Origin of the sequence: Vibrio sp. 10N.261.51.C6 (genome assembly GCF_041471785.1) — a bacterium.
Taxonomy (GTDB): Bacteria; Pseudomonadota; Gammaproteobacteria; order Enterobacterales; family Vibrionaceae; genus Vibrio; species Vibrio crassostreae_C.
Window position 1 is genome coordinate 148,605 of the sequence record NZ_JBFRPB010000019.1, and the last position, 115,343, is coordinate 263,947.

The 115,343-nt window shown below is 44.3% G+C and carries 99 protein-coding genes and 1 pseudogene (2 of these 100 cut by a window edge); 39 read left to right on the forward strand and 61 right to left on the reverse strand.

Features of this window, described 5'->3' with window-relative positions; genetic code table 11:
* Positions 1-709: the 5' portion of a low specificity L-threonine aldolase gene (locus tag AB4375_RS04995; protein WP_017069428.1), read on the reverse strand. It extends 368 nt beyond the left edge of the window; 709 of the gene's 1,077 nt are visible here — the first part of the coding sequence; its start codon is at positions 707-709; the stop codon falls past the left edge of the window.
* Between the two features lie 303 nt (positions 710-1,012).
* Here AB4375_RS04995 and AB4375_RS05000 point away from each other — a divergent pair, with 303 nt between their 5' ends.
* The 3 genes from AB4375_RS05000 (at position 1,013) to AB4375_RS05010 (ending at position 5,322) form a co-directional block, all read left to right on the forward strand.
* Complete coding sequence (locus AB4375_RS05000; RefSeq protein ID WP_372051129.1) at positions 1,013-1,630, forward strand: NAD(P)H-dependent oxidoreductase; 618 nt, start codon at positions 1,013-1,015, stop codon at positions 1,628-1,630.
* The gene (locus AB4375_RS05005) at positions 1,630-3,555 is read left to right on the forward strand and encodes a monovalent cation:proton antiporter-2 (CPA2) family protein (RefSeq protein ID WP_372051130.1); all 1,926 of its coding nucleotides are present in this window, start codon (positions 1,630-1,632) and stop codon (positions 3,553-3,555) included. The genes AB4375_RS05000 and AB4375_RS05005 overlap by 1 nt, the downstream gene beginning before the upstream one ends.
* A 540-nt stretch (positions 3,556-4,095) precedes the next feature.
* The gene (locus tag AB4375_RS05010; RefSeq protein ID WP_372051131.1) at positions 4,096-5,322 is read left to right on the forward strand and encodes a DUF819 domain-containing protein; all 1,227 of its coding nucleotides are present in this window, start codon (positions 4,096-4,098) and stop codon (positions 5,320-5,322) included.
* 128 nt (positions 5,323-5,450) lie between these two features.
* On the opposite strand, the gene tdh is transcribed toward AB4375_RS05010, so the two are convergent.
* Positions 5,451-6,482, reverse strand: a complete 1,032-nt coding sequence (gene tdh, locus AB4375_RS05015; RefSeq protein ID WP_017059546.1) for an L-threonine 3-dehydrogenase — start codon at positions 6,480-6,482, stop codon at positions 5,451-5,453.
* 110 nt (positions 6,483-6,592) lie between these two features.
* On the reverse strand, positions 6,593-7,786 hold the full coding sequence (locus AB4375_RS05020) for a glycine C-acetyltransferase (RefSeq protein WP_372051132.1): 1,194 nt from the start codon (positions 7,784-7,786) through the stop codon (positions 6,593-6,595).
* Positions 7,787-8,241: 455 nt separating this feature from the next.
* Here AB4375_RS05020 and AB4375_RS05025 point away from each other — a divergent pair, with 455 nt between their 5' ends.
* Complete coding sequence (locus AB4375_RS05025) at positions 8,242-9,174, forward strand: LysR family transcriptional regulator (RefSeq protein WP_065584581.1); 933 nt, start codon at positions 8,242-8,244, stop codon at positions 9,172-9,174.
* Positions 9,174-9,557: a VOC family protein gene (locus AB4375_RS05030; protein WP_017069423.1), complete on the forward strand. Its 384-nt coding sequence runs from the start codon at positions 9,174-9,176 to the stop codon at positions 9,555-9,557. Before AB4375_RS05025 ends, AB4375_RS05030 begins: the two co-directional genes overlap by 1 nt.
* A gap of 111 nt (positions 9,558-9,668) precedes the next feature.
* Here the strand turns inward: AB4375_RS05030 and AB4375_RS05035 are convergent, their stop codons facing one another.
* From AB4375_RS05035 to AB4375_RS05050, 4 genes are all read right to left on the reverse strand, one after another.
* Positions 9,669-11,204, reverse strand: a complete 1,536-nt coding sequence (locus tag AB4375_RS05035) for a PepSY-associated TM helix domain-containing protein (RefSeq protein WP_372051133.1) — start codon at positions 11,202-11,204, stop codon at positions 9,669-9,671.
* Positions 11,205-11,315: 111 nt separating this feature from the next.
* Positions 11,316-11,666 (reverse strand): hypothetical protein, encoded by a 351-nt coding sequence (locus AB4375_RS05040; RefSeq protein WP_017064798.1) that lies wholly within the window; start codon positions 11,664-11,666, stop codon positions 11,316-11,318.
* 302 nt (positions 11,667-11,968) lie between these two features.
* Positions 11,969-12,364 (reverse strand): cytochrome b562, encoded by a 396-nt coding sequence (locus AB4375_RS05045; RefSeq protein ID WP_017059534.1) that lies wholly within the window; start codon positions 12,362-12,364, stop codon positions 11,969-11,971.
* Between the two features lie 144 nt (positions 12,365-12,508).
* On the reverse strand, positions 12,509-13,255 hold the full coding sequence (locus AB4375_RS05050) for a phosphatase (RefSeq protein ID WP_017059533.1): 747 nt from the start codon (positions 13,253-13,255) through the stop codon (positions 12,509-12,511).
* A gap of 321 nt (positions 13,256-13,576) precedes the next feature.
* On the opposite strand from AB4375_RS05050, the gene AB4375_RS05055 reads away from it, so the two are divergent.
* A complete protein-coding gene (locus AB4375_RS05055; protein ID WP_372051134.1) occupies positions 13,577-16,600 on the forward strand; it encodes an HD domain-containing phosphohydrolase in 3,024 nt (1,007 codons plus the stop codon).
* A 42-nt stretch (positions 16,601-16,642) separates the two neighbouring features.
* Here AB4375_RS05055 and AB4375_RS05060 read toward each other — a convergent pair whose 3' ends face one another.
* Positions 16,643-17,662, reverse strand: a complete 1,020-nt coding sequence (locus AB4375_RS05060; protein ID WP_372051135.1) for a DMT family transporter — start codon at positions 17,660-17,662, stop codon at positions 16,643-16,645.
* 91 nt (positions 17,663-17,753) lie between these two features.
* Between AB4375_RS05060 and AB4375_RS05065 the strand changes: the two genes are divergently transcribed.
* Together AB4375_RS05065 and AB4375_RS05070 are read left to right on the forward strand one after the other, a co-directional pair.
* Positions 17,754-18,701, forward strand: a complete 948-nt coding sequence (locus AB4375_RS05065) for a LysR substrate-binding domain-containing protein (protein ID WP_017069420.1) — start codon at positions 17,754-17,756, stop codon at positions 18,699-18,701.
* Positions 18,702-18,737: 36 nt separating this feature from the next.
* Positions 18,738-19,058, forward strand: a complete 321-nt coding sequence (locus AB4375_RS05070; RefSeq protein WP_004730185.1) for a heavy metal-binding domain-containing protein — start codon at positions 18,738-18,740, stop codon at positions 19,056-19,058.
* A gap of 148 nt (positions 19,059-19,206) precedes the next feature.
* Here the strand turns inward: AB4375_RS05070 and AB4375_RS05075 are convergent, their stop codons facing one another.
* Both AB4375_RS05075 and AB4375_RS05080 read right to left on the reverse strand, forming a co-directional pair.
* On the reverse strand, positions 19,207-20,463 hold the full coding sequence (locus tag AB4375_RS05075; RefSeq protein WP_372051136.1) for a peptidoglycan DD-metalloendopeptidase family protein: 1,257 nt from the start codon (positions 20,461-20,463) through the stop codon (positions 19,207-19,209).
* Between the two features lie 161 nt (positions 20,464-20,624).
* Complete coding sequence (locus AB4375_RS05080; RefSeq protein ID WP_017069419.1) at positions 20,625-21,464, reverse strand: tetratricopeptide repeat protein; 840 nt, start codon at positions 21,462-21,464, stop codon at positions 20,625-20,627.
* A 276-nt stretch (positions 21,465-21,740) separates the two neighbouring features.
* Here AB4375_RS05080 and AB4375_RS05085 point away from each other — a divergent pair, with 276 nt between their 5' ends.
* Entirely contained in the window at positions 21,741-22,256 is a 516-nt protein-coding gene (locus tag AB4375_RS05085) for a cytochrome b (RefSeq protein WP_372051137.1), read from the forward strand.
* Positions 22,257-22,336: 80 nt separating this feature from the next.
* Here the strand turns inward: AB4375_RS05085 and AB4375_RS05090 are convergent, their stop codons facing one another.
* The 5 genes from AB4375_RS05090 to AB4375_RS05110 form a co-directional block, all read right to left on the reverse strand.
* Complete coding sequence (locus AB4375_RS05090; RefSeq protein WP_017064806.1) at positions 22,337-22,771, reverse strand: hypothetical protein; 435 nt, start codon at positions 22,769-22,771, stop codon at positions 22,337-22,339.
* Between the two features lie 116 nt (positions 22,772-22,887).
* Positions 22,888-23,154, reverse strand: a complete 267-nt coding sequence (locus AB4375_RS05095) for a hypothetical protein (protein WP_017059525.1) — start codon at positions 23,152-23,154, stop codon at positions 22,888-22,890.
* A 235-nt stretch (positions 23,155-23,389) separates the two neighbouring features.
* On the reverse strand, positions 23,390-25,174 hold the full coding sequence (locus AB4375_RS05100; RefSeq protein WP_017064807.1) for an ABC transporter ATP-binding protein: 1,785 nt from the start codon (positions 25,172-25,174) through the stop codon (positions 23,390-23,392).
* Complete coding sequence (locus AB4375_RS05105; RefSeq protein WP_017068613.1) at positions 25,168-26,931, reverse strand: ABC transporter ATP-binding protein; 1,764 nt, start codon at positions 26,929-26,931, stop codon at positions 25,168-25,170. The genes AB4375_RS05100 and AB4375_RS05105 overlap by 7 nt, the downstream gene beginning before the upstream one ends.
* 228 nt (positions 26,932-27,159) lie before the next feature.
* Positions 27,160-27,678 (reverse strand): NUDIX hydrolase, encoded by a 519-nt coding sequence (locus AB4375_RS05110; RefSeq protein ID WP_017068614.1) that lies wholly within the window; start codon positions 27,676-27,678, stop codon positions 27,160-27,162.
* 302 nt (positions 27,679-27,980) lie between these two features.
* Here AB4375_RS05110 and AB4375_RS05115 point away from each other — a divergent pair, with 302 nt between their 5' ends.
* Entirely contained in the window at positions 27,981-28,241 is a 261-nt protein-coding gene (locus tag AB4375_RS05115) for a DUF333 domain-containing protein (protein WP_017059521.1), read from the forward strand.
* Positions 28,242-28,407: 166 nt separating this feature from the next.
* On the opposite strand, the gene AB4375_RS05120 is transcribed toward AB4375_RS05115, so the two are convergent.
* Positions 28,408-29,286, reverse strand: coding sequence for a YdcF family protein (locus tag AB4375_RS05120; RefSeq protein WP_372051138.1), 879 nt, complete (start codon positions 29,284-29,286; stop codon positions 28,408-28,410).
* 356 nt (positions 29,287-29,642) lie between these two features.
* Between AB4375_RS05120 and AB4375_RS05125 the strand changes: the two genes are divergently transcribed.
* From AB4375_RS05125 to AB4375_RS05135, 3 genes are all read left to right on the forward strand, one after another.
* A complete protein-coding gene (locus AB4375_RS05125) occupies positions 29,643-31,013 on the forward strand; it encodes an L-serine ammonia-lyase (protein WP_017068616.1) in 1,371 nt (456 codons plus the stop codon).
* A gap of 415 nt (positions 31,014-31,428) precedes the next feature.
* Positions 31,429-32,907, forward strand: a complete 1,479-nt coding sequence (locus AB4375_RS05130) for a peptide MFS transporter (RefSeq protein ID WP_080582209.1) — start codon at positions 31,429-31,431, stop codon at positions 32,905-32,907.
* 200 nt (positions 32,908-33,107) lie between these two features.
* Positions 33,108-33,890 (forward strand): siderophore-interacting protein, encoded by a 783-nt coding sequence (locus tag AB4375_RS05135; RefSeq protein ID WP_017068618.1) that lies wholly within the window; start codon positions 33,108-33,110, stop codon positions 33,888-33,890.
* 133 nt (positions 33,891-34,023) lie between these two features.
* Here AB4375_RS05135 and AB4375_RS05140 read toward each other — a convergent pair whose 3' ends face one another.
* The 6 genes from AB4375_RS05140 to AB4375_RS05165 all read right to left on the reverse strand — a co-directional run bounded on the left by AB4375_RS05140 (position 34,024) and on the right by AB4375_RS05165 (position 41,472).
* Complete coding sequence (locus AB4375_RS05140) at positions 34,024-34,926, reverse strand: multidrug transporter (RefSeq protein WP_372051139.1); 903 nt, start codon at positions 34,924-34,926, stop codon at positions 34,024-34,026.
* 137 nt (positions 34,927-35,063) lie between these two features.
* On the reverse strand, positions 35,064-35,768 hold the full coding sequence (gene phnR, locus AB4375_RS05145) for a phosphonate utilization transcriptional regulator PhnR (protein ID WP_372051166.1): 705 nt from the start codon (positions 35,766-35,768) through the stop codon (positions 35,064-35,066).
* Between the two features lie 67 nt (positions 35,769-35,835).
* Positions 35,836-37,545: a putative 2-aminoethylphosphonate ABC transporter permease subunit gene (locus tag AB4375_RS05150; protein ID WP_372051167.1), complete on the reverse strand. Its 1,710-nt coding sequence runs from the start codon at positions 37,543-37,545 to the stop codon at positions 35,836-35,838.
* A 21-nt stretch (positions 37,546-37,566) separates the two neighbouring features.
* Positions 37,567-38,676, reverse strand: coding sequence for a putative 2-aminoethylphosphonate ABC transporter ATP-binding protein (locus AB4375_RS05155; protein ID WP_017067332.1), 1,110 nt, complete (start codon positions 38,674-38,676; stop codon positions 37,567-37,569).
* 227 nt (positions 38,677-38,903) lie between these two features.
* Entirely contained in the window at positions 38,904-40,325 is a 1,422-nt protein-coding gene (locus AB4375_RS05160; RefSeq protein WP_372051140.1) for an FAD-dependent oxidoreductase, read from the reverse strand.
* Between the two features lie 136 nt (positions 40,326-40,461).
* On the reverse strand, positions 40,462-41,472 hold the full coding sequence (locus AB4375_RS05165; RefSeq protein ID WP_128644407.1) for a putative 2-aminoethylphosphonate ABC transporter substrate-binding protein: 1,011 nt from the start codon (positions 41,470-41,472) through the stop codon (positions 40,462-40,464).
* Positions 41,473-41,839: 367 nt separating this feature from the next.
* On the opposite strand from AB4375_RS05165, the gene phnW reads away from it, so the two are divergent.
* The 4 genes from phnW to AB4375_RS05185 all read left to right on the forward strand — a co-directional run bounded on the left by phnW (position 41,840) and on the right by AB4375_RS05185 (position 46,786).
* The gene (phnW, locus tag AB4375_RS05170; protein WP_372051141.1) at positions 41,840-42,943 is read left to right on the forward strand and encodes a 2-aminoethylphosphonate--pyruvate transaminase; all 1,104 of its coding nucleotides are present in this window, start codon (positions 41,840-41,842) and stop codon (positions 42,941-42,943) included.
* On the forward strand, positions 42,943-44,364 hold the full coding sequence (locus tag AB4375_RS05175) for an aspartate aminotransferase family protein (protein WP_372051142.1): 1,422 nt from the start codon (positions 42,943-42,945) through the stop codon (positions 44,362-44,364). The genes phnW and AB4375_RS05175 overlap by 1 nt, the downstream gene beginning before the upstream one ends.
* Positions 44,365-44,456: 92 nt before the next feature.
* Complete coding sequence (gene phnX, locus AB4375_RS05180) at positions 44,457-45,275, forward strand: phosphonoacetaldehyde hydrolase (RefSeq protein WP_065682331.1); 819 nt, start codon at positions 44,457-44,459, stop codon at positions 45,273-45,275.
* 440 nt (positions 45,276-45,715) lie between these two features.
* The gene (locus AB4375_RS05185) at positions 45,716-46,786 is read left to right on the forward strand and encodes an OmpA family protein (protein WP_017068627.1); all 1,071 of its coding nucleotides are present in this window, start codon (positions 45,716-45,718) and stop codon (positions 46,784-46,786) included.
* A 131-nt stretch (positions 46,787-46,917) separates the two neighbouring features.
* On the opposite strand, the gene AB4375_RS05190 is transcribed toward AB4375_RS05185, so the two are convergent.
* Positions 46,918-47,316, reverse strand: a complete 399-nt coding sequence (locus AB4375_RS05190) for an OsmC family protein (RefSeq protein WP_017068628.1) — start codon at positions 47,314-47,316, stop codon at positions 46,918-46,920.
* A 200-nt stretch (positions 47,317-47,516) separates the two neighbouring features.
* Between AB4375_RS05190 and msrB the strand changes: the two genes are divergently transcribed.
* On the forward strand, positions 47,517-48,659 hold the full coding sequence (msrB, locus tag AB4375_RS05195) for a peptide-methionine (R)-S-oxide reductase MsrB (protein ID WP_017061740.1): 1,143 nt from the start codon (positions 47,517-47,519) through the stop codon (positions 48,657-48,659).
* A 98-nt stretch (positions 48,660-48,757) separates the two neighbouring features.
* Here msrB and AB4375_RS05200 read toward each other — a convergent pair whose 3' ends face one another.
* Positions 48,758-50,125, reverse strand: a complete 1,368-nt coding sequence (locus tag AB4375_RS05200) for a TrkH family potassium uptake protein (protein WP_017068630.1) — start codon at positions 50,123-50,125, stop codon at positions 48,758-48,760.
* Positions 50,126-50,144: 19 nt separating this feature from the next.
* On the reverse strand, positions 50,145-50,801 hold the full coding sequence (locus tag AB4375_RS05205) for a TrkA family potassium uptake protein (RefSeq protein ID WP_019820412.1): 657 nt from the start codon (positions 50,799-50,801) through the stop codon (positions 50,145-50,147).
* Positions 50,802-50,987: 186 nt separating this feature from the next.
* Between AB4375_RS05205 and AB4375_RS05210 the strand changes: the two genes are divergently transcribed.
* The 3 genes from AB4375_RS05210 to AB4375_RS05220 all read left to right on the forward strand — a co-directional run bounded on the left by AB4375_RS05210 (position 50,988) and on the right by AB4375_RS05220 (position 55,219).
* Complete coding sequence (locus AB4375_RS05210; RefSeq protein ID WP_017061743.1) at positions 50,988-52,157, forward strand: mechanosensitive ion channel family protein; 1,170 nt, start codon at positions 50,988-50,990, stop codon at positions 52,155-52,157.
* 86 nt (positions 52,158-52,243) lie between these two features.
* Positions 52,244-53,779, forward strand: a complete 1,536-nt coding sequence (locus tag AB4375_RS05215) for a mannose-1-phosphate guanylyltransferase/mannose-6-phosphate isomerase (RefSeq protein ID WP_372051168.1) — start codon at positions 52,244-52,246, stop codon at positions 53,777-53,779.
* A gap of 15 nt (positions 53,780-53,794) precedes the next feature.
* Positions 53,795-55,219 (forward strand): phosphomannomutase CpsG, encoded by a 1,425-nt coding sequence (locus AB4375_RS05220; protein WP_102332022.1) that lies wholly within the window; start codon positions 53,795-53,797, stop codon positions 55,217-55,219.
* 110 nt (positions 55,220-55,329) lie between these two features.
* Here AB4375_RS05220 and aroG read toward each other — a convergent pair whose 3' ends face one another.
* The 8 genes from aroG to AB4375_RS05260 all read right to left on the reverse strand — a co-directional run bounded on the left by aroG (position 55,330) and on the right by AB4375_RS05260 (position 61,853).
* Entirely contained in the window at positions 55,330-56,382 is a 1,053-nt protein-coding gene (aroG, locus tag AB4375_RS05225; RefSeq protein ID WP_017061746.1) for a 3-deoxy-7-phosphoheptulonate synthase AroG, read from the reverse strand.
* Between the two features lie 313 nt (positions 56,383-56,695).
* Positions 56,696-56,911, reverse strand: coding sequence for a DUF3820 family protein (locus AB4375_RS05230; RefSeq protein WP_004730103.1), 216 nt, complete (start codon positions 56,909-56,911; stop codon positions 56,696-56,698).
* Positions 56,912-56,924: 13 nt separating this feature from the next.
* Positions 56,925-57,596, reverse strand: coding sequence for a DUF3313 domain-containing protein (locus AB4375_RS05235; protein WP_102332021.1), 672 nt, complete (start codon positions 57,594-57,596; stop codon positions 56,925-56,927).
* A gap of 100 nt (positions 57,597-57,696) precedes the next feature.
* Positions 57,697-58,050 carry a hypothetical protein gene (locus AB4375_RS05240; RefSeq protein ID WP_017068634.1) on the reverse strand — a complete coding sequence of 118 codons (354 nt, stop codon included), beginning with the start codon at positions 58,048-58,050 and terminating at the stop codon, positions 57,697-57,699.
* A gap of 132 nt (positions 58,051-58,182) precedes the next feature.
* Positions 58,183-59,157 carry a heme o synthase gene (cyoE, locus tag AB4375_RS05245; RefSeq protein ID WP_372051143.1) on the reverse strand — a complete coding sequence of 325 codons (975 nt, stop codon included), beginning with the start codon at positions 59,155-59,157 and terminating at the stop codon, positions 58,183-58,185.
* The gene (locus tag AB4375_RS05250) at positions 59,147-60,202 is read right to left on the reverse strand and encodes a heme A synthase (protein WP_372051144.1); all 1,056 of its coding nucleotides are present in this window, start codon (positions 60,200-60,202) and stop codon (positions 59,147-59,149) included. The genes cyoE and AB4375_RS05250 overlap by 11 nt, the downstream gene beginning before the upstream one ends.
* 102 nt (positions 60,203-60,304) lie before the next feature.
* A complete protein-coding gene (locus tag AB4375_RS05255; protein ID WP_372051145.1) occupies positions 60,305-60,913 on the reverse strand; it encodes a hypothetical protein in 609 nt (202 codons plus the stop codon).
* A complete protein-coding gene (locus tag AB4375_RS05260; protein WP_372051146.1) occupies positions 60,906-61,853 on the reverse strand; it encodes an SURF1 family protein in 948 nt (315 codons plus the stop codon). Before AB4375_RS05260 ends, AB4375_RS05255 begins: the two co-directional genes overlap by 8 nt.
* Here AB4375_RS05260 and AB4375_RS05265 point away from each other — a divergent pair.
* Positions 61,741-61,971: a DUF2909 family protein gene (locus AB4375_RS05265; RefSeq protein WP_017064837.1), complete on the forward strand. Its 231-nt coding sequence runs from the start codon at positions 61,741-61,743 to the stop codon at positions 61,969-61,971. The genes AB4375_RS05260 and AB4375_RS05265 overlap by 113 nt on opposite strands.
* A 19-nt stretch (positions 61,972-61,990) precedes the next feature.
* On the opposite strand, the gene AB4375_RS05270 is transcribed toward AB4375_RS05265, so the two are convergent.
* Genes AB4375_RS05270 through coxB form a run of 4 tightly spaced genes read right to left on the reverse strand, consistent with a single transcriptional unit; the run spans position 61,991 to position 66,415 of the window.
* Entirely contained in the window at positions 61,991-62,875 is an 885-nt protein-coding gene (locus tag AB4375_RS05270) for a cytochrome c oxidase subunit 3 (protein WP_009845661.1), read from the reverse strand.
* Positions 62,876-62,913: 38 nt separating this feature from the next.
* The gene (locus tag AB4375_RS05275) at positions 62,914-63,543 is read right to left on the reverse strand and encodes a cytochrome c oxidase assembly protein (RefSeq protein WP_048612911.1); all 630 of its coding nucleotides are present in this window, start codon (positions 63,541-63,543) and stop codon (positions 62,914-62,916) included.
* An 11-nt stretch (positions 63,544-63,554) separates the two neighbouring features.
* A complete protein-coding gene (gene ctaD / locus AB4375_RS05280; protein WP_048612910.1) occupies positions 63,555-65,216 on the reverse strand; it encodes a cytochrome c oxidase subunit I in 1,662 nt (553 codons plus the stop codon).
* Positions 65,213-66,415 (reverse strand): cytochrome c oxidase subunit II, encoded by a 1,203-nt coding sequence (coxB, locus tag AB4375_RS05285; RefSeq protein ID WP_372051147.1) that lies wholly within the window; start codon positions 66,413-66,415, stop codon positions 65,213-65,215. The genes ctaD and coxB overlap by 4 nt, the downstream gene beginning before the upstream one ends.
* 454 nt (positions 66,416-66,869) lie before the next feature.
* Between coxB and AB4375_RS05290 the strand changes: the two genes are divergently transcribed.
* Positions 66,870-68,576: a phospho-sugar mutase gene (locus AB4375_RS05290; RefSeq protein ID WP_372051148.1), complete on the forward strand. Its 1,707-nt coding sequence runs from the start codon at positions 66,870-66,872 to the stop codon at positions 68,574-68,576.
* Positions 68,577-68,705: 129 nt separating this feature from the next.
* Here the strand turns inward: AB4375_RS05290 and AB4375_RS05295 are convergent, their stop codons facing one another.
* The 4 genes from AB4375_RS05295 to yegD all read right to left on the reverse strand — a co-directional run bounded on the left by AB4375_RS05295 (position 68,706) and on the right by yegD (position 73,315).
* Positions 68,706-69,338 carry a LysE family translocator gene (locus AB4375_RS05295; protein WP_017068640.1) on the reverse strand — a complete coding sequence of 211 codons (633 nt, stop codon included), beginning with the start codon at positions 69,336-69,338 and terminating at the stop codon, positions 68,706-68,708.
* A gap of 150 nt (positions 69,339-69,488) precedes the next feature.
* Positions 69,489-70,121 (reverse strand): fumarylacetoacetate hydrolase family protein, encoded by a 633-nt coding sequence (locus tag AB4375_RS05300; protein ID WP_102320581.1) that lies wholly within the window; start codon positions 70,119-70,121, stop codon positions 69,489-69,491.
* 290 nt (positions 70,122-70,411) lie between these two features.
* Entirely contained in the window at positions 70,412-71,470 is a 1,059-nt protein-coding gene (locus AB4375_RS05305) for a porin (RefSeq protein ID WP_372051149.1), read from the reverse strand.
* A 492-nt stretch (positions 71,471-71,962) separates the two neighbouring features.
* On the reverse strand, positions 71,963-73,315 hold the full coding sequence (gene yegD, locus AB4375_RS05310; protein ID WP_017064846.1) for a molecular chaperone: 1,353 nt from the start codon (positions 73,313-73,315) through the stop codon (positions 71,963-71,965).
* 160 nt (positions 73,316-73,475) lie between these two features.
* Between yegD and AB4375_RS05315 the strand changes: the two genes are divergently transcribed.
* A complete protein-coding gene (locus tag AB4375_RS05315; RefSeq protein ID WP_080582242.1) occupies positions 73,476-73,784 on the forward strand; it encodes a DUF1289 domain-containing protein in 309 nt (102 codons plus the stop codon).
* A 134-nt stretch (positions 73,785-73,918) separates the two neighbouring features.
* On the opposite strand, the gene AB4375_RS05320 is transcribed toward AB4375_RS05315, so the two are convergent.
* A complete protein-coding gene (locus AB4375_RS05320) occupies positions 73,919-74,269 on the reverse strand; it encodes a HopJ type III effector protein (protein ID WP_017061764.1) in 351 nt (116 codons plus the stop codon).
* A gap of 194 nt (positions 74,270-74,463) precedes the next feature.
* Here AB4375_RS05320 and AB4375_RS05325 point away from each other — a divergent pair, with 194 nt between their 5' ends.
* Positions 74,464-75,123: a PilZ domain-containing protein gene (locus AB4375_RS05325; RefSeq protein WP_017066093.1), complete on the forward strand. Its 660-nt coding sequence runs from the start codon at positions 74,464-74,466 to the stop codon at positions 75,121-75,123.
* Positions 75,124-75,182: 59 nt separating this feature from the next.
* On the opposite strand, the gene luxQ is transcribed toward AB4375_RS05325, so the two are convergent.
* From luxQ to AB4375_RS05350, 5 genes are all read right to left on the reverse strand, one after another.
* Positions 75,183-77,756: a quorum-sensing autoinducer 2 sensor kinase/phosphatase LuxQ gene (luxQ, locus tag AB4375_RS05330; RefSeq protein ID WP_372051150.1), complete on the reverse strand. Its 2,574-nt coding sequence runs from the start codon at positions 77,754-77,756 to the stop codon at positions 75,183-75,185.
* Positions 77,756-78,850 carry an autoinducer 2-binding periplasmic protein LuxP gene (locus AB4375_RS05335; RefSeq protein ID WP_372051151.1) on the reverse strand — a complete coding sequence of 365 codons (1,095 nt, stop codon included), beginning with the start codon at positions 78,848-78,850 and terminating at the stop codon, positions 77,756-77,758. The genes luxQ and AB4375_RS05335 overlap by 1 nt, the downstream gene beginning before the upstream one ends.
* A 308-nt stretch (positions 78,851-79,158) precedes the next feature.
* A complete protein-coding gene (locus AB4375_RS05340) occupies positions 79,159-79,473 on the reverse strand; it encodes a GIY-YIG nuclease family protein (protein WP_017061768.1) in 315 nt (104 codons plus the stop codon).
* Positions 79,474-80,130 (reverse strand): YceH family protein, encoded by a 657-nt coding sequence (locus tag AB4375_RS05345; RefSeq protein ID WP_017061769.1) that lies wholly within the window; start codon positions 80,128-80,130, stop codon positions 79,474-79,476.
* A 56-nt stretch (positions 80,131-80,186) separates the two neighbouring features.
* Complete coding sequence (locus AB4375_RS05350; RefSeq protein WP_017068647.1) at positions 80,187-80,387, reverse strand: hypothetical protein; 201 nt, start codon at positions 80,385-80,387, stop codon at positions 80,187-80,189.
* Between the two features lie 195 nt (positions 80,388-80,582).
* Here AB4375_RS05350 and AB4375_RS05355 point away from each other — a divergent pair, with 195 nt between their 5' ends.
* The 3 genes from AB4375_RS05355 to AB4375_RS05365 all read left to right on the forward strand — a co-directional run bounded on the left by AB4375_RS05355 (position 80,583) and on the right by AB4375_RS05365 (position 82,124).
* A complete protein-coding gene (locus tag AB4375_RS05355) occupies positions 80,583-80,897 on the forward strand; it encodes a DUF496 family protein (protein ID WP_004742367.1) in 315 nt (104 codons plus the stop codon).
* A 197-nt stretch (positions 80,898-81,094) separates the two neighbouring features.
* Positions 81,095-81,721, forward strand: a complete 627-nt coding sequence (locus tag AB4375_RS05360; protein ID WP_017066096.1) for a D-Ala-D-Ala carboxypeptidase family metallohydrolase — start codon at positions 81,095-81,097, stop codon at positions 81,719-81,721.
* A gap of 166 nt (positions 81,722-81,887) precedes the next feature.
* Complete coding sequence (locus AB4375_RS05365) at positions 81,888-82,124, forward strand: hypothetical protein (protein ID WP_017061772.1); 237 nt, start codon at positions 81,888-81,890, stop codon at positions 82,122-82,124.
* Between the two features lie 31 nt (positions 82,125-82,155).
* Here AB4375_RS05365 and AB4375_RS05370 read toward each other — a convergent pair whose 3' ends face one another.
* A complete protein-coding gene (locus tag AB4375_RS05370; RefSeq protein WP_372051169.1) occupies positions 82,156-84,720 on the reverse strand; it encodes an ATP-binding protein in 2,565 nt (854 codons plus the stop codon).
* Between the two features lie 966 nt (positions 84,721-85,686).
* Between AB4375_RS05370 and AB4375_RS05375 the strand changes: the two genes are divergently transcribed.
* Positions 85,687-87,123 (forward strand): glyceraldehyde-3-phosphate dehydrogenase, encoded by a 1,437-nt coding sequence (locus AB4375_RS05375; RefSeq protein ID WP_017068649.1) that lies wholly within the window; start codon positions 85,687-85,689, stop codon positions 87,121-87,123.
* Between the two features lie 239 nt (positions 87,124-87,362).
* On the opposite strand, the gene AB4375_RS05380 is transcribed toward AB4375_RS05375, so the two are convergent.
* Positions 87,363-88,418, reverse strand: a complete 1,056-nt coding sequence (locus tag AB4375_RS05380) for a 2Fe-2S iron-sulfur cluster-binding protein (protein WP_372051152.1) — start codon at positions 88,416-88,418, stop codon at positions 87,363-87,365.
* Between the two features lie 101 nt (positions 88,419-88,519).
* Entirely contained in the window at positions 88,520-90,181 is a 1,662-nt protein-coding gene (gene hcp / locus AB4375_RS05385; protein ID WP_017068651.1) for a hydroxylamine reductase, read from the reverse strand.
* A gap of 273 nt (positions 90,182-90,454) precedes the next feature.
* On the opposite strand from hcp, the gene AB4375_RS05390 reads away from it, so the two are divergent.
* Entirely contained in the window at positions 90,455-90,685 is a 231-nt protein-coding gene (locus AB4375_RS05390) for a hypothetical protein (protein WP_017061777.1), read from the forward strand.
* 53 nt (positions 90,686-90,738) lie between these two features.
* Positions 90,739-91,902 (forward strand): carboxylesterase, encoded by a 1,164-nt coding sequence (locus AB4375_RS05395; RefSeq protein WP_017061778.1) that lies wholly within the window; start codon positions 90,739-90,741, stop codon positions 91,900-91,902.
* Positions 91,903-92,295: 393 nt separating this feature from the next.
* On the opposite strand, the gene AB4375_RS05400 is transcribed toward AB4375_RS05395, so the two are convergent.
* The 3 genes from AB4375_RS05400 to AB4375_RS05410 form a co-directional block, all read right to left on the reverse strand.
* Complete coding sequence (locus AB4375_RS05400) at positions 92,296-92,910, reverse strand: LysE family translocator (protein WP_017061779.1); 615 nt, start codon at positions 92,908-92,910, stop codon at positions 92,296-92,298.
* Positions 92,911-93,037: 127 nt separating this feature from the next.
* A complete protein-coding gene (locus AB4375_RS05405) occupies positions 93,038-93,958 on the reverse strand; it encodes a LysR family transcriptional regulator (RefSeq protein WP_372051153.1) in 921 nt (306 codons plus the stop codon).
* Positions 93,952-94,413: an Lrp/AsnC family transcriptional regulator gene (locus tag AB4375_RS05410; RefSeq protein ID WP_017061781.1), complete on the reverse strand. Its 462-nt coding sequence runs from the start codon at positions 94,411-94,413 to the stop codon at positions 93,952-93,954. Before AB4375_RS05410 ends, AB4375_RS05405 begins: the two co-directional genes overlap by 7 nt.
* 254 nt (positions 94,414-94,667) lie before the next feature.
* Here AB4375_RS05410 and yjeH point away from each other — a divergent pair, with 254 nt between their 5' ends.
* Positions 94,668-95,939, forward strand: coding sequence for an L-methionine/branched-chain amino acid transporter (gene yjeH / locus AB4375_RS05415; RefSeq protein ID WP_017064857.1), 1,272 nt, complete (start codon positions 94,668-94,670; stop codon positions 95,937-95,939).
* Positions 95,940-95,985: 46 nt separating this feature from the next.
* Here the strand turns inward: yjeH and AB4375_RS05420 are convergent, their stop codons facing one another.
* Positions 95,986-97,443 (reverse strand): PLP-dependent aminotransferase family protein, encoded by a 1,458-nt coding sequence (locus AB4375_RS05420; protein WP_372051154.1) that lies wholly within the window; start codon positions 97,441-97,443, stop codon positions 95,986-95,988.
* Between the two features lie 37 nt (positions 97,444-97,480).
* Between AB4375_RS05420 and AB4375_RS05425 the strand changes: the two are divergent.
* The 5 genes and pseudogenes from AB4375_RS05425 to AB4375_RS05445 form a co-directional block, all read left to right on the forward strand.
* Positions 97,481-97,909 (forward strand): annotated as a pseudogene (locus AB4375_RS05425) (HlyD family secretion protein); the annotation flags it as partial.
* A gap of 680 nt (positions 97,910-98,589) precedes the next feature.
* On the forward strand, positions 98,590-99,828 hold the full coding sequence (codB, locus tag AB4375_RS05430) for a cytosine permease (protein ID WP_032545811.1): 1,239 nt from the start codon (positions 98,590-98,592) through the stop codon (positions 99,826-99,828).
* Between the two features lie 9 nt (positions 99,829-99,837).
* On the forward strand, positions 99,838-101,115 hold the full coding sequence (locus AB4375_RS05435) for a cytosine deaminase (protein ID WP_017068656.1): 1,278 nt from the start codon (positions 99,838-99,840) through the stop codon (positions 101,113-101,115).
* Between the two features lie 358 nt (positions 101,116-101,473).
* Complete coding sequence (locus tag AB4375_RS05440; protein WP_004740083.1) at positions 101,474-101,686, forward strand: cold-shock protein; 213 nt, start codon at positions 101,474-101,476, stop codon at positions 101,684-101,686.
* A 457-nt stretch (positions 101,687-102,143) separates the two neighbouring features.
* Positions 102,144-103,160 carry a GGDEF domain-containing protein gene (locus tag AB4375_RS05445; RefSeq protein WP_017060611.1) on the forward strand — a complete coding sequence of 339 codons (1,017 nt, stop codon included), beginning with the start codon at positions 102,144-102,146 and terminating at the stop codon, positions 103,158-103,160.
* Positions 103,161-103,287: 127 nt separating this feature from the next.
* Here AB4375_RS05445 and AB4375_RS05450 read toward each other — a convergent pair whose 3' ends face one another.
* Positions 103,288-103,884, reverse strand: a complete 597-nt coding sequence (locus AB4375_RS05450; RefSeq protein WP_372051155.1) for a hypothetical protein — start codon at positions 103,882-103,884, stop codon at positions 103,288-103,290.
* A 169-nt stretch (positions 103,885-104,053) separates the two neighbouring features.
* Between AB4375_RS05450 and AB4375_RS05455 the strand changes: the two genes are divergently transcribed.
* On the forward strand, positions 104,054-105,574 hold the full coding sequence (locus AB4375_RS05455; RefSeq protein WP_372051156.1) for a DUF3612 domain-containing protein: 1,521 nt from the start codon (positions 104,054-104,056) through the stop codon (positions 105,572-105,574).
* Positions 105,575-106,128: 554 nt separating this feature from the next.
* Here the strand turns inward: AB4375_RS05455 and AB4375_RS05460 are convergent.
* Complete coding sequence (locus AB4375_RS05460) at positions 106,129-107,778, reverse strand: DEAD/DEAH box helicase (RefSeq protein ID WP_372051157.1); 1,650 nt, start codon at positions 107,776-107,778, stop codon at positions 106,129-106,131.
* A 163-nt stretch (positions 107,779-107,941) separates the two neighbouring features.
* On the reverse strand, positions 107,942-109,297 hold the full coding sequence (locus tag AB4375_RS05465) for a diguanylate cyclase (protein WP_372051158.1): 1,356 nt from the start codon (positions 109,295-109,297) through the stop codon (positions 107,942-107,944).
* A 283-nt stretch (positions 109,298-109,580) separates the two neighbouring features.
* Here AB4375_RS05465 and AB4375_RS05470 point away from each other — a divergent pair, with 283 nt between their 5' ends.
* Positions 109,581-110,723: a DUF3541 domain-containing protein gene (locus AB4375_RS05470; protein WP_017060606.1), complete on the forward strand. Its 1,143-nt coding sequence runs from the start codon at positions 109,581-109,583 to the stop codon at positions 110,721-110,723.
* Between the two features lie 144 nt (positions 110,724-110,867).
* On the opposite strand, the gene AB4375_RS05475 is transcribed toward AB4375_RS05470, so the two are convergent.
* From AB4375_RS05475 to AB4375_RS05490, 4 genes are all read right to left on the reverse strand, one after another.
* Positions 110,868-111,485 carry a class I SAM-dependent methyltransferase gene (locus AB4375_RS05475; RefSeq protein WP_372051159.1) on the reverse strand — a complete coding sequence of 206 codons (618 nt, stop codon included), beginning with the start codon at positions 111,483-111,485 and terminating at the stop codon, positions 110,868-110,870.
* Positions 111,485-112,738 carry a sensor histidine kinase gene (locus AB4375_RS05480; RefSeq protein ID WP_372051160.1) on the reverse strand — a complete coding sequence of 418 codons (1,254 nt, stop codon included), beginning with the start codon at positions 112,736-112,738 and terminating at the stop codon, positions 111,485-111,487. The genes AB4375_RS05475 and AB4375_RS05480 overlap by 1 nt, the downstream gene beginning before the upstream one ends.
* Positions 112,735-113,445 carry a response regulator transcription factor gene (locus AB4375_RS05485; protein ID WP_372051161.1) on the reverse strand — a complete coding sequence of 237 codons (711 nt, stop codon included), beginning with the start codon at positions 113,443-113,445 and terminating at the stop codon, positions 112,735-112,737. The genes AB4375_RS05480 and AB4375_RS05485 overlap by 4 nt, the downstream gene beginning before the upstream one ends.
* A 135-nt stretch (positions 113,446-113,580) precedes the next feature.
* A protein-coding gene (locus AB4375_RS05490; protein WP_372051162.1) for an efflux RND transporter permease subunit crosses the window boundary here: on the reverse strand, positions 113,581-115,343 show its 3' portion. The gene runs 1,426 nt beyond the window's last position; 1,763 of the gene's 3,189 nt are visible here — the last part of the coding sequence; its start codon lies off the right edge, out of view; the stop codon is at positions 113,581-113,583.

Consider the following 115,343-nt stretch of genomic DNA (forward strand, 5'->3'; position numbering starts at 1 on the left):
CATTGCCACCTTGGCGCTTCATCCACGCAGATGCTTTCGCTACAAAGGCTTTATCGCCCAACAATAACGAACCACCAAGGCCATTGAGACCTTTGTACAGCGAAACATAAGCACTATCGAAGCCCTGAGCAATCTCGCTGTATGACTTTTGGTAATAGGCGCCGCATTCCCACAAACGCGCACCATCCATATGAAGGTGAATTGATTGTTCTTTGCAGTACTGCTTGATCGCTTCAAGCTCATCCCATTCTGGTAATTGGCCGCCGATTTCACGCATGGGTAATTCATATAGAGCGGCTGCAATCTCATCAGGCCACGCCTTTAAGTCATCAACATTCCAAGTGCGAAATACGTTGCCAACGGGAAGTACGTTGAATCGGTTTTGGAGCTGATACCCTTGGCGTTCATGACGCATAATATGACTCGATTCATGCATCGCCACTACTGGGTTTCTTTTCTCTTGGCACGCAATTTCTAATGCTGTTGGTTGATTCATGGTGCCAGTAATCACAAATACAGCCGCTTCATAACCTAGCAGTTCCGCGACTTTGTTTTCGAAGCTCTCGATAAACTCACCATCGCCGTAGCTATCATGGCTCACATTGTGTGTCTCACACCATTCAGCCATCTGAGCGAATGTTTGTGCTGGAGTCGGTTCTAGGTGACCGGAAAGCAACAAATCACATTGTTGACGCACGTCCATGCTCATAGTTTTTCCTTTATTCATTATCGTTCTATGTAGGGTTATTGGATTATTTACGTTACCCACCAACGGTGACATAAAATGCCCATATTCGCATTTACTATTCGTGAATAATTAGTTTTACTCAGTCATCGGCGGCTTGTGCCAGAAATACTCAAATTGACGGATGTTTTATATAATTAAGTACCTAAAAACACACGCATCTAGATAGATAAATATGGGCTAATTCGTTGTTGTTCAACCATTCTTCTATTATTGTATATCTATAATTCCAATAAATATTATTCGTTAATGGACAAAGAGGGCTATATGTCGAAAAATCGAGTCTTGGTGCTATTCGCTCACCCTTCTCAACATCGTTCTGAAGCAAACAAACCCTTATTTGAACAAGCCAAACGCGTTGACGGTGTTACCTGTGTCGATCTCTATGCCGAGTATCCGACATTTAAAATCAACATCGACCGTGAACAGAAACGCCTGTTAGACCATGACATCATCATTTTTCAGTTCCCTTTGTATTGGTACTCAACACCGGCAATTCTTAAAGAGTGGCAAGACCTTGTTCTTGAATACGGCTTCGCCTACGGCGCCGAAGGCAATGAACTACAGGGTAAGAAATTGTTATGTAGCATTACTGCAGGAGGTAAAAAAGATGCCTACCAAAGTGATGGTTACAACCATTTCACGATTCGAGAACTGCTTCACCCAATCGAACAAACCGCTTCTCTGTGCGGGATGAACTATCTCTCGCCCTTTGCGTTATTTGGCTCGCGTACCGCTTTGGAAGAAAACCGCATTCAACAACATGTCGATAGCTATAAAGTGCTGTTAGAGGCGTTAGTTGCTGGCAAGATCAATATCAAGAAAGCCAGCAAAGCAGAAAAACTCAACCACTACGTAGAAGAACTAATGGCAGAGGTTAAATAATGACGGGATATTTTCTACAAGCATTTATCTACTTAGTCGCAGCAGTTATTGCCGTGCCTATTGCCAAAAGACTTGGCCTTGGTTCTGTATTGGGTTACCTCATTGCTGGTGTTGTGATTGGCCCAATCATTGGTCTGGTAGGTGAAGAGACCAAAACGATCCAACACTTTGCCGAGTTCGGTGTGGTTATGATGCTGTTCTTAGTCGGCCTTGAGCTTGAACCTAAGATGCTTTGGGCAATGAGGAACCGATTGATGGGGCTGGGTGGCCTGCAAGTTGGTGGTACTACCGCGATTGTAATGGGTATTGCTCTGTTCTTTGGACAGCCTTGGACGATCGCACTGACTATCGGTTTGATCTTCGCACTGTCATCTACCGCGATTGTACTCCAAACCTTTAACGAAAAAGGGCTATCCAAAACAGAAGGCGGAAAGAACGCTTTCTCAGTCCTACTGTTCCAAGATATTGCCGTCATTCCTATGTTGGCATTTATCCCTCTATTAGCCTTGCCAGAATTAATTGAAGCTGCACAAAGCGCGGTTGCTTCGGCTTCTGATCACCATGAAGAGTTAAGCCTCGTCGCTGTCCTACCCGGTTGGGCTTATGGCCTTGTGATCACAGCATCTATTGCGATTGTTGTGGTCGGCGGACACTTCTTGAGTCGTCCATTGTTCCGCTTCGTGGCAAGCTCAGGCCTGCGTGAAATCTTTACTGCAACCGCACTGATGTTGGTGATTGGCATTGCTGCACTGATGAGCCTAGTCGGCCTATCTCCGGCTTTGGGTACCTTCCTTGCGGGTGTGGTTTTAGCGAACAGTGAATTCCGCCACGAACTTGAGTCCAATATCGACCCGTTTAAAGGGCTGCTACTTGGCTTGTTCTTCATCACCGTAGGTGCAGGCATTAACTTTGATGTTCTATTCAACGACTTTGGTTTGATCATTGGCCTCACCCTTGGCGTTATGCTTCTTAAAGCCTTGGTGCTATTTACGTTGGCATTGATATTCAAAATCAAAAACAGTGACCGTTGGCTGTTTACACTGAGCTTGGCGCAAGCCGGTGAGTTTGGTTTTGTACTACTAAGCTTCTCAGCTCAAAACCACGTATTACCTGCTGACATCGTCCAAACATTGTCGCTGGTTGTGGCACTTTCAATGTTCCTAACACCAGGGCTGTTCATTCTATTTGATAAAGTGATTCTTCCTCGTTACGAACAAAAATCTAACGACCGCGAAGAAGATACCATAGAAGAGAAAGGCACCGTAATCATTGCGGGCATTGGCCGATTCGGTCAGATTGTTAACCGCTTATTGGTATCGAATGATGTCAATACTGTGGTTTTGGATCATCAAGCTAATCAAGTCGACTTGCTACGTTCAATCAACATCAAATCTTACTTTGGTGATGCGACTCGTCATGATTTATTACATACCGCTGGTATCGAAGAAGCCGCAATGTTGGTTGTGGCTATCGACAACCAAGACTCAAGTGTTGAATTGGTCAAATACGTTAAACACAACTACCCTAAAGTGAAAATCTTAGCGCGTGCATTCGACCGTGGTCATAGTTATCGCCTAAGAGAAGCAGGTGCAGACTTCGTGGAATCAGAGACCTACCATTCTGCTCTTGAAATGGGTGCAGAAGCCTTGCGTTCTTTGGGTCATCACCCATTCTTCGTTGAACAACAGAAATCGACGTATCAACGTGTTGAAAGCCGTAAGTCTGAAAAGCTATACCAAGCTTGGTCTGAAGCGGAAGAGAACCCGCGCTACGACAACAACTACCGACAAATCTTCATTCACCTTGAAGAAGCAATGAAAGAAGATATGAAAAAAGACCGTTCAGACAAGCACTCTCGTTCTGAACGTGGTTGGACACCTCCACCGAAAGGTTATGCAGATGGCTTTGAGGAAGAAGAGTCTTAAGCAGAATCTAGACTACAGCTCTAGATAACCATGCTATTCAAGCATCAAAAGCGGCTATTTAAGCCGCTTTTTCTTTCATTTAACCCCGACAAAACCTCAAATGAGCATAAGTATCAGGTGCTGACACTCGTAATCCGAGAGATTTGTGTGATCTAGCTAAGATTTTTAATTTCTGACCACATAGCAAAAGTGGATTCAATTTTTACATTATTTAAACATTCCACCCCTGCATAAACCACACCATAAACATGGCTATATATGCACTCATTCCTACCATTCAAGCACCCACCCAATTCTTAGCGACCACTCTCTAAGGCTTGAATTACATTGCATATATCGAAATACGCCGCAAAAGCCCTAACAGATTTATTCACCAATCAAATAATTAACGCACGACATTCACAAATTCAAACCATCAAAATTAACACAAACATTTCAAAGTATGTCTAGCGTTACAATTTGTAACGAATGGCGGTTGTCGGTATAGTCCTGCAATTCAAAAAGTGAGACCTCTGCGCTCACCTTAAAGGAGATATAATAATGATTACTAATGATGCTGTAATAATGGGCATGTTAGCTGTTATTCTTGGCGGTGTATTTATCACGGAAAGTAGCCAAAATAGCGCACTGAAAAAATTCTACTCGTTCGTTCCGGGTCTATTGCTCTGTTACTTTGTTCCTTCTCTATTGAACAGCCTAGGCATCATCGACGCATCAAACTCAAAGCTGTACTTTGTTGCAAGTCGTTACCTATTACCAAGCGCACTCGTTCTTCTGATCATCTCAGCTGATCTACGCAAAATCTTCGGCCTTGGCTCAAAAGCCGTCATCATGTTCCTAACGGGTACGGTTGGCATCATCATTGGTGGCCCTTTAGCGATTCTGATTATTGACCAAATCAACCCTGACCTTGTATCTGGTGACGTATGGCGTGGCCTAACAACCGTTGCAGGTTCTTGGATTGGCGGCGGTGCAAACCAAGCAGCAATGAAAGAAGTGTTCGAGGTTGATGACCAACTCTTCTCTGCAATGATTACGGTTGATGTTATCTGTGCGAACATTTGGATGGCCGTGTTACTTATCATGGCAGGTCGTCAGAAGAAGATTGATGCATGGTTAAAAGCGGATACTTCATCTATTGAAGAGCTAAAAGAGACAGTTTCTAAATACCAAGAAGAGAACGCTCGCCCAACAACCACAACCGATCTCATGAAGATCACGGCAATTGCCTTTGGTTTAACAGGGTTGGCTCACTTATTCAGTGACATGATTGCACCATGGATCTCAACCAACGCGCCACAGCTTGCGAAATACAGCCTAACATCTGGCTTCTTCTGGCTGATCGTAATGGTAACAACGTTCGCGCTGATCGCTTCATGCTTTAAATCAACGCGCAGCCTTGAGCACAGCGGCGCGTCTAAAGTAGGTTCAGCGTTCATCTACATCCTAGTTGCAACTATCGGTATGCAAATGGATGTGACAGCTATCTTTGACAACCCTGGTTACTTCTTCATTGGTATTACATGGTTAACTATCCATGCCCTTCTGATGATTGTAATGGCGAAGCTAATTCGTGCACCATTGTTCTTCATGGCTGTAGGTAGCCAAGCTAACGTAGGTGGCGCAGCATCGGCACCTATCGTCGCGGCTGCATTCCACCCAGCATTGGCACCAGTAGGTATCCTAATGGCGGTATTGGGTTACGCTCTCGGTACATACGGCGCTTACATATGTGGCCTCATCATGCAGGCTGCTGCATTGGGTTAACAACTCATTGCTGTAAAAAATGGGCAACTGAACCTTGATCATATCGCCCATTTTCTTGAGTTCCGAGATGTAAAAAAGGCGACAGTAAAAACTGTCGCCTTTCTAATATCTTGTTACTCAGCTAAAGCTTATTCCCAATCAAGAATTACTTTACCTGACATACCAGAGCGCATCATGTCGAAGCCTTTCTGGAAGTCGTCCACTTTGTAGTGGTGAGTAATGATTGGTGTTAGATCTAGGCCTGATTGGATTAGTGAAGCCATCTTGTACCAAGTTTCGAACATCTCACGACCGTAGATACCTTTGATAACCAAGCCTTTAAAGATGACTTGGTTCCAGTCTACTGCCATGTCTGATGGTGGAATACCTAGTAGAGAGATCTTACCGCCGTGGTTCATGTTAGTCAGCATGCTGTTGAACGCAGATGGGTTACCAGACATTTCTAGGCCTACATCGAAGCCTTCAGTCATGCCAAGATCAGACATTACGTCTTCAAGCTTCTCTTCCATCACGTTTACTGCGCGAGTCACACCCATTTTCTTAGCAAGATCTAGGCGGTACTCGTTTACATCAGTGATTACAACGTGACGAGCACCAACGTGCTTAGCAACAGCTGCAGCCATGATACCGATTGGGCCAGCACCAGTAATTAGCACGTCTTCGCCAACTAGGTCGAAAGAAAGTGCTGTGTGTACTGCGTTACCAAACGGGTCAAAGATTGAAGCTAGATCGTCAGAGATTTCTGCAGGGATCTTAAATGCGTTGAACGCAGGGATCACAAGGAACTCAGAGAACGCACCAGTGCGGTTAACACCAACACCTGTTGTGTTACGACAAAGGTGAGTACGGCCGCCACGACAGTTACGACAGTGACCACATGTGATGTGACCTTCGCCAGATACACGGTCGCCGATTTCAAAACCACGAACTTCTTGGCCAATGCCAACAACTTCACCCACGTATTCGTGACCTACTACCATAGGTACTGGGATTGTGTTTTGTGACCACTCATCCCAGTTGTAGATATGTACGTCAGTACCACAAATTGCGGTTTTCTTAATACGAATAAGAAGATCATTATGACCCATTTCAGGTTTTTCAACCTCGGTCATCCAAATGCCTTCTTCAGGCTTTAGCTTAGAAAGTGCTTTAATTTTCATAATGTTACCTAGTTCATCTCGCCTAACTGTAAGGCGAGAATCAAAAATCTATATGTTCTACTGGGTGTTGTTCTATCTAATTAAAGGATGCTCGTGGCACCCCTTCAAAATTAGATGATACCCATGTCTTTACCAACTTGGATGAACGCATCGATTGCGCGGTCTAGTTGCTCACGAGAGTGTGCAGCAGACATTTGCGTACGGATACGAGCTTGACCTTTTGGTACTACAGGGAAAGAGAAACCTACAACGTAGATGCCTTTCTCTAGTGCGCGCTCAGCGAACTCAGCCGCTACTTTTGCATCACCAAGCATGATTGGGATGATTGCGTGGTCTGCACCGCCCATAGTGAAGCCAGCTTCTTCCATGCGAGTACGGAAGTGAGCAGAGTTTTCCCATAGTTGAGTACGTAGGTCGCCAGATTCCGCAAGAAGATCTAGAACGCGGATAGACGCAGATACGATTGCAGGAGCAACAGAGTTAGAGAATAGGTATGGACGAGAACGCTGACGTAGCCAGTCGATCACTTCTTTCTTACCAGAAGTGTAACCGCCTGAAGCGCCACCCATTGCTTTACCAAGAGTACCAGTGATGATATCGATACGGTCTACAACGTTGTGGAACTCGTGAGTACCCGCTCCGTTTTCGCCCATGAAGCCCACTGCGTGAGAGTCATCAACCATTACTAGTGCATCGTACTTGTCTGCAAGGTCACAGATAGCAGGAAGGTTAGCCACTACGCCGTCCATTGAGAACACACCGTCAGTTACGATTAGTGTGTGACGAGCGCCAGCTTCTTTAGCAGCGATAAGTTGCTGCTCTAGCTCTTCCATGTTGTTGTTCGAGTAACGGAAACGCATTGCTTTACACAGACGAACGCCATCGATGATAGATGCGTGGTTTAGTGCGTCAGAGATGATTGCGTCTTCTTTACCTAGAATTGTTTCGAACAAACCAGCGTTTGCATCAAAACAAGATGTGTAAAGGATAGTGTCTTCTTTACCTAGGAACGTAGAAAGCTTTTGCTCTAGTTCTTTGTGAGAATCTTGAGTACCACAAATGAAACGTACTGAAGCCATACCAAAACCGTGCTGATCCATACCATCTTTAGCTGCTTCGATAAGAGCTGGGTGGTTAGCAAGACCTAAGTAGTTGTTTGCACAGAAGTTTAGTACTTCTTCACCAGTCGAGATAGAAACCGCTGCTTTTTGTGCAGAAGTAATAATGCGCTCAGACTTGTAAAGACCTTCTTCTTTAACTTCTTCGATTTGAGTTTGAACCTGTTGGTAAAATGCAGAAGACATTGTCTCATTCCTTCCTAGTTATAATTTAGCAGCATCGCGCGCCGCTTTATGTAGGGATGTAAACGATCTCAACACGATCATTTACACTGTAAAACTTATGCCTATATTCTAGTTGAACATCCCCGTTCCGATTATCCCTTTAGTTGGAAAAACATTAATGAATCACAGGCACTAATAATAGTTCATCCCAGTGACATAGGGCACATTAACGCCCTTCACCTGCTTTTTTAAACGCCAAATTAGCTATAATTTCCGTCTAATTTCGCTTTCATATCAAATCTCAATTTTTCATCTCAGAATGCGCAGCAGCAACGCCGCTATACAGATGAGCTTCAAACACAACAACCTATCAGAGCAATCACGTCAATCAATTAATGAAATTGATTCACAAATCAAAGTAAATCGCTCACAATGACCATTAAGTTCATCGTTGAAACTAGCTTAACTGGATACTTATGATTAACCCAAAACTCATCGCCCTGCTTCCGGATCTCGCCTCGTTCATTTTGGTGGTTAACGAAGGTAGTTTTACGGCTGCAGCAAAACAGTTAGGCGTGACACCATCAGCCTTGAGTAAGCTCATCACCCGCTTGGAAAAAGCGCTATCGGTGAAACTGTTTGAGCGTACCACTCGTACCCTTATCATTACGCAAGCGGGTCAATTGGTTTATGATCAGAGTGTGGTGATGATCAACGCAGCGCAACAAGCCGTTGAACTGTCTACCTCCGACCATACCGAACCTGCAGGCTCGATAACGGTAGCGGCGCCTGAAGCCTTCTTGAATTCGGTATTGCAGCCTTTCGTTGTTCCATTCTTAAATCAGTATCCAGAAATCCAACTTAAATTGAGAGCGGCTGACGGCGACATCGATATTTTACGTCAAGGCATCGACATTGCTTTCCGCCTGACTGATAAGCCCGACGAAAGCTTAGTATTGAAAGAGTTAGGAAAAACAAACCTCGTGTTGTGTGCAAGCCCTGACTATTTAGATGCCAAGGGGATTCCTCACCACCCTACCGAGCTGTCTGAACACGACTGTTTGTATCTTGCAGAGACAGACAAAGATCACATTTGGGATTTTCTTAAAGATGATGAATTTCACACGGTACCCGTCAGTGGGCGTTACGCAGTTAACCATTCGCAAATGCGACTAAAAGGTGTGAAAGAAGGTCTAGGTGTAGGTATTTTCCATGACTTCGTGATTCAAGATGCGTTGGCTGAAGGCTCCGTGGTACAAGTGTTGGAAGATTGGACCATCAAGAGTAACTACCATGGTGCTATCGCGATGCAATTTGCTCAAACCAAGTATATGCCCGCACGACTGCGTGTATTCATTGATTACGCCATGAAGCACTTAGGTGACAAGTTGGCAGGAGAAATAAACTGATGCTGAAAGGAATACACCACGCGGCCATAATCTGTTCAAACTACGACGCGTCGAAACACTTTTACACTGAGATTTTGAAACTTGAGATAATTGCCGAAAACTATCGTGAGGCTCGCCAGTCGTACAAACTTGATTTAGCGCTACCTAATGGTGCTCAAATAGAACTATTCAGCTTCCCTAACGCGCCAGAAAGGCCTAGCTTTCCTGAAGCTCAAGGGCTAAGACACTTAGCTTTTTGTGTTGATGACGTTCAACAAATCAAAAGCTATTTGGAAGAACAAAGAATCGAAGTCGAACAGATCCGAATTGATGAATTTACAGGTAAAGCATTTACTTTTTTTGCCGATCCTGACGGGCTTCCGTTAGAGCTTTATGAAATCTAGAGCTTTATCAAATATAGAGCTGTACAAGTCTAACGTCTTCTTAATAAACAGAGCATGTCATCTGAATAATGAAACTGACCTCCTCAAAAAGGAGGTCAGTTTGTATATCAATTAACTCAATGCCGTCTTGAATTTCTCAACGCGTGAAAATAGTAACCAATCCAGCAGCATTGCTGTCACGATCGTCGCTCCCGCCAGTGGAAACAGTACTGAAATAACTATCACGATCACTAAACCTGTCTTCCAAAGCCCTGCATCGCCAAACTTCGGTGGCGTGCCAAGCTTTCTTTGACCTGAAGGTCTACGTATCCACCACATCACACCGCCAGTCACGGACACAACAATGAACGCCAAACAAAACAAAGCATTTAGAAGCTTGTTAATGATGCTGATGTCACCTTGATGCAATGAAATACCTACCGCTAACGTTTTGGCAATGAAGTTATAATCTTGCCATGTCACCTCACCCAGAATACGACCTGAGTATTGGTCGAGGTGCGTAGTACGGTCCTGCGTTGGATCAATGATGTCACCGCCCATAGTGTTGGCTGTGACCGTGTAAACACCTGTTTCTGAACGCGGGAAATTCACCTTGTATTGAGTGAAACCAAGTGAGTGCGCTTTTTGGATAACATCATCAATCCCGAAACTGCTTGCTGACATCACATGTTGAGAGTGGTCTTCGCCCATCTTAGAGTGATCATGAGGTTCAGATGCCTCTTCCACGTGATGTACATGTTCTGCAGGCTTATCTTGAGACAACGGCAGCGGTGTTTGTTCTAGATTCCATGGAAGTTCTTCCTCTGAGCCATGGTTAAGCGATGTGTGCGTCTTATCAGACAGCGGAATATCGTCCCACATTTGAGCAGGGAAAGTGATCCATGCTTGAACAAGCTTACCGCCCCAAAAACCTGTCCATGCCAATCCAGACAGAATAAACAACAACAGAACGAGCGATAACACACCTCCAATGTTCGCATGCAGATCACGCATTAAAATACGCGTTCCTAAACCAAATCGAAGCTTAAGAAAACCAGCGCGGCTCGCGTTATCTCTAGGTAACCATAAGTAAATACCACTGATGAGCAACAGAATAGACAAGCTTATTGCGACTTCAATTAGATAATCACCCCAATCACCAATCAACAAAGTGCCGTGAATGTCATTCGCGAGTTGGTACAGGCTGTCGCTACGCGGAATCTCTCCGACCACTTCGCCCGTATATTGATTTACCGTGGCGAAGACCGATGTGCCGTCTACAAGTGCTACCGAAAAGCGGTTAGCCAGATCAGGAGCTTTGCTCGGAACAAACTGGGTAACCGAACCTTGTGGGTATTGAAGTTGTACTGCAGCTAACTGTTGTGACACTTTAATCGGCTCGCCCGATGCAACAATCTCTAGGGCTTCGTGGTGGAAAGTCAATTCGATTTCATCATCAAACAGCATCACCAAACCTGTAATGCTCAGCATTAACATAAACGGGATAACAAATAGCCCAGCATAGAAGTGCCAGCGCCATGTGAGGAAATAGAGGGTTTTATTGCGGTCTTTGCTTTTTATATTGGTTTCCGAACCGGTTGTTGCACTGCTTTTAGACTGCGAAGTTGCTTGTGCTTTCGCAGGGGTTTGAGATTCATTTCTCAACATTATAATTTCCTTTGACACACGCAAACATACCTTCTGAAAAATCAGAAAGTAATCTGAGCATGTTTAACTTTACTTAATACTTTATTTTTTAATTATTTTAATGGGTTAGGTTTAAGCAATAACAAAGGGAGGGCCGCGCGGGGCTTGCCTCGTGTAGCGTTCGCTTAGAGCCAAAAAAGCGTAGCTGTCGGAGACAATAGAACTCAGTCGAGTTGTCAGTAGTGTAGTGGGAAGTTCATCTTGGTGAAACGTGGAAAAATGGCTAAACGGACACGGCTTTCCTTTATGAGTATTAGGTTCGCCTTCTTCGATTTGAACCAATTCAAAGCCATTGACCGTACATAACGACGCCCATACTCCCGCACTATTACCATGAGCATTGATAACAGGCATTAATGTCACTAGCGCCCAGCTTAATGCTGTTGCAAGTAACATGAAGAAGTTGAACGAGGTTCGGCGCATTATTCCAAGTCTTTATAAATTTCCCTTATTATGAGGGACTTGGAATATAGGTAAACGTAAAGATTAACAGCAAGTTAAAAAATTGAAGCTAACGCACACTCTTTTTCGTTAAATACTGGTTACAACACTAAAACTAAGAAAGTAATACTCATCTCTTTGCAGCAGGCTTTCGATAAAAGAGACAATAAAAAACGCCGCCTTACACCTTCCTCGAAAGAGGGTAATGTAAGGCGGCGTTTTAGAAATCGAATCTTGAGGTTTGCTCTTTGTTACCTATCTAGCAAACGTTCATGATTAACGAATTAACCGAAGATCTTGCTCCAGATGCTTGGGTTACGCTTCTCATGGTACTCTTCACGAAGGCCATCAATAGTACGAAGTTCTTGCTGTGCCGACGCTAAGTCACCTTGATCTAGCTTCTGCTCAATGCTATCCAGTGATGCACTGATCTTTTTGAAGCCTTCCATGAAGTTGTCTTCTTTCTCGACTGGGTAAACACCCGTTTTCAGCTCTGCCACTAGCGTATCTAAACGAACGATAGGCTTTTGCATCTCTTCAATGCTTTGAGCTTCTGCCGCTTGTTTGAACGCAAGCTTCATTTCTTGCATGTTTTTCTTAAGGTCTACATTAGCAAATGCGTTGCCAGACAATACTGAAGCAGCGATTAAGCCAGATAAAAGGATTGAGCGAGTTTTCATTGTTTCTCCAAGTGAAGCGGTGTCTTTGAAGTTAGAGCCGTCATTACTGTGGCACTTCGACTTTATTATTTTCGGCTAGTGTATACAAAAATCTTTCAGGCACAAAAATTGATTGTGTCGAAATGCAAACCCGCCGACATTCTCTTAAACAAGATCTGAATATTCTGGGATTTCATTACGACCGCGCAAGGCCAAAAAGGCTAGGAACTGCTTTGGCGAATGGGTAATCACTTTACTCGAATCTACGCCCACTTCATCTAACAATGCTGCGACTAAGTCTAAGCCACCGACATCTAAACAGAAATGCGCATCGCTGCCTGTTGTAATAAATGCACCCTTCGCTTTCGCTATTCTTGCAATCTCATAGCAGCGGTCAACACTGCCAACTCGGCTATTGCCTTTGAGTGTGGTGTTGTTGATCTCAATCGCCACGTTGTTCTCAACCGCACATTGAATAACGGCTTCGAAATCGAAATCAAAATTAGGATTGCCTAAGTGACCAAGCGCATCAATTCGACCGCCCTTAATCACATTCAACAATGCTTCTGTATGGGTAGCGACATCCGATGGGCGAAATACTGGCTCATGAAAACTCGCGATCACCCAATCCAAGTTCTTATCCACACTCGGATGAATGTCGATTTCACCCTGTGTGTTCATGATGTTTGACTCAACACCTCGAATAATTGCGACATCTTCAATAAAACGAGGGAGCACACGCTGATTGCTGAAGAACCAATAGTGTGGCGCGCCCGGCATTGATTCTGAATGATCAGTAGTACAAAACATGGCTAAACCATTTTGCTTTGCCGACTTGGCGTTTTCGATCAATGTGCTGTAAGCATGACCACTTGCGTATGTGTGGGTGTGAGTATCTACTTTGAGTTCCATGAATCAATGCCCTCTTCGCTCGGTCAAAATACGTTTTTCAGAAAGTAACTCTGAATCTCTTTCAGGAAAAGAATACTTCAGAAAATGAATGCCTAATGGCAACAATTCGGCCAGTTTATCAGCTGAAAGTGACAATTAGCACCCAAACATAAAGGTTTATTACTGGTTCATTTACACGACACGGGAATACGTGGCTAACCAGAGCCAGCCAGCGCTTGGTCTTATCTAAGTCGAACCGCACACACTCGGTAATTGCGCCAATTTTTTGCAACCTACCCAAGTTCGTCAATACTTAAACCAGCCTACAAACTGGAGTGTTAGATGAGAAGAAGACGATATCCGCTGAGTATCCACATCACTAGCCTTTTCCTAATTTTGACAACACTTGTCGGTGCGGTATTGATTTCGATTAGTTATCGGCACTCCCAAGAGCTGCTGCTAGGCACAGTGCGCGAGATCAGTAATGAGCACCGCGACAAACTGGAATCAGTATTTAAACAAGCCATTGCCCCTGTTATCACAACCTTAAATGTGATGGCGGTGAGCCCGTTTGTTGCTCATCAAGCTTCCGCTGTCGAAAAAGACTCTTGGCTTGCTTCGGTCGATATCATCTTCAAGCAAAACACCAATTTGGTCGCTCTATTTTATGGTTCTGAAGATGGTGACTTCAGAATCTTTCGTCCATTAAGCACCAATAAACAGAGAGCCGAAAACAGCGCGCCCGCTAAAGCGACCATGATGGTCAGCAGCACCAATCTAGACGGTGAAAACTTTATTACCTATCTTGATGGCGCACATCAAGTGATCAGTACTCGACAAGCAGAGAGTAAGTTCAACCCCACAACTCGTCCTTGGTTTCGTAACGCAAAGCCTGATGGCTCAATACAACTCTCTGAGCCCTATCTATTCTATTTCCTGCAAACCAATGGCATTACACTCTCTAGGCGTTCTGCCGATGGCAAGCATGTGGTTGGTGCCGACTTTACGTTGAGTTCCCTCTCTTCTCAGATCAGTGAATTAGCTTATTCTCCGCAAACCCGACTCGCCTTGTTCGATCAACATTTTAATCTTCTCGGTCAGCATCAACTTGAGCTATCAGTACCCAAGCCTGACTCCCAATCTGATGACACAAGTAAAACTGAGCAAACGAACAACCAAACGACGGGGAATCTCTCTGGCAGTGAGCAAGACCAAAGCTTCTTTAATGTGCCCAAACGTGAACAGATGGAAGCATTGAAAGCGTCCGTTATTGCGCCGCTTATCTCTGATGAAGAGAAGTTTAACCTCAATCTAAAAAACGTTGAGTACAACTTAAACACTTGGGCACTAACGCTAACGCCGGTTCAACTGACTCAAAATGTCACCTTACACTTGGCAGAAGCGACGCCACACAATGAGCTGCTCGCTGATCTTATCTCGATGCGAGACAAGCAAGTTGCGGTCGCGATTGGGATGTTGTTCATCTGCTTCGCTATCGTATGGTTTGTTGCTAATCGACTGTCTCAGCCACTCAATACGCTGGTGCAACTCACCGACAACATCGCTCGATTTGACTTCAGGCGTACTCATTATCCCAAAAGCATGATTCAAGAAGTGGCTAACCTTGCCCACTCGATTGAGCTAATGGAACACACGCTTCATGATCTGATTACCCTACTTCGAGACACCGCCGGGAATCAGGAGTTTTCGATCTTAGCCAAGAACATTGCTCATCAAAGCTATTTAATCACCAAAGCAGAAACCATTGTCCTTTTCACTCAGTCCAAAGAGAAAGACGTGTTTGATACGGCAGCTAACCTTGCCATTCTCCCTTTTAAAGCCGACATCAATGACTTCATCAAACACACGCCTTGGTTGCTGTGTCAGCTTAAGTCTGGTGAGACGATCCATTTGAACCGAAAAGACAATGTTCTCAACTATTACCAAGATTCGATCTTCAATTCAGACCTGTACCTATTTCCACTATTAAACCGAGAGAAACTGTTGGTAGGGATTGTGGCAATTGGCTATGAGAGACCAATTACCAAGATGCAGGCAGACAAGCACGCCTTTTTAAGAGAGTTGCTCAGCTTTGCGGAAATAGCGAAAGACAACATCGACCAAATGCAGCAACAAAAAGACATGCTTAATGCCTTTATTGAGCTGATTGCATCGGCGATTGATACCAAGTCACCTTATACGGGCGGGCATTGCCAACGAGTGCCTGAGCTCACCAAATGGCTAACTCAAGCAACCATAGATGATGACCGCTATTACCCGCAATTCTCATTGGACAGTAAACAGTGGGAAGAGTTGATGCTCGCCGCTTGGCTTCATGACTGCGGCAAGGTGACCACGCCTGAATATGTGGTAGATAAGGCAACAAAACTGGAAACCATTTACGACCGAATCCACGAAGTGCGAATGCGTTTTGAGTTGTTGAAACAGCAAGCGGAAACCGATTACTGGAAAGCGATGGCGAACGGTGCACTACAAGAAGAACAACTCAAAATACTCGAACAAAGCCTGTCTGAACTGGATGAGGAGTTTGCCTTCGTTGCTGAGTGTAATCTTGGCGGCGAATCTATGACGGAAGAGCAGCTAGAACGCTTAGATCAAATAGCCAAACGCCAATGGAAACGTACACTGGATGATCAATTGGGTTTGTCTTGGTCTGAAAAAGAGAGATTTAACACCCAAAAAGAGTCGGTTGAGAAAGAGAGAACTGAGCCAACAAGTCAGGAAAAGGGTTTGCCTGTCATGGAGCCTCTGCTTGCAGACAAACCGGAGCATAAAATACCTTGGGACAATGGCTTTAACCCTGCCTATGTATGGCAAGAAGCGTTTGTACTTAAGCCCGGAGAAGTTAAATACAACCAAGGTGAACTGCACAATTTGAAAGTACGCCGTGGTACGCTAAACGATGAAGAACGTTTCATGATCAACGATCATATTATCCAAACCTTCACCATGCTCAACAAGTTGCCTTACCCGCCTTACCTTCAAAACATTCCGGATATCGCCAGCGGACACCACGAACGTATCGACGGTAAGGGATACCCAAGAGGCTTAAACGAAGACCAGTTACCTCTGCCGTCCAGAGCAATGGCAATTGCTGATGTCTTTGAAGCGCTCACCTCTAGTGATCGCCCTTATAAGAAAGGTAAACTCTTAAGCGAATCACTCAACATCATGACCGACATGGCCACCAGCGGTCATATCGATCCCAGGTTGTATCTGCTGTTTTTGGAAAACAAAATCTACGATAAATACGCTGAGCGATTCCTAGAAATGAACCAACGCTGCGAGATTGACCCGCACGAACACATCGACCGAGTAAAAGAATACATACGCTCATTGTTCTAAGTTTTAAATTAACCATTCAGAGGATAAGCCATAACTCAATGGTTAGCTTTTAGCTGCCGAGTCCAATACCGCAACGTCCACTACAGTCGCTACAGCCACTGTGGTGTGCGGTTTTTGTTTGGCTTTCGCCTTGCTGTGTCTTTTTGCCAGCAATGTATTGGTGATGCTCGCCACGACAATCAGGTTAATGCCAATCATCTGCTGTGTAGAAAACACATCATCAAAGAACAAGCCCTGCCAAAGCGCGCTAAACAGCATGTTAGTAAAAATCAGAGGTGCCAACTGGGAGCCACTGTCTGCAAGCTTATACGCCTTGGAACGGAAGATTTGGGTATTGATGGTAAACATTGCAAGACCAAGTGCTCCGAGAACAATCCAACGTAAGTCATCGAAAGACCACAACGCCGATAAGCTACCTGAGTTTTCAACTACATCAGGAACCGCAGACACTGAAGTAAACACAACCATAGGAATCACAATGATTGCCGCAACTAAAAAGGTCCACGCGTTAAGCTCTGCTGGTGTCAGGCTAGTTTTAGACGCTCGGTACAAACTCACTTGCGAGCCAGAATTAAATACCCCCGCGAGAAGTCCAAGCAGAAGCGCAGGTCTAAAGAACTCAGAACCCAACTCAAACTGCGACCAATCCCCCGCCATCATCACTACGCCAACAAAAGTGACAGCTAAACACACGATCGTCGTTGTATGAATCTTGGTTCTAAATATTAACTTTTCTAACAATGGAATAAACAGAGGACCCGTACTGAATAACACAACCCCTTCAACCAGCGTTAAGGTTTGCAGTGAAGTAAGGAAACACCACTGACACGCCACCATAAAGATCGCTCGCATCACCAAAGGTTTCCACATTTCTCGTGTCGGCTTGCTGATTTTGTAAAAAGTCAGAAAAAGAAATAAAAACAGACTGGGTAACAAAAAACGCACAAAACTGAGCAACGAAGTGGGCATCACTTCAGATAGATACTTGGCCATTAAGCCGCTTAAAGACAAACTGAACGTCGACAACAACATGAAAGTCGTCGCCTTGGTAATATCAGACATAATTATCACCTCCTATGACATCTATTTTAGAGGCGTGACGTAATGAAAAATAGCGAGTAATATTAACTATAACTGTAAGGAAAACTTACCAATGAAAAAACTCGTTCCGCTTAAATCCGTTTACGCTTTCATTGCTGTTGCTGAGACTGGCAGCATGACCGACGCCGCGCGGGTATTGTACGTCAGTCACTCTGCGGTAAGCCAAGCGATAAAGTCGTTAGAACAACTGGTCAACAAGCCTTTGTTTCAACGAGTCGGCCGTCGTGTTGTTCTTAATGCCGCAGGTAAGCGTTATTACCGCAAAGTTGCTCCCGCACTTGAGCAAGTGATAGAGGCGACCGAAGAGCTTGCCAGAACACCTAACGATCACCGTATCACTCTCAACATGGTGAACTCACTCGCGATGCACTGGTGGATCCCTCGAGTCCCCGAATTCCAAGCATTTGCTCCCTCACTTGATATCCGTATTTCGACATTAACCGGCCCTTTCGATATCGAACAAGAAGGTGTCGATATTGCCCTCGTACATGGCAAGCCAAACGAATGGGAACAATATTACAGCGAAAAGCTCGGCGACGATGATTTGGTTTTAGTCTGCAGCCCTGCTCTATTGAAAAACCAGACCGGATTAAACGTCCAACAACTCGTCAAGCAAAACCCGACCATTGGCGTTTTTAACCTCAGGCGACAACACGACTGGCAGGTGTGGTGTGATCATTACCAAATACCAATGCCGACGTTCCACAGTAACTTGACGTTCGATGTCTCTATTCAAGCAGTTCAAGCTGCGATTCGTTCATTAGGTGTGTTGGTAACACATCGCTTGTTTGTGAAAGATGACATCAGCCATGGGATGCTAGTGGAGCTGGGTGAACCCGTCGCGAACCCACACCAAGATTTCTATTTTGTTTGCCCAAAAAACAAATTAAAACAAGAAAGTGTGCTAAAACTGAGAACATGGTTGAGGCATGAATTCACACGCTCAGAGACAGCACTGAACGATGACATTCGAGAACAAGACCAAACTATCAATCAATAAGCAAGTAACAACTCAGCAAGCTTACAAGAGGCCATTATGATTATTACCACCACTCAATCTGTTGAAGGCAAACGCATTGTCGATTACAAAGGGGTTATCGCCGGAGAAGCCATTCTAGGGGTGAATGTTTTCAAAGATATGTTTTCAGGAATTCGTGATTTTGTGGGTGGACGTTCTGGCACCTACGAAAAGGAACTGGAGAAAGCACGCAACTACGCATTCAAAGAGTTGGAGCAAAAAGCGATTGAAGCGGGTGCCAACGCAGTGGTTGGAGTCGATATTGATTACGAAGTCTTGGGAACAGGTAATGGCATGCTGATGGTCTCTGCTAGCGGCACGGCAGTGGTGGTTGCTTAATCAGTGGCAAACCCATCGCTCAATAGCTCTATCCATCGAATAACGGATTCATTCGCTTAATCGTGTGATTCTCTAAAAATGCCCCTTAGCTAAATCGCTAACTAAGGGGGCGTTATTGTATTCGCTGCCAAACTAGGCTTGAATATCTCTAACTCGCACGATCTTCTGGCTCAGAAATCATGGCATCAAAAGAGGCAATTCGAGCCAAAAACTCTTTTCTATCTTTAGGCATAATTGAGCTTGCCATTGGTAAGTTCGCCTTCATTGCATCGACGGCGCGACCACGAACCAATACCTCAAAGTGCAAGTGCGGGCCAGTAATACGGCCAGTAGCACCCGATAGCGCAATTTTCTGACCTCGTTTAATTTGCTGACCTTTCTTAACTAAGAAGCGGCTCAAGTGAAGATAACGCGTCGTATATACGCTGTTGTGTTCAATCACCAAATATTTACCAGCATACGGGTGGTCACGAAGTGCCACCACACGACCATCACCAGTTGAGTAGATAGGTGAACCAACAGGTGTCGCAAAGTCGGTACCATTGTGCGGTGAGATTCGCCCAGTTACTGGGTGTCTTCGTGTCGGATTAAACGAAGAAGTGATTCTTCGGAATTTTCTGTCGACTGGGTATCTATCAAAGGCTTGCTCTAGACTATTTCCCTCTCTGTCATAAAAAAGACCATCTGGTGCTAGAAAAGCTGAGACTTCTCGGTTTCTTAATTGAATTGAGATACCTTGAATTTCTGTTTTGCCCGTTAAGTGATCATCCGTGTACTGCTCTTTGACCAATACATTGAAGCTGTCCCCTGCTCTCAGCTCACGAGCGAAGTTAACTTTGTCTTTTAGTGTGCGGGTGATATTGGCTATCTGGTTAGTAGTTAACCCCGCTTTGTAGGCTGACGTTGAAAAGCTACCGTGAACACTACCCGCATAGAGTTTTTCTTTCCATTCGCCTGGGATCTCGTGGAATTTATAGGTGAAGCTACCATCATCGTTTCGAGTAAAGGCTGCTTGCTCAACCAAACTCTCGTGATAAATCAGCTCCACAAGCTGTTTTGAGTCACTATCCAAAAGCAACTCTAGATGGTCACCAGGTTTTATTGTGTCGAGTTTCAAAGACTCCAGATCCGCTTCCATCACCTTTTGAACGGTTCCATATGGCAGTTGCCATGACGAAAAGATGTTGCTTAGCGTATCGCCAACTTTCACAAAATAATGGACCTTAACCAAAGAGTTGGGAGTCGCTTGCGAGTCGATGACTTCCTTATCATTAGGTTGAGAACCTTGGTAAGGTGTTATTTTGATAGAGATTTCTGGTGCTGGTTTGGAGTGAAAAGAGAGCAAAGCAGCAAGGGAAAATGCGCTGATCGCAGTAACGATCAGACCAATACGGAGGAACTTCATAAAATACTTAGCGGTTATAACGAGGAACTTAGAAAGTGTTATAACATAACAATTAAATCAAAAAAATAAATGAAATGTAAGAAACCATAGCGCGATAGGTGTGAAAGTATGGTGAGCATGCAAAGCCCACCACCTTAGTTAACACGGATCTTTACCTCATATTACTCTTCACGAAGTACTTCGAAGCGTTCTAAGCCTCGCAGCATCTCAAAGTCCGGCTCTTCAGTTAGCAGCTCTCTCATGGACCCACTGGCTTCAATAGCGCGCTCTAAGTCATCGATAGCTTGACCTTCTGCCCCTAATCGAGCATAGGCGCAAGCACGTTGATACAAGGCATGAGCATTTTGGTCATCGACTTCTAATACACGGTTACAAAGACTCATTGCCCAGTGGTATTCCTGTATATCCATAGCAGCGTCAGCTTTGGCAGTAAGTGCTTCTAAATCTCCAGGACGAACCTTCAGTATTTCATCGTAGATTTCAATTTTTTGCTCTGCCGTTTGTGCGTTCTGTGCTCTCAACCATAGGTTATGAATCTCATTGATAATTTCAATTTCGCGGTTGTTGTCGGAAATGATTCTGGTCTTGCGCTTAAGATCCCGTTCAAGAACATTAAACTTCTTCTCATAGTCTTGAGCGATAGAATTAAGTCGCTTATCAGCCATGTCTTGAGTTGTGTGTTTAAGCTCTTTGATGGATTGCCAACCCACCAGCGCGATAAGAGAGGCCACACCAGCAATAATGTAGAAGAAGTAGGTTACGGTTACATTGGCGTAATTCAGAGACTTGTCTGCCACAGTCAGTTCCCGGTCAGTCATCTGAATGGTCAAGCGTCTTTCAAGATCCTGCTGTTCCATTCGAAGCTGCTTCAACTCATCCAAGATATAGCGTTCCATCAGCGGTCTATCCAAATACTCTTGTTCCGAGTACTTAACCTCTTCGCTTGCAAAACTCATCGTGCTGAACACCGAGATAACTGCAATCAATAAGATTCGAAGCATTATACATTCCTTATATGTTTATCTTTAGACTAACTGTATCTCGTAATAGGCATACAAGCTAGGAAGTCGACAAGTTTGCTATGTCCATATTGGAATTAACACTCTAAAACATCATTGATAATTATAAAACACCTGAAGCAACATCATTAATTTCTAAATTATAAAAATACCGCGTAATACTGTTCTATATAATTAATTCGCGATGCGAATATACCGAGAATTGATTTATTGCATCGAGATGAATCTTATATTAATAACGATCAGAACGAGGTTAATTTGAATAATCCACGATACGATTTAGTAAGCCGTGTACTGCACTGGGTAATGGCTTCTGTAATCATCTATGCAACAATCGCAGGGTATGTGATGCACTATGTCACCAATCATCCAGAGCTGTTTTCTTTTCTGTCAGTGCTCAACATGTCATTGGCGACCGTTGCGACACCATTGCTTGTGGTTCGTTATATCTGGAGCCACTTTCGCTCGTCGCCAAGCATGCCAACCTCTGTGCCTGAAGGGCAAAAATGCGTTGCCAAGCTTGCACACTCTTTGATGTATCTTGTGATGTTTATGGTTTTCAGCACCGGCTACTTAATGCTAAAAGAACCGTACTCTTTATTTTGGTTAGTGAGCGTAAATAATCTAATTACCGACTATGCAATCAACGGCTTCTTTTTCTATTTCCATCGTGCCAGTTGTATTGCCCTAGCCTGTTTAATTGTGCTGCATATCAGTGCCGCACTTAAACATCACTTTGTCTCTAGGAACTATGTATTGAAGATGATGCTCTAGATTCAAAGAATTCAAGACAATTTGCACAAACAACAAAAAAGCCATAGCATGTTCGCTATGGCTTTCTTATTTCAATTTGATTACTTGGTTTGAGTATCAATCATCACTTGCCAGTATTCACATTTAGCCAAGAACTCTTTTAAATAAAGCTCTGGGTTAGCAAGTTTCTCACCGCCTTTAACATCAGCACCAGTCACACGCCAAAAGCCACGAGTGACCAAGTTTCGATGATAAATAAAATCGTTGAGTTCATTAGCCTTCAAAGGAAGTTGTTCACCAAACGTATTTTCGTAGCGGCTCAGAGTCGAGGCTTGTTCACTTGGCTTCTCCCTTAAAAAGGTATCCAAATCCAGACCTAATGACTGTTGCTGCTCTTTTGATAGGGCTTTAGCTAATTTAGAGATCACACTGAACAGAGCCAACTCAACTTTTTGAGACGCTAATAACGATGCACCTAAAAGCGCATGTTCGTTGGAAATATGTTGTTCTGTTGATGAAACGGTTGCTGTTGTCACTGTGTTAACCTCAAATAATCATAACGGGTGTTACTGAACTGGATAGAGTCTTTTCACTAAGCTGAATCTTATTCTTGTTATTAAGAAGAATCTTGCAGCTAAGCAGAGCCTTTCGACTAAGCAGAATCTTTTAGCAGAACACGGTCAGCATCAATAATGGTGAAGCCTGATGCATCTTCGTTCTTTTCGACTTGCACTAAACCTTTAAAACCAATCTGCGACAGCTTCTTCGCAAGTTGATCTGGTGCTGTTTCAAAAACAACATTCATAAAAGGTAAAGACTCAGCATCAACAAAACCATGCTCGTTAAACAGTTCCATTGCTTGAGATAAATGGTCTGAGTCGGTTAATTCGATAATTTCTACAACTTCTTCCAACAACATTTTCGATTCCATATTCGCCAGAAAGTGACTGACACAAGCCGGTTCTTTTTGCTTGCATACATCCCGATGCCCTAAGACACCCCTTTAGTAGTAGGGGTATCATAACATATTAATAATCGTAAAATATGTTTTATTTTCCCTAAGCTACTGGGAATACTAGAAAAGAATAGAAATTGGTGAAACATAAGCAACACCAATTCATAGTATCGATAACGGTAAACCTGATTTGAGGTGATCAGGCAACCGTTACTTGAGAATCGCCCGTTTCTACAATCGATTCTTGTAACAAGCCAGCATAAATACCATTGTGTGCCACCAGCTGTTGATGATTACCTTGCTCAACAATTTCACCCTTTTCCAACACCAAAATCGTATCTGAGTGACGAACGGTACTCAAACGGTGTGCAATCGCAATCACAGTTTTTTCCTTGAAAAGGCGCTGCATTGCTTTTTGAATCAGGTCTTCGGTGATTGAATCTACCGAACTGGTCGCCTCGTCAAGCATCATCAATTGACCACCCTGTGCAACCGCTCTAGCGAACGAGATAAGCTGCGTTTGCCCTACAGACAAGTTGGAGCCGTTCTTTTCCAAGTGGAAGTCATAACCTTGTGGCAATTGTTCAATAAACTTATCGGCATAAACATAGCGCGCCGCCTGTTCAACCTCAGTTCTAGATAGATGCGTTTTGCCCAGCGCGATATTGAATTGAATGGTCTCTTCAAATAAGTGCACGTCTTGCATCATCATTGAGAACAAATGAGCAGAGTCTTCACTTGAGATCTGTGACAGCTCTATTCCATTCAACAAAATGCTGCCTTCATAATCTTGGTAGGTTTTAGAGATCAGACGCAGAATCGTCGACTTGCCCGAACCCGTCGAACCCACAAGGGCAATTTGATGCCCTTTCTCCAATACAAACGAGACATTCTTTAGAACGTAGGGAGAGTCGTCTTTGTAACGGAAGCTCACGTTCTTAAACTCTAGGCTCACAAACTGTTCGAGCTGTTTTTCAACCTTGTTAGATGGCAGCAGGTTGCGCCCTTCCTCTTCAGTCGGCTCAACAAACAGTTCTTCTATATGGTCAAACGCTGCAAATGAACTCTGAATAGAAGCGATCTGCGAAGTAAAGTCACGGATCGGCACAAACACTTTCTCTAAAGTATTGATGAACGCAATCAGCACACCCAAGGTGAGCGCTCCTTCTATCACTTGCTCAGAGCCATACCAGATCATAATCGCGATGGTGATTGAAGTGATGCCGGAGATAAACGAGAACAAAATCGCATCGTATTTATTGATCTTCTTCTGCGCTCTTAAAAACTCATCGGTATAGCCTTGGTAGCGTTGCTCGACTTGCTCTTCCGCTCGGTACATCTGAACGGTTTTCATGCCAAATAAGACTTCTTGTAAAAAGCCAATACCGCGAGCCAACGAAGAACGAGTCACCTTATAGAGTGCACGAAGTCGGTTTCGTACATACACCGTCAAATACATCACTGGTGGCATAATGATCAATACAATCATCGTTAACTGCCAATCAATAAAGAACATCATCACTAACAGAGCAATGGTATTGATGCTGTCTTTAACTAGCCCGACAACCGACTGAACAAACGTCTCGCCGATGGTTTCCAAATCACTGGTTAATCGTGAAAGCGTTACGCCAATCGGTGTGTTATCAAAATAGCTGCGTGGCAGTTTGAGCACGCGAGCAAACAACACTGAGCGCATGTCAGTTATCGTGTATTGCCCGGTTTTACGTAGGTTGTACGAATAGGTGGTATCCACCACATAGCTCGCCACCAGCACGGCAACGAGATAGAAGACGTACTCGAGCAGTCCATCCATATCCCCGTGACTCAGGTGAACATCGATCACTTGAATGATCAGCCAAGGGAACAACAAGCTCGTGATGACAGAAAGAGGAAGCATAGCGATGCCCAGAATCGCAGAGCCTTTGTATTTCTTAGCAAACTTAAAAAAGTGCTTGAGGTACTTGAGATCAACACGTTTTAACATGCTGCTGCCTCCGTTTCATTCTGCTGTAGTTGCCATGTATCGTAATAGTAATCACAGGTTTTCAATAACGTGGCGTGGTCGCCCTTCGCGATCACTTTACCTTCGTTCAACACGATGACTTCATCCATATATTCAAGGGCATTAACGCGGTGTGAAACCACAAGAACCGATTGATTTTCCAAACGTTTAAACAAACCTTCCAAGATCTTACGTTCTGTTTCATAGTCGACAGCCGATAGAACGTTATCCATGATGATCAGGTCGGTGGGTTGCAATAAAGCACGCGCAATACTTAAGCGCTGCTTCTGACCACCTGACAACATGATCCCTTTCTCACCGACTAAGGTTTGATCGCCGTGTTCAAAACGTGTCACATCACTAGCCAACTGGCTGAGCTCTAGCACTTCATCAACCTGACTCTTTGCCAAATCGGTATCTAGGCTACCAAAGCGGATATTGTCTTCGACGGTTGCTGAAAACAGGTAAGGGTCTTGAGTCACGGTTTTCACGTAACGGCGTAAGTCACTGCGTGAGAAGCTAGTGACATCTCTTTCACCAAGGAAAACAGAACCTTGTGGTACATCCAAGTGGTGGTTTAAGCAGTTCACTAATGTCGTTTTACCCGCTCCGATCCCGCCTAACACACCCACTTTCTTACCTGCTGGAATATCAAAGCTGATGTCATCGAGAATCACGCGTTCTTCACCTGAATAGCTGAAGCTGAGGTTGCGAACAGAAAACGTTTTTCCCTTCAGTGATTCAACATCTAGTTCAGTCAGCTTATCTTCATCAAGCTCCGGGACTTTGGCATTAAGAATGGTTTGTGCACTTTGAATACCTACCATGCCACGCTGATAAATGGTCGCGATTCTGCCAAGTTGCATCAATGGCATAGCGAGCAAAACCGAGTAAGTCAGAAAGGCGGTAATCTCACCAAGTGTGAGTTCCTGTCTCATTAACATGTAGCCACCAAGCCCAAGAATGATGATTTTCATCAGGTCATTGGCGTAGTCGAGTACCGGCATAAAGAAGACTTGAATGCGTGTAATTTTAAGGCGGCATTCAAGCAATAGCTGGTTCAGTTTTTCAGTTTCAGCTTTCACCCAAGGTGACATCTGCTGGCTCTTAATGAGATCAATCCCAGACAGGTAACTCATTAGCTGAGCAGACAGATTTTGTAGGCGCTTCATGTGCTCTAAATGCAGTATTTTCATACGCTTGAAGCCCACACGGAAAATCACAAAAGCGATTGAGATAGGAATGATCGAATAAAGCGTTAATTCTGGTGAGATACGCCACATGTAAAGAGGCGTCAACGACAACGCAAGCAAGGCATTGAAGAACTGCAAGAAGCCGACACCAAACAGCAGTCGAATGCCACTAAGGTCATTGTTGATAATCGAGATCAGTCGACCCGAAGCAAAGCGTTCGTGAAAGCTGCTCGGTAAGCGATTCAACTTTTGTAGAAGTGTACTTTTAAGTGCGGCCTCTGTAATTCGCCCCGGATTTAGCGCATAGATACGAGACAGAATTCTCACCACCACCATGGCAACCGACATCCCGACCACAATCCAAACATAGGTTTGAAGCTGTTGGTGGCCAGTTGAAGAGGCATCATCAATCAAATCTATCGCCAATTGGATATAACGAGGGATCTCTACTTGTAACCAGTTGACGAGAAAGATGAACACAATCGCCAATAAGTACGAGGTGCGATTCATGCGTAGGTAATGGGCAATAAACTGTCTTTTATTCATAGTATTCTTTGTTTAGGGCAGGCTCACAGCGAGATTTAACGATATAACCGGGCAGTTAAGCTAGATAGGTTCATCGCTGAGGTAAAGATACATCAAAAACACTTAGTTGACAATATCAACCATATTCAATAATTAGTTTCGGGTATTAAGTTTTAGCATTGCTAGAAACAACTTTGCCGCCAAAAGTGGCGGCAAATAAATAGCTTAGCAGGCTAGTATTGATAACGGCTAAAGCATCTCTTTGGCAATCAAATGCAGCAAAAAGGTTTCACGTTCAATACTCATGCCCTTCTTAGGGCTCTCTGCCATGGTCTTTTCGTTATGAGCGATCGCTTCATGGATATTCATCCACACCGGTTTCATCCCGTTTTTCACTTCATAATCTTCGTAAGCCGTTTCACCAAGCTCACGATCGATCTTGCATAAGTAGCAGTAAGAAATCATGTGTATCATGTCTGCATCGTCTTTGTACCAAGGACGAAACTCTTCAAAAATGCCGAACGGCTTGATGCTATGGATATTCTTCGCGCCAGTCTCTTCTTCGAGTTCACGAACCATACCTGCGATCACATCTTCCCCTTCATCCAAACCACCACCAGGAATGGTGTAGTCGTGATAACGCTCTGTATACAGCATCAGAATGTCTTCACCATCTAACACAATGGCACGGGCAGCGTTGCGCTTATAGACCGTTTTATTGTCTAGATGGTCGATATCAGGATGGATGGTTGTTTTTAGGTGTCTCATGATTCTGACTGCTCTACTGAATTTGGCGGCATCATATCATAATCATCAATAGATTCGAGGTTCACAACCGCTAACCAGAACGGATCGGACGGGGATATTCCTACGGTAACTTGAATCCACTTAGCTTGATCTAACACTCAAAAAGTCGTTAAACATGAAGAAATATCAACCTATTTCAATATCTTGACCAAATTAGGACAACCTTTTCTGAAATCTAAAATATACTAATTTCATAGAGCTTCTCATTTGGTTCTGTAGAACTTAACGCATTCGATTATAGAGTTATCACGTAGGAGATAGACATGAAGAAAATTGGTTTGATGGCTGTATGTGCCGTTGTATTAGGCGGTTGTGCAAACGACTATGCAGAATATAGCGAGGGCCAACGTGTTTCAGTCGCTAACCCAGCAGCGGTTTATTGTGTTCAACAAGACGGTGAATTAGACACGGTTACTGAAAACAATCAGCGTACAACTTACTGTGTATTCGATGACGGCGAGCGCATTGAACAGTGGGAGTACTACCGCAATAACCATGAGCAAGATTCAGAAAACCAAAGTTAATCACTGTAAAAAAACACATGAGCCTTCTGGCACAATGTTATGGGCGATGATTACGTTCGAGCGGTTAAAAATATCGCTGAAGAAGGCACTGAGCTTCTAGCTTACTGTCTGATTGCCTTTGCTAGTTTAAAGACCGTTATTGGCATCACGAGAAAGAAATGATCACCTATCGCCACCAGCGATGTGTGTGATCGGATTCTGGATCTAAATAACGATTCAATAAAGTCAGGTTAGTATCTAGTAGAGCTAGGTATTCCCTGACTTTTTTTATGTCGGCATCCACTGAAGTCTGCTGGATACAGCGGCCCAATACGGGGAGTAAACCGGCCACAATGTCAAAGTGAGATGAACACCCAACGAGTTCCTTTACGGCTATCAGTGCTTCCAAAGACAGTCTTTCTGGCTCCCGCCTCACCAACTCCAAATCTCGCTTAAATACGCCCGCACAAACACCTTCAAGATAAACTCGATAGGTCGTCAGTACATCCATTAACAGAAACAATTGCCCTTGAGCACTTTGATGTGGGTATGGCACCGCAACATGAGCCTCCAACCGGCGATCTATTTGCAGCTCTACTCCAAGTGCGGAACACTTCTCGACGAGAACTTTAAGCAAACCTTGCTCGTCCATGAGCGATTGAATCTCGAATATACGTTGTAAGTGGTAGTCATTAGAAGCGAATGTCACCTGCACACTCTGCCCGCGAGTAAACAGCCCGCTTTTAATCATCTCTGAGGCCAAATTCTGTATGTTCTCGACAGTATTGGTCGAATGCTGCTCGAGTAAAATCGCCCCTAAAGAAAACGGATGTTCTCGCTGATTTTCAAGCTTTCTAAAATATTGGTGCATCGCATCGGCTTCAGACAAGGTCTGCCCTTTTGTTATCCCACCACAAAATGCTACCGCTGTTTGCTGATTCGACTCTTCGACCAAAGGCTCCGCCAGATACTCAACCAAAGCATCAACTCGACTGATTCCTTCATCAGTCAATTTATTCTCATTAAGTCGCTTACCCAGCACAATAAGGAGGTGATTAATGCTCATTTTATGTTCAAGTCTCGTTTTGGGGATTAGATGGAGTGAATTATGTATACAATACTTGTTAACAAAAGTATTTTGAAATTCTTATATGTTGCTCGCAATAATGCTCACTATTGATAGCGACATCTTAGGTAATACAAGAATAAACGTGTCGCTTTACAGCAAACATAGCACGCTCTTGTATTTCATCGCTCTATGCTTGTTAGCACTAGTCGATAAAAGAGCCCTTTCAATCAATGAATACGCTCTATCGCATAACTGTTTCACCCACAGAACAGGTTCACTCAAAGAAGTGCAACTAACCAAATACAAATTTTACACAGAGTTCGTCCATCGAACCGTCTTCACAGGAAGTTACTATGCTGTCTATTTTTGATATCTACAAAATTGGGGTTGGACCATCCAGCTCCCACACAAATGGACCAATGATCGCTGGGTTTAACTTTACCCAAAAAATTGATGCTCAGCTTAAGCAAGTGAAGCGTATTCAAATCGACTTATACGGCTCGTTATCATTGACGGGTATTGGTCACCACACAGACAGAGCGACCTTGTTAGGTTTGCTAGGTAACCGCCCCGACACCATTAAAATCACCAGTGCTAACCAAGCAATGCGTAAGGCGATTGAAGATAAATCTCTATTGGTTAGCGGTAACCATGAAATTTATTTCGATGTAGAAAGCGATCTGCTCTTCCACAAAACTAACCTTCCGTTGCATGAAAATGGCATGACTATCTCTGCCTTTGACGAAAGCGGCAGCCTTCTGGATATGGAAACCTACTACTCGATTGGTGGTGGCTTTATCGCAACCGCTGATGAGCTACAAAACGGCAAACAGGAAGCAGAAACACAAGTTGAGTTCCCTTTCTCTTCCGCTGATCAGTTACTTGAACTATCCGAACAACAAGGACTGAGCCTTGGTGGCTTAATTCTGCGTAACGAAGTGTCTTTCCAAGGTATGGATGTGATTGACCAGAAAGCCGACCAAATTTGGAAGGTGATGTCTCTGTGTATGCAGCGTGGCTTTGACACGGAAGGCATCCTTGATGGCGGCCTAGAAGTCACTCGTCGAGCACCTGCTCTGCTTAAAAAGCTTGAAGCGAATGCCTCGATTGAAAACGATCCAATGGAGATCATGGATTGGATTAACCTATTTGCCTTTGCCGTGAGTGAAGAGAATGCAGCGGGCGGTCAGGTCGTGACATCACCTACCAACGGTGCAGCTGGGGTTATTCCTGCGGTATTGATGTACTACCATCGTTTCATCAAGGAGCTAGACACCAAGCAGCTTAAAGACTTCTTGGCAGTCTCTGGCGCAATCGGCATCTTATACAAAACCAACGCTTCGATTTCTGGCGCAGAGGTAGGTTGTCAGGGTGAAGTCGGCGTTTCTTCATCAATGGCCGCAGCAGGCCTAACTGCCCTACGTGGTGGTAGCAACGAACAGATTTGTATTGCAGCTGAGATCGCGATGGAACACTCACTGGGCATGACATGCGATCCGATCGGTGGCCTTGTTCAGGTGCCATGTATCGAACGTAACGCAATGGGTGCAATGAAAGCCATCAATGCATCGCGCATGGCGTTGAAACGTACCAGCAAGTGTCTTATCTCGTTAGACAAGGTTATCGAGACCATGTATCAAACAGGTAAAGACATGAACAAGAAGTACCGTGAAACTTCTCTAGGCGGCCTAGCCGTGATCCACATGGCACCACCTTGTGAATAAAAGACAGGAACACGAGTGGAGAAAGCCTCTATAGAGACAGCATTCTTGTAAACTTAGTTTTCAATATCTCAACAAAGCCAGCCACCAAGCTGGCTTTTTTATTGGCTAAAGCCCAACAGCTAATTGAATGTGATACTCACTCAAAATAACTTACAGAATGACTACCTCTAACTTTCCCTTTATTAGTTCATTACTTAGCCACAAATGATGATGGCTAAATTTCATACCGCCATGCATCCACTTGCAAAATCTAACGTTGCAAATCTCATTCATGAGAAATATGAATGCACTCATAAGAAAAGATATATCGAGTATAGTTCTGTTTGGGACAGATGTTTCAGTTTATGTATTACTACTAATGATAGTATAATCGGGTAATTACACTACATATTAATACAAACGTGAGAATAAAATAATGTGGAATAGATTAAACAAATCAATGATGTTCTGCCAAATGATGTTCGGACTTTCGTTCTATGGCGTCATGGTGATCTTGACTCGTTTCTTCCTTGAAGATCTGAACTACAATGAAGCCGACACCATGATGGTTGTTGGTGCTTTCTCTGCAATCGGACCGCTATTTGCTATTGCAGGTGGCTTTATCGCCGACAAGTTTTTAGGCGCTTACCGATCTTTAACCATTGCCTTCCTAGGGTTCGCAAGTGGTTACGTTCTACTGGTACTTGGTGCAGCAGCAACCAATGTTCCGATGGCATTATGTGGTATTGCGTTAGCAAGTTATGCACGTGGTTTGATGTCCCCTTCTTACCCAAGTCTTTACAAACGCACGTTCAAAACTCAAGAAGATTTTGAGAACTGCTACCCAATCAACTACTCAGTAAACAATATTGGTGCTCTGTTAGGCCAATACCTGTTCCCAATGCTAGTACTTGTTGTTGGTTTCCACGGTGGTTTCCTTCTTTCAGCGGTGCTAGCCGGTGCTGCGCTTCTGATGATGATCTTTGTTCGTAAAGGCCTTGTTGAAGCAAGTGCTGAAATCGACCAAAAACCAGTAAGCACTAAAAACTGGGCAGCGTTCCTTGGTCTTTCTGCAGCAATGATCGGCTTGGTATTCTTCATGTTCTCTAACATGGATATTGGCCAAAACATCGTGTACGCAATCGGTGGTGCAGCGATCATCTACTTTGTCTCTTTGATGATGAAATCGAAGAAATCAGACATGCTAAAAATGGGGACTATCTTAATCATCACATTCCTGACGACATGTTTCTTCGTGTACTACGGTCAGATGATGACTTCGATGACAATGGTAGCGATCAATACAATGCGTGGCGATCTATTTGGTTTCATCCCTGTCGCACCTGAAGCTTCAATGGCAATGAACCCACTATGGTGTATGGTTGCTGGCCCTATCATCGCGGGTATCTTCTCTAACCTAGAAAAGAAAAACATTAACTTCTCAACTGCAACCAAAGTCGGTTTCTCTTTCATCCTTACGGCTATCGCTTTCGGTATCCTTACGATGGCAGTAACGACAGTTGGTGACGATATTCTGATCCGCCCAGAAGTCTTCCTAGCGATTCACTTCTTCCTAGCATTCGGTGAAGTGATTGTAGGTTCAATGGTTGTAGCCTTCATCCTGTCTGTTGCACCTAAGCACATTGAAAACTTCTCAGTAAGCTTGTTCTCTGTTGCTATCGCACTATCAGGCATTGTTGGCGCGGTATTCTCAACGTCTATTGCACTAGAGAAAGGTCAAGAGATCACACAAGAGATCGTGCAAACGGTTTACGGTGATTACTTCCAAATGCTGACTGTTCTTGCCGTCGTGATGGTAGGTATCGCAATGGCAGCATCGTTCATTATTCGTAAGATGCTAGAAGCTGCGAAAGCCGCTGAAGAAACGATTGAACTAGAGCAAGCAAACAGCTAATTCTGTTCGCTGAGTCAAACCAATCCTAAGAGCCCTTTAGTTTTCTAAAGGGCTCTTTTTTGTAGGATCCGTTTCTCAATAGGATCTGTCGTATAAGTTAGGTAGTACATGTGTAAATAAAAGTAAATGATAACTATTAGTATTGAGTGTTTTTTAGTTCAGGATTATGATGTGGAAATCCAAATCTAAGAGAGCCTTATATGAGCAAGCCTAGCCCTATCACATTAACCGTTACTCAAACCTCAACAATTACTCCAAACATGCAGCGCATAACGCTTAGCGGTGAGGGATTAAGTAAATACCCAACAGAATGTGCCGGCGGCTACATCAAGCTTTTATTCTCGCCACTTGGCACGACTGATTTAAGCCAGCTAAACGAAGGTGAGCGCCCAACCATGCGTACCTACACCATTCGTCAGTACAATCCTGTAGAGCAATGGATTGAAGTCGATTTCGTTCGTCACATCACTAAAGATTTGCGGTGTGGCTTTGCTGCAAGGTGGGCAATGAACGCGAAAGTGGGTGACACTATTTCAGTGGCTGGTCCTGGTTTAATTCAGGGGCTTAACCTAGAGTCAGACTGGTTCTTCTTAGTTGCAGACATGACGTCCCTACCTGCGCTTTCTGCAAAAGTAAAAACGCTCCCAGAAACAGCAACTGGTCACGCTATCATTCAGATCAACTCAGCAGCAGATAAGCAGGTACTTGAGACTCCTCAAGGTATCAAAGTAACCTGGTTGATTGAAGATGAAACCTCAGAGTCACTTTCACAAACCGTGCGCAACACAGAATGGTTAGAAGGTCAGGTTTCAATATGGACAGCGTGTGAATTTGAAAGCATGCGTGAGCTAAGACAATACTTCCGCAACGAAAAAGAAGTCGCGAAAGAGAACATCTACATCAGCAGCTACTGGAAACGTGGTGTCACTGAAGATGGCCACAAAGTGTTGAAACAGCAAGATGCTCAAGATTTAGCGGGGTAAGTCTTTTACTACCTACAGCTTCTTACTAGATAAAGAGAAAACGCCCTTAACGAAGTTTGTATCGCTAAGGGCGTTTTTGATTTAGCTTAATATAGATGCCTCTGCACAAATATCCAATCGTTCCGGCGAGCTTTTAAGTCAGTGAGATAACTAAACCAGCAATAATAAAAACGACGCCTACACCGCGAGTGGCGTACCACTTTTCCTTTAAAAAGTAGATCCCCATCACTACGCCGAAGATGATGCTTACTTGCCTAAGAGCGACAACCAAGCTGACGTTCTCAGTCATGGTCATCGCAAACAGCACCAAGCCATAAGTCGAAGCCATCATGATACCGGCCACTGTGGCTTTCTTACGTAGTATCCACGCATTAGTAAACTCGATTCTTTGGTTGGTTACGAATAACCAAACACTCAGCGGAATCACAATCGCCCAAAACTGAATGCCTAGGTAGAAAATCGCGGTGTGCTTGTTAGTTATAACTGGTGTGCTCAAAGGATCGAGTAACAGGAGCGCTTCTTTATCTATAATGGAGTAGCCCGTGGTACCAATGGCGGCGATTAATGCCCACAGCACACCGAGGTTCAGGTAGGCCTTGAACCTCAGCTCAGAGAATTGTTTCAGTGGAACGAACAAACAGCCTAATGTGATCAGTGCAAAACCCATCCACTGATTCGCCGACAATTCATAGCCGATCAACACCGTGCCTAACCCCACCATCAACACCGGAAGTGCTCGTGCCATCGGATAGATCACACCAATATCAGCTTGTTTATAGGCAGCGCCTAACCCAATCAAATAGACGATTTGACAGATCCCACTCAAGAAAACCAACTGCCAGAATGGAAGTGATATATTTGACAGGCCAACACTGTAGGCATACCAAACCAGATAGGGAGTCAATATCGCTGCGGCGGCAAAGCCAGAGGCTAGGAAGAAAGACGAACCCGATCCTTGATTAGATTTACCTAGAACGTTCCAACCCGCGTGAAGCAAAGCCGAAATGATCACGATTACAATCGCAGAGAATTCCATTTCATTCCTAAATTATTGATGAATTAGCACAACGGCTGACAACAGGTGATAAAAAAGGCCTCCGAATAAGAGACCTTTGAGCGTTTCAATTGGGCAATCCTGCATAATTGCAGATATGCCAACGTTATAACGTATGACTAGCGCTCTAGCTGTGCGATCGACTCGATGCTGATCGCGTCATGACGCCAATATTCAATATCGCAATCAATCAAATCACCGTCTTGATTGTAATTAACACGCTCGACAACCATAGCCGGAGAACCAGAAGTCGCACGCAGAGCTTGCGCGGTTTCGCCAAGCAAAGACGTTGTGCTCACTCGGTAGCGAATCTTCTGATACACCACACCAAAGTGTTCTCGGTAGATGTCCGTCAACGACTTAGACAAGTCGTAGTCAAGCAAGTTAGGGAACAACTCTGGTCGAATGTAGTTGGTCACATACACAACGGGCCTGTCTTCAAGATAACGAACTCTGTCTACTCGATAAACGTCCGAAAAAGGTTGCAGATCAAGAAGCCTAGTTGCTTCCTTGGTCGCTAAAATACCTTTCGCCGCCACCAACTCTGTTTTCGGCTGTCGATTCTGCGATAGAGCCATATTGGTGAAGTTCAGCGTTTGTGTTGGATCGTAACGAAGCGGCTCGGGAGAGATAAACCAACCACGTCGGTCTTCTCGATAAATGCGCCCTTCCGCTTCAAGTGAAGACAAGGCTTCGCGTAAGGTAACTCGAGTTGTATCAAACGATTCAGCCAGCTTACGTTCCGCAGGCAGCTTCTGTCGTGGTGTTAACATCCTCGACTCTATCTGCTCTACGATGACATCTTTGATTTTTACGTACTGCACTTCATTTCCTTTCATTCTTGTTCTTGTCGTCAGCCACTCCTTGGCCAACTGCAATATAAGTGGTTCGCTAGCGTTTACGCCAAGCTTGGGTGCGCTTATCGAATAACTTGTTGATTAGCATATGAATCAACTTCGCACTCGCTGCAGATATCATGATCATCACCGCCATCGCTGCTGCTGCACCGGTTTGACCTGCATCGTCCATATTCAGTACTGATACTGACGCTGGAATCGTATTGGTAGAATACAAGAATACTACCGCAGATGTCGTGGTAAGTGCATTAATAAACAGGTATGTCGCAATATCTAAAATCGCCGGCAGACAAACAGGTACCGTCACCTTAAAGAACAGCTTGTATTGCGGTAAGTTTACCGAAGCCGCTGTTGCTTCAATTTCGGAAGGCAGTTGTTTCAATGCCGTTAACGCCGTCATGTGCCCTACCGTGTAGTAGTGAACCACAGTATTAATCACCAAGAACGCCATCGTGCCATACAAGAAGTTAAGTGGGTTACTCAAATCATTGAAGTAGAAGATATAACCCAAACCCAGCACCATACCCGGAACGGCCATCGGAACAACGCTGAGCATTTGCATCGCTTGACGAACAGGATCGAAGGCGCGACCTTTCTCAATGCAGTATGCACCTAAGAAAATCAGAACAGTACCAATAACCGCAGTCCAAGCACCAAGCGTTAAGGAGTTGAAGAATGGCGCCCAACCATAAGTACTCATTTCTGCGAAGTTGTAGTTGTTTAGCGTCAGCGCTTTGTTCCAAGGCCAGAAGGTGACCATCGAACCGTATATCGCCATGCCCAACACAATAACCACAGCAGCAGAGATGATGGTGCAATAAAGGAAACATAAGCCATCACGTAGTGAACTAGGTTCAGGTTGGTACGCGACAGAACGAGTATCAAACAAGCTCTTTTGTTTCTTTTGAACCCAGCGGTCAACGGTAAACGCAAGCAACGCAGGTAATAGCAGCAAGATACTGGTTACTGCACCCATAGAGAAGTTCTGTTGACCAACCACCTGCTTAAAGATGTCAGTCGATAACACGTTGTAGCTACCACCTATCACCTTTGGCACACCAAAGTCACAAACCACCAGCGTAAACACAACGATCAGGGTACTGATCAAGCCGTATTTTGCCGCAGGTAACGTCACCATAAAGAAAGTTTTTAACGATGAAGTATTGAGTGCACGTGCTGCCTCATAAAGGCGAGCGTCAGAGGTTCTTAATGAGGTGGTCAGAATCATCAAGGCGTGTGGAAACGTCCAAAATATCAAGCCCAGTGAGATACCAATCAAACCATAAACCGAGTTGCCCCCCAAGACTTCTTTAGCGATACCTTGGTTACCAAATAAGAAGATAAGACTGATTGCAGGAAGCAGTGACGGAGCAAGAATAGGCGCAGAACCCAGTACTTGAAAAAGCCCCTTAAAAGGCATGCATGAACGAGTTAGCGCATAGGCATAACCAAACGCCAAGACACCCACGACTACGGTCACTAGCAATCCAAGCGTGAAGGTATTGCCTACCGACTGCCACAGGCTTTGAGACGCAAAATACGTAGCGAAATTCTGTAAACCTACAAATTCACCGTCTGCGTTCTGAACACTCTTTTTCAACATTGCCCACAGTGGCATCAGGATAAACAACGTCATGACCACAGACAAAAAGGCCAACAGCCCAAATAGAATTACGTTGTCTTTGCTTAACCGAGCCAGAAAAGGTTGTACTCGTCGTTGAATTAGCAGCTTAGATTGCATCATTTGAGTCGATTCCATGATTGATTACGCCGCCTCGTCTTTCATCACTTGCAGGCTTTTCGATGAGTAAGCTCTAAGGCCTTCTTGATCAAACGCCACGTAACGAATATCACTGCGACGCAGCTTCAATCGGTTGAACTCTTTGACGGGTACATCAACGATGATCTCTTTCGCCGTTGAGTCATGTTGCAATTGACACTCAACACGATAAAACGCCCCTAAGAATTCGCTTGATACGATTCTCACTGGCAAGGATTCACTAAAACGATCAACAAACTGGATTTGCTCTGGACGAACGGCAATATCAAAAACATCACCCAGATTTGGCGTGAGATTATCTAAGCCAGGTAACGGCAGCATTGACTCAGCAATACGCATCTTGCCTTGAGCCGCAACAGAAGCTTGAATAAAGTTCATGCTACCAACAAACTCAGCCACAAAACGACTGACAGGTTTTTGGTAGATCTCTTGAGGAGCACCGACCTGCTCGATAACACCATGATTCATCACGACAATACGGTCTGCCATCGTTAACGCTTCATCTTGGTCGTGCGTCACCATAATAGTGGTGATACCCAATTTGCGTTGCAGTTGGCAGATCTCATCACGTAGGTGTGTTCTTACCTTCGCATCCAACGCAGAAAGCGGTTCATCGAGTAGCAACAAGCCTGGAGACAAGGCTAATGCGCGAGCCAGAGCAACACGCTGCTGCTGTCCACCAGATAGCTGATTTGGAAATTTCTGACCAGACGTTGGTAAACCAATGGTCTCTAACCAAGACTCAACCGTCTCAAGGGCTTCTTTGGTCGACATGCCTTGGTTTTTCAGACCAATCGCAATGTTTTCTTCCACAGTGAGGTTTGGAAACAAAGCGTAAGATTGGAACACGATGCCAAAGTCGCGCTTTTCTGGTGGCAAGAAGGTCGTATCATTACCGTTCTGCTCAATAGAACCTGACGTTGGTAAGTCTAGGCCTGCAATCGCACGTAATAAGGTGGTTTTTCCACAGCCAGATGGGCCAAGGAAGCAGACGAACTCGCCTTTATCTATCGATAGGGAGATGTCTTTTAACGCTGTAAATTGGCCAAATTGCTTTACAACGTTTTCAATATTCAAATAAGTTTGGTTGCTCATACTACAGCACTCTCTATATGGTATATACCAAATTTAAACTGAGAATATTGCAGTTGAGTGACAAATTTATAGAAGCTAAATGACAGTTATATTGCAGATATAATAAGCATTAAAAATTGCTATTTGTTCAACATTGAAAGTTAGTTCAACGTTGAAAGCCCTCAGTGACTTGCCCATAAATCACTGAGAGCCTCAATGTAAACTTCTAATTTAAACGCTAGATTAATCTATGATTCAACCTTGTCGGCTTTGCCCGCCGCACCTGCGAGTTTGGATAACTGTTTATCTAGCCACAATGGCGTGCTACCCGAATCTTCCGCGTTCTCTTTTCTTCGTACCGCATCACGCACTATCATCGCACCTACCCAACGGAATGGCTCTGGCGGGAAGTGTCCTAATGGGCCTTTGGTTAAACCGCTTCGTGTCCAAGCATTGTCGATATCGAGTACCATTGCTGACAAAATTTTTCCGCCCATACGGGTTTGAGCAACGCCATTGCCTGAATAACCAAGCCCATAATAGATGTTGCCTTGGCCTTTTAGATTACCGAAAAATGGCAGACCGGTGACCGAACGATCTGAGCCTCCTGACCAGTTGTAATCGAATTCACTTTGTTCCAATTTAGGGAACAGTTTTTGAAACGATTGATTGAGAATCGGCAGGTAGTTGGTCGTTTGGTTAAACATGCTTTCAACTTGATTGGCAAACGAGAACTTATTACCGCCTTTGCCCAACATGAGTCGTCCGTCCTGGGTATCTCGGTAATAGTGGACAAAGATACGCGAATCCACCACCGCTGCCCCTTTCTCTGGACCAAACTGCTTGAGCTTTTCAGGAATAGGCTTGGTCACCACCATATCTGAAGAAACAACCACTATGCTGCGTTTGAACTCTTTAAAGTGATCGAGCATCCACGCATTGAGTGCTAAGATCACTTTGTCTGCAAACACAGCTCCGCCCTTAGTCTGGATACGAGCTGGGGAGCCGTAATCAAGAGAAGCCATCTCTGTGTTTTCGTGAATTTCGACACCCAATTCGATCGCAACGCGGCGTAAGCCTCTCGCCAATAACGCTGGCTGCACACTACCCGCAGCTTCTGAGTAGTAACCCTCAATGTGGCGTTCAGATCCCGCTTTATCAGCCAAAGAGTTATCACACTTCTTCCAACTATTTATACCTTGCTTGACCAACTCATTCACAACAGGTTCCATTCCCCCCTTTTGCGCTTCATTGGTCGCCGTGTAGTAAGTACCGCTTCGATAAAGATGCGCGTCAATCTTGTGTTCGTTACAGAAGGCTTCGATCTCGTATATAACCTTTTCCGATTCCTTAACCAGCCATTTGGCTTGCTCTTTTCCATAGAGCTTTTTCAAGGTTGGATATTTGGTTGACCAAGTCAGCATGCAACCGCCGTTCGCACTAGAAGCACCGCTACCACATAGGCCTTTTTCAATCACGACAACATGCTTTTCTGGTTGCTGTTGTTTGGTTAAAATCGCCGTCCATAAACCCGTATAGCCACCGCCAACAATGGCGATATCACAGTTGACGTCTTTTTGGAGCGGCTTAGCCGAATCTAGCCCCGCATGGATGTTGCCAAACTCTTGTTCCAACGCTTGCTTGAACCAATATGAGTAGTGCTTTGTCATTTGTTGTACCTTACTTAAAACCTAAAGGCGTAAAACTAAAAAAGGAAGACCGAAGCCTTCCTTTACTGATTTCTAACTTCTAATGAACTAAACAGTTAAATAGCTAAATAGTTAATTAACTGAGTAGCTCGATAGATTAAGATTTTGGCTCTGATTTAGCGTCAAACTTCTCAGACCATGTTTTCAATACGTCTGCACGCTCGCTGCCCATACGTGCAAAGTCCATTTTTGCCATGTTCTTTTCGACGTTAGGGAAGTTTTCAATTGTTGCCGTCACATCTTGGTGACCAACAACTGGGTACATTTCGATGTAAAGCTCGTTTGCTGCTTTAGAGATAGACCAATCAACCACGCGTTGCGCAGCATCAGACGGCTTCACAAGACCTACCGCTTCAGATTCCCAGCCGATACCTTCAGGCGTAATCACAGAAAGTGGTGCACCTTGAGTTTTCAGCTTAGCGCCGCGGCTCGCCATAGAAATACCGATAGCGACTTCACCCATACCCGCTTGAACACATGGCTTAGAACCAGAGTGCGTGTAGTGAGCGATGTTTTGGTCTAGCTTCTGCATGTAGTTCCAACCTTGGTCTTCACCCATGTTTTGTAGCCAAGCAGACACTTGCATATAACCCGTACCAGAAGACGCTGGGTTTGGCATCGCAATGTGGCCTTTGTAGATAGGCTTGGTTAGGTCATCCCAAGATTTAGGTGCTGGTAGGTTAAGTTGTTTCGCTACCGCTTCGTTGAAACAAACCGCATTGAAGAATGCATCGTTGCCATACCAAGCTTGAGTAGATTGCGGATCGTTGAGGTTTGAGCGCAGCGCTTCTACACCTTGAGGAGTGTAAGGCTTAAGAATGCCCTCCTCCTTAAGTAGAGCCATTGAAGAACCCGCAAGGCCCCACACCACTTCTGCACGAGGGTTGTTTTTCTCAGCCAATAATTTTGCCGTCATGATTCCTGTTGAATCACGAACCCATTTGATGTTGATGTCTGGGTTTTCGCTTTCAAAAGCATTTTTGTACTTCGCTAAGATGTCAGTTTCAAAAGCGGTATAAACCGTCACTTCCTGTGCCGCATAAGCGTTACCAGCTAATAGTGTGACTAATGCTGCAAGTGATCCTTTCATAAAACGGTTTTTCATCATTTTCTCCAGTCAGGCCCAACTCTAGAGTGAGAAGTTGCCAAAATTAAAAATTGCCAAAGTTAAAGTTGTTAAAGCTAGAAGCCCTATCGAGAGGCACCTATATTCAAAAATTCATTCCAGTTGTTGGCACACACCCCTCACACTGGTATGTACCAGATTTCGATTATTAAGCTAACTGGCTTTTGTGACGATTAAATGAACGAAAAATGGCAATTTAGAGATCGAAAACTTTCTCAAGACAAGTGACCATTTTTAATATGAAGCTTTTGTGAAAATGATGTTTGGGCTATTTACGACCGTTTAAATTGGTTGTTAAAGTAACTCTAAATATTGGTATAGTCCAAAATTAAAATCACGAGAGTTGAACATGAGAAACGAATACTTACTGCTGACACCGGGCCCTTTATCTACTTCTGAAACCGTTCGCCAAGCGATGTTAAAAGATTGGTGTACTTGGGATGATGAATACAACAAAGACGTTGTTGAAGTGATTCGTAGCAAGCTAGTGACTTTAGCGACTAAGCAAGCGGGATATACAAGCGTATTAATGCAAGGTAGCGGCACCGCTTCGGTAGAAGCAACAATCGGTAGCGTTATCTCTAACAACGGTAAGCTTCTTGTTGTTGATAACGGTGCGTACGGCGCTCGTATTGCTCAAATCGCAGAATACTTAAACATTCCATGCCATGTCGTTTCCCCAGGTGAAACATCACAGCCTGACTTGAACGAAATGGAAACGGCATTGGCCATGGATTCAGACATTACTCACGTTGCGATTGTGCATTGTGAAACCACGACAGGCATGCTGAATCCAATTGAAGACATTACCAAATTGGCAAAACAGCACAACAAAACCGTCATTCTCGATGCAATGTCGAGCTTTGGTGGCATCCCTATGGATATCGCTGACTTAGGTATCGATTACATGATCAGCTCTGCAAACAAGTGCGTCCAAGGTGTACCGGGCTTCGGCTTTGTTATTGCTAAGCAATCGGAACTGGCAAAGTGCAAAGGCCAAGCTCGTTCATTAAGCCTTGATCTGTTTGACCAGTGGCACTGCATGGAAAGCAACCATGGTAAATGGCGCTTCACCTCTCCGACTCATACAGTGCGCGCTTTCTACCAAGCTCTACTTGAATTGGAACAAGAAGGCGGCATCGAAGCTCGTCATAGTCGCTACCAAACCAACCAAACCACATTGGTTGCAGGTATGCGTTCCCTTGGCTTTGAACCACTGCTTAATGATGACCTTCATTCACCTATCATTACTTCTTTCTATTCTCCAACTCATAGCGATTACCAATTCAAGGAATTCTATGACCGTTTGAAAGAGCAAGGGTTTGTGATTTACCCGGGTAAGGTTTCAAACGCAGACTGCTTCCGAATCGGTAACATTGGTGAAGTGTATCCGTCAGACATTGAAGCTCTCATTAGCGCAGTGAAAAACGCTATGTACTGGGACATCAAATAATGACGACGACCAATCCAGAGCCAGTTCTAAAGGCCACACACTTTCGAAGCGAAGGCGATGTGAACACCACGCCAGCACGCGAAAAATGGAACGAGTCGCTAAACGATGATGCGACTCAAGTAATGTTAAAGCGTGATGCTGACGTGTTTCTTCATCAAGCCATGTCAACGCCTTGCCTAGACACACTTGAAGCAGCCGAAGGCATTTACATTCAAGATGCGACTGGCAAAAAGTACATGGACTTTCATGGCAATAATGTCCATCAACTAGGTTATGGTCACCCTCACATCATTCATAAAGTGACTCAGCAAATGGCGTCATTGCCGTTTTCACCACGTCGCTTTACCAATGAAACAGCCGTTCAATGCGCTGAAAAGCTGACACAGATCTGCGGTGGTGAGTTGAACCGCGTGTTGTTTGCTCCTGGTGGCACATCAGTGATCGGCATGGCGCTCAAACTAGCTCGACATGTCACCAACAATTTCAAAGTAGTGTCATTGTGGGATTCATTCCATGGCGCGTCACTCGATGCAATTTCAGTGGGGGGCGAAGCTTGTTTCCGCGAAGACATGGGCCCGTTAATGGCTGGCGTAGAACGCATTCCACCAGCCGTCTCTTATCGTGGCGCTTTCCCGTTTAACGAGAATAGCGCAGTCAATGCAAACGAAACTGCATGCGACGTTCACTATGCCGACTATTTAGAGTATGTGATTGAAAAAGAAGGTGGCATTGGAGCCTTCATTGCCGAAGCAGTGCGTAACACAGACGTTCAGGTTCCAAGCAAAGCTTACTGGAAGCGCATCCGTGAGATCTGCGATAAGCATAACGTCATGTTGATCATCGACGACATTCCAAACGGTATGGGTCGTAGTGGCGAATGGTTCACTCACCAGGCCTTTGATATCGAACCTGACATTCTTTGTATCGGTAAAGGTTTTGGCGGGGGCTTGGTTCCAATTGCAGCCATGGTCACTAAAGACAAATACAACACGGCAGCGCAAGTATCACTTGGTCACTACACCCACGAGAAAAGTCCTATTGGCTGCGCAGCGGCACTGGCTACGATGGAAGTGATTGAGCAAGAAAATCTACTTGAAAAAGTACAAGCGGACAGCGCATTCGTGCGTGAACAACTGCTTCAAATGAAAGAGAAATACCCAGTCATTGGTGACGTTCGCGGCATCGGTCTGCTTTGGGGAGTGGAATTGGTCACTGACCATATCACCAAAAACCGAGCGTTCGATGAAGCAGAAGCAGTACTTTACCAATGTCTGAACGATGGCCTGAGCTTTAAGGTTTCACAAGGTAACGTGATTCAATTGAGCCCACCATTGATCATCAGCCGTAGCGAGCTAGAAGTCGCTCTGTCTGTATTCGAAAAAGCGATAGCCAAAGTCTGCAAAGATTTTGAATACCTTTAATTCTCGAAATCAACATTTAAACCAATAACCTTAAACAACCATTTGTTTCCCAGAACTTTGAACTGGGAGTAACACAAAAATAGGACACTATTATGAACACGACATCACCTATCCAAGCGGTTATCTTTGACTGGGCTGGCACTATCGTTGATTTTGGATCGTTTGCTCCAACCAGCATTTTCGTTGAAGCATTCAGACAAGGTTTCGACTTTGATATCGACTTAGCAGAAGCGCGTGAACCTATGGGGATCGGCAAATGGGACCACATCCAAGCGGTGGGTCGAATTCCTGCTGTTGACGCTCGTTGGAAGGCTCAGTTCGGACGCTCGATGACCAGTGAAGACGTTGACGCGATCTACGCGGCATTCATGCCTCTTCAAAAAGCGAAAGTAGCCGATCACGCAGCACCTATTTTGAATGCGATAGAAGTGGTCAATAACCTAAAAGAGAAGAACGTGAAGATCGGATCTTGTTCAGGTTACCCACGTGAAGTGATGGATGTTTTAATTCCTGCTGCTGCAGATTACGGTTACCGACCAGATAACGTGGTAGCGACCGATGACTTACCTCAAGGTGGTCGCCCTGCTCCATTTATGGCACTGAAAAACGTAATCGACCTAGGTGTAACTAGCGTTGCTGCGTGTGTAAAAGTAGACGACGCAGCACCGGGGATCGATGAAGGTCACAACGCAGGGATGTGGACAGTTGGACTTGTATTATCGGGGAACGAAGCAGGCTTAACGTATCAAGAATATTTAGATGCAGACGAGACAACACTTGCAGCTGCACGTGAAAAAGCAAGCGTTAAGCTAAACAAATCAAATCCGCACTACCTGATCGATACCATTGCAGACCTACCAGGCGTCATTGCAGATATTGAACAGCGTTTACTGGCAGGAGAGCGCCCATAAGCAAAAGCGAGATGTTCACGTGATATAAAGTACGTGAAAAACATCTCTAATCGCTTTAATTCAAACCCCTACCCAATCATGTATTCATTCGAGTTATACATATTGGGTGGGGATTTTTGCTTTATAAGCATGATAAAGCGCAAGTTTTTTACTTATTACCCGTAGGGCCACTGGTAAATAGACGAGGTTAGGCTATAGCTTAGATATAAGCATTCCAACAAATGATAAAATCAACAATTAAAACATCTTAAATATATAATATTTAACAATTTCATTGACTCTAATACGCAATCAGATTAACAATATAAGTAGCAAGAAAGAAATAGGTTCACCTGAACCAACACCTTGATTTACTTATTATAAGCAGTGTCGTAACCCAATAAGTGATCGTTTTACTGGTAAGTTCAGATAACAATAATAGCTAATCCAAGGATAAGATTATGAAAAGACTGTCAAAAATCATGTGTGCTGTTGTTGCCGCTTCAGGCCTAGCAGCAGCGCCTTCTATTGCTGCAACCACTTATGTAGGTGCAAAAGTGGGTATGGGCTGGCTAGACAGCGCATGTGTAGCCGGTGCTAAATGTGATGATGATGCAATTGGTGCAGGCATCTACTCTGGTTACAATTTTAATGACAAATTTGGTATTGAGCTAAGCTCAGACTTCCTTGGCGACTACAAGACAAGCTTTTCAAAAAACGGTACAACAGCTGCGTTCAGCGACCCACTAATCGCAATCTCGCTAACTCCAATGTACCGTCTAGCAGTACAACAAGAGTTTGATGTATTCTTCAAAGCGGGCCCGGCATACATTTCACACGGTGGCGAAGATGACGTTGTTCTTTCTGCTGGCATCGGTCTAGAGAAGCAGCTTTCTTCTGATTGGGCATTGCGTGTTGAATACCAATATTTTGATGACTTCGACGACAACTACGTTCAAGATCTGAACTCGAACCTACTATCAGTTGGTGTTAGCTACAACTTCGGTACTGGCAACACAACAGCATCAGCGGCGGCTGCAACAGCTTCTGCAGTAGCAGTGACTCAAGCGCCATCTGAGCCAATCACAGAGCCTGCAGTTGTTGTTGAAGAGAAAACGACTGTCGTTGTAACTAAAGCGCAAACAGAGAGCTACTCTCAAGAAATGTTCGCGACTAACAGTACTGAACTGTCTACAGATGGCAAAATTGCATTAATGCCATTAGTTGAAGTACTTAAAGCTCACCCTCAATCAACAGTTGATGTTGTTGGTCACACAGACTCAACAGGCGCAGCTGAATACAACATGATGATCTCTAAGAAGCGTGCAGCAGCTGTAGCGGCATACATCGAAGAGCAAGGCATTGAAGCAGACCGAATTACAGCGTCAGGTGAAGGCGAAGAGAATCCAATCGCATCAAACGATACAGCAGAAGGCCGTGCTCAAAACCGTCGTGTTGACGCAACGATCCCTGGTTTCGAATACCAAGAAGAAGTACAAGTTGAAGAAGTTATCGTAGAAACTGCTGAATAACAGCACTCTACCTTAGCCGAAATAATAAGGGCGGAGCACTCAAAGTGCTCCGCCCTTTTCTGTATCTGTCTTTACTAATAAGCCGTAAGCCGAAAAGTACCGGCCCCAAGCTAGGCTGTACAAACCGAAAACTAAACGATTTCCCAGCTGTGAGTCATTTCTACGCCAGCACCTAACATTAGACATACTGAACAGTATTTTTCTAACGAATCAGCACATACTTTAGCCACTAACTCAGGATCTAGGTTGTCACCAGACACTTCAAAGTGAATGTTAATCACAGTAAAGATTTTTGGTGCTGTTTCACGACGTGTCGTTTCAAGTTTTGCGTTACAGCCTGTGATGTTCTGGCCTGCAGATTTCAAACCATCGACGACATCAACAGAGCTACAACCACCAGCGGCCATAAGGACCATTTCCATTGGGCTTGGCGCGGTTGCACCACCACTGCCATCCATTACTACAGAGTGGCCAGATTGAGATTGACCTAGGAATTTAAAGCCTTCGACCCATTTAACTTCTGCTTGCATGTTGTTCCTTAGATGTACGATAACCGCCATCGCTGTCTATTATTGGATATCAATACTGACACCCTACTACTGGCGGCATTTATGAGCAAGATTTTCTCGGCGACATATTTTTTTGTGAATGATGCAATTTTTTCCATCTAAAACCTGTCTCTATTCGTACATTCAAAATCGAATGAGAAGAACGTCAAGATGAGGTATCTATGAATAAATTATCTAAAATATTGGTATCACTCGTGGTTGCGCTACCACTGATTTCGCTGTTTGTAAGCCAGACTGGCACTGCCAATACAATGGATAAAACAGCTAATTCAGGTAATAGTGAAATCGCGACACTGGCTGGTGGTTGTTTTTGGTGTACAGAATCCGACCTAGAAAAGCTGACAGGCGTCACCGACGTTATCTCTGGGTATTCTGGCGGTGAACTAGAAAACCCAACCTACAAACAAGTATCCTCAGGCAAGTCGGGTCACATCGAAGTGATAAACGTGACTTACAACCCTGATGTTGTTAGCTATGAACAGGTTCTTGACCAATTCTTCAGACACATCGATCCAACCGATGACAAAGGCTCTTTTGTAGACCGAGGCCGTCATTATCGCCCGGCTATTTTCTATCATAACCAAGCACAAAAAGATGTTGCTCAGAACTTCATGATGGAGATCGACAAAGCTAATATCTTTGGTGCACCACTAAAAACAGAACTGATAAAATTTGAGAAGTTCTGGCCAGCAGAAGATTACCACCAAGATTATTACAAGAAGAGTAAGGTTCGTTATAACTACTACCGCTATGCTTCTGGCCGCGATCAGTACCTAGATAAGATCTTCGGTGATGATAGAAAGGACAACCCTAAAACACTACGTCAGATCATCGACAGTAAGAATGCGACAGCGAATGCTAAAACATACGTAAAACCGTCTGATGCAGAGATCAAAGCGAAGCTTACAGCACTTCAATACGATGTAACGCAAGAAGACGCTACTGAGCGCCCATTTGACAACAAATACTGGGATAACAAGCAAGAAGGTATTTACGTTGATATCGTAACTGGGGAGCCATTGTTCTCTTCAAAAGACAAATACAAGTCAGGTACAGGCTGGCCGAGCTTTACACAGCCAATCAGCGAGGCTTATGTCGTCACAACTACTGACTACAAACTGCTTTACCCAAGAACAGAGGTTCGAAGTAAGTTTGGCGATTCCCACCTTGGGCATGTATTCAAAGATGGTCCAAAACCAACAGGGTTACGTTACTGCATGAACTCAGCCGCAATGCGCTTTATCCCTGCGGATAAATTAGCAGAAGAAGGCTATGAGGAATACGTTGAGATGTTTGAGGGATAGGCATTCAGCAATTAACGATCAGCCTATGACAACAAACCCAGCATATCGCTGGCTTTGTTTTTATTTACAGAGCTTTATTTATCAGCCCATGGACCTAATTAACCCGTTAACACCGTGTCTTCAGGGTATTTCAACAAGGAAGGTTCTGGGCGAGCTAGCATATAAGCCAAGGTCAGGGGGCCGATACGTCCAATCACCATAACCACAATCATGATGTATTTACCTGGCTCAGTCAGGTTTGCGGTTAAGCCAGCTGTTAAACCAACCGTTGCAAAGGCAGAAATCACCTCAAACATGACTCGATCAAACGCTGCCTTTTCAGTAAGCATTAACAAAAACATCGCGGTGGTTAATAACGCCCCACTTACCACAATAATGGCCAATGACTTTGTTACCGCTTGCCAAGTCACAGTGCGCTTAAACATCACCACGTGCTTTTTCTGACGGAGGAAGGTCCACGTTGCGACAAAGGCTACTGCAAAGGTCGAAACCTTAATACCACCACCTGTTGAGGTAGAACCTGCACCAATCAACATCAGTACAATCATTACCAGCAACGCAGGCTGTGTGTACTGAGACAAATCCACACTATTAAAGCCAGCAGTACGAGCACTTGCCGACTGAAAAAATGCGGCTAGCCACTGTCCTTGAGTCGATAACCCTTCCATGGTTGCTGAGTTATTTCTTTCTAGCAGCCAGAACAATACCGTACCTACCAACAATAGAGTCGGAGTGGCGGTTAGCATAATCTTGGTGTGTAAATGAAGATGTCGAAAACCTTTACGCCAGTTACTCGATAGGTCGCCGACGACTGTGAAGCCTAGCCCACCGAAAATAAACAAGCCAGCTAAGGTGAAGATCACCAGCGGATCATCAACAAAACTCATCATACTGTCTGAAAACAGTGCAAAACCTGCGTTATTGAATGCAGATATCGCATGAAATAGAGCATAAAAACTGCCCGTTGACCATCCCATCTCAGGTACCCAGCGGAAGCAGAGCAATACAAAACCGATAAATTCAGCCACTAATGCAAAGATGATGATCTTCTTAACCAATTTACGAAGGTTAATCTTACGATCTTGGCCAAGCGCTTCTTTCGCGAGTGCTTGTTGTTTAAGGCTTAACCTAACACCGAACATGTAAAGCAGTACCGCAGATAGAGTCATCTGCCCTAACCCGCCGACTTGCATCAAGAACATCAGTAAGATTTTACCCGCCAAGGTGAAATGCTCACCGGTATCGACAACACCTAATCCTGTCACACTGATCGCCGAGGTTGCTGTAAACAGTGCATCCGTAAAACTTAGGCCTGTCACAGAGAATACAGGCATCGTCAACAATATTGCAGAGGGGATAAGTACGCATAAGAAGCTCGTAAGGATAATCTTAGGTTCAGAGCCTTTACGTGGCTTTTTATCACTCTTAAGCGTGTAGAAAGTACCTTTTCGTTTTAACGAATTCATACTGTTACCTTATTGCCAATTACCAATTGCGTAGCTTTCTAGATAAGGTCTCTTTCGGCCCAGCGATGATCACCACATCCCCAATTTCTAAACTCACATCCAATTCTGGTGCTTTAGTGAGGTTCGGCCCTCGCTTGAAGCCAAGTACCTCAACACCATTTTCTTTACACAGCTTAAGATCGCCAAGTTTCTTACCCAACAGTTTAGAACCAATAACAATCTCCGTCATCGCTAAGCCACTGCCAAGGTCGATAAATTCGAGAACGCGTCTGTCCAGCATCTTACGAGCAACACGAATACCCATATCGCGCTCGGGCATGATGATATGGTCAGCACCAATCTTAGAGAGAATCTTGCCGTGAAACTTATCGTTCGCCTTTACCCAAACAGCTTTTGCGCCTGACTCTTTTACCACCAGAGTAGTCAGAATACTGGAATTAACATCAGAGCCAATCGACACCATCACCATGTCGTAATCGTCGAGTCTTAACTCTTTAACTGTCTCCTCGCTTGTACAGTTCGCAACAATCGCTTGTGAAACAAAAGCCGCCGCTTCTTTCACTCGCTCTTCATCAATATCGACGGCCAGTACCTGTGCCCCTGAACTTTGTAGCTCTTTGCAAACAGACAGACCAAATCGCCCTAAACCGATAACTGCATATTGTTTGTCGCTCATTTGAAATCCTGTTTAGAAATTTTAATTACACGGGATAGCCAAACCTACATTAGTTTCTATCTCAAAAAAAGTTAGTTCTGCAAGAATAAGGTTATACTATTGTCATAATCGCTTGATTTATAAAGGTAGAGAACAACTCGAGTTTCTGCTAATTTCCAATTCATAATTTCTGCGGCAGCACACACAATGAATGAATTCATAACCCAAGTACAAACCTACATCAACCAGAGCCATAGTGATTGGGCAAACAGCGTCCTATTCATCACTATTGCGAGTTTTCTCGCTTGGGTAGCTTGGCGAATTATCCATAATCGCTTAGAAATTCTGGTTCAGAAAACCCCATTCCACTGGGACGATCTACTGCTAGAAGCACTAAAAACCCCTGTCAGCACATTACTTTGGTGTTGGCCTGCTACAGTCTCTATCGGGCTAATACTTCAAGACCAGTTTGGCAATGAAATCAATTGGTTAAAAACGCTTAAACACATATTGATTATCTGTACATTCGTTTGGTTTACCTTACGAATGATCACTAACACTGAAGCCTATGTCTTAGAGCAAAAAACCAGAGACGAAACCACTGTACAAGCGATAGCGAAAGTCGCTCGCTTGTTCTTTATGGTGATGGGCGGCCTAACCATTATGCAGGCATTTGGGCTCAGTCTTTCCGGCTTACTCACCTTTGGTGGTGTTGGTGGCTTGATCGTCGGTTTAGCGGCTAAGGACTTACTGTCGAATTTCTTCGGTGGCATGATGATTTACTTCGACCGCCCTTTTAAAGTCGGTGATTGGATTCGCTCTCCCGACCGTCAAATCGAAGGCACTGTCGAACGCATTGGTTGGCGCATGACGATCATCCGCACTTTTGATAAGCGTCCTTTGTACGTGCCAAATTCGGTGTTCAGTAGTATTGTGGTAGAGAATCCATCGAGAATGTTGAATCGTAGAATCAATGAAACCTTTGGTCTTCGTTATCAAGATGCAGACAAATTGGCGCTCATTGTTGATGATGTAAGAACCATGCTCGAGACCCACCCAGATATTGATGCCAAACAGACGTTGATCGTTAACTTTGACAAATTTGGGCCATCAACGCTCAACTTCTTTATCTATACCTTCACAAAAACAGTCAACTGGATCAGGTACCACAAAGTGAAGCAAGACGTTCTGTTACAGGTTCTGGCGATTATTCATAAACACAATGCAGACATCGCGTTCCCAACACAGACACTCAAGATTGACCCTCAAGACTTTTCTAATGTTCAAGATCATAACAGCGTTCAAAGCCTAGGTGATAATCAGAATATTAGCGATCCCAAAGACATGTTGAACTCCCCTACGGAAGGTCATCGATAGTCATATCCTTCTTGGTTATCGATAAGTAATAAGCGTGAAGCGTGGTAATATGCTGGCAGTATTCTAATGCACCTAATTACCACGCTATGATTTTACCTGTCATTCTAGCCGGCGGCTCCGGAAGTCGTCTCTGGCCACTGTCTCGCGAGCTTTACCCTAAGCAATTTCTCAATATTGCCGGCGACCAGTCAATGCTTCAGCACACACTTCAACGCCTGCAAGGCCTTGAAGAGCACTTGATGGATAGTAAATGCGATGCCCCATTCATTATCTGTAATGAAGAGCATCGCTTTATTGCCGCTGAACAAGCTCGATCAGCTAACATTCAACATAGTGGTATTCTGCTAGAGCCAGTCGGTAGAAATACAGCCCCAGCCATTGCGCTTGCCGCCCTAAAGGCTTTAAGTAAACCACCGCTTAATGAACAAAGCGCATCCGACCCTATCTTGTTAGTGCTGGCTGCTGATCATCACATCGCGAAAACCTCTGAATTCCAACAAGCGATTAGTCGTGGTGTTGATTATGCAAAACAAGGCAAGCTGGTGACATTCGGTATAACACCTAGCTCCCCAGAGACTGGCTATGGCTATATCAAGCAGGGAGAGCCTCTTTCCTCCAGTGCTCAAACTGATACTAATGGAACAGAGCAGCCAATCAATCACGCCTTCGCCATAGAATGCTTTGTAGAAAAGCCAGACACAGCAACAGCAGAAGAGTACATCCGCTCAGAACAATACTTATGGAACAGTGGCATGTTCATGTTTAAGGCATCACGCTATGTTGAAGAACTCGCCGAACACCACCCTGAGATAGTAGCGGCTTGTAAACTCGCTCTTGCAACGCAAAATACCGACCTCGACTTTATCCGTATAGACGCTGAAGCATTCAAAAGCAGTCCAAGTGATTCAATCGATTACGCCGTGATGGAAAAGACCTCGCACGCCGCGGTGATCCCGATGGATGTCGGCTGGAACGATATTGGCTCATGGTCCGCGATCTGGGATGTAAGCGAAAAAGATCAGCACAATAACGTCATTGAAGGTGATGTGTTAACCGTCGACTCTCAACACAACTACATCCATGCTGAAAATAAGCTGGTTGCGACGGTAGGTGTCGACAACCTGATTATTGTCGAAACCAAAGACGCTATATTGGTTGCAAATAAAGACAGGGTTCAGGGTGTTAAATCGATTGTCAGTCAACTAAATCAAGCGGGTCGCACAGAACATGTGCATCATCGTGAGGTGTTTAGACCTTGGGGTAAATACGATGTTATCGACCTAGGCAAGCGCGACAAAGTTAAACGTATCACCGTTAAACCCGGTCACAAGTTGTCGTTACAAATGCACCACCATAGAGCGGAACATTGGGTAGTCGTGGCGGGTACTGCGAAAGTGACCAACAATGAGAAAACCTATCTGGTTGAAGAAGATCAATCCACTTACATCCCTTTAGGTCATATTCACAGCCTAGAGAACCCAGGGGATCTCCCACTCGAGATGATTGAAGTACAAACAGGCAGTCATTTAAGTGAAGGCGACATCATTCGATATCAAGACAGTTATGGGCGAGACGTGCGCAAGCAACAAGTCCACTCATCAAAGCACAACCAAACGAAATAAAGCAGCGACAAATCGATGAAACCAACATTAGACCTAAACTGCTTTAAGAACAACGATATCCGCGGCGTCATTGGTAAACAAATCAATGAGCCACTCGCCTACCTGCTCGGTAAGGCATTTGGCGAATACGTCCTATCCGCTAAGCCTGAAACCTCACTCGATGGTTTGGCGCAGGTAGTGATTGGTCGTGATAACCGCAAAACCTCCCTGTCATTACAAGAAGCCATGACCAAAGGCTTAATCGAGTCAGGGATTACCGTCATTGATCTAGGTATGACTGGCACTGAAGAGGTCTACTTTGCGACTCGTTACCTAAAAGCGATTGGCGGAATACAAATCACAGCCAGCCACAACCCAATCAATTACAACGGCATGAAAATGGTCGGTGTAGACGCTAGCCCTATCAGTAAAAACAGTGGTTTAGATGAAATCAAACGACGCATTGAAGAACTTAATCAAGAGCTGAACTGCAATTTACCGTTCGTTCATGCACAACCAAGTAACTCTAGTAGATCGAACAGTATTCTTGCTCCGTACGTCGAGCACCTACTCTCGTATATAACCCCATCAAAGCTGTCACCGATGAAGATTGTGGTTAATGCTGGGAACGGTGTTGCAGGACATATCATTGATGCTTTAGATAATAAATTTAACGAACTCGGTGTCCCTATCACCTTCATCAAAGTTCATCATAACCCTGATGGAAACTTCCCAAATGGTATTCCAAACCCTTTGATTAGAGAGAACCAAGCAGCCACTCGAGATGCCGTTTTAGAGCATTCTGCCAACCTTGGAATTGCTTGGGATGGAGACTTCGACCGATGCTTTTTCTTTGATGAGCAAGGCAATTACATCGAGGGTTATTACATTGTAGGGTTGCTTGCTGAAGCATTCTTGGTCAAACAGCCTAACACGACTGTATTGCACGATATGCGCATGACCTGGAACACAATTGAAATCGCAAAAACGCATGGTGGAAAAGCGATTGGAATTAAAGCAGGACACGCACTGATCAAAGAGAAGATGCGTGAAACGAATGCCGTCTATGGGGGCGAAATGAGCGCACACCATTATTTTCGTGATTTTGGATATTGCGATTCAGGCATGATTCCTTGGCTATTGGTTATCGAGCTGATGTCGAAAACTCAACAATCTCTTCACCAATTAACGAGTACTAGTATAGATAGATTCCCCTCTTCCGGGGAGATCAATCGAAGAGTCTCAGACCCAGAGCAGGTCATGGCTTGCGTGTTATCGCACTACCAAGATCATGCCGTTGAGATCGATCACACAGACGGAATCAGCATGAATATGGGCTCATGGCGCTTCAACTTAAGAAAGTCCAATACCGAGCCATTAATACGCCTTAACGTTGAAACCAAACAAGATAAAGCTTTACTGTCACTTAAAGTCGACGAGTTACTGTCTTTTCTCATTTAAGAATACAGACACTTCCAGTTTTCAACTAAGATCCACAAAAAAGCCCTTATTAGCTGTTGCTAACTAAGGGCTTTGAATTTTCAGTAGCTTAATCGCTGACTGTAATTAGTCTATTTGTTACGACGAGCTTCAACAGCGTCTGCCAGCTGGCGAAGTACTGTTTCAGTGTCTTCCCAACCAATACACGCATCAGTAACAGATTGGCCGTACGTTGCAGCTTTGCCCTCAACCAGGTCTTGGCGACCTTCAACAAGATGAGATTCAATCATCACACCAAAGATAGCTTTGTCGCCACCAGAAATTTGTGCGCTTACGTCATCAGATACGTTCATTTGACGCTTAAACTGCTTAGAGCTGTTTGCGTGGCTGAAATCGATCATCACTTTTTGTGGAAGACCAGAAGCTGCTAGCTCTTCTTTAATCTTACCAACGTGTTCTGCGCTGTAATTTGGCTCTTTGCCACCACGTAGGATGATATGACAATCAGGGTTACCTGCTGTTTCAACGATAGCTGAGTGACCGTACTTAGTTACTGATAAGAAGTGGTGAGAAGCGCTAGCAGAGCGAATAGCATCTGTTGCAATCTTGATGTTGCCATCAGTACCATTCTTAAATCCAACTGGGCAAGATAGGCCAGAAGCCAGTTCGCGGTGAACTTGAGATTCTGTAGTACGTGCGCCGATTGCACCCCAGCTGATTAGGTCAGCAACGTATTGAGGCGTGATCATGTCTAGGAATTCGCTTGCCGTTGGCATGCCCATGTCAGTTAGGTCCAGCAGTAGCTTACGTCCTAGACGAAGGCCATCATTTAGCTTGAACGTATCGTTCATGTACGGGTCATTTATTAGACCTTTCCAACCAACAGTTGTACGTGGTTTTTCAAAGTAAACACGCATTACGATTTCAAGGTTATCACCAAGTTCGTCGCGCAACACTTTCAAACGTTTACCGTACTCAAGAGCAGCTTCTGTGTCATGAATAGAACATGGGCCGACAATAACAAGCAAGCGATCATCGCTCTCTTCTAAAATATTGTGGATCGCTTTGCGGCTTTCAAAGGTTGTAGAAGAAGCAACTTCTGTCGCTGGAAACTTTTCTAAAACAGCAACAGGGGGTAATAACTCTTTTACTTTGTTAATTCTTACATCATCAGTCTGGAACATTGCTTACTTCTTCCTTTTTTCTATCCTTGAGCTGAATGTACGTTGTCTCACGTCACTTTCTATCAGCACTAATCTTCTTGTTCCCTGTAACTTAACTAGTAAAAACTCTAGTTTCAATCACTAATTAAAAATAAACGCAATTTTTTTTGTGTTTTATATTTAAAACACCCTGTATACCATTATTTACACGCTATCGATTGCGTATTTTATAGCAAGGTAAGAAGAGCCATTCTTCAAGCTACATCATGCATGTAAAATTGTGTCGAACTCAAAAACAAAAAAGCTCACGTGATCAGCGTGAGCTTTTATTTAATTACATTCTTTTCAATGGCTTGACGACACTATCAAGCCCTTCAATTTTCAGAGCAAGGCACAGTTTCAATAAATCGCCGAGTTCACCAGACGGGAATCCCTTTTTATCAAACCACAGCAAATATTCTTCAGGTAAGTCAATCAGTGTACGACCCGCGTACTTTCCAAATGGCATCTGCATTCGAGCCAACTTAATCAGGTTCTCTTTCTCTAGCATTATTCGGTCTTTACTATGCGTCATCTATGTTGTGTAGAGTATCACCTAAACGTTCAACCCAATAGTTGATCGCGTCTTTGGCATCATCCAGCGAATCAATCATGGTTGAAAAATCTTTGTTACCCGCTTCACGGTCGATCGCTGCAAACAGTGGTGTGCCCTCTTGAGCATCACTGACCAATAACTCTACACTCGCACTCCCAACATTGGTGTGCTCACCAGTCGTGACCTTAGATATGGTTGACATCGCAAGGCCAAACGGCAGAACGCTGCTCGTTACAGCTAAGATCGGATTGGGCGTTTCAACGTTACTCAGAGCGATACTCAAGCGGAGCGTTTTTCCTGTCGGTTCATCGACAATCGTTTTATGAGGCGATATTTTATCTTCCAAGCGCGCAACCATGTGCTCAGTGAGTTCCTGAATCTCTTCCTGATCCAACGAACCTTCTTCTGCTAAAACAAAAATTTGGTCGATCACTACAGAATCGTAGTCATCTAACTTGGATTTCAAACGCTGCGCGTCACGTAGCCCAACCCTTGCCCAAACCAAGTCGACGCCTCCGTCAGGCCCAGCCTGAAAATCTTCGTAGCTGGTAAATTTAGTAGCGGTTCTAATTGGGCCGCCTGCACAACCAAGCAAGAAAATGCTGGTTGCAACAAGCAAAAGGACTTTTAAAGGGTTCATAACGCACTTAGTCAAAATTAAGGAATCTAATTAAGTATGACATACCCTATGTGAAAAGGTTGTAGAAAAAGGGGGTTAAAAATCAGAGCTAACTCTAAAATTAATCATGTTGAACAGTGTGTGCGTACTCTACAATTACCTGATTTCCTTCAATATAAGCATTTTGGATCTCACCATCAACACTCATTCTACTTTTCAGGTAGACCACTTTAGGCCCCGATTCATTGACCTCTTTTAGCGAGGGGAATACATTCCTTGGTTCCAAATGAAGTAAACGACAAAAATGACTAATGAAAGACATGGTTAATGGCGTCTCCCCTCTTAGCACTCTTGAGAAATCAAGCTGGTTCATGCCTAGCTTTTTTGAAAACTCCATCTGCGTAATTCGCATTCTCGATTTTTGTGACATCCACGTTTGATACAACGCGTCTCTGTCTAGTTCTGTGAATTCCATACCGGCTCCTTTATATAATTCATACCAATCAATTGTCCGGTTTTTCATACATGGCGTGTCAGGGTTCGGTTAGTGGAAACCAAAGGTTTGGTTTTGATATGGGGATAACCTTGTTTAATCTGTACAGAGCTATCAGAGCAAATAATGATCCGCCAACAAAGCAACAAACAAGATCATGAGATGATAGATGGAGAACTTAAAGGTCTTCATCGCCATATTAGGTTCATCACGATATTTAAGAACCCAAGCGTGATAAATAAAACCGCCGTTGAGAACCAAAGAAGCGCTCAAATATATCCAGCTACTCATGCCGACCAATACCGGCAATATACATACGATGCTTAGCAGCAAGGTATAGAGCAAAATAGAAGTCTTGGTGTATTCGATTCCGTGGGTCACAGGCAGCATGGGGATATTCACTTTGGCATACTCATCACGACGATGAATTGCCAACGCCCAGAAATGAGGAGGTGTCCAAATAAAGATGATCATCACCAACAACCAAGCATTTGAATGCAGTTCATTGGTAACCGCCGTCCAGCCCAACAGCGGAGGCATTGCGCCTGCGATCCCTGCGATCACAATGTTTTGTGGCGTCGCTCGTTTTAAGTACATGGTATAAATCACTGCGTAACCCAACAAGCTTGCAAAGGTTAACCAAGCGGTGAGTTGATTGACCCACACCATTAACGTGGCAAAGCCAAGTAAGCCGATACCCGCGGCAAAGCTGAACACACGCACACTACTCAGTTCACCGGATGGTAAAGGGCGTCGATTTGTTCGAGTCATCTGGCCGTCGATCTTTTTATCGATCAAGTGGTTAAACGCAGCCGCTGAACCTGCCATTAACCCTATCCCAATCATTCCGAACACAGTTTGTTGCAAAGGCAATCCATTCGGCACGGCCAAGCACATCCCAACCAATGCCGTCAGCAACATCAAAGCCACCACTTTAGGCTTGGTCAGCGTTAAATAAACTTTCCAAGTGGCTTTGTTTCTTGCAGCAATTTCGCTACTTAAAGCTATGTCATTGTTGGCTGCTATCTTATGAGTTAAGGCTGCGTCTTGAGCCACCACTTCATACTGTGTTGACGTTCTACTGACCATGATTACCTCCTTGTAATACACTGTTTTTCACCAAGCCCTGACTTGGTTTGCGTTGCCACACGACAAAATTGGTTACAACCATGCTGATGAGCAACATCGCTGCGACTAGGTTATGCAAAACCGCGACTGAAATTGGCAGATGAAACCATACATTACTGATCCCAAGACTGATTTGAGTAAACAAGACTATTGCGACAGTCACGCTCAGCTTTTGGTGAGGCGCTTGGCCAAACTTCCATAACTGGTACACGATCATCAGCACCGTTAACGTAGCCACAATAGCCCCGAACCTGTGCATGACATGGATGGTGAGCCTTGCGGGATATCCCAACACACCAAACTCATAGTTATCGTGTCCATGTTGAGCAAAATCGAACGCATTTTTGAAGTCGAGGTAGCTCATCCAGTTACCTTCACAAATGGGCAATTGGGTACACACCAAAGCGGCATAGTTTGACGATGTCCAACCACCAAGCAGTATCTGCCCAACCACAATGAGTAACCCAAACAACGCCCAAAATTTAAGTGTTGGAGAATAAGAAGCCTCGCCAAAACGGCTTTGGAATTGAGACAAACGGCAGTAGAGCAGACACAACAGTGACAGCAACGTGAAGCCCCCCATCAAATGCGCCATAACCACAACGGGCATCAACTTAAGAGTCACCGTCCACATTCCAAGCAAAGCCTGAAAAATCACAGTGGCAGAGATAAGTAACGGAAGACCAGCAGCTGTTATATTCTTTTTAATACACCAAGCAACAACGACAAAGATAAGCAGCCCTAATGTTCCTGCAAAGTAGCGGTGGATCATCTCTATCCAAGCTTTGTCTGCTTCGAGAGCTCGTTCTGGAAATTGTAGATTGGCTTGATTAACGGCTTGGGTATTCGAGGGAACGGTAATCTTTCCATAGCACCCAGGCCAGTCAGGACAGCCAAGGCCAGCATCAGACAAACGGGTATAAGCGCCGAGCACAATCACGGTAAGGGTTAACAAGATAGTTAATCTCATCATGTGCATGAGTAAATCAGGGGCTTTATTCTGCATCGTTTATCTCCCTATACTTATTCCCTTTTCGCTAACAACACTCAGCATTAACGCAATCTGCTAAAGCTCATCAACTCAAGCTTATCAACTTAAGCTGATTAACTACCCAACTCGTGACAGCTTGAGTAGCTTTCTTAAATCATGAATCATGCCTTTAGATTGGCTGACTAGCTGCGAAGGATCAGAAACACTTTTGTATTCCATAACCAATTGCCCGAGTGGGTCAATTATGACAATGGAAGCCGGCGAAAACTCGGTGCTTAACTGATCACCACCAGCTAACAAAGATAAATCAGGCTTGTTGAGCGAACCCGACAACGAGTTACCTTCTGAGACGAAAACAACGGCGGTCACTCGCTCTTTGTTTTTCCCTAACGCTAAGTAGCTTTGATTCAAATAATGAAGCTGTTGTTCACACAAGCTTTCGCACTCCATCGGTGCGATATACCCCACAACCCAACCCTCTCCTGCCATGGGTACCGTTACGCCAAAATCCGCTAGTGTAATTCTTGGTTCTACCAATTCGCCTGAGTTAGTGACACCTGACGTATACCAATTCTGATCCAACACAGTTTTGGCGATAATGGCTGGCAAAGCGAAAATTAAAACGAGTCCGATTAATACCAAGCGTCCTTTAGTACGACGGCTTCTGAGCTCAGCCATGTTTGCCTCGGTAATTTCCCTGTTCACTTGTGCTTGAGATTTATCCATCCTTATTCCTCGTGATAGGTGTTGCTTTTAGGTACCGATAGCCAATTAACAACATCAAAAACAAAAGTACCGCTGCCATTACAAACCATTGAAATGAGTAACCGAAGTGCTTCTCAGATTTCATTGCCGTCGGTCGCCATAACAACTCATAAGGCCACGATTCTAAGCTTTGCGGTTGGAAGACAAAGGGTAAAACGGCTTGTCCTGTGTACTCTGATAACGCTGTTATGTTGATGTTTTGAATTCTTTTAGGCGTTGTGTTTTCTAAACCCAGCTCATGACTTAGAGGATTCACTGAACGAGTGTACAAACGCCCTGACATTTTGGTTGGTACAGTGATACTTCCTAATTGCGGTAGTTCTCTTCTGTCATTACTTGCCGGAACAAACCCAAGATCGATCAACAAATGTTTTTCAGCCACTAAGGACTGGTTTCCATCTTCAAAGCGAACCTCACCCAACATGTAAATCACATACCCTACCGTTCCTTGGCTTATCTGGTTGTCTAACAAGAGCATCAAGCCGCTCGTATTGACTAATTCAACATCAGCCTTTAACCCGTTTAGGGTTTGAGGATTTAATGACTCTTGACCAGATAAATCCAGCTCTCGCAACTCAGAAATAACGACACCTAAAGGTTGTGACGAGAGATGTGCTCTCTCAGCTAATTGCTGTTCATAACGTAATTTCTCGTTACCACGATCGAGTTGCCACAAACCTAACTTGATTAAAGCGCCGACTGAAACCACAGTTAAAACAACCGCTATCCAAAAACCTTTACTGCGGAACTTGTGTTCATCATCAATCAATCGGTTTGGAGTTATCACTATGGCGTCATCTACCTTTGTTCTGTTATTTAAAGTCGTCTTGGTCGCTTTGCTGTTTTTTATCGCTTTCAATTTGATGAAAGGCCTAATCCAAATCGCCTCGGGCAAACACAATGGAAAAAGGCTCAGTCACTTCTTAGGGCGTCGTGTCATGTGGTCAGCCGTTGTCGTGCTACTTTTATTACTTGCTTTGGGATCAGGAGTGATAACTCCCAATCCTCGCCCCTATTAATCCCCTATAGACTCAACCGTTAAAGCACATAAACAAACACAAACAGCCCTAACCAAACCACATCAACAAAGTGCCAATACCAACTGCCCGCTTGGAACGCAAAGTGGTCTTTTGGAGTGAAGTGGTCTTTCGCAACCCTTGCCAGCAACACAATCAAAAAGATTGTCCCTAAACAGACATGTAAGCCATGAAACCCAGTCAGCAAAAAGAAGGTATTACCGTAGATGCCCGACTGAAGTGTCAGCCCCATCTCTTGATAAGCGTGAAGATACTCTTCAACTTGGAAGAACAGGAAGAAGCCAGCCAGAACAATGGTTATCTCCAACCAGACGATCAAAGCCATACGCTTATTTTGTTCAAGACTGATATGTGCCATGTGCAGCGTCACAGAGGAAAGCAGCAGAATAATGGTGTTCTTAAGCGGGATACCTTGCCAAGGCATGGCTTGTGTCGTCACACCATCAGGGGTAGTAGTTAGTGGCCATATTGATTGGAACATCGGCCACAATACTTCATGGGTCATTTCATTATTACCCGCGCCACCAATCCAAGGCACAGAAATCATTCGAGCATAGAAAAGCGCGCCAAAGAAAGCGCCAAAGAACATGATTTCAGAGAAAATAAACCAACTCATTCCTTGTCTAAAAGAACGAGAAATCTGCTCAGAATAGAGACCACTCAATGATTCTGTGATCACATTGCTAAACCAACCTGCGAGCATGTAAAGCAGCACAGCAAACCCGACTAACAACACCGCTTTGCCAAACACGCCGCCAGCAGCGTCGGTGCCCATATTTTGCACCGTCAAGCCAGCGCCAACCGCGACCAAAAACAGTGCTACAGCACCCACCAATGGCCAGTGGCTTTGGTGTGGAACGAAATAAACTTCCTTTTTAGAACTCATCGCTCAACTCCTTTTGTTGATTCTGGTTCTGTAAATCCCTAGTTACTTGCGAGTACGTTAGGCTCAGATTTATTGGCCGCTGCACCCACCTCATTCGTGATATTGAATAACGTATAAGAGAGCGTCAGCGTATGTATCGATTCTGGAATATCTGGCTCAATGTAAAATATCAAACCCATTTCTGCGCTCTTGTGCCCATCCAATGGCTGCTGATTAAAGCAAAAGCACTCCATCTTATTGAAGTAGGTTGCCCCCATACCTGGAGAAACCGATGGTACGGCTTGGCCAACCAATGAGGATCCAGAAAGGTTTTTGGCAATGTAGTTAGTCTGAACCACCTCACCAGGATGAACCTCTAACACTCGAACCTCAGGCGAAAACTGCCATGGCATATCTGGCTTGATGTGGGACATGAATTCAACGCGGACCGTACGAGAATAATCGGGCTGCATTCCCTGAGGTTGAACTGCGGAAACGGTATTGGTTTTACCATTGATCCCTAAAGCCTCACACATCACATCGTAGAGCGGCACCAAAGCGAAACCGAAGCCAAACATCGCCACCACGCTCAACACCAAGTAGCCCGTCAGCTTTTTGGTCGATCGCTTATTAGACAGGCGCTTTGGTTGTTTTTTATCTTGATTGGGATCGCTTTGCTTATCACTCATGGGTCTGCCCTCTAATCCACTTTAGGTGGATGAGTAAAGGTGTGGTGAGGCGCAGGGCTTGGTACTGTCCATTCAAGACCTTCAGCTCTATCCCAAGGCTTGCTTGGAGCAGGCTCTCCCCCTCTTACGCACTTAATCGCTAGCCATAAGAAAATCAGCTGAGACAACCCAAAGGCAAAACCACCAATCGACACAACTTGGTTAACGTCAGCAAACTGAATCGCGTAATCTGGAATACGACGCGGCATACCCGCTAACCCTAAAAAGTGCATCGGGAAGAACAGTACATTGACTGAAATCACCGACGTCCAGAAATGCCACAGGCTGAGCTTGTGGTCGTACATATGCCCAGTCCACTTAGGCAGCCAATAATAGGCAGCAGCCATAATCGAGAACACGGCACCGGTTACCAGAACATAATGGAAGTGAGCCACAACAAAATAAGTATCGTGGTATTGGAAATCAGCTGGCACGATAGCGAGCATCAATCCAGATAACCCGCCAATCGTAAACAAAACAATGAAGGCAATCGCAAACAGCATTGGTGTTTCAAAGGTCAAAGCACCGCGCCACATGGTCGCCACCCAGTTGAAGACTTTCACACCGGTCGGCACCGCTATCAACATGGTGCAATACATGAAGAACAGTTCGGCAAATACTGGCATACCCGTGGTGAACATGTGGTGTGCCCAAACCAAAAATGACAACAGTGCGATACTACAGGTCGCATAAACCATCGAGTGATAACCAAACAGGCGCTTACCACTGAATGCAGGGATGATGGCTGAGACAATACCAAAAGACGGCAAGATCATGATGTACACTTCGGGGTGCCCAAAGAACCAGAATATGTGCTGGAACATGACGGGATCACCACCACCAGCGGCATCAAAGAAACTAGTCCCAAAATATTTGTCAGTCAGTACCATGGTCACCGCACCCGCGAGCACGGGCATCACGGCTATCAGCAAGAAAGCGGTAATTAACCAAGTCCATACGAACATCGGTAGCTTGAACCAAGTCATGCCCGGTGCGCGCATGTTCACTATGGTTACGATCACGTTAATCGCCCCCATGATCGAACTGATCCCCATAATATGAACTGAGAATACGAATAGCGCGGTACTGTCTGGCCCATAAGTTGTCGAGAGTGGCGCATAAAAGGTCCAACCAAAGCTCGGGCCGCCCCCTTCTGTAAACAAAGATCCGATTAAGATTAGAAACGCAAAAGGCAAGATCCAGAAACTGAGGTTGTTCATTCTCGGCAGTGCCATATCTGGTGCACCGATCATCATCGGAATCATCCAGTTAGCCAAACCCGTAAATGCAGGCATTACGGCACCAAATACCATGATTAAACCATGGACTGTAGTCATCTGATTGAAGAAATCTGGCTCAACAAGTTGTAAACCCGGTTGGAACAGCTCCGCACGGATCACCATCGCCATGGCGCCGCCCGTTAAGAACATTGCAAAGCTGAACCACAAATAAAGTGTACCAATGTCTTTATGATTGGTTGAATACAGCCAACGAGCCCAGCCTTTAGGTGCCGCATGTGAATCGTGATCATCAACAGGCAAATCATTATTGCCCAAGGTGCCTTCCACAGAATGGCTCAGTACTTGATCTTCTGCTGGAGCCGATTTCACCGGCTTATTGATTGGTGAACTCATAACTGATCCTTAGCATCATTTTGTGCATCATCCGTTGAGCTTTCAGAACTGCCTTCTTGCTTCGCCTTATAAGCGTTGATATCTGAGGCCTGAACAATATCGCCGGTATCATTACCCCAAGCGTTTCGTTGATAAGTTACTACCGCTGCGATCTCTTTCTCGGTTAACTGATTATCGAATGCTTGCATCGCCGTACCGCCACGACCATAAACAATTGTGTCGATATGAACATCCACATCACCAAGGGCAATAGGACTTCCTTTGATGACAGGGAATGCTCCAGGAATGCCCTCACCGTTTGCTTGGTGACAAACCGCACATCGAGTTTTGTAAACCTCTTCACCGATGGTATTCAACTCCGCCAAGGAAAGTGACGCACCTAATGCATCTTTTGCGGCTTGTTGTTCGGCTATCGCTAACTCTTTCTGCTCCGCTAGCCATGCGTCAAACTCATCTTCTTCCATGGCATGCACCACGATCGGCATGAAACCATGGGCACGACCACACAACTCTGCACACTGCCCTCGGTAAACACCAGGCTCATCTATCTTAGTCCAAGCCTCATTAATAAAGCCCGGAATGGTATCTTTCTTAACGGCGAATGCTGGCACCCACCATGAGTGAATCACATCATCGGAAGTCATCAAGAAACGGACTTTACGGTCAACAGGCAGTACCAGCGGCTTATCAACTTCTAGCAGGTAATGCGCGCCTTTCACTTCGAGGCCTTCAATCTCTTTGTCACTGGTCGCTAGAAGGCTGAAAAATTCGACGTCTTCACCAAAATAGCTGTAATGCCATTTCCATTGTGACCCGGTGATTTTAACGGTCAGATCTGATTGGGAGGTATCTTCCATCGCTATTAAGGTTTTGGTGGCGGGTATCGCCATAGCGATGAGAATGATGATAGGGATGATGGTCCAAAGAATTTCGACTTTCGTGCTTTCGTGAAAATGGGCAGCAACTGCGCCCTTCGATTTCCTGTGCCTCAAAATCGAATAAAACATCACACCAAAAACAACAAAGGCAATCGCACAACAGATGTAGAAGATCAGCATATGAAGTTCATACACCTTACCACTGATCTCAGTGACGCCTTGAGTCATGTTGTAATCACTGCTAGCGTGCACTAAAGGCGATACTAAAAGCACAACAAAACTCTTCAAAAGCCACGCTAGCCTAACCAGTAATCTTTTCAAAAGATCTCTCCTTGTCCTTCCTAATTGGATACTTGCGACCTAAATGTCGTTGCGAACTGGACAACATTCATTGTTATTCCGGCTACACATGAAAAGGCTGAATCTCAATCTACAACTCACATGGAACTAGCCTGTGAGCAGGCTACTGACCTCATATAAACCCAAGAACTAATACGGTTCAAAAGCGTTGGAGGTTTCCATGAAAGATTCAAAAACGGCGAATTTGTTAAATTTTGTTATATTTATGTAAAAGGCTAGTTAGTGATATCCAATTATTCAAGGTAAGTTTACTTACTAAACAGTCAATTATTTGAAGTGGCTTAATCTACGTGCCCTCTTGCCGTTGGAATTTATTTTATATCGAGTTTTACGATTGCCTCCATAGAAATGAGAATCAATATCACTTAAATTAAATCAACGGTAAGTCATACAGACATTAATAGGTTTAGTGATTATGCAAGATGCAATGAATTGGTTAGCGAGAGACCCAGATCCAAGAACTCGTGAAGAACTTCAACACCTCATCGATGAGGGAATGCACGACGAACTTGAAGACCGCTTTACTCAACGATTAGAGTTCGGAACGGCAGGACTTAGAGGCAAAGTTGGATGCGGCCCAAATCGAATGAACCGTTTAGTCATACAGGAAACAGCAACCGGGCTCGGCCACTACTTAATCGAACATGTCGCTAATGCGACCATTCGCGGTGTGGTCGTCGGTTATGACGGCCGTTTAGATTCAAAGCAGTTCGCGATTGATACCGCTTCCGTACTCACGGCTTTAGGCATTAAGGTTTATCTAACCTCGAACGTCGCGGCGACCCCTATCGTTGCCTTTGGTATTGAGCACTTCAACGCCGCAGCTGCCGTTGTGGTGACGGCCAGCCACAACCCACCGGAATACAATGGTTTCAAAGTGTACTGGGAGAATGGCGCTCAAATCATTCCTCCTCACGATGCGGGTATTGCCGCTGAAATCGATATCGCATCGACCAAGCCGCTCCCTTTAATGAGCCTAAGTGACGCTGAATCGCAAGGAAAGTTGGTGTGGTTAACTGAAGGCTATTATCAAACCTACCGCGCTGCGATAAATCAGAGCCCATACGTGAGTGACGAGATCGAATCGGCGAACACCACCATCACCTATACCGCAATGCATGGTGTCGGCGCACAAATGGCCGAGGATCTACTTCACGATTCTGGTTTCCATAAGGTGTTCAGCGTCGCCGAGCAAAGAGAGCCCGATGGTAACTTCCCGACCGTCAACTTCCCGAATCCGGAAGAAAAAGGCGCGATGGATCTGGTGGTTAACTTAGCAAAAAGTGTCGATGCCGACATTGCTTGTGCCAACGATCCAGATGCAGACCGATTTGCGGTTGCAGTGAGAACAGATGATGGCTCATACAAAATGCTAACAGGTGACCAAGTCGGCGTGCTATTCGCTCATTATCTACTCTCAAAGCCGCATACCAAAAACCAATTAGTTGGTAACAGTATCGTATCTTCAACATTGCTTGAAAAAGTAGCTCAATCCCACGGGGCGACTTATTTCCAAACACTGACAGGCTTTAAATGGTTAGCGAATATTGGCATGCAATTGGAAAATGATCAGAACGACTTCTTGTTCGCCTATGAAGAAGCATTAGGCTACACAATTGGTACTCAAGTACGAGACAAAGATGGGCTGTCTGCTATTGTCGTGTTTGCTCAATTGGTTGAGGAGTTAAAATCTCAAGGTCGAACAGTTTGGGATCTTCTTGCTCAAATTTCATTTGAACATGGGGTTCACACCAACGCGCAGCGAAGCATTGCTCTTGACCCAGATTCGCCATCGATTGGTTCTAAACTCAGAGCGGCACAACCTAAAGCAATAAACGGTGTTGCTATCTCTGTGATTGAAGATCTGCAGTCTTCTTTGCGCTTCGTCATTGGTGGCAATACTGAAGCGATTAACCTGCCTTCAAGTGATGTTCTCATCTATCACCTAGAAGATGGCACACGCATTATCGTCCGACCTTCAGGCACAGAACCAAAAGTGAAAGTCTATTATGAGACGGTAACAAAGTTCAAAGGGACAGAAACATACGAAGACACTCGCCTACGCGGTGAAGAAGACATGAATAAACTGATTGAACAACACCAGCAAGAGTTGAACGCTTAGTGAATCATCGTTTTCAAAACATCGTTCTATAAGGTGCAATATGTAACTGCTAGGAATAAAAAATGGACGCTCAAAGCGTCCATTTTTGTCTCAGCGGCTAACCGCGAGAAGATGTTTGGGTTGATTCGTCTACGAAGTAAAGAAAGAGGACAACATCCAGATAGCCAGCACGATGAAGACTCCGCCCATCACTTTCTGCTGATAGGTACGAAACTTCGCGTTTTCTACGAGAGATTTACCAATCGTACCCACTAACGCCACCAGCAAAAAGTTAAACGTTAAGCCGAGAACATTCAGTAATAAACCCAGAACAAGCATCTGCTGACCGGAAGTCGCTTCAATATTCGTCGACACAAACTGAGGTAGAAACATCACAAAGAAAACCAACGCTTTAGGATTAAGCAGGTTACTGATTAGCGCTCTTTGATAGTAGGCTTTTGCTGCAAAGTTATCGCTTAACTCAGGCGCGTTACCCTGCTCTGTTCGCAGGCAGTCCCATCCCATCTTCAACAAGTACGCGCCGCCTAACAAATGGAGAGCTTTAAGCGCTATTGGGCTCATTGCGATCAACGCTGATACACCCATAGCCGCTAATACTGTCAGAATGATTCCAGAAGTCGCATTACCTAGGCTTGCAAACACGCCGACCTTACGGCCATAGCTCATGCTTGAACTCGCAATCAGTAACATATCAGGGCCAGGTAAAAGAAGAAGTGCAACAACGGCAGTCAGGTAGACAGGTAAAATGGTTAAGTCGATCATGAGGGTCAGCATTGATAAAAACGGAGGCGGATTTTATATCAATTACCAACACCCTTCCAGATGCAATCAGTTGTTCGACGTTTATTTAATCGAATTAAAAACCAACATTAAGCGACAAAGCCAATTTATTAACTAAATAGAAAAGACTAATTAACTTGCTACCCATTCGATCTCAATCAATGTCGTATCGCCACACTTTAGGCGACCAAGGAAGATATCGCCTCGATGTACGGCCCCAACACCTTTTGGCGTACCTGTCATCACAACATCGCCGTCTAGTAAGGTGGTATAAGAAGACAGCTCTTCTAGGATAGTTTTTGGAGAGTAAAGCATCTGCTCAACATGTCCTTTCTGAACACGAACACAGTTAATAAACAACTCTAGGTTTAAGTCTGCAAGGTCTAAGTTATCAATTGGAACAAAGCGACTAAATACGGCTGAGCCATCAAAAGCTTTGGCGCGTTCCCAAGGTAAGCCTTTCGCTTTTAAGCTACTTTGCAACTCACGCTTGGTGAGGTCTAACCCTAAGCCCACGGCTGAGTATTGGCCATTTTCAACGATAAAGCAGATTTCAGCTTCATAGTGCAGTGCTTCTTGATGAAACGAAGAAAGAGAGGAAGTCACGCTGGTGCTTGGTTTATTAAACACCACCATAGAGTCTGGGATTGCGTTATTGAGTTCTTCAATGTGATCGACATAGTTACGCCCAACACACAGCACCTTGGTCGGTGTTGCGGTTCGTTTCGAATTCATCAGCTGTTCCTGATCGACAACACTGCTCATAGTTTATCCCTGAACTATTTTTTTTGAGTGGAGAGTTTAACGCATCATAAAATGAGAGTCTTCGACAAGATGGTTACCGATCTCTAAATTCTGATCTTTAGCTCAATTCGATGATTTGAAAGCGTTTATACGAAGGTCGCAATAGTGCGAAATCACCATTAAAGACAAAAGCCCAAAACGAAAAAAGCCCTCTCTAACCAAAAGGTTTGAGAGGGCTTAGCATGGTGTCTAGGACAGTATCCTAAAAGGTAAACCTAAGGAGTAAACACTATGCTAAATCAGTCTGCGACTTATAGGTAGTAACGAGCACCAAGTAGCCACTGGTCGTCAGCTTTTTCTTTGTACACGCCAGAACCTTGTAGGTCGAACTGGTAACCAGCAAAGCCTACGAACTGAGATGTGAAGTTGTACTCAGCTTGTAGAGCAGTTGTAGCAAATACTGTTTCGCTCATCTTGTCATCTTCTACAGCTTCGTAGTTAACGCTTAGGTTAAGGCTGTTAGCTAGTGCGTAAGAAGCAAGTAATTCAACTGCAACTGTCTCTTCTAAAGCAACACCAGCGCTTGAGTTCATGTAGTTATTCATAGCATAAACACCAGCTAAGAATAGACCTTCAGAACCGTAAGAACCGTAAGTAGCACTCACTACGTTAGAATCAGCGGTTTTAGAACCACCGCCAATGTTACCAAATGTAACATCACCAGTGTTGTATGCGTAGTTTGCTGTGAAATCAGCAATTGCGTAGTTCAATGCAATTTGAGCACGGTTACCGTATTTGTTTGTGTTTGTATCTGAAACTTTATCAGTCTTGCGGCCTTGCCATGCAACACCTACGTTTAGAGAACCAGCGTTACCAAAATCGATAGCATTGCCGTAACTCACCATCTCTTCGCCACGACCAGTACCTAGGTTACCGTGATCGTCGTAGATGAAGTCATTCGCGAATGCGATTGGCATATCTGCAACACCAGCAACGTTGTAGTATGGCGCCCATTGAGTACCAACAACACCACGACCGAAGTCTTCATGAGTTAGACCAATGTAGCCAAGACGAGTTGTGAATGACTGATCACCACCGTCAAGCATGTTTAGCGCCCATTCACCTTTAGCATCAGCAGTAAAGCCGTTACCAAGTTCGTGAGTTGCACCGAAGTTGATACGTGGAGAAACAGTTTCAACACCGATGTCATCGCTGTTAAGGCGGTCATCGCTGTTTACATCACCAACTGCAACTGAAACGTGACCGCCAACTGAGAATGTTGTGCCGTCTTCGTTGTAAAGTTCTACTGCAACTGCCTGTGTACCAAATACTGCACCAGAAATTGCTAGCGCTAAAAGTTTCTTATTCATTTGTCATGTCCATTATGTAACTGGGTGAGTGATTCACTAACAACCTCGTGCTTACGGAGAAGTTGTTACCTGCATTTAACAAGTAGGCAAACCCTAATATACGAATGACAAGAAAGTTGCATTAAAATATATAAAATAAAAAAAATCGCACTATAAAAAACAAAAATACCTTTCAAAACAGTTGATTAACACGACAATTGCTGGGACCTCCTTTCATTCTTTGAGATAAATACTTTGATTATTTTTGATTTTATAATCACTAAGAAAGCATTAAAAATCTAAACCCAAGGTAACTCATCAGACCATCGAGAGGCTCGCCTTTGCCTTTGAAACATTTTGTAACACGTAGAGCTCAGCTGAAATATTTAGCTTTGTGAAACAAATCCCAATATGAGCTAGGAAAAATCGTTCAATAGAAAGTTCATTAGAGAAAAACAAAAAAAGGGCAACCAATCAGCGACTGGTTGCCCTTCATAACTCATCATTGAACTCTTATTTGAAGCAAACCTCAGCCCAACGAGCTAAACCTGCAGTTACTGAACCGAAGTAATTACCACTCACAATCGGTACATTCGGCACAGCTTGTTGTACGGCTTCACGAAGTATCGGTGAACGAGCGGAACCACCCGTCATGTAGATTACGTCTGGCTTTTTCTGGCCTTGTTGAATCGCTTCTTTAACCAACTCAATCATCTTAGACTTTGGTGTTTCAATCGCTTCAACCATCTGTTCGACTGAGATATCTACCTCGACCAGTTCAGAGGCAACATTAATCGCAGCACGATATTGAGGGGATTCTGCCAGCGCAATCTTGGCCTCTTCCGCTCTACGCACAATACCGTAACCCAAAGTGTCGTGATAAACCTTCATCAAACGTTCTAGCTTTTGAGGCTCTGACGCTTCTTTACGAAGTAATTTTAATGCCGCTAGGTTTTCTCTTGAATAGAAGTTCTTTTGAGCTTCAACATTATTAATCGCAATTGGGTTCCAGAATTGAGTCAGTGGCATATCAATACCCGAAATGCCTTTGCTGCCCATACCAAAAGGTGACATCAGTTGTTTGAATGCAAGATAGATATCGAGGTCATTCCCCCCTACCCTTTGCCCACTGTGTGCCAACAAGCTCTGGGTACGATCCGCTTTACCAGACCACGTTGGTCCCATTTCTAATAATGAGCAATCGGTGGTACCACCGCCAATATCAACAACCAATACTGTTTGGTTTTCAGTTAATGTGCTTTCGTAATCAAGGCCTGCGGCTACGGGCTCAAATTGAAAAGCGATATCAAGGAAACCGGCACGCTTAGCTGCGCGAGACAGTATGTCTTCAGCTTGTCTGTTCGCCTCTTCACCACCTCGACCGTGGAAGTTAATTGGTCGGCCGATAACAGCTTGCTTGATCTGCTCTTGAGTCGTGAGTTCGGCTTGATTCTTGATATTTGCCATCATGGCGCACACTAAATCTTCGAAAAAGCTCACCTGCACATCATGTAGTCCACTCGCGCCAAGGAAAGATTTAGGGGACTTAACATAATAAACATCGCGAGGGTCTTCTAAATATAAGTCCAACGCAGCCTGACCAAATGCCATGTCTTCTGGCACTAAGTCGATACTCTCTTCTCTGTTCAGCGCAATCGCACGTCGTAGTACTTGCTCACCGATCGCATCACTCGGCTTGATATTCAAGTGGCGGAATAGATGTTCAGAAACACTCTCACGAGTAGGCGCAAACACGGTTGAGGGAATATAGTGGTTGTTACCTTCTAGCGGTAACAGGCTTGGCTCTCCATTAACCATCGCCGCGACAGAACAGTTCGCTGTTCCATAATCAAATCCAATAAACATAATATCCCCCCACTCAACAAAAGGGGCGAGATGCTACATGAAAAGCCTAAAAATTACGAGGTCATTTCTAAATTTAACTGAGTAATTTCTTAGCTTAACGGCTCTTCAAGAAGAAACAAATATGCTACATTTCAGCCCAAATGAATCACAGGTTAGAGAAATGAAAACACCTTGCCGAGCGGCTTGTAAAAATAATGGCGGAATGTGTAGTGGCTGCTTTCGAACAATGGATGAAATTATAGGTTGGAAAGGCTTATCTGAAGAAGAGCAAACGTCGGTTATGGATAATCTTAGTGGCGCGAGTTCGACTCACCAATGTCCACAGTGTAATGAGCCAGCTCAATGCGATATCAGTGCGGGCAAAGAGACGTGTTGGTGTTTTGAGTTAGAAAAACGAGATACTAGCGATATTCCAAAGGCTGGAGTTTGTATGTGTCGTAAGTGCTTGTCTGCCCTGCCCGTTCAGTAGTTTATAGCCCATTTAGTAAGTTACTGGATAGCAAGTTACTAGCCAGTTCAACATAGACAAAAAAAGCGAGAGGTTGTTTTCTCGCTTCAAAATACTGAGATTAAATTTCGACCTAATCGTTACCTGGTTAGTGTCTACTTCACTTTTGCAACCAGCGCAGGCTGAGAAAACTGGATACCATTCCAGCCATGAACCATAAAGTTACGAATATTTTGATGGTCGCTGTTCTCAGGAAAACCTAGCACGTCGTTACGATAAAATTGACCAAAACAAGCAAGTGTTTGCTCTGCTGATAGGCCTTGCTCTAAACCAAAAGCAAAAATCTTACACGAACCATTATTCTGCCCTGCAGCGTTCACTACCTCACCATTGCGAAATTCGCGCTCAGAAAAATCATAGTGAGCTTCGATCACTTGCATTGTATCTTCAAATTGCACGGCCTCTGGGGTTTCAGCCAGAGTATTCAATAAGGTTTCCAGTTCCATTTGCTATTTCTCCATCAAGTATATATCTGTCAGCAGTGTATCTTGTTTTACGACAAGAGTAAGCCGTTGTTTACTTGAGATAGCGATTCACTTTTTTGTTGTACGCTGCTAATTACTTCAATGAAACTAATGACATAGTTTTATCAGGGCGTTATATTATTTTATCAAACGATTAACATTGTTCAGTAACGAATATGCATAAAGATAAAAACTTAGAACTGTTCAGATACCTAAAGCCAGGTACAAAAACAGCAGGTGTATTGGAATTTGGCCCAGACGACTCAATCCAGATCAGTACACTTTATATCGGACACAAAGAAGATCAGTACCTCATCCTAGAGCTTACGCAAAAAGCGACAGAAGCACTGACGCTGAGAAAGCTCACAAACGTTGATATTATTGTTCGTGCGATTACCGACACCGAACTTGGGCACATTGTCGCGTTCAAAACCAATGTACTGGCTCATATCACCTCTCCAGCACATCTAATCTTCCTTCGCCCACCCTCAAACTTTGCAACCAAGCCTATTCGTGAACACGAAAGGTATAAAGTACGTCTCAGCTGTGAAGTCACTTTTGATACCTTGTCGCTGGATGCCACACTAGTCGACTTTTCAGCGTCAGGGTGCGGTATCTATCTTACCCAGCAATCAGATATTGATGTCGGCTGGAAGATAAAAGTTAATTCTGACTTAAATGAGTACTTAGATGACGATCTTGTCTACAAGGTGGTAAGTAAGAAAAGGCAAAGACAAGGCTGGCTGCTAGGTATCCAATTCCCTGAACACCTAGATATGAGTGATGAGTTGAAAACGCTGCTATTGGAACAAGCCTTTGTCGCTGGCTCGATATAAAGGCAGAAAATTAGTTACTTCTCTTCAACAGACTCCATTAAAGAGCACTAAGTTAAAGCCTAGTGCTCTGTGTCATTCCAGTATGAGTTTTTGAAATGAACAAACGCTTGGTGGAGCGACTCTTCTTTAATCGGCTTTACAATCACGTAATTCGCCCCTGCGGCCATAAAGCTGTCTCTAGTTGACTCTTGAGCATCAGCGGTACACGCATAAATAGGGGCTGACACACCAATCTCACCTCTTAGCTGCTGAGTGGTTTCAACACCACCGAGATTAGGGAGTTGGTTATCCATCAAGATCAAGTCATAGGTAATCGTCTTAGCCATCTCAATCGCTTCTAAGCCATCTTTTGCCCAGGTGACGACCATGCCATATTTCTTACAGAAAGCCTGAGCAATAAAGGCGTTGGTGTGATTGTCTTCCACCAGCAACACATTCAAAGGTCGACTAAACAACGCCTCTGGCTCAACCTCAGCTTGTTGCTTAGCATCGACTAATAGCGGCTTGGCGTGTACGACTACAGGAATTTCTATCGTGAGCTCTGAGCCTTGACCTATCACGCTGCGGACTTGAATGTCCCCTTCCAGCATATCGACCAGATTTTTTACAATTGTAAGTCCTAAACCAGTGCCACCATATTCACGAGTGGTGGTCTCTTCGGCTTGAACAAAGGGTTCAAAAACAGCATCAATTTTGCTTTCATCAATACCAATGCCAGAATCTTTCACTCGAACGATCAAGCTGGCGTGATCGGAGTTAAAGATACTTTCGAGTTCAAAACTAACGGAAATACCGCCTTGGTGAGTGAATTTAAGAGCGTTACTCACCAAGTTAAACATGATTTGATTCAAGCGCACTTGGTCGGTGTTTATTTCAATGTCATCAGCCAAGTGATTCACAATAGTAAATGCGATCGATTTATCGCCACAAAGCGGACGATAGATACTGTCTAATGTATTAACCAGTTCCCCTAAGCGGAAGTCTTTCTTTTGAATATTGAACTGCCCTTGCTCTAACTTTGAGAAGTCCAAGATATCGTTAAGTACCGCCAGCAAATGTTCCGCACTATTACAAAGTACATCCACCTGTTCACAGTTATCTTCACTGTGTATAGAGCGCTTTAGCAACTGAGAAACACCAAGAATACCGTTAAGCGGTGTACGAATCTCATGGCTCATCTTTGCGAGGAAATCTGCCCGCACATTCGCAAGATGCTCAGCTTCTTCTCTTGCTCGATCAGCCTGTCTTTCCGCCTCGATTAGCTTAGTAATATCTTGCCCTTGTACCACCACTCCTGTGATGCCGTGTTCCACGCGAATAGCAGACATGTTCCAACGAAACACCTTTTCACCAATGGGTACGTTAATACCCGTCAGTTTAGAACCCTGAACCACCATTTGAATATTAGGCAGCATTCGCTGCTCAAACTCTTGGGCAATTGGACCATAATTGTCATCAGCATCGAACAACGCCATGCGAGCGGCGGGGTTCATCTGAATCAAATCGCCTTTTTCAGACCAAACTAAGATAGGCGAATGAGCAAAGTTAAAGAGATCTTGGAATTTTTGATTCTGTTCAGATAAGCGCTCAAAGGTGTCTTCAAGAGTACAACCAATATGATGAAATTCGAAAATGTTAGAGCCATCGAACTTGTTGTACTTTTCGCTAGCACTTGCCGAACGAGTAAAGTCCATTAGCTTATCAAGCTCGGCTGAGACTCTCTTTTGAATCCAAGTTCGAGCAAAAAAAGACATCAATATGATCACCACAATCACCACGATGATCGCACGCTGATAATTCTCTTCTAACGCAATGAAATTATTATTTTTTTGAACAGCTCGAATGATTAAAGGAGTTTCAACAGCATTAATCTTAATGGTTGCGATGGTAACGAAATGACGCGGCAACTGTTCGTACATTTGGTAATTGAGGATGTCAGTAATGGTGTAGCTTTCATCACCACTGAATGTCGATGTCACCGGTGTACCGTGCGCTTCAATCACGATATTTTCGCTATTACTGCCCTGTTGGATTGACTCAGCCAAAGAGAAGTTGTTGTCAAGCACAATGGCGATATAGAGTTGACCAAGGACTTCCCCAGTAGCGTTATCAACAATAGGGGTACGGCGAGCCAACAAGTGACGCTTACCTATATCTGTCCTCAGTTTAATAAAATGCCAATTACTGCTGAACGAAACCTCATCAGAAATATGCTTTAAGTTGGACTCATCCAAACCATAAAATTGACTGTTGCCGTCTTCCCAAGCCAAACCATCGTGGGTTGAGACAAAGCGTAAATCTGGTGCATGATCCGGTTCACCTTGGTCAACACCAAAGAAAAAGTAGCTCAGAGTCTCGTCATTACCCGTATCAAAGTACTCTCTGAGAGTTTCACTGTGTGAGCTACTGTCTTGATGGATTTTCAGCACCGACAAACGATAATCAAACATGTTTTGGATCAGGCTTGAGGTTTGCTGTACCGTTCGATTCGTCTCTTGCTGTACGATATTACTGCTGGTTTCATAATTATGAATAAGCACGCCAAGTGCCATCACGCCTATCACCAAAATAACGATACGCGTAATGAGTCTAGCTAAAGTGTTTCTAGGTGTACTGGCATAACTTTTCTTCATTAGTGACCTGAGTACCTAAATGCTCGCTGTTTAAGTTCTGAAATACGTTCTGGGGAATCTTCCTTGGTGACAATTTCAAATTCACCAGAGTAAACGGTAGGCACTTCCAAACCGGCTAGATCCCACTTGATCGCCTCTGCCATTGCAATGCCTGTATCGTCGTTCATACGCATGACAGTAACATCTAGGTCGCCCCTTGCAATGGCTTCAAGTTCAGCAGAGCCGCCTCCCCAACCATTCACTAAGATGTCTTGGCCCGATTCACGAATCGCTTCCATTGCACCGAGAGCGACATCCGTTGAACATGCGTAGATAAAGTCTAGATCCTTATCGTTCTCTATGCTGATTTTAGCCGCTTGGTAGCCACTGTCTTTGTTTGATTTTGTGTAAAACGAAGACTTAAGGGTAAAGTTGGTAACCGTATTCACTTCATGGATAAAAGTATCTCCACGCGCATCACTGATATAGCCTTGTGAGTAATACAAAACAGAATACTTACTGTCTGGCGGACTTACTTGTTTAAAATAGTCCGCCAGTTTTAAGCTGCCTGTCGCATGGTCAAAACCCACATACATAAATGGCTGTCTATCTGCCCAAGCTCGCACTGGCGTCGTGATATTTTGAAGAATCAGTTTGGTGTCTGTAGAGGTCAACACGTGCTCGATAAACTTGCGGTGGCGCGTGGTATCTAGCGTGAAAATCAAATAATCCGTCTTGTTTTCAATCGCTTCTTGCAACGAAATACTCTGCTGCGCGAGATCGGCATTAATACGGGTAAATACTTGATTTATTTGGTAGCGGATCTTCAGCCTATCGAGACGCTTCTCAAAAGCTTGAATATTACGAACCCAGTAATCCGAGATCTGTTGGCCCGGATACACAACCGAGATCGTGATAGGTCGATCTTGAGGTCGCCTCAATGGCACAGGGTGATTTTGTACAGCCTCGACCATTTTATCGGTCAATGCTCTTTGTTCTGGAAAAGTGGAAAGATAATCTTGGTATTCCCAGTACCTATTGAGGACATGAGTACCATGGGAAAGAGCGGACGCAGAAAATACGGCAAGTCCAAACAACATCAGTAAACGTTTCATATTTTTCTCGTTTTATATGAGCTACTTTGGCTCATTTTTTAACCTAGCATGACACCATCTCTTTGTATGGCTAATGGATATTATGTAGGACAACAATGATAAATGATAGCGTCTAACACTAATTAGAACGACATTCTAAATGAGCAATATGTTAATTTGGAATGGAGATTAAGAACAACGAGTTAAATTATGATTTCAGCCCATTCACGGTAAGAGTAATTACCATTTAAATTCATAAGCTTAGCTAGAGCCGATATAGCTCCTTACACTATTAAGATTTAATCAATAACAAACATTTTAGCTATGAATTATGAGACTTCGATATATTGAATTTTGTCTTTTTGCCACTCAATAATCAGTTTGAGTGATACCAGTTTTTCTTTGCGGGATTTGGGCAACTGCTTGATCGCGTATTCGGTTTTCAACGCCTCACTTTTTGAGCCAACACCAAAGCTCCAAACCAGCTTAAGTGGGCCTTTACCTTTTAAAGCTTTGGCGCCTTTACCGGTTTGATGTTGTTCAAATCGACGTTCTAGATTGTTCGTCACGCCACAATAAAGGGCATTGTGACGATTGCGGATCAAGTACACGACCCAATCCGCATTTTTATCAGCATCTGACATTTAAAGCAGTGATTCAACCAGAGCCTTAAGCTCTGCCACTTCTGCTCGTAGGCTTGCAACTTCAGACTCAAGCTCTTCAAACTTTTCACTCGTTGCAGAGGGGGCAGCCGCGCTTACTGATGCCATCGCAAACGCTTCAACGTCCACTTCACCGCTCAACAAATGCTGGTAGCGTGATTCACGTTTACCCGCTTCGCGTGGCAGCTTCACAACCAAGGCACCTGCTTCTCTTGCAGCGAGTTTGTCTAATGTTGCTTCTACTTCTTTCACATCACTAAAGTTTGCAAGGCGACCCGTTCGAGTACGAAGTTCACCGGGTGTTTGCGCACCGCGCAGTAACATACAGCAGATGATTGCACGCTCTTGCTCTGTAAATTGCAGATCGCCGAACTCAGTGTTGCAGAAACGATGCTGATACTTATTAACACGGCTATTGAAGCTGCTCTCATCACTCACCATGCGACGTCCGATTAAACCATCAACTGCATCTAAAACATCTGACTCAGAAAGAGAGAGAACAGGTTCACGGTTACTCTTTTGATTGCATGCCGTGGTTAAACTGTTCAGTGTCAGTGGGTAATGATCGGGAGTAGTGACTTCTTTCTCGATCAAACAACCGATAATTCTCGCTTCAATTGGGGAAAGTACTGTGTTCATCGTTTTTCCTTTTTATTATTTTGATAATTCCATCTCAACACCTAACAATGCAGTAACTAGTGTTCAGACAAAATTGGTACTCGTTTCTTTCTGCCCTGTTCATCAATCATTATGATCTTAGAACGGTTTAGCTCTATTTCCACGACTTCCAAATAAGTACGCTCTTGTACATACGCATCACGAAGCTTGTTTTGTTCTGCTGAAGATTCAGTGACATTGTCGTCCAATTCTTCGTTTTCCAATTGTTGTTGATTCATTTCACATTTCGTATCAATGCAGTATCTACATGGGATACTAACTTGAACGGTAAGATAAAAACAATCACACATCAGCGAGAGTGACGAATAATTAAACAACCTTACTTTTGCTTTGATCTAAAGACTGTTACATCATCAATTGATGTGCTTTAATCAGAAGCAGACAACGTATTTGACTAATAGGAAAAGGAATCTATGAGCAGCGTATTTGAAATTGTTAACCAAGCACGACGTAAGAACAAACTTAAGCGTGAACTTTTAGACAACGAAAAGAAAGTTCGTGACAACCGTAAGCGTGTCGACCTTCTTGATAACCTACTTGATTACATCAAGCCAGAGATGACCCACGACGAGATCCTAGGCATTATCAAAAATATGAAAGCTGACTACGAAGACCGTGTTGATGACCACATCATCAAGAGCGCTGAGATTTCTAAAGCTCGCCGTGACATCAGCCGTCGCATTCGTGAACTGACAGAAGAAGACAAGCAAATCCAAGGTAAGAAGTAATCTAACCTCGCTAATTTACTTGTAACAATGTTAGTAACCCACTCTTAGTAGTGGGTTTTTTTTACCTAAACTCCAGCGTCTATACTTAAGCATCTAAACCTAACCGTCTAGGCTTAAGCGTACCTAAGCAAAATGAATGAAACTCAACAGCAGTATCAAACTAAATAACGAGTGTACACTAGCGATGGAGAGACTTTATGTACGGAAGTATTCTGATTACCTTGGCGTTATCAACGACACAACCTTACCCTGAAAAATTTGAGAAACTTTATACCGAAGAAACCGAAATCACTTATGACGATCTCGTGGTCGATGTTCATGGCTACAAGGTTCCGACCCGATCAGCATTTCGAGGTTGGATGCTCCTCAATCACGCTCAAGACCAAGTGAGAGCAATCGGACAACAACTCAAGGACAATGGCGTTACTCAGAGCATGCCTCTGCATCTCGTTCTATTGCAAGGGACGGATTGGGCAATGAGTAATACAACCTTGTTTACCCTCCCAAATAAGAAACATGTGCCAAACATGATCAATACCCTGAAGTACATACAACAATATATTGAGCCTGAAATCGGTGTTGTTATACCAGTATCTGGAGAGCGAACCGATATCTACAATCAACAAGCTGGTGGTGCACTGCGAAGTAAGCACTTAGAGTTTTGTGCCTTAGACCTAGTGCCTGCAAATGACATTACTCGCGAAGATCTACACGTGAAACTTAAAAAGATTCATTCGGAATTCGGGCAAAAAAATAATGTTGGGCTTGGTTTATATTCAGGTGTTCGATTCCACATCGATACTTGTGGGTTTAGACAATGGTAAAGAAACACGATCAAGTCATAAAGACCTGCAATTCGCACGTGTCACTTAGACTATAAAAACAAGCGAAATTACATAAGATTATGATTTTAAATGTAAATTAAAACTGGAACGCTAATTGATATTAATAACAAGTATCATAATTATTAATAGCAATTAGGAATTCAATATGAAGACGATGACTCAACGCTTTCAAACTCTGCTTTCTGTTTCAAACTTCAGTCTAGCTATCACAACCTTGCTTATGCTTCTCAGTATTATTGTTGCTTATCCAATGGCCGATCACTTCTCACTGCCAATTCAAATCGTCGCCCACATCAGCACCATCTTAGTCGCAGCCTTGCTGAACATCAGCTATGTCGGTCGTTGCCTTGCACAATACAACCTTGGATTGGAAGTTCGTTAAGTAGCGCCGCGCTAGCCTTGATACGGGAGCCCTAGACAATATCAAGGCTACTGAAAAGATCGTACAGCTGGTGAGATTTATAGGGTTTAGGTAAGTAGGCGTTCATACCGGCTTCAAAACAATCTTTGATGTCTTCTTCTAGAACACTGGCGGTTAAAGCTATGATGGGTAATGGTGTGACTTGTTGATCGGCTTCCCACTGACGTATCGCACGAGTCGCCGTTATGCCATCCATAACAGGCATCATGCAGTCCATTAAGATTGCATCAAACTGAGCACCCTGGGTGATGACATCCACCGCTTCTTGGCCATTACTGGCAATCAAATATTCATAACCCGCTTGCTCAAGGAAGAAGCTCGCTATTTTTTGATTCATCAGATTGTCTTCAACGATCAAAATGCGTCGATTCAGAGAGCGAACTTCTTCATCTTTTGCTTCCACTTGAGGCGTTTGCTCTTCGCCCACATCGAGAGATTGTAAGCTGGTTAAGAAACGTCGGCCCAAGAATGGCAAGGTATGAGTCGAGTGGACCGTTTCTCTGATTAGGTTGGTTTTAAATAGGTGATGCTGACAAACGATGACGCGAGCAAGAGGATATATCACCTTCAACGTCGCAAGATCTTTTTCCATAGAGTGGTGCAAGGTATGACAATAAAGTATGAAGTCACTTTCTTTTACACTTTCACTAAGGGCAGCAATGGATGACACCACATTGACTCGAACATTCAAACGCTCACACTCTTTAACGAGCTGATCGAGGTAATTGAAAGAGTTCGAGATGATGGTCGCTCGGCTCAGGTTATCGAAAGTTTGAACAGGCGCTTCTACAACATCGACATACAAACAAAAAGTGAATGTAGAGCCCTCTCCTTTCACTGAACGCGCGGTAATGTAACCACCCATCAAATCAACAAGCTGTCGACAAATCGCAAGCCCTAACCCCGTACCGCCAAATTGACGGGTAATGCTGCCATCTTCTTGAGTGAAAGGTTCAAATATGGACTCTAACTTCTCGGGCTCAATCCCAATCCCGGTATCAGACACGCTGCATTCAAGCTTGCCCCTGCCCATAGACATAGGTGTATAAGCAATGTCAGTTGTAATTGTGCCCTTAGACGTAAATTTGATGGCATTAGAAAGCAGATTGGTCAGCACCTGTCTCACGCGGTACTCATCGAAAAACAGTTGTGACGGCGTTTGATAATCGATATTGATGTCGAGCTCAATATCCTTACTTATCGCTTTCGACTGAATCACACTCACAGAGTCATAAACCGCTTCTCGCAAATCAGCATTGTGTCGTGACAACATCAAGTTACCCGACTCGATTTTAGACAGGTCGAGTATGTCATTCAGCAGCACCAGTAAAGAGTGAGAGGACGATTCGATATCCCCCAGTACTTCTTGTTGATTTGGGCTCAGTTGGCTTTGAGATAAGATCTCAGCCATGCCAATGATCCCGTTAAGTGGCGTGCGTATTTCATGTGACATATTTGCTAAGAATGCGCTTTTGGCTTTGTTAGCCGAAATCGCGTCTTCTTTTGCTGTTATCAACTCTTTGTTGTGCAGATAGTTGCGTTCCATCACTCGATTTAGGGTTTCAGTGAACTCGGCAAGCTCATCGTTCCCTTGGATACGAATCACCTTTGGCTGGCCGTAGCTATCAGCGCATTCCGACACACCTTTCAAGATAATCGACAGGTTTCTGTTTAAGCGCAGAGATGTCGCAACCCCAAGCCACATCAAAACACCAGAAGCGATGAGTATAAGCAACGTCATGACCAAGGTTTGGCTTTTCTGCAACGCGATATTCTTGGTCAGTTCAAACTGTATTTGATTGGTGTAAGCGCCAATCGCGTTTGAAATAGCCCGTTTTTTAACCTCTAAGCTTTTCAAGTGTTGATATATTTCGGGTGATGAAAAGTCCCCTTTGAGGATTCGAGATATAAATTTGTCTTGAAAATCATCTTTGGCGACCGCGTTTAGCAGTTGCCTAATTTCAGGTGAACGAGTATCAGAGCGGAAAAATGTATCAAGCAACTGTTGCTGCCTCTCTAGCGCACCTACATAGCTCAATAAATATTGATTTCTTAGCTCGGGCGAGCGATACAAACTGAAGCTTAACCACGCTTCTCTCTGAGTCCAAAACACATAATGCGTAAGATTGATAAACATCGCTTCCGCTTGACCAATATTGCCATCGACTAAAGCCATGCGATATTCGGACAGCTCCATCAGCACGTCTTTTAACAAGTCGAAAGCGCGCTCTGTCAATTTTCTGCTGTCTGTCGTTTCAGGTGTACTAGCTAGGATCATCAACAACTTTTTCAATTCAGCTAACTGAGGGTCAATACTCCAATTGCTGTCGAACCGTTGAAGTCGCATTCCATACTGAGTCAGTCTATCCAGTTCTGATTGCAGTGTTAAAAGCAACTGACCTTTCTCAGGGGAATCATTAGACAGCACCAACCATCGATAAGCATCACTTGAAACCGTATTAAAAAATTGAAGCGCTTCGACCTTAATACGCGTTGTTTCAAGGTGATTCATCTTCTCATCGTTCTTAAGCACTTCATTCACTGTAAACCCGAACATAATGAGTACAGAAACCGTGGAAAGAAAAATAAGACGCCATCTAATTGACATATTTATCATTTTTATAACGACTCCCTTCCCGAAAGTAATTTACCTAGCCCAAATTAAGAATAGGACATTAACAGGGGGTTATTGATCAAATTGGATATGAACAAATGATACTCTGAGCCCAGAACGAAAAATTAGAATCAACAGGCATCCAAAACAGGGCTTTAAAGCGGAGGAGTCTGCTTTACTAAGTGAGATTGAGACAAGCCGATTTTAGACAAGTGAACGTTACGTGAGAGAGGTCTACTCGAGGAGGTTTCTACAAATGAGATGTAAGCAAGCGAGGTTTTAGTGAGCGAAATGTAAACAAAAGACGTTTTCTCCAGTTATTATCACCGGCATAACAAGTACACATCCACATTCTGCGGCTCAACTAGACTGTGAATAATGACTCTGCGTGCTAACAAAGTGGATAGTTAGGTTAAAATTGTGACATCCAATCGTTTGCGTGATGCACTTTTCACACTCAAGCTAGGCTTATTCAAAGGTCAAACATCAATACTCGTTAATTCCCTTATTTATCGTTTACTGTTTACGTGTAACTTGAGTTAGCGATCACACCTTTAATGTTCAATATGACCTGTATTACATATTATCCTTTGAATTGAGTATTTTTTGACGAAAAATAAGTGCTACAGATTATTAAAGTCAATAGTCTTTATCTACGTTCAAACCTTGATTTATGGCTAATATAAAGCCAATTTGCAGATATTTTGTCTGCATTTATTTTTCCTAGCAGAATAACCCGTCGTACCTTACAATCCTGCCACATAAAAATTACAAGTTACACACAAGGTATATCAGCACATTTAAGTGGCAATAAAGACCACAGACTGATGCCTCAAATCCCCTATGCTGATTGGCTTCCCTACAACCGCCATGAATGCAGAAACTTAACGTGAAAGGTCCCGAGTAAAGATGAGTCCCGAAAAGCACCTCCTAGATTGGCAAACTAGTCAAACCATTGCTGAATCCATCGCTCCAACTTTAGGTCAGTTATACCGTCAAAAAGGCGTAGAAGTTATCCTCTTTGGTAAGACCTTAGTTAACGCGACAACTATCGACATCATCAAAGCTCACCGCATCGCAAAACGTTACACTGGTTCTCCTCTTACAGCAGAACAGACTCAACCTATTATTCAACACCTTCTCTCTATGGACTTATCTCCATGTCGTATTGATGTTGGTCGCCTTGCGCATTCATTCTGGCAAGATCGCGAAGACACACATGGGTTGGATGATTTCCTACAAACTGCACTTATCGAATCGCTTGAAGGCGATGCAATGACAGAACCTCGTGACGTTGTATTGTACGGTTTTGGTCGTATTGGCCGACTGCTAACTCGTCTGTTGATCGAGAAAAGTGGCCCGGGGTACCCACTGCGTTTACGTGCAATCGTTGTACGCGGCGGCAAAGATGGCGACCTAGAAAAACGTGCAAGCCTGCTTCGTCGTGACTCTGTACACGGCCAATTCAACGGCAGCATTGTTGTAGACCAAGAACGCAAAGCGATCATCGTTAACGGTAACTTCATCCAAGTTATCTACGCAAACAAACCAGAAGAAGTGGATTACACGGCTTACGGTGTTGAAAATGCACTTGTGGTTGATAACACAGGCGTATGGCGTGACGCGGAAGGCCTGAGCCAACACGTTGCGTGTAACGGTGCGAAGAAAGTGCTACTGACTGCACCTGGTAAAGGCGACATCAAGAACGTGGTATTTGGTGTGAATGAAAATGTTATTCAGCCAGAAGACACCATCATCTCTGCAGCAAGCTGTACTACTAACGCAATCACGCCAGTATTGAAAGCGGTTCACGACAAGTTTGGCGTGCTGTCTGGTCACATCGAAACGGTGCACTCATTTACCAATGATCAAAACCTAATCGATAACTTCCACTCGGGTGATCGTCGTGGTCGTGCTGCATCATTGAACATGGTACTGACATCGACTGGCGCTGCTAAAGCAGTATCAAAAGCGATGCCGGAAATGGAAGGTAAGCTAACAGGTAATGCGATTCGCGTTCCTACGCCAAACGTTTCAATGGCAGTTGCGAACCTAAACCTTGAGAAAGGCACAAACAAAGAAGAGTTGAACGAGTACCTGCGTGAAATGGCGCTGTCTTCTGCTTTGTCTGCACAAATTGATTACACAGACTCGACTGAGATTGTATCTACCGACTTGGTTGGCTCTCGTCACCCAGGTGTGGTTGACGGTGTGGCGACTATCGCACAAGACAACCGTGCCGTGCTGTACATTTGGTACGATAACGAGTTTGGCTACAGCTGCCAAGTTGTTCACTGTATGGAACAGATGATGGGTGTACGCTACAAGACATACCCAGAAGTTTAATTAACTTCGCTCTTGTAGATACGTCCATCGCAACAAGCTCCACAACATAATAACTATATCTGCGAAGTCTGTATGGACTTCGCAACCCCTTTTGTTTTACTCCCCCGTATAAACAAGAGGGTTGCCACTTAGATCTGCTCTCTCTAACTGATCTAGGTGGCCTTTTTACATCTAGCGCCCTAACTTTTATCGCTATAATAAGATCTTGTCTTCATCACTCTTGCACAGCTTTACGTCTGTTATAACTCAACCTCAACTTCTGACTGAATCGAGCTTGAACATGCAAGCACGTAGCCCTGTTCAATCTGCTCTGGCGTCAATGTTTCTTGGCTGCTTGATTCCACAGATCCTTTGGTCACTTTGCATTTACACGAACCACAAATCCCACTACGACAAGCGATAATAATTGGAACGCCTGCTTTTTCTAATGAATCCGCCAATGGTGTGCCAGTTTCCGCTTCAACTTCAGCGCCGAACGCAGGCACAAATACCTTAACAGCACTATTCGTATCGTCAGCAATTTCGGCGTTTGACGCTTCTGATTGAGCATCCTGAGTAGCAGGAGTAAAGCTTTCTTGATAGAAGTTATCCATGTTGAACTCAAGCTCTTTCAGATAACTCTCAATATCTTGCATGAAGCCGACAGGCCCACACAGGTAAACCGTTCTATCTAAGATATCTGGGCTCAGTTTCACCAACCAGTTTTTATCTAAACGACCTTGAGGGGCGGTTGTTCCTTCGTTGTCTTTTAACAGCAGTTTTAAGTTGAAATTCGCATGTGATTCATCGAGCTGATGAAGTTCTTGAAAGTAGATAGTCTCAAGCTTGTTGCGTGCCATGTGGACGAAATCAATCTCAATGTCACTGTCTTGAGACAGCCAATATTTTACCATCGCCATTACGGGTGTAATGCCACAGCCCGCACTCACTAGCGTTACTTTCTTTGTTGCCGTTGGCATGCAATCAATACAGTTAAACGAGCCTGCCGGCTTCAACACAGAAACCTCGTCACCTTCATCAAGCTCATCAACAATAAAGTTCGAAACCAAGCCACCTTCCACACGCTTGACCGTCAACTTCAGGCGGTTATCTTCGGGGCAAGAAGCCACGGAATAAGCACGGTAATCCGTTTTCGTCGGCATATCTAAACCCAAGGTGATGAACTGACCGGGCTTAAAATTGAAATGTAAATCTTGTGGAATACTGCCAAGCTCAAAGCTGACCGTATCTGGCGTCTCGTGCCATTTCTTTAAACACACTAAATTGATTGAATCGCTATCCGACCATGCATACATAGTTCACACACCTCACTGATACTAAAGAATTAAATCTAAAAAGCCCCGCCGCTGCACGTTCCTAGAGAACAGCAACAACGGGGCTTGGGAGTGGGCTTAGATTAAGCCGCTAAGATTGTTTTAAGATCTTGCTCTGGCGTTGAGATAGAACGCATATCGAACTCGTCTTGAATAATCTTTAGTAGGTTTTCAGTTAGGAATGCAGGCGCTGTTGGGCCTGTGTAGATACCTTTCACACCCAGTGCGAACAGAGTAAGCAGGATAACGATCGCTTTTTGCTCGAACCAAGAAAGAACAAGTGTTAGTGGTAGTTCGTTGATGCCACAATCAAACTCTTGAGACAGCGCAAGAGCAAGCTGAATCGCTGAGTATGCATCGTTACATTGGCCAACATCGAGCAGACGTGGAATACCGTTAATGTCGCCGAATTGGTTTTTGTTGAAACGGAATTTACCACATGCCAATGTCAGGATTACTGAATCTTCTGGCGCTTGAGCTGTGAAATCTGTGTAGTAGCTACGTTCAGATTTGTCGCCGTCACAACCACCCACTAGGAAGAAGTGTTTGATGTTGCCTTCTTTCACTTGTTCAACAACCGCAGGCGCTGCTTCCATCAAGGCGTTACGACCAAAACCGACAGTGATCATTTGCTCGATCTCGTCATGCTTAAAGCCTTCTTGCGCAAGAGCACAATCGATCACTGCACTGAAATCGTCACCTTCAAGGTGAGCAACACCCGGCCAGCCTACGATGCTACGCGTAAATAGGCGGTCAGCGTACGAGCCCACATCTGGGTTAAGCAGACAGTTAGATGTCATTACGATCGCACCTGGGAAGTTCGCAAATTCTTTTTGCTGGTTCTGCCAAGCGCTGCCGTAGTTACCCGCAAGGTGCGGGTACTTGTTTAGTTCAGGGTAGCCGTGTGCAGGTAGCATCTCACCGTTGGTGTAAACGTTAATGCCCTTGCCTTCCGTTTGTTGAAGGATCTTTTCTAGATCATGCAGGTCGTGACCAGAAACAAGGATACAGTGACCTCGCTTCGTCTTCACATTCACGGTTGTTGGTTGAGGGTGACCGAAGGTATCTGTCTCGCCTTTATCCAACATTTCCATGACCTTGTAGTTCATTAAGCCGATCTGCATAGACGTATCTAACAGTTGTTTTAGGTCTGATGGATCTGTACCTAGGAACGCCATGATTTCATGGTATTCAGCGAAAATAGCATTATCAGTTTGACCAAGAACACGTGCGTGCTCCATGTAAGCTGCTGCACCTTTTAGACCGTATAGGCAAAGAAGGCGAAGACCAATCACATCTTCGTGTTGAGAGTCGTGACCACGGTTTACCGCCGCTTGAGGGGCAAGCGCCAATAGCTCTGAAGAGTCCGTTGGAAGGTCGAATTGAGCAGCAGCAGAAAGCGCTGGGATCTCAAAACCAATCAATGTCGCTGCCGCGCGAACCTGTTGCTCTAAACGCTGCTTGAATTCATGGGACTGTTGTGCGAATTCGATGATACGAGCAGGGTCGAAGTTAACGTTGGTTAGTGTTGCGAAAAACGCTTTTGGCGCCCACTCGTCGATTTCAGTATCAATAACATCACACGCACGGCCCAAATTGGCCCAAAAAGAAACACCTTGAAGAGAATGCACCAACACGTCTTGAAGGTCGGATACTTCCGAAGTTTTACCACACATACCTTGTGCGAAAGAACAGCCTTTTACGGTTGGGGTTTGAATTGTTTGTTCACATTGAATACAGAACATATAAGGGCTCCAGTAATTTTTATTAACTGTAAGTACTTTGCTTACAGTGACTTATTCCAACCCCTATAGAGCATCAAGCGTGCCAACTTTTAACATATTGATTTTATTAAACTTAGTTTTATTCCATGTTTTTAGTGCGTGATTATGACTACATATAAACTCCCTAACAGCACACATCCGTGTCATAGTGACTCTCAGAGATTTATTAACGGCGTTCATGTTTCGTTCAGAATAGAAGCGATAAAGTAACAACATAGAAAAAGAGGAATGAATATGAAAAATATATTAGTTACGATTGTTGCATTGTTTACTGGCCTTTTGGCGTTATTCACAAGCTTGATCCTTGCTATTCCTTTAGCTATTGCAGCTTTAATTACTGGCAAGCGCATTCAGAATCAAATGAAGAAACAAGGTTTCGCAGCTCATATGAACACTCGTCAGTCATCAACCAATGATGCCGGTGTTATTGAAGGTGAATACGAAGACCTTTCAAGCAAAAAGTAACCTAAACTTTAGTTTCAGACATAGTGAAAGCACAACAGAGACAAGATTACATAATGCAAAGAAAGCCCCTCCTAGCACTGCTGGCCTTAACGACTTTAAGTCTCGTTGGTTGTTCCAACGAGACACCGATACCCGCTTACGAAACATCTCCAGACTTGCCTAGCTATCAGCAAGACAGCTTTGATGCCTACGTCAATGACACACAAGATTGGTTATTGAAAAACCGCGTGTTCATGACGGAAGACAAGCAACTCGAGATCCAACTCAATTCACCAACCGAGTATCAACCAACCTCGCCAAACGGCAAGGCGGTATTATTGGTTCATGGATTAGGCGACTCACCTTACTCATTTAAAGACATCGCTACCCATTTGGCAGAGCAAGGTTACTTAGTGAGAACCGTATTACTTCCGGGTCACGGCAGTCGCGTGGGTGATTTAATGCAGCCGAGCCTAGAAGATTGGCAAGGTGTGGTGGCTCATCATACGAAGTTACTTGAGCAAGAGTATGATTCTGTTTGGCTAGGCGGCTATTCAACCGGCGCGAACCTCGTGACTTCACAGGCGATGAACGATCCAAAGATCTCTGGGTTACTGCTGTTCTCACCTGCGTTTCAACCGAGCTCGTCTGCCGTTCAATACGCGGGACTAGCAAGCTACTTTGTCACTTGGGCGGATCAAGATCCTGAAGACAATGTGTTGCGTTACAACTCGTTGCCAATGAATGGTGCATCGGTTTACTACGAGACATCAGAAGTCGTACGTGGTGACTTACAAGATAAACACTTCGATAAACCAGTTTTTATTATGATGAGTGAAGGCGACAGCGTGATTGACACCAACTACGTTCAGCAAGCCTTTACTGAATCTATGCCGAATCCAAACAATGTGTTGGTTTGGCAAGGAGAGACGACTCTCGAGGATCCTCGCGCTGTTCAGTACAGCATGAAGATCCCAGAGCAACGCATCTCGAACGGCTCTCACATGGGCTTACTGTTCTCACCAAACAACCCTTATTACGGAATCAATGGTAGCGAGAAGATTTGCTCCAATGGTCAGGCAGAAGGGTTTGAAGAACAATGCAATGCAACCAGTGAGGTTTGGTACTCAGCTTGGGGCTATCGTGAAGAAGGGAAGAACCATGCGCGTTTGACCTACAACCCCTACTTCTCAGACTCGATGGCGAAGCTAGATGCCGTACTGAACTCTGAAGGCTAATAAGCTCAAGTCTTCCAAAAGCTAATCCAGAGAAATCAAAAAGGCTCACTAGATAACGTCTAGTGAGCCTTTTTTAATGAGTGTCGTTTCTGGTGAACGTCTAGGGTCTGTTGACCTTTAGAGCTGATTTTTGCAGCACTTTGTGGGGAATTTCTACAAGGCAGAGGCTTTGAAGTGTAGCTAGCCTACATGAGAAGCCGATAACGCAGTAGAAATGAACCACAAAGGCTGCCCGAAGGGTTCGGCTAGAATCGTTTTATGCTTTGTTAAGAAGTATTAACTTAGAATGACTAGGCTACATACTCCTTGCCGCGCCTAAAACGATTCTATCTCGAACAAAATTTAACCACTAAAAGTTAACAGACCCTAGTTACTTATTCTTATCGTTTACTGCTATATCGTCCACACCACGCGAACAGCAAGCAGGATCAGCACCACGCCAGATAGTCGATCAATCAACTGAGCTTTCGAGCGAATACGTTCAACAATCAACGGGCTAGACAGTACCAAGGTGATAAAGGTGTACCAAAGGCCGTCGACAATCAGCGGCGTTGAGACAATAATCACTTGATTGGTCAGTTCATTACCTAGCGCTACAAATTGGCTAAACAGAGCGATGAAGAACAATGCGATCTTTGGGCTCAAGATAGAGATCAAGAAAGCCTCACGAGCAGACTGCATGTAACTCATCTTTTCACCCGCTTCTAATTTCGCGGCAACACCACCTTTCGAACGTAACGCATTAACGCCAAGATAAAGCAGATAAGCAGCCCCCGCTAAGCTAATACCTTTAAATAACATTGGGGATTGCTCAAGCACAACGGCTAAACCAACAATGGTTGCGAACGCATAAATACCGATACCAGCAGCGTGTGACCAAGCTGCGATAAGCCCGTTCATACGGCCACCAGCCAAACTGTGTTTAGCGATCATCGCCAAGCTTGGGCCCGGAGACATTGCACCCAACAAGCAAATCGCTAATAAAGAAAACCAAATTGTTACTGTCATCATTCCATTCCTAATAAAATAAAGCGTTCCAGCTGAACGCTCTACGCTTAATACTCAATACTTGGCACTTACCATAATTCGCAGGAGGTATTATTTGAAATCAAAGATTATCATCACACCTATGATTTCAAGTCATACTGATATTGTAACTCGACTTTTGCATGGCTTGGAATGCTTTTTCTCGCGCCCATTTGTGGGCAGAGTCGTTGTCATATTTAGGATGCCACATTAACCAATAGGTATGCATTTCCGTATCAAATGGCAACGAAAAGTAGGTAGTATCGAGGTGTCGACCTAGGTTATAGGCGATATGTTCTGGCACGATCATCAGATAGTCGTCTTGCAATAACACAGTACCAGCAGATGAAAAGAACGGAACCTGTAAAGCCACTCTTCGCTTCAGCCCTTGCTTCTTCAATACTATGTCCGCGTAACTGTCTTTATCTCCACCACCCGTCACTTTGATGTGAGAGTAGTGAACAATATCTTCTGCACTCAAAACCGCTTGTTGAGCCAGCGGGTGCGACTTTCGCATCAAACACACCGACTTATCTTCACCAAGTTTGATACTTGAGACATGTTCTGGCTTTGTGGGAAACATACTGGAAGCCAAATGAATCCCAGACTCGTTCAGTGCTTCAAGGTAGTTTGGCTGCCACAATCGATAAGCCAAATTAATGTTCGGCGCTTCAGCAGACACCTCTGCCACAATCACAGGAAGAATATACTGAGCGACATAATCACTCGAAGACAACACCAATTCACCCTGCCAGTCTTGCGGCTCGAAGGGTTTATCATCTAACAGGTGGTCAAACTCGCCAAGCAGGTCGTCGAGTTTACCTTTGAGTAGCAATGCACGGTTGGTCGGCACCAGTTTGTTGCCGTCACGGACCAGCAAAGGGTCGCCACACAAATCACGTAACTGGCTGAGCTGACGGCTCACCGCGGATTGTGTGATATGCAAACGTTGGGCGGCACGGCTCACATGACACTCTTCAAGAAGTACATGCAGTGAACGCAGTAGGTTTAAGTTGATATTGCCTAACATGAATGCACCGTCGCATTCTGTTTGTTGAAAAACTCGGTCAAAACCGTATGAGTCATTAAGTGGCGAAGATCCGGGTAACTTTGCAGCTGATCGCGAACTCGGTTCAAGCTCTCCATGCTTTCCACTTCCACGTACAACATCATATCTGTCTCACCGCTAATAGAGTGGCACCATTGCACCTCATCAATACTCTGGATTTGTTTCGCGTAAGACTCACAACTATGGTCACTACTCGACATGTCGAACTTCAACAAGATATAAGCGCACACATTCTTCGTTTGGTTGGGTTCTGCCACTTGAGCGCAGTAGCCCGTAATCACTTTGTCGCTTTCCAGTTTCTTGATTCTGGCGTTCACCGCTGAGCGCGAGAGGCTGACATCTCGGGCGATATCGCTCACTGAGCATCGTGCATTGGTTTTGAGAATATCCAAAATCTGGCGATCAAATTTATCCATGCTTCTGATTCTTTTCATTTATTGTTCTATTTATAACGCCTAATTTGACACAACTTTCCTACTTATAACAGCCATTCTGACAGCCGACACTTTCACACTGAATCGGATTAATACCGTTAAAATGACGGTGTCTTACGACGTTTCGCTAGCTGTATTATTGATGTCAACAATGTATGCTCTCAATCATAACTTCTCACACACCAGAAGAAAGTTACTGGAAGACCGTGACCAGAATCAAATAGCTAGGAGAGCGAATGACACAACTCAAACAAGAAATCACGCTTATTTCAGGAATCGGACAACTCTCGACGACCTTGCTAGGCACTGGATTATTTATGATCCCTGCGATCGCAGCAGGCATTGCAGGACAGTTGTCTCTTCTCGCTTGGTTAATCCTGTTTATCGCTATTTGCCCGATTGCACTGACCTTCGCATCATTAGGAAAACGCTACCCGAATGCAGGTGGTACTGCCTATTTTGTGCGCCAGGCGTTTAGCGAGCGATTAGAAACAAGCGTGGCGTGGTTGTTTGTGAGTGTTATTCCTGTCGGTATTCCAGCGGCCATTGCACTGGCTGGTGGTTTTGCTCAACAATTGTTACCCGCACCTCTCGATACACCACTTGGTGCTCAATCCTTTACCGTCGCCCTGCTTATTGCCGTCAATTTGATGGGCAGTAAATCTTCTGGCCGACTGCAAACCGTGATCGCATTGTCGATTTTTGCCTTAGTCAGCGCTTTTGTTTGGAAAGCCGACATCACGGCAACCGATGTTGCTCTTCCTGCCATCTCATCCAATTCAATGTGGTCTATCGGCGCTGCTTTAGCTGTCATGTTTTGGTGCTTTGTCGGAATAGAAGCTTTTGCTCACATGGGAGAGGAATTCAAAAATCCACAACGTGACTTCCCAATCGCCATCATTGCAGGCTGTTTTGTTGCGGGGCTAGTGTACTGGGCTTGTTCAGTAGTGATTCTTAAGCTGGGTGCTTTCGGTTCATCTGAATTCGATGCCGCATCCATCCCTTGGGTAACAGAACAACTGTTTGGTAATGGCTTCAAAACCGTCATCAGCGTGCTGGGGTTCTTTGCTTGCTTTGCCAGCCTAAACCTTTACACACAAAGCCTGTCTCGGATGATCTGGGCTCAGGCCCGCCAACACAGCCCTGCAAGTCGAATGGCTCAACTGAACAGCCGCGGCGTACCGCTCTACCCAACGTTAGCAATTGGCTTTGTCGTGCTTATTTCGTGTGTGATTGGTGAGCTGTCTAATTTAGACCTTGAGTTCTTTCTCAAGCTCGCCAACGGTATTTTTGTTCTGGTTTATCTGCTCGCAATGTTAGCCGCTTGCCGATTACTAACAGGCGCATCTAGATACACTGCCATGCTTTCATTGGTCATCTGTACCTTGGTGTTTATCTGTTTAAGTTGGTCGATGCTCTATGCTGTGATTGTTTTTGTGACATTGTCACTCCCTTGGCGGAAGTGGCTAGGTAAAGGTAAACCCACCGTCTCTATCGACAAGTTGTAACTCGATTCGTGATGAATCAGAAAATGGTAAACAAGCCCTACCAATATTACTGATAAAAAAGCCGAGCGATCTGTTTGATCTTCGGCTTTATGTCAGCCAATCGGATATTTCCAAACCCCAACACCACCCCACTCCAATCACGAGCATCACTTGATCCATATTCATAAAAATCAAACGGACGAATGATGATATTTTCAAGCTCAGCTCTATGACTCCATTCAGTCTCAGATATACCTTGATACCACTTCACGGTCACATGTAGCCCTGCTGCCTGACTGATCACTTCAAGATCACCGTTAAACTCGCTTTCAATCGCTTCTATCATCGCTTCATACTTGAGTTTGTATGACCGACGCATCTTTCTAATATGACGCAGCAAGTCGCCTTCTCGAACAAAATCCGCCAAAGCTTCCTGTGTGTGGGACGCCGTGTCTCCAGTGAGCGCGTCTTTGATCTCAAGACACTTCGCCACCAGACTTTCTGGCACCACTAAGTAACCTAAGCGGAGTCCGTTGAACATGACTTTACTCAGCGAACCAACATAAATGATTCGTTCATCAAACCCGAGTTTACCCGCTAAGCCTTGCATACTGGTGTAAGGGCGATGAGCAAACTGGAACTCACTGTCATAGTCATCTTCAATGATCCATGACTGATGTTGATTGGCCCAGTCGATCAGTTTAAGGCGTTGCTCAGTATTTAAAGTCGTGCCCATTGGGTATTGGTTACTCGGTGTGACATACAGAGCCTTAGCATTACTGGCCAACACTTTTTCAATATCTAGCCCCACCTTTTCACGCACACTTACACGATCCAGCTCTAATCTCAACAGATCGATAATTTTATGCACTTGTCGATAACCGGGCTCTTCCACGAGGATTTTTTCGCCCATCGCTAACGTCGCCATTAATCCGATTGAGATGGCTTGCTGCGCACCTGCGGTGATGATGATTCTGTCGGCATTACAATGAACGGAACGACTGCTTGCAAGATACCCACTCAACGCTTCCCTCAAGGCTGAGCTTCCCTGAACCTCTTGATTGCCCGCAATGTTCTGACGTGTAGAGTGACGTTGCAGCAACCTCTGCCATTTCGCAAAAGGGAACGCATCTAAGTCAGGAACTCCTGGGGCAAAGCTGCGGTTAATGTCGTTAGGTGTCGCTATGTTTGTACTCGGTTTACTGACTGTTTGTTTGACCTTCGGATCCTGAACACTGTTTGGCTTAGACAAACTTAGAAAGTGTTCTGGTTGTTCAACCGAGACATAAAACCCTGAGCCTTGCTTACTCTCGATATAGCCTTCAGTAACCAGTTGTTCGTACGCATAAATCACCGTATTTCGACTCACCGATAACTCGACAGCCAACTTACGTGTTGAAGGTAACTTACTGCCCTTGCTCCATAAATCTTGAACGATCTTCTCTCTTATCGCGTGGAACAAGGCGGTTTGACGCGTGCCGTGTTGTTCGTCTAACTGTAGATCACCGACATCGATAGGCTGCATAACTGGATCCAAATAGTGTTTAAAAGTGGCTCTATTTAAGCGTGTTTCAATGATGCCTCGTATCCAGATGTATACCGAAGAGAAGTACGTGCTGATGCGAGTTAACCACCAAGCGATTCGTAATATTAAGGTCGGTCAACCTGCGGAATTTGCGACAGCGGTATACCCAGGAAAAGTGTTCTCTGCAACCGTAGAAGGCATTGTAGAAGCCACTGGTGAAGCGCAAGCAAGTTTGCTGGGTATCGATGAGCAGGTTCGTGTTACCACAGGCAAAAACCTTCAGAACAAGCACCACTTTGTTCGTTTAAAAATTGATGAGGCAGAGGGTTACGATATTCCTGTTGGCTCTGTCGGATTAGCGTGGGTAAGCGGTGAGAAGCCTATCAGCTTTATGGCGTTCCTAGACGTAATACGCGGGATCATCATTAGAATGAAGTCTCAACTGTACTTCTTCTACTCCATCTAATACTTCCTATTGGTGAAACAATACCCAAGGCCGTGCGCTCTTAGATCGCACGGGCTTTTTGTTTATTTCACCATTCGTCGCCAGAAAGAACACAAACCCAAAAAACGAATAAACACTCTAAAGTTGCAAATCGCAATTGCATTTTGCAATTGGGTATTTCAAAAACGCAAATTAAACGCTCAAATACGCACCAAATTGCTATAAAACTGCCGTTTTACGTGGTTTTAAAAGTTGGCACACTAACTGCAATGTATATATTGACCCTTCTTAAGCCGAGGGTCACCTAGCCAACTGACGTTGTTAGTGAACCTATTCTTGTTCACAAAATATATAGGCCAATTGCGATTATTGCGATTGGCTATTTTTTTGCCTGCAGTTTGGCCAACCGCCCTCTTTTTCGATACAGACACCCATTCAGACGTATAATAATAAGCATTCATAGCCAACCAAGAACAGCAGATAACCAACGCATTATAGAAAACGTTTTCTATTTTTTTTTTAAAAATAAAGGCAGAAAATAACCCTATGTTTTACAAGATAATCACTGCAATAACTGGTTTTTATGGACCCTTATTGACAAAATTAGCATTGACTATGTGATTTATATCACCATAATGCGCACGTTTGCCTGCAATACGGCGACCGTTAATTTTAATTTTGATCATTTGCGGAGGTAAAAAATGGCTGCTGATAATAACTACAGTCTAGGGCCGGTTCCTACATCGGCTAGGAAAGGAGTCGCTTCACTCACCATGGTAATGCTTGGACTCACTTTCTTCTCTGCAAGTATGTGGACAGGTGGTTCACTCGGGACAGGTCTTTCATTCAACGATTTCTTCCTCGCCGTTCTCATCGGTAACCTAATCCTCGGTATTTACACTTCTTTTCTTGGCTACATCGGCTCATCTACTGGCCTCTCTACCCACCTTCTTGCTCGTTTCTCTTTCGGTACTAAAGGCTCATGGCTTCCTTCTGCTTTACTTGGTGGTACACAAGTCGGTTGGTTTGGTGTGGGTGTTGCGATGTTTGCTATTCCAGTACAAAAAGCAACGGGCATTGATACCAACACCTTGATTATCGTATCTGGCTTATTGATGACGGGTACAGTGTACTTCGGCATTCAAGCGCTAATGGTGCTTTCAGCGATTGCAGTGCCTGCGATTGCGATTCTGGGTGGTTACTCAGTACTGACTGCGGTAGACAGTGTTGGTGGACTAGAGCAATTGCAACTTATTAAACCAGAGACGCCAATGGACTTTTCAATGGCTCTTGCAATGGTTGTAGGTTCGTTCGTAAGTGCGGGTACGTTAACGGCCGATTTCGTTCGCTTTGGTAAAAAGCCAGCAAGCGCAGTATTAATTACTATGGTTGCGTTCTTCATCGGTAACTCGCTGATGTTTATCTTCGGCGCAGCAGGAGCAGCAGCAACCGGTCAGGCTGATATTTCAGATGTGATGATCGCGCAAGGTCTGCTGCTTCCAGCCATCATCGTGCTTGGCTTGAATATCTGGACAACCAATGAAAATGCACTTTATGCATCCGGTTTGGGTTTATCTAACATCACTGGTCGCTCAAGTACTACAATGTCAATCATTAACGGCATTATCGGTACGATTTTCGCACTTTGGTTATACAACAACTTCGTTGGTTGGTTAACCTTCCTTTCGCTGGCGATTCCACCAATTGGTGGCGTAATCATCGCCGACTTCTTCGCGAACCGTAAACGTTACAAAGATTTTGCAAATGCAGAGTTCCAAACCGTTAACTGGGCTGGCATTATCGCGGTAGCAACAGGCGTAGCCGCTGGTCACTTCCTACCTGGCGTTGTTCCTTTGAACGCAGTGTTAGGTGGTGCAATCAGTTACCTCGTGCTTAATCCTCTATTGAACAAAAAAGCTCTGAAATCTCAGGCCGCTTAAGGACACACTATGACAACCTTATTAATCAAGAACGCGAAACTTCAAGACCAAGAAGGCTTGAAACAGATTCTGATTGAAAATGGTCAATTTTCTCGCATTCTCGATAATGGCGCGCAAATCAATCATCAAGGCGACATCCTTGATGCTGAAGGTGGCATTGCAGTTACTCCTTTCTGTGAACCGCACATCCACCTAGATACTACTCAAACTGCTGGTGAGCCTAACTGGAACATCTCTGGCACTTTGTTTGAAGGTATTGAGCGTTGGGCTGAGCGCAAAGAACTGCTATCAATCGAAGACGTAAAGTCTCGTGCCAAGCAAACACTGAAATGGCAGATAGCTAACGGTGTTCAACACGTTCGTACACACGTTGATGTGTCTGACCCAACACTCGTTGCGTTAAGAGCGATGGTTGAAGTTCGTGAAGAGATGAAAGAGTGGGTCGACATCCAGATCGTTGCATTCCCTCAAGAAGGTATTCTTTCATACCCTAACGGCAAAGAGTTGCTTGAAGAAGCAGTGAAGATCGGCGCTGACGTTATCGGTGCTATCCCTCACTTCGAATTCACTCGTGAATACGGGGTTGAATCTTTGCATTATGTGTTCGAGCTTGCACGCAAGTACGACTGTCTGATCGACGTTCACTGTGATGAAATCGACGACGAACAGTCTCGCTTTGTGGAAACATTAGCAGCCCTTGCTCATAAGTTTGAAATGGGCGAGAAAGTAACTGCTAGCCACACCACTGCAATGGGTTCGTACAACGGTGCTTACACATCTCGCCTGTTCCGTCTATTGAAGATGTCAGGTATCAACTTCGTGGCAAACCCGCTAGTGAACATTCACTTACAGGGCCGTTTCGACGATTACCCGAAACGCCGCGGTGTAACGCGCGTTAAAGAGATGCTAGCAGCAGACATCAACGTTTGTTTTGGCCACGATGATGTGTTTGACCCATGGTACCCACTGGGCACAGCGAACATGCTTCAAGTTCTGCACATGGGACTGCATGTAACACAGGTTATGGGCTACGACCAAATCAACAACTCACTTGATTTGATCAGCAAGAACTCTGCTCGCACATTGAACATTCAAGACAACTTCGGTATCGAAGAAGGTAAGCCAGGTAGCTTGCTGATTCTTCCTGCTGACAATGGCTTTGATGCAGTACGCCGCCAAGTACCAGTGCAGTACTCAATACGCCACGGTAAGGTGATTGCAGAGACTCAACCAGCGAAAACAAAAATAAATTTAGATCAAACTGAAGATATCAACTTTAAGCGTTAATATCGTCTATACTAATGATCAAAAGGAAGCTGAGATGCTTCCTTTTGTTGTGTTGGACGAAGCGACAAAACTATCACTAAATCAGTGTAAATCTTGTACATTCGCACGGTATGACAAAAAAAGCACAAATTTCTTAAGCAATGCGTGTACATCTCAAAAGACTGTGTTAACATGCTCTCGCTCTGTTAGCCGGAGTTATTTAAGTTAGATGAATAGTAAAAAATTGACATGTAAAATCGTTACCCGTTTTTGTAAGTAGTTTTTCCTTATTTCTTAGCAATATTAAATAATTCAATTATCAGCGCATTGCATTAAATGCAATCAACAACTTAGAAAATTTATGAATAAGGGACAAATTATGTCTAACACAAATACTGGCACTGTAAAATGGTTTAACGAAGAGAAAGGTTTCGGTTTCATTTCTCAAGACAACGGCGGCGCTGACGTATTCGTACACTTCCGTGCAATCGTTTCTGAAGGCTTCAAAACTCTGAAAGAAGGCCAAAAGGTTTCTTTCGAAGTTGAAAATGGTCAAAAAGGCCTACAAGCAGCAAACGTTGTTGCTCAATAATTAGCTCTTATAGCTAAAAAGAATTTTAAAGCGCTGATTTTTATCGGCGCTTTTTTATGCCTGCTTATAAACATTTCCCCTCTCGATACAGGCTTTCCCCCGTAAACTCTGAACAAATGCAAATCACCAGCCAAGCGTCCTCAACCTAGACTTTCTCAGTTAAAGCTCAACGATCAATTTACGTCACTTTTTGTATGCACTTCCCTAGACAACACTTAATTCTCAGCAATCTTTTGATACTAACTCACGCTACGCCGAAAGTTTGATAAGCCCCAATATGGTTAAAGAACAATCCATTAGATTACGCTTATGAATACGCAATCGATATTCAAAATAAAAATGAGTTATTTATCCAACCCTCATCCACTAATCATATAATTTTTAAAGCAAAGACCTTCGAAATCCGCTAACCTTGTTCGCAAGTGGCTTAGTTGTTTTGGTATCTGCAGTAAAAATAATGAACAAAGACGAATTTCAGAAATCCACCGCAAATCTAAAAAAAGCGGTGCCTCTTATGATGAAGAACAGGGTGTCAACGACACCTGCAAATTACGCACTTTGGTACACCTATGTCGATAACGCTATTCCCCAGCTGACTCAAGACATGGATGGTGTTTTAGAACACTACGGTATTTGTCCTCCTGCCGTTGGTGAGCAGCTATACAACAATTATGTTGCCAGCAAATCCGAAACCAATATCAATGACCTTCGCGCTAATTTGGAACTGTTAGTTTCTGAAGTTTCCAATTCAATGAATGACACCCTGACCGACACCTCCGCTTTTTCTGACATGATCGATAAAAGCTTCGAGGACTTGGCTCGTGTTGATAATGAAAGCCTATCTATTGATGAAGTCATGTCCTTAGTTCGACAGCTGGTGTCTGAATCCCGTCATATTCGTCACTCTACTCAGTTTTTAAACTCTCAGCTAAACTCTGCAACCTCAGAGATCACCAAGCTAAAAACCCAGTTAGTAGAAGTTCAGAAAGATGCGCTTTTCGATAGTACAACCACACTCTATAACCGTCGCTCTTTCGACCGTGACATAGAAACCCTGTGTGAAGCACAACAATCTTTGTGTCTGATTCTTCTCGATATCGACCACTTTAAAAATTTCAACGACACCTATGGCCACTTGTTTGGCGATATGGTGCTTAAAGCGATCGCTCGCAAGCTGAAGTTAAGTTGCCGTGAAGGTATTTCTGCCTATCGATTTGGTGGTGAAGAGTTCGCGCTGATTGTGCCTAACAAGTCTTTGCGTATTGCTCGTCAACTCGCTGATACCAATCGTCGCTCTCTAGAAAAGCTGTCGATAAAAGATCGCCGCAGTGGTCAACAAGTCGGCAGTATCACTGCATCGTTTGGTGTCGCTGAACTTGAACCCGGCGAATCAGCTCAATCGCTGATTGAACGTGCTGATAAGCTACTTTATGAAGCGAAATCACTTGGCCGTAACCGAGTCATGCCTTTGTAAAACACACCAACAATGCTCTTATCGACATATTAGTCGGCTCGTATTGAGACTAGAAAGCCCCAAAGACATTATCTTCGGGGCTTTTTCTTTAGTTGTATAAATTACTTTAGCTAACTAGGATTCACCGTTAGATCTGGAAGCAATAATTCAAGCAGTAGTCTTCACCACTCTTTGATCTGAACTCTTTATCTTCACTGCATGCCTTTGGTTTACCCTTTGCGTCACCTTGAATCAAACTGATCCAGTGGCGCATCGCTGCAATGGTCTCTTCACGCATTGTGGTTGTTGCTTCCATTGGTGATTGGCCAAACGTGGTGCATGATTCCAACTGAATATCATCAATTTCTACTAGCTCAATACAACCTGTCCCTTTGTGGCAACCAAACATCACCTCTAGGTGGCTGCCACTGCCATCTCGAAACAAGATAGAGTCTGGGTCGTTCTTCTCACCCATGTACGCTACAAACTGCTTAGGGTGCTTCAGACCGCTGTGCTGACCGTCTTTAAAGTAAGCCATAATATGGCGGTAATCGACTACGTAGCTGGTTACGTCTTGATGTGAGCCATTCTCTAGTGGGAATAGTCGATCAAGCAGCTGCTTTGCTTTCACTTGCTTTTCAGTTTGCTGATTAGCATTGATTGTCTCCACGGCAAAGACAGCTTCAGCGATAAATGGCTTTGATTGTTTTTGGATTTCTGTTTTATCGAATGTAAGCATATTCATAGTCTTTCCCTCTTGACCAGTCCGGTGATAACCACCGATTTCTACAGCAAAAATGTGTCCTAGAGCAATTATTCCAAACTAACGTTTAATTTATTTGTCATTTTGTGAATTGCTTAGTTTGTAGATTAGCGCTTTTTTACATACAATTTCACAACAAAAATTTTACAATGTGAATTTTACAAATATGGCCTTGTCAAAAAGTTTAGTTCGTCAGTCACATTTCCTAGGTACGAAAATACGTAACCTAAGAAAACGTAACCATTTAACGATGGAAGACCTGTCTGCGCGTTGTATTAGAATCGACCCAGAATGTGCTCCTTCCGTTTCTTACCTTTCAATGATTGAACGTGGAAAGCGGGTTCCGAGCATCGATATGCTGGAAGTGATTGCACAGGTCTTTCAGAAGAATCCGACGTGGTTCCTCGACGACGAATCTGAACAACAAGCCATTGCTCCTGATAAGGGGAATCGTGGTGGGATAAGTGGCATGGCGCTCGAGCCGAGCTTCCTATTCTCAAACGACATCCTGCAAATTGCGATTCCTGAGATGCTGTCACAAACGGGCATTTCAGGCCGCCAGTTTGCGCACCTCTTGATTCGAGCACACCAAGAGAGCAACCAGAACCACTTCCCTGACCTTGAGCGCGCTGCGGAAGAGGTAGGCTTAAAACGTCTTAACCTCAGCGTAGAAGACCTGATAGACATCGCTAGAAGCCTAGGAATCAACATCCGCTGGGTGACGCGCACGCCGCAAGACGTCGTCGATGAGCTCGGAATTAACGCTAAGCAGTTAGTGACCTCCTTCTTTGAGCCTCCCGGTACTATCTTCTTAAACGAGATTCTTAAAGAGTATCCAACTCGTCTGAAATACGACCTTTCGGTTTATATCGGTCATTGCATTCTGCACAGCAAAGAAGGCCTAAAGAGTGTGTTGTCGGTCGGTAACAACAACACGTGGGACGACAACCAGGTATCAGGGCTCAACTCCCAAGATATTCTTCAAGCATGGCGAGACTTTGAATCCAGCTTCTTTGCTGGCGCACTTCTGTGCCCGAAAGTCCCGTTTAGGCAGCTACTTGACCGCACTGGTTACGAAATCGACGTTCACAAAAGAGCAGGGGTTTCCCCCTCTGTTGCGATGCGTCGAATGACTGTAGTATCGCCCTACCCTCACTGGCACTACTTTGATGCTTATGGGCCGGGGAAACTCAAGGCGGTATATCGCGGAAACGGGATTCCACTGCCTTGGGGAAATATGAGAACGGTCGCTGACCCATGTCAACATTGGGCTGTGTTCCGTCGATTATCAGAACCTCGAGCGGGAAGCTCGGCTCAAATATCCATTTTGAACGTGGGTGATGAGCCAAGGATCTACTGCTGTGAATCCATCAATATGACGGATCCTGCGGGTAACAATCGTGTGCTGTGTGCTGGTATAGATCTCAACCCTGCGATTGATGCTCAAGGCGGTAATTCAAGAGACATAGCAGAGCAGCTTAAAGCGTCATGCGTTAACAATGGTGGCTCTGTGGTAATTCCGCGTAACATCAAGAAAGATCTCACGACAATAGCCAAGATTCTAAATATAAATTGGATTGAACGTGGGATTGAGACAGAGGCGAGGCTTATCTGCTCCAGAGGTGGAGAATGCCCACGCCAACCAAGCTGTTACTCTAAGTGTGGTGAGTAAAAAAGTAATAACAAAAAATAGAACCTAAATTTCAGGCAAAAAAAACCAATCACAATAAGGGTGATTGGTCATATATTTTGTGTGAACAAAAAAGGTTCACTAACAACGTCAGTTGGCTAGGTGACCCTCGGCTTAAGAAGGGTCACCATTACTAATGCAGCATGCGTGCCAACTTTTAAAACACGTATTTACTACGCATCTGGACACATATTGGCCGGATATCCTTGTTTGTTTTGCAAACTGGAATTGCAAATTGCAAAATTCAACAAAAACGCTAGTGATTATGTTATTATTAATGAATAATTAAAGATTCATTACCCTTCCCAAAAATGTCATATTTCCCTTAGATTCAATCACTTTAAACAGCAATAAACCTCCCCTAGCTTACTCAAGCTATACGGTTACTCAACATAAACAACACCCATAAAAAAACGCGAACATTGAGATTCAATATTCGCGTTTATTCGATTTCTATGACAGAAAGAACTTAACCCACGAGACGCCTTTTTATAAAGCGACTCATGTTCGTTGCTCTTTCAATATCTCAGAAAAGATTACTTCTGAGGAGCTGGCTTAGAACGGCTTCGAGACGGTTTGTTTGTCGAAGGTTTGTTGCTTGTCGGCTTATTTGACGACTTGCTTGGGCCGTAGCTACCGCCGTAACCAGACTTCTTAGGTTTGCCTGCAGGTTTACCCGCGTTGTTTGGCTTACCAGTACCGTTAGATTTACCCGCACCGCTTGGTTTGCTCAGAGTGTTCTGAGCACCTGCGTTATTTGCAGCAGGTTTATTGCCCGCACTACCGCGTTTAAAGTTGCTGCCGTTGTTTCTTACTGATTTATCTTCAGTTGTCGCAGCTGAGTTGTTTTCAGCAGGTTTCTTACCAGATGTCGGCTTACGCTTTGGAGCCGAACCATTACCAGCTACATGACGCTTGTTCTTACCTGCTGGCTTGTGCCCGCGAGCGTTATCACCAGAGCGTTGACCATCAGCATGTTCACGTGACTGTTTTGCTTTCTTCGGTTTCTTAGGCTTGATTGGACGTGAATCCAAGCGAGACTCAGGTAACTTATTTACTGGAGAGAAACCTTCCAGTTCACGACGCTCTAGCACTTGTTGAATCAGGCGTTCAATACCGAACAGCTCACCCACTTCATCAGCACAAACCAATGAAATCGCTTTACCTACTTCACCTGCACGGCCAGTACGACCGATACGGTGTACATAGTCTTCTGATACATGAGGAAGATCGAAGTTAACTACTTGAGGCAGTTGCGGGATATCGATACCACGAGCGGCGATATCAGTTGCAACAAGTACTCGTACCTTACCTGTTTTGAAGTTCTCTAAGGCTTTAGTACGTGCACCTTGGCTCTTGTTACCATGGATAGGTGCAGCAGTGATGTCTTGCTCTTCAAGGAAGCGAGCAAGCTTGTTCGCACCGTGTTTGGTCTTGCTGAACACCAACACTTGTTGCCAATCGTTATCTTTGATTAGCTTCGCTAGCATTGCGCTCTTTTTCTTTTTGTCTACTGGGTAGATGCTTTGCTCAACCGTTTTTGCCGTTGAGTTTGCAGGGCTTACTGAAATCTCAACAGGATTGTTCACCAAGCCTTTCGCTAAGCTGCGGATATCATCAGAGAACGTCGCTGAGAACAGTAGGTTCTGACGCTTCTTAGGCAAGAAAGCTAAGATCTTACGAATATCGCGGATGAAACCCATGTCTAGCATGCGGTCCGCTTCATCTAGCACTAGGATTTCTAGTTGGTCAAAACGCACTGCATTTTGGTTGTATAGGTCAAGTAGACGACCAGGTGTTGCCACCAACACGTCACTACCTTTACGCAGTTTTTGCATCTGAGGGTTAATCTTCACACCACCAAACACGACCGTCGAAGTCAGCGGTAAGTTAATACCGTACTTCACTACGCTGCCATTCACTTGCGCAGCAAGCTCACGAGTTGGCGTTAGCACGAGCGCACGAACTTGGTTCTGACGTACGCGAGTACCTTTCGATAACATTTCAAGAATAGGTAGCGTGAAGCCTGCAGTTTTACCTGTACCTGTTTGAGCAGCGGCCATAACATCTTTGCCCGTTAGGACAGCTGGCACGGCTTTCTCTTGTATTGGTGATGGCTTATCGTAACCTTGTGCTTCAATAGCTTTAAGGATCGGTTCAGAAAGGCCAAGGGAGGTAAAACTCATAGATTATTTTCTCAGTTGAATAACATTTAGTATGAGCAACACGTTAAAAAGTGCGTTGCTTCAGCTTTTGCTCATCAAATACATTGATACGGAGCAAAGCGCGGTATTCTGAGGCTTTTCCCCCCATTCAGCAACTAAATTCTAATCGCAGCTAAAATTCAACCTAGATAACTTGTCGCTTCTGTTCGTACATTTTTTCATCAGCGGCTTTTAAGAGCGCATCGACATCATTGTAGTTGTTATTGTGAATAACCCAACCCACACTGATTCTGAGATAAATAGAGTGCGCGTCGTACACAACTGGTGCCGAGCATATCGCCTTTCGTAGTTTAGTCACGATCGACGATACGTGTTGATCATCGATAATGCGTGGCAACAAGACCAAGAACTCATCACCGCCTATCCTTGCGACGATATCTGAAACACGCAGCTCACTTCTGATGCGGTTAGCACACTCAATCAATACCTGATCGCCTGCCGCGTGACCATAAGTGTCGTTGATTGCTTTAAACCCATCGAGGTCGATATTTACAACGGCAAAGGTTCTCGCTCTCTGTTTTTGAGTGGTTTTGAAGGCCTGCTTGAGGCTATACATGAAGTATCGACGATTCGGTAACATCGTTAACTCATCATGCATAGAGCGGCTATCTGCAATGCGGTAAAGGCGATAAATAGTAAAGAAAGCAAACGCCAGCACTAATATTATGGAGTAGCCCACCAGCCTTACCGCTTGGATGCGATACCAAGGCTCATCCATCAATACATGTTCGTTACCGGAGAGAGCAAGGTACCAACCCCCGTATGGAAAACTCACCTGTTCAGTGGCAAACGCATTATCAAACACATCCTGAGTACCATAAAAGACAGCGCCATCTTTCCCTGAACTGTTTGCACCACGAATTGCTAATTCATACTTTTTCTCGATCTTGCCGATTCCAACATCTTCAAACAGCTCATCTAAACCGATAACAGCACTGGAGACACCCCAATAATCTTGATTAAAAGGCGGATCTCGGAAGATCGGAGTACGCGTAATGAGGGCTTGCCCACCTTGAAACAACTCAAAGGGACCAGCAATAAAGGTGTTGCCAAGATTACGGGCTATCTCAACAGACTCCCATTGATTTGGGTGATCACGATAATTAATACCGAGAATCTGCTCATTACCTTCCAGCGGGTAAACAAAATTTAGAATGTCGTCTTTGGCGAGTCCGATAAGTCGAATATGGAAGCCATCTTGAATGATATTCTCAGCAATCTTATCCCAATTTTTCACCTCACCATCGGGGTTGATGGTCACTAAGGTCGAGAAATTATTGAGGATATACATATCTGACACGATCGCGGCTTCAATCCGAGAACGAATAATGGATAGTTGCTTTTTTGCCTCTGAATACGATTCGTTTTTAAGAAAAGTTAATTGCTTGGCATGAAAGAACTCAATTGCGCTTACTATCGCAAGGAAAAAAAGAAAAGATACTACTCTGGCAGACCACTGCTTGCTAGAACCACTTGGCATTTACGAACCTCTAACACTATTGTTCTATATACTGCCTTATAACGGCTCATTTCTGGCTTATTGCCCCAGTATGCCGCTAAGTCATTAAAAATCCATACTGACGTCGACTATCTATCAAATATTGAGTGATCCATCACTTCAAACTTCTTTACTAAACGAATGGTTTAATCAAAAAGGGTTAGTGAACCTTATAAAGCTTACATTGTATTGACTCAACGCTTACATTGAAGGATTCATCAATGTTATTTTACATAGACTAATAATCAGCTTGGTACCTCACGACATGAAGTTAAAAACTATCACACTGTGTACATTGCTATCAGCCTCGGTTGCCGTTCACGCACAAGAAAACGTTCAAGCGCCAACCGCAGTGAACGTTCAATCCCAAGCAGATTCGCTCAATTCTCAAGAACAATCTTTCAAGCAATCTGCAGACCTAATTCGCACCACCTACGAAAGCCAGCTTTACACCCTGCCTGCATTCAAAGAAGGTCACTACGGGCTGCGCATGTATCGTCAAACATTAGACGATAAGTATTCAGCGGCGGTGTGGAGCGACATGGCTCGAGTGGCAAGCAAGCTCAGCACCCTGTCGAATGACGTTCAAACCATGGAACAAATCGTACTCTACTCAGAGAAGCGAGTTGCATCTTATATTGGTGATAACGATGAGCGCAGTATTCGACGCTACAACATCACCAAGCACATGCCTGAATACCTTTACCTTGGTGTTGACCTTCTAGGCTCTATGGCTCGTGCTAACGAATACGGTTTAGAACACAAGAACGATGCCAAGCTACGCGAAATCATTCGTCGCTATGACTTCTCACGATACGTGACCAATGAAGACATGGTGAAAGCGTGGGCCGCTCAATTAGCGAATCAGGTTTACTGGTTGCGCCAACTGGGTGAGCAGGATGTCGTTGATGAGTTTGTCGATACCTTCAAAAAAGCGTATCCAGACGATAAAGACAAAAAACTCTCAAGCCAGCAATTCGGCAATAAGATCTATGGTATGACACACGTCATCTTCGGCGACTCAGAATATTACCAACATCAAGTAAGCGAACAAGACCATCAATGGATCTACGATTACTTTAGAGAAAACATCGATACGATTCTGCTGCGTGCGAAAGAAGATGTGATTGCTGAGGTTGGATTAACCTTCTTATTGGCAGGTTTAGAAGATGACCCAGTTCTAGAGAAAACTCGACTCGCGATTCAAGCTTCAATCGATGAGAAACAAGGCATGATCCCTTCAATTACTGGCGATTTTGACCTTGAGTACGGTGAACACCGCAACGTATTAGCAATCATGCTACTCGATTGGCAGCAAGTGAATGAAGCGCCGACTTATGAAGGCAACCCTAAGGTGTTTACTAACATCCCTTACGGACTCATTAAAAACCAACCACCGAAGAACTAGCAACATACCTAGCCTAGGTTCATCATAGAACCCAAAAAGCCTCATACCTTTCAAGGCTGCGGCTTTTTGCTGTTTACTACGTCAGTACTCGTATCAAAAGTTGTTAATATCAAAACCTGCGTAAAGATAAAAACAAAGACGACATCAAGCTCCTGACACGGCTTTGTTCATCACTATCGTAAAATCCCCTTCTGCGTAGCCCTCCGTTAAAGAGACATCATCGCAGAGCGTTTTACAGAAACGATAGACACCTTGAGGGTGATAACTCATCAAGGTATTACGCGAAGGATACTGGCTTGAGTTGAGAAGATTAAAAATCACCGTCTGATTCGCCAGTTCATACATGCGAGTAATCATGTTTGTCAGATAATCAGAATCACGAGAGATGTAGTTCAGTGAACCACTCGCGATGACAATGTCGTGCGCCTCAAGTTTCATTTTGCTCATATCACCCGACAAAAACCGACAACGATCTTCTGTATAGTTTTGCTTTGCCTTCTTAAGAAAGCCTGCGTGTTGGTCAACGCCGGTATAAGATTGAATGCGATAGATGCTGTCGAGCAGCTCAAACAGCTCGCCATAGCCGCAACCCAAATCTAAAACACTCTTCTTTTCGAAGTCCGCTGCACGAGCGATCACTTCAAAGCGACACAACTGGCTCTCTTCGCTAGTCCAACCTAAAGCTTTAGCCTTGTCGCCATTCGAGCGGTTTGTCTGCTTTCGATGATAGCGATACACCTTCCAACGATCGAGCCAGTGCATTACGAGAAATCCACCCACACTTCACGACCACCAGCCAGCTCTTGGTTATGGTATTGCCATTGATATTGCGCGAGCAGCTTTTCGGTGAGCTCTAACCCTAGACCAAAGCCCAAATGATTGTCTTCTATCGTGCCGTCAGTGTTGTGATTAACAATGGTGACTTTCGAGCCTACCTGAACGATGCCCACGGTACCGCTTCCTGTGTGTTGGAAAGCATTGCGAATCAAATTGGTCAGCACTATGCGAGTGAGTCCGACTGGCAACTGACATTGTGTGTCGTCGCGTTCAAGATTCACAGCCACGGCTTTGCCATTCAATAGATAGCTTAAATCGTGGTTTATTTGTTGCAGCAGTTCACCGAGATGTATGTTTTCTAGAGGCAGATCTTTGTCTTGTTGTCGGGTAAGCCACAACAAGGTTTCTGTCAGATCTGTCATGGTGAAACCCGCGCGCTTGATTCGATCAATGACTTCAAGCTGCTTTTCTGGGCTCTTTCCCTTTTGAATCAACTTCTCTAGCAATTCACTATTTGTTCTTGTGACCGCAATAGGAGTACGTAATTCGTGGCTCGCGTAACCCAAAAATTTCTGCTCTCGTTCTAAGCTGTTTTGAACCGAACTCAAACTATCACGAATGATGTTAGCCAAGGTGTTCAGTTCACTGAAGTGAAAATCAGGTGTCGGTTCACTGAGGTTATCTTTATCTAGCGATTTGGCCCAGTTCTTTAGCTGCTCAACAGGCGATGCCACCTTACGTAACACCAAAACCAAGATAACGAAAAACAGTACGATCGCACCCAGTGCGGTCAAAAGAATCGTGATAAAGTGCGGAAGCCCTTCATCATTAATGAAAGGGTCATGTTTTTGAGCAAACACCGCAGAAACATAACGAACCTCATTACCTTTCATCACCTTCATGGCGAAATAGCCTTTCTCGGGAGGTGAGAATATAGATTTGCCAATGATTATTTTGGTCATGCGGTTGAATTGCAGTTCGTTCTGGTTAAGGTTGTTCTGAATACTTTGTGGCAAGTCGGTCCATTGGGTCGCCACCGTAAATTCTTGATTGGTCATAGGCTTACCCGGCTTTACCGCATCTTGTTGCGCTTGGGCAATCATAGAGCCACGCATAGCGATATCCATCCCAGAGACAAAGTAATTTACGCTCAAGGCAGAAAGAACCAGAATCGTCGTCACACCTGTAACCAGAATCGCCAATAAAACGTAGATCCTTAGACTTGGTCTGATCTTCATTCTTGTCGTAACTCCTTAATCGCAAAACCTTTACCCGCAATGGTATGCAGCAGCTTATTGTCTTGTTCAGCATCGACTTGTTTACGCAGATTGAAGATATGCACTTTTAAGCTATTACTGTCTGGTTGATCGTCGCCCCACACGCCCTGCATAATGGTCTCACGAGAAACAGGATTAGGGCTAGAACGCATCAAGATTTCCAGTATTTTGAGTGCGGTAGGCGAAAGCTTTAAAGGGGAATTATCGCGATAGGCTTGATGCTGTTTTAGGTCAATTTCCAAATCGCTTACCGACAAGCGGCGAACCTGACCACTGCGTCGCTTCGCCAACACTTGCACTCGAACAATCAACTCTTCCATTGCAAAAGGTTTCACCAGGTAATCATCGGCCCCTTTTGAAAAGCCTGTCAGCTTATCATCAAGCGTATCACGTGCAGTCAGCATCAAAACGGGTGTATCAATACCCTGCGTTCTGAGATTCTCACACACCTGCAAGCCGTTCATTTTAGGTAAGTTGAGATCGAGAATTACCGCGTCATATCGGTTTGTTTCGATGAGGTTGAGTCCAGCTAAACCATTCGCTGCATGATCGCACTGGATATCTTCTAAATCGAGGTAATCAATAACAGCAGTGGCTAAATCAAGGTCGTCTTCAACCAAAAGCAATTGAAGCTTATCTGTGAGTTTATTGGTGACGGATTCTGCCATCGTGACGACCTCTATTGTTAGTTGTAGTGTAGCTTTGTAGTGATCTTTAATATCTTGTTCGGTAATGAACCTAGACCGAAGTTGCTGAGCCTCGCTCGGCATTTATCAGCCTAGATATCATTAGCTTAGCTATTGTTAGGCCGTTTGTTCAACGCCTTTGACTCGATTTGTGACTTTAAGAATCAGAGACTTAATCTCACACTGAATCATTAACAATGCTGGCGTTAGAATCAGTGTAATAAACGTCGCAAACAAAATACCGTAGCCTAGCGCCGCTGCCGCAGGGATCAGGAACTGAGCCTGTAAAGACGTTTCACTTAATAGTGGCGTCAAACCTGCAAACGTCGTGACCGATGTAAGTAATACCGCTCTTAGTCGACCAGAACACGCTTCAACAATCGCATCGTGAACCGACTTGCCCTGCTCTTTGATTAGCTCGTTGAAACGAGAAACCAACAACAAGCTGTCATTCACCACCACACCGCTCAACGCAAGGATACCGTTTAACGATAGGATACTGATTGTTAAGTCATTCCACCAGTGCCCTAAGATTGCCCCAACAATACCAAATGGAATCGCTGTCATGATGATCACTGGTTGAATGTAAGACTTCAGCGGGATAGCAAGCAGCGTATAAATCGCTATCATGGCAAGTATGAACATACTCATCATTGAACTAGCCGTCTCTTCTTGTTCTTCCGTTTCGCCAGCAAAGTCGACCGTTAATCCCGGGTATTGCGCTTCTAAATCGGGTACTAATGTGTCTTGCAACTGATGAACAAGCTCAGCAGGTGCAACCACGTCTTTATCTAATACTGCACTGATGTACACCGCTCGTTGGCTATCAATGCGTGTGATCTCTGATACTTGGTAATCAGAATATACTTCAGCAACCGTGCTCAAAGGCACCACGGTACCGTCGTTGGTTCTCACGCTCGCTTGCTTGATATCCGCAATGGTTTGGCGATCCGATTCAGGGTAACGAACTCGAACTTTTACCTCATCCTTACCACGCTGGAACTGCTGAACGATATCACCACCAAACGCCTGTAATACTTGTTGTGAAAGGCTTGCCGTATCGAAACCTAACGCACGGCCTTGCTGTGTTAATTCAAAACGATACTGAGGCTCACCAAGATCCAAGTTATGGTCAATACCACTCACACCTTCAATCGCTTGCAGCTTGGTTAAGAATTCATTACCCGCCGCAGTCACTGATTCTTCATTCCATGCTTTCAGCTCTACTTTGAAGTTGTCGACCATCTCCATTTTAGACAAGATCTTGAGCTTCTTAACCCCTTCCATCTGGCCCACAGTCTCTTGCCAAGCATCAGCAAACTCGTTCGATGTGTAGACACTGTCGCTGTCCAATTCAATTTTCACTTGGCCAGAATCATCGGCATCCGCGATAACTTGAAGACTCAACAGCTTAGACGCTTCATCTTGAGCACCGTATTTGGCTCTCAGTGTTTCATCCGTTTGTGTTGCCGCCGCTTCAAGCACTAATAAGTTTTGTTGTGTTTGGCCAAAGCTCGCGTCGTTTTGCATCGACATATCCGCAGTTACCGTATCACCCGGCATATCAGGGAAGAACGCTACACGAACCGCCCCCGTCATTGGTAACCCAGCAACTAAAATAAGCAATGACAAGAAAACCATCACTACCGCATAACGCAGTTTCAGCGCCCATTCAATTGTGGGGCAGTAGATACGCTTATTAAACCAACCTAGCCCAGTATCGGCAGCATGTTGAACGCGAGCCCACAGCCCCTTCTTCTCACTACGCTTAGTATTAATATGAGCAAGGTGCGATGGCAGAATGAACTTAGACTCAACTAAAGACAGCAACAAACAGATAATCACGACCGTGCCGAATTGAGCGTAAATTTGCCCCATTT

What these genes read in the sequence shown, in the direction of transcription:
- AB4375_RS05410 (WP_017061781.1), bottom strand. Translation starts at nt 94,413, where the DNA reads ATGGATAAATTTGATCGCCAGATTTTGGATATTCTCAAAACCAATGCA.
- AB4375_RS05215 (WP_372051168.1), top strand. Translation starts at nt 52,244, where the DNA reads ATGATTTTACCTGTCATTCTAGCCGGCGGCTCCGGAAGTCGTCTCTGG.
- AB4375_RS05360 (WP_017066096.1), top strand. Translation starts at nt 81,095, where the DNA reads ATGTACGGAAGTATTCTGATTACCTTGGCGTTATCAACGACACAACCT.
- AB4375_RS05480 (WP_372051160.1), bottom strand. Translation starts at nt 112,738, where the DNA reads ATGAAGATCAGACCAAGTCTAAGGATCTACGTTTTATTGGCGATTCTG.
- AB4375_RS05300 (WP_102320581.1), bottom strand. Translation starts at nt 70,121, where the DNA reads ATGAGCAGTGTTGTCGATCAGGAACAGCTGATGAATTCGAAACGAACC.
- AB4375_RS05265 (WP_017064837.1), top strand. Translation starts at nt 61,741, where the DNA reads ATGGCGTCATCTACCTTTGTTCTGTTATTTAAAGTCGTCTTGGTCGCT.
- AB4375_RS05320 (WP_017061764.1), bottom strand. Translation starts at nt 74,269, where the DNA reads ATGGAACTGGAAACCTTATTGAATACTCTGGCTGAAACCCCAGAGGCC.
- codB (WP_032545811.1), top strand. Translation starts at nt 98,590, where the DNA reads ATGGCTGCTGATAATAACTACAGTCTAGGGCCGGTTCCTACATCGGCT.
- AB4375_RS05175 (WP_372051142.1), top strand. Translation starts at nt 42,943, where the DNA reads ATGACGACGACCAATCCAGAGCCAGTTCTAAAGGCCACACACTTTCGA.
- AB4375_RS05125 (WP_017068616.1), top strand. Translation starts at nt 29,643, where the DNA reads ATGCTGTCTATTTTTGATATCTACAAAATTGGGGTTGGACCATCCAGC.
- AB4375_RS05250 (WP_372051144.1), bottom strand. Translation starts at nt 60,202, where the DNA reads ATGCAGAATAAAGCCCCTGATTTACTCATGCACATGATGAGATTAACT.
- AB4375_RS05295 (WP_017068640.1), bottom strand. Translation starts at nt 69,338, where the DNA reads ATGATCGACTTAACCATTTTACCTGTCTACCTGACTGCCGTTGTTGCA.
- AB4375_RS05075 (WP_372051136.1), bottom strand. Translation starts at nt 20,463, where the DNA reads ATGAAGTTCCTCCGTATTGGTCTGATCGTTACTGCGATCAGCGCATTT.
- AB4375_RS05345 (WP_017061769.1), bottom strand. Translation starts at nt 80,130, where the DNA reads ATGAACACAGTACTTTCCCCAATTGAAGCGAGAATTATCGGTTGTTTG.
- AB4375_RS05025 (WP_065584581.1), top strand. Translation starts at nt 8,242, where the DNA reads ATGATTAACCCAAAACTCATCGCCCTGCTTCCGGATCTCGCCTCGTTC.
- AB4375_RS05470 (WP_017060606.1), top strand. Translation starts at nt 109,581, where the DNA reads ATGAAGTTAAAAACTATCACACTGTGTACATTGCTATCAGCCTCGGTT.
- phnW (WP_372051141.1), top strand. Translation starts at nt 41,840, where the DNA reads ATGAGAAACGAATACTTACTGCTGACACCGGGCCCTTTATCTACTTCT.
- ctaD (WP_048612910.1), bottom strand. Translation starts at nt 65,216, where the DNA reads ATGAGTTCACCAATCAATAAGCCGGTGAAATCGGCTCCAGCAGAAGAT.
- AB4375_RS05040 (WP_017064798.1), bottom strand. Translation starts at nt 11,666, where the DNA reads ATGCGCCGAACCTCGTTCAACTTCTTCATGTTACTTGCAACAGCATTA.
- AB4375_RS05140 (WP_372051139.1), bottom strand. Translation starts at nt 34,926, where the DNA reads ATGGAATTCTCTGCGATTGTAATCGTGATCATTTCGGCTTTGCTTCAC.
- AB4375_RS05485 (WP_372051161.1), bottom strand. Translation starts at nt 113,445, where the DNA reads ATGGCAGAATCCGTCACCAATAAACTCACAGATAAGCTTCAATTGCTT.
- yjeH (WP_017064857.1), top strand. Translation starts at nt 94,668, where the DNA reads ATGACACAACTCAAACAAGAAATCACGCTTATTTCAGGAATCGGACAA.
- AB4375_RS05045 (WP_017059534.1), bottom strand. Translation starts at nt 12,364, where the DNA reads ATGAAAACTCGCTCAATCCTTTTATCTGGCTTAATCGCTGCTTCAGTA.
- luxQ (WP_372051150.1), bottom strand. Translation starts at nt 77,756, where the DNA reads ATGAAGAAAAGTTATGCCAGTACACCTAGAAACACTTTAGCTAGACTC.
- hcp (WP_017068651.1), bottom strand. Translation starts at nt 90,181, where the DNA reads ATGTTCTGTATTCAATGTGAACAAACAATTCAAACCCCAACCGTAAAA.
- AB4375_RS05375 (WP_017068649.1), top strand. Translation starts at nt 85,687, where the DNA reads ATGAGTCCCGAAAAGCACCTCCTAGATTGGCAAACTAGTCAAACCATT.
- AB4375_RS05080 (WP_017069419.1), bottom strand. Translation starts at nt 21,464, where the DNA reads ATGCTTCGAATCTTATTGATTGCAGTTATCTCGGTGTTCAGCACGATG.
- AB4375_RS05150 (WP_372051167.1), bottom strand. Translation starts at nt 37,545, where the DNA reads ATGATGCAATCTAAGCTGCTAATTCAACGACGAGTACAACCTTTTCTG.
- AB4375_RS05450 (WP_372051155.1), bottom strand. Translation starts at nt 103,884, where the DNA reads ATGAATATGCTTACATTCGATAAAACAGAAATCCAAAAACAATCAAAG.
- AB4375_RS05370 (WP_372051169.1), bottom strand. Translation starts at nt 84,720, where the DNA reads ATGTTCGGGTTTACAGTGAATGAAGTGCTTAAGAACGATGAGAAGATG.
- AB4375_RS05110 (WP_017068614.1), bottom strand. Translation starts at nt 27,678, where the DNA reads ATGAGACACCTAAAAACAACCATCCATCCTGATATCGACCATCTAGAC.
- AB4375_RS05305 (WP_372051149.1), bottom strand. Translation starts at nt 71,470, where the DNA reads ATGAATAAGAAACTTTTAGCGCTAGCAATTTCTGGTGCAGTATTTGGT.
- AB4375_RS05160 (WP_372051140.1), bottom strand. Translation starts at nt 40,325, where the DNA reads ATGACAAAGCACTACTCATATTGGTTCAAGCAAGCGTTGGAACAAGAG.
- aroG (WP_017061746.1), bottom strand. Translation starts at nt 56,382, where the DNA reads ATGTTCCAGACTGATGATGTAAGAATTAACAAAGTAAAAGAGTTATTA.
- AB4375_RS05210 (WP_017061743.1), top strand. Translation starts at nt 50,988, where the DNA reads ATGAATGAATTCATAACCCAAGTACAAACCTACATCAACCAGAGCCAT.
- AB4375_RS05035 (WP_372051133.1), bottom strand. Translation starts at nt 11,204, where the DNA reads ATGTTGAGAAATGAATCTCAAACCCCTGCGAAAGCACAAGCAACTTCG.
- AB4375_RS05050 (WP_017059533.1), bottom strand. Translation starts at nt 13,255, where the DNA reads ATGGAACTCAAAGTAGATACTCACACCCACACATACGCAAGTGGTCAT.
- AB4375_RS05275 (WP_048612911.1), bottom strand. Translation starts at nt 63,543, where the DNA reads ATGAGTGATAAGCAAAGCGATCCCAATCAAGATAAAAAACAACCAAAG.
- AB4375_RS05350 (WP_017068647.1), bottom strand. Translation starts at nt 80,387, where the DNA reads ATGAATCAACAACAATTGGAAAACGAAGAATTGGACGACAATGTCACT.
- AB4375_RS05355 (WP_004742367.1), top strand. Translation starts at nt 80,583, where the DNA reads ATGAGCAGCGTATTTGAAATTGTTAACCAAGCACGACGTAAGAACAAA.
- AB4375_RS05405 (WP_372051153.1), bottom strand. Translation starts at nt 93,958, where the DNA reads ATGTTAGGCAATATCAACTTAAACCTACTGCGTTCACTGCATGTACTT.
- AB4375_RS05095 (WP_017059525.1), bottom strand. Translation starts at nt 23,154, where the DNA reads ATGTTGTTGGAAGAAGTTGTAGAAATTATCGAATTAACCGACTCAGAC.
- AB4375_RS05065 (WP_017069420.1), top strand. Translation starts at nt 17,754, where the DNA reads ATGAAAAAACTCGTTCCGCTTAAATCCGTTTACGCTTTCATTGCTGTT.
- AB4375_RS05435 (WP_017068656.1), top strand. Translation starts at nt 99,838, where the DNA reads ATGACAACCTTATTAATCAAGAACGCGAAACTTCAAGACCAAGAAGGC.
- AB4375_RS05135 (WP_017068618.1), top strand. Translation starts at nt 33,108, where the DNA reads ATGAGCAAGCCTAGCCCTATCACATTAACCGTTACTCAAACCTCAACA.
- cyoE (WP_372051143.1), bottom strand. Translation starts at nt 59,157, where the DNA reads ATGGTCAGTAGAACGTCAACACAGTATGAAGTGGTGGCTCAAGACGCA.
- AB4375_RS05165 (WP_128644407.1), bottom strand. Translation starts at nt 41,472, where the DNA reads ATGATGAAAAACCGTTTTATGAAAGGATCACTTGCAGCATTAGTCACA.
- AB4375_RS05255 (WP_372051145.1), bottom strand. Translation starts at nt 60,913, where the DNA reads ATGGATAAATCTCAAGCACAAGTGAACAGGGAAATTACCGAGGCAAAC.
- AB4375_RS05020 (WP_372051132.1), bottom strand. Translation starts at nt 7,786, where the DNA reads ATGTCTTCTGCATTTTACCAACAGGTTCAAACTCAAATCGAAGAAGTT.
- AB4375_RS05205 (WP_019820412.1), bottom strand. Translation starts at nt 50,801, where the DNA reads ATGAGCGACAAACAATATGCAGTTATCGGTTTAGGGCGATTTGGTCTG.
- AB4375_RS05290 (WP_372051148.1), top strand. Translation starts at nt 66,870, where the DNA reads ATGCAAGATGCAATGAATTGGTTAGCGAGAGACCCAGATCCAAGAACT.
- AB4375_RS05005 (WP_372051130.1), top strand. Translation starts at nt 1,630, where the DNA reads ATGACGGGATATTTTCTACAAGCATTTATCTACTTAGTCGCAGCAGTT.
- phnX (WP_065682331.1), top strand. Translation starts at nt 44,457, where the DNA reads ATGAACACGACATCACCTATCCAAGCGGTTATCTTTGACTGGGCTGGC.
- AB4375_RS05420 (WP_372051154.1), bottom strand. Translation starts at nt 97,443, where the DNA reads ATGCAGCCTATCGATGTCGGTGATCTACAGTTAGACGAACAACACGGC.
- AB4375_RS05100 (WP_017064807.1), bottom strand. Translation starts at nt 25,174, where the DNA reads ATGTTAAAACGTGTTGATCTCAAGTACCTCAAGCACTTTTTTAAGTTT.
- AB4375_RS05315 (WP_080582242.1), top strand. Translation starts at nt 73,476, where the DNA reads ATGAAAACACCTTGCCGAGCGGCTTGTAAAAATAATGGCGGAATGTGT.
- AB4375_RS05390 (WP_017061777.1), top strand. Translation starts at nt 90,455, where the DNA reads ATGAAAAATATATTAGTTACGATTGTTGCATTGTTTACTGGCCTTTTG.
- AB4375_RS05380 (WP_372051152.1), bottom strand. Translation starts at nt 88,418, where the DNA reads ATGTATGCATGGTCGGATAGCGATTCAATCAATTTAGTGTGTTTAAAG.
- AB4375_RS05400 (WP_017061779.1), bottom strand. Translation starts at nt 92,910, where the DNA reads ATGACAGTAACAATTTGGTTTTCTTTATTAGCGATTTGCTTGTTGGGT.
- AB4375_RS05445 (WP_017060611.1), top strand. Translation starts at nt 102,144, where the DNA reads ATGAACAAAGACGAATTTCAGAAATCCACCGCAAATCTAAAAAAAGCG.
- AB4375_RS05465 (WP_372051158.1), bottom strand. Translation starts at nt 109,297, where the DNA reads ATGCCAAGTGGTTCTAGCAAGCAGTGGTCTGCCAGAGTAGTATCTTTT.
- AB4375_RS05460 (WP_372051157.1), bottom strand. Translation starts at nt 107,778, where the DNA reads ATGAGTTTTACCTCCCTTGGCCTTTCTGAACCGATCCTTAAAGCTATT.
- AB4375_RS05440 (WP_004740083.1), top strand. Translation starts at nt 101,474, where the DNA reads ATGTCTAACACAAATACTGGCACTGTAAAATGGTTTAACGAAGAGAAA.
- AB4375_RS05200 (WP_017068630.1), bottom strand. Translation starts at nt 50,125, where the DNA reads ATGAATTCGTTAAAACGAAAAGGTACTTTCTACACGCTTAAGAGTGAT.
- AB4375_RS05155 (WP_017067332.1), bottom strand. Translation starts at nt 38,676, where the DNA reads ATGAGCAACCAAACTTATTTGAATATTGAAAACGTTGTAAAGCAATTT.
- AB4375_RS05190 (WP_017068628.1), bottom strand. Translation starts at nt 47,316, where the DNA reads ATGCAAGCAGAAGTTAAATGGGTCGAAGGCTTTAAATTCCTAGGTCAA.
- AB4375_RS05000 (WP_372051129.1), top strand. Translation starts at nt 1,013, where the DNA reads ATGTCGAAAAATCGAGTCTTGGTGCTATTCGCTCACCCTTCTCAACAT.
- AB4375_RS05240 (WP_017068634.1), bottom strand. Translation starts at nt 58,050, where the DNA reads ATGGAATTCACAGAACTAGACAGAGACGCGTTGTATCAAACGTGGATG.
- AB4375_RS05105 (WP_017068613.1), bottom strand. Translation starts at nt 26,931, where the DNA reads ATGAATAAAAGACAGTTTATTGCCCATTACCTACGCATGAATCGCACC.
- AB4375_RS05340 (WP_017061768.1), bottom strand. Translation starts at nt 79,473, where the DNA reads ATGTCAGATGCTGATAAAAATGCGGATTGGGTCGTGTACTTGATCCGC.
- AB4375_RS05120 (WP_372051138.1), bottom strand. Translation starts at nt 29,286, where the DNA reads ATGAGCATTAATCACCTCCTTATTGTGCTGGGTAAGCGACTTAATGAG.
- AB4375_RS05235 (WP_102332021.1), bottom strand. Translation starts at nt 57,596, where the DNA reads ATGAACCCTTTAAAAGTCCTTTTGCTTGTTGCAACCAGCATTTTCTTG.
- AB4375_RS05010 (WP_372051131.1), top strand. Translation starts at nt 4,096, where the DNA reads ATGATTACTAATGATGCTGTAATAATGGGCATGTTAGCTGTTATTCTT.
- AB4375_RS05220 (WP_102332022.1), top strand. Translation starts at nt 53,795, where the DNA reads ATGAAACCAACATTAGACCTAAACTGCTTTAAGAACAACGATATCCGC.
- AB4375_RS05055 (WP_372051134.1), top strand. Translation starts at nt 13,577, where the DNA reads ATGAGAAGAAGACGATATCCGCTGAGTATCCACATCACTAGCCTTTTC.
- AB4375_RS05365 (WP_017061772.1), top strand. Translation starts at nt 81,888, where the DNA reads ATGAAGACGATGACTCAACGCTTTCAAACTCTGCTTTCTGTTTCAAAC.
- AB4375_RS05060 (WP_372051135.1), bottom strand. Translation starts at nt 17,662, where the DNA reads ATGTCTGATATTACCAAGGCGACGACTTTCATGTTGTTGTCGACGTTC.
- AB4375_RS05270 (WP_009845661.1), bottom strand. Translation starts at nt 62,875, where the DNA reads ATGAGTTCTAAAAAGGAAGTTTATTTCGTTCCACACCAAAGCCACTGG.
- AB4375_RS05070 (WP_004730185.1), top strand. Translation starts at nt 18,738, where the DNA reads ATGATTATTACCACCACTCAATCTGTTGAAGGCAAACGCATTGTCGAT.
- AB4375_RS05335 (WP_372051151.1), bottom strand. Translation starts at nt 78,850, where the DNA reads ATGAAACGTTTACTGATGTTGTTTGGACTTGCCGTATTTTCTGCGTCC.
- AB4375_RS05030 (WP_017069423.1), top strand. Translation starts at nt 9,174, where the DNA reads ATGCTGAAAGGAATACACCACGCGGCCATAATCTGTTCAAACTACGAC.
- AB4375_RS05185 (WP_017068627.1), top strand. Translation starts at nt 45,716, where the DNA reads ATGAAAAGACTGTCAAAAATCATGTGTGCTGTTGTTGCCGCTTCAGGC.
- AB4375_RS05395 (WP_017061778.1), top strand. Translation starts at nt 90,739, where the DNA reads ATGCAAAGAAAGCCCCTCCTAGCACTGCTGGCCTTAACGACTTTAAGT.
- yegD (WP_017064846.1), bottom strand. Translation starts at nt 73,315, where the DNA reads ATGTTTATTGGATTTGATTATGGAACAGCGAACTGTTCTGTCGCGGCG.
- AB4375_RS05475 (WP_372051159.1), bottom strand. Translation starts at nt 111,485, where the DNA reads ATGCACTGGCTCGATCGTTGGAAGGTGTATCGCTATCATCGAAAGCAG.
- AB4375_RS05115 (WP_017059521.1), top strand. Translation starts at nt 27,981, where the DNA reads ATGAAGAAAATTGGTTTGATGGCTGTATGTGCCGTTGTATTAGGCGGT.
- AB4375_RS05230 (WP_004730103.1), bottom strand. Translation starts at nt 56,911, where the DNA reads ATGCTAGAGAAAGAGAACCTGATTAAGTTGGCTCGAATGCAGATGCCA.
- AB4375_RS05130 (WP_080582209.1), top strand. Translation starts at nt 31,429, where the DNA reads ATGTGGAATAGATTAAACAAATCAATGATGTTCTGCCAAATGATGTTC.
- AB4375_RS05325 (WP_017066093.1), top strand. Translation starts at nt 74,464, where the DNA reads ATGCATAAAGATAAAAACTTAGAACTGTTCAGATACCTAAAGCCAGGT.
- msrB (WP_017061740.1), top strand. Translation starts at nt 47,517, where the DNA reads ATGAATAAATTATCTAAAATATTGGTATCACTCGTGGTTGCGCTACCA.
- tdh (WP_017059546.1), bottom strand. Translation starts at nt 6,482, where the DNA reads ATGAAAATTAAAGCACTTTCTAAGCTAAAGCCTGAAGAAGGCATTTGG.